The following is a 115343-nucleotide window of genomic DNA, read 5'->3' on the forward strand; positions in this document are numbered from 1 at the left end:
CCTGGGTTTTTGTCAGCATGCTTTTGGTATTGGACAAATCCCCTTCAAGGGCTACATATTTTTTCTTAGATACACAGGAAGCCAAAACGGCCATTCCCAACAAACCAACTAAAGTTACTTTTTTCATCTTCTTAAATTGTTAAAAATTTACAAATAGTTCTCTGTAAGGTTATACGGTAGTAGTAGGGGAAAAAGACGTTGGACGGTAAATAAACTTTATCAAAAAAAAGGGCATCAATTTAATTTGATGCCCTAATTACATGATTTAAAGAATATTAACCCAGATTATTCACATCCTCCGGTAAATCCTTTTGCGTTAAATTTTGTTTGTACAGCTCCCTGTCTGTTCCCTTCCTTTACCTGGATGGCCAGGTTATTTTCGCCACTGCCATCCCGTTTGGGACTACAGTATTCAAAAAGGTAAAAACTATTGGCCTGTTCGGAAACCCTGAAGGAAATATCATTAAATGTGGTTTCCAATTCCTCCTTGTTCCCGGCGAAGACACTAAAAGTCTTACCGATATTACCTAAAACATCGGCATCGATTTCTGCCCCCAACCCAATACTGAAAAAGGCAATGTTCTTGTTGGCGTTATCCACTTTTTTCAAGGCTGCCGCTTCTGTATAACGGGAGGCCTGATCGGTACCATCGGTAAAAATAACTACCGAAGCGGCACCAATACGGTCGTTAGTAGTACTTGCTGCCAATAACTTTTCCGCCTTGTCAGTAGCTTTTATCACTGCACCGTATAGATCGGTGGAAGGATCGTTGCTAATATTGGCGCTGATTCCATCAATGGAAGTTAAAAGTTCCTGTTTTACGTGGGTCAGCTCGTTAAGCACATGTAACTCATCCTCCCCATCAAACCAATAAATGGCCATCTTAAAGGTTTCCGTATCCGAGGCGGGCATCACATTGTTCACAAAACTGGCGGATGCTGTCTTTAGCTCTTCCATACTGCTGCTAAGGACACTATTGCTTAAGTCCAGCACCAAAATAGTATTGTTATTAAAAATTTGTGAATTGGGAGAGATCCTTGCAAAAGACTCCGTTGTAGAAATGGTACTGAAACATTCATCGTTCCTACCTTGCTCATAAATGGTAAACTGACTTGCGTCTAGCCCTGGGACCGGATCTCCATCCGTATCGGACACTTTAAAAAATATGGACACCTTTCCCGGTAGGGTGGTATATTGATCCTGAATGGACAATACCAGTTCGCCATCGCCCAGGTTTAAACAGTCGTCCACAGGCTTTCCAAGACCCAGATCGCCATCCCCATTTACACCGAATTGCACATCGTCATCCGCATTTCCACAGGATACAAATAAGGCAATACTAAAGCAGATAGCCACTAATTTAATATAAAATTTCATTTTCATAATTTTTAACGTTCACCTAGCAGAACGCTCAAAACTATTTAAAATTATAATTTGATTCAAAATTGCTGTTAATATTTGTTAAAGATTTTATCCACATTTTTCAACAGGTCACCCCCCAACCCTCCCGCCCAAAAGCGGGACAGGCACTACCAAGAAGTAGCAGTCGGCAGAAAGAAGGTTCAATGGTTATGGTTCAAAGTTCATTGTGTGACCTTGACCGAACTTTGAACTTTCAACTTTCAACTTTGAACATCCTATCAATAGTCGGATGTCCCATAAAAATATTGGCTGCCAAATGAATTATTTATACCCTATGTACGACCAATACCAAATTTTTGTATTTTACATTACGCTTCGGAATATAATGCGTGCGTAAGTTATGAATATACACTACTGTGCAGATTATGAAAGCATGAGCCAAATGGCTTTCGATTCCCTTTTGATCAATTTAAGAACAAACCTGCAGCCACTGATCTGTACCGCTACCGGTTATTCGCCCACTAGGCTTTATGAAAAATTAGCCGACTCATATCAAAGCGATCCGAAGATTTTTAAGGATATGAAAATTATAAAACTGGATGAATGGGGCGGAACCAATGGGGATTACCCCAATACCTGTGAATACTACCTTCAAAAAAAACTTTTGGAACCTTTACGGATTTCGAAAAACAATTATATTTCATTCGATAGTAGTCCAACGGATGCAAAAAAGGAATGCGATCGAATGGAAAATGAAATTCAGGAACACGGCCCAATAGATATTTGTATCCTCGGTTTGGGAAAAAATGGGCATTTGGGTTTTAACGAACCTTCCAAAACCTTGTTCCCGGATTGCCATATTGCCAATTTAAGCGAGTCTTCATTAAAGCATCCCATGGCCAGTAAAATGAAGACCAGACCCACGTATGGACTAACCTTGGGCATGGCCAACATTTTAAAATCGAAGAAAATAATTCTTTTGGTAACGGGACCGAACAAGAAAAAAGCCATAAAAAAATTGTTGGCCAGGGAAATAACCACTTTCCTGCCGGCGTCCTTTTTGTGGCTGCACCCCAATGTGGAGTGCTTTTTGGATAAAAGCTCCCTTTAGTTTTAGAGGATATTCGGTACATGACCAAAATATAGTTTACGAGGTATCCTGTTAACCTAAGACAAAAAGGCCGGAAAGCCGGGAAGTACCCCTTAACAAACTGTTAAAGTAATACATACTTTTCCTAAATTTGGTAACTTGTAGGGTATTACCTATTTTCTACCTAAAAATTATCGACTATGCCAAAATACAATATCAATATAAACGGAGTTTCCAAGAGTGTGGAAGTTGCCGGGGATACCCCTTTATTGTGGGTATTGCGAGATCATTTGGATCTGGTGGGAACAAAGTATGGTTGTGGCATCGCCCAATGCGGCGCCTGCACGGTACATTTGGACGGGAATGCGGTAAGAAGTTGTTCTATGCCCATCGCCTCGGTAGCCGGACAGCAAATTACCACCATTGAAGGACTTTCCAAAAATGGCGATCACCCTGTACAGCTGGCTTGGAAAGAAGTGGATGTTCCCCAATGCGGTTATTGTCAGGCCGGGCAAATAATGACGGCCTCCGCTTTCTTGGATAAGAATCCGAATCCAACATCGGATGAAATAAAAACGGCCATGCACGGCAATATCTGCCGATGTGCTGCCTATACCAGAATTCATAATGCCGTTGCAATTGCCGCTGATAAAATGGGGTAGGTCATTTCCTATGAAAAATTAAGGCCGACCCATTCGCTTAACCCAAAAACGAAACCCTCTGAATAATAATGAGGAATAAAAAACTAAAAATATGTCAACATCGCCAATAGCATTCAATAGACGGGCCTTTATCAGGACATCCTCCCTGGCCAGTGGAGGTCTCCTGATCGGTTTTAATCTCTTTACGGCCTGTAAACCCAAGGTACAGCCCCCTGTAGATATTTCTCGGTTAAATTTTAATGATTTCAATGCCTTTATAAAAATTGCCGATAACGGTATGGTAACCATTTTCTCGCCCAATCCCGAAATAGGGCAGGGGGTTAAAACAGCAATGCCCATGCTGATCGCCGAGGAATTGGACGTAGCATGGAAGAATGTTTATGTGCAGCAGGGAATTTTGGATACCGAGAATTATACCAGACAGCTCGCCGGAGGAAGTCAGTCCATCCGACTGGGATGGGAACCTTTGCGCCAAACCGGGGCTACGGCACGCCAAATGTTGGTCAATGCCGCTGCTGCCAAATGGGGTGTGGATCCGTCGGAATGCACCACCTCGGAGGGGGTGATCACCAATGCCAAGGGGGAGACTTTGGGCTATGGCGATGTGGTCAAGGAAGCGGCTGCCTTGGAAGTTCCGGAAAACGTAACCCTCATGGATCCCAAGAATTTTAAAGTTATCGGAACCGATGCTCCCAATGTGGATATAGATAAAATAATTTCGGGTAAACCACTTTTTGGGTTGGACTATAAGGTAGAGGGCATGGTATATGCCAGTGTTTTGCGCCCGCCCGCTTTTGGCAAAGTTTTGGACACCTATGACGATTCCAAAGCCAAGGCCATGCCCGGGGTCTTGGAAGTAATAAGAATAGGAGAGAAGGCCAAGGAACTTTCAAAAGAAGGAATAGGCAATTGGACCGTAGCTATGGGCAAAAGCGATAAGGTGGTGGTCATTGCCAAAACTACATGGGAGGCCCTAAAGGCAAAAGAAGCCCTATCCGCTACCTGGGTAGACGACAGCACTTTGGAAAGTACCCAATTTCAGGATGAACAATTGCTGGGGCTGTTGGATGGGAAAGAGTTCCAGACCCTAAGAAAGGATGGGGATATAGAAAACGCCTTTTTCCAGGCCGATAAAATTTTGGAGCGCACCTATGAATCGCCCTTCCTACCGCACAACTGTATGGAACCCATGAATTTTTTTGCCAACATTACCGATGAAAAGATCCATCTGGTAGGGCCGGTACAGACCCCCGAATTTGCTGCCACGGCGGTAGCAGGTATGTTGGGCAGGGACGTAAATGACGTTCATTTGGAAATGACCCGGATGGGCGGAGGTTTTGGAAGGCGACTTTATGGGGATTTTGTTTATGAGGCGGCAGAAATTGCCCATGCAATTAAAAAACCGGTCAAGTTGGTATTTTCCAGAGAGGACGACATGACTGCAGGGACTTATCGCCCAGCTATTAAATATAGGATCAAAGCGGCCATACGAAACGGCCAGGTAACCGCATACTATTTAAAGGAGGCCGCCATTGGAGGAAACATGTACGGTTTGATCCCCAATTTCTTCCCTGCCGGGGCCATAGAAAACTATCAAGTGGATGTGGCCAACTATCAAAGTAACATTACCACGGGCGCGTGGAGGGCTCCTTACACCAATTTCCTAGCCTTTGCGGAACAAAGTTTCTTTGATGAACTGGCAGAGACCATGGAGGTAGACCGTATCCAATTGCGCCTCGACCTATTGGATAAGGTTAAGGGTACCACGGACGAGCGTATCGAATATTCTCCGGAACGCATGCAGCAGGTAATTAAAGTGGCCGTGGACAAATCCGGATGGGGCAAAAAAGGGGAAGGCATATTCCAAGGCTTTGCCGCCTATTATTGCCATAATTCCCATGTTGCGGAAGTGGCAGATGTTGAAATAGAAAACGGAATGCCCATTGTAAAAAAAGTTACCTGTGTGGTGGACTGCGGAATTGTAGTGAATCCTTTGGGCGCCAAAAACCAAATTGAGGGTGGTGTTATAGATGGGGTGGGCCATGCCATGTATGGGGACTTCAGCTTTGCGGACGGAAGGCCCCAATCCCAGAACTATGATAAATACCGACTGATCCGGATGGGGGAAATTCCTGAGGTGGAAGCCCATCTGATAGAAAACGGCCTTGCACCAACCGGATTGGGGGAGCCAACCTTGCCTCCTGCCGGTGCCGCCGTAGCCAATGCCCTAAAAGCAGCTACCGGAAATAGGTTTACCCAACAACCATTTTCAAAATTCCCGGAACTGATGAAAGTCCCAACAAAAGCAATTATAGGATAATATGACCATACTACTTTTTGGCGTAACAAAAGATATCATCGGCAGTGCAACACTGTCTATGCCCAGCTCCAGCGAATTTGGATCAAAAAAATCCAAGACCGTTAAAGAGCTAAAGGATTACTTGGGCAAAATGTACCCTGAACTAAAAAAATTATCCTCTTTGGCTGTCGCTGTGAACAATTCTTATGCGAATGATGACACCATAATCGATAATTTTGATGAAATTGCACTCATCCCACCCGTAAGTGGGGGATAGGCAGGTTCAAATCTCACTTGGTGAGCAAAAAGAGGATAGATGCTGATAGACAACCACAATAGAAAAATAAATTACCTACGTTTGGCGGTTACCGATCGCTGTAATCTGCGCTGCAATTATTGTATGCCCTCGGAAGGGATAAATTTTGCCGAAAAGGACTCCCTTTTTACCATATGGGAACTCTGTAAACTGAGCGAAATTATGGTAGGGCAGGGGATAGACAAGATACGGATTACCGGAGGGGAACCTTTTGTTAGAAAAGACCTAATGGTATTATTGCGTAAACTTTCTTCTTTAGAAGGTTTGAACGATATTTCCATTACTACCAATGCCACCTTGATAGGGCCCTATATCCAAGAATTAAAATCCTTGGGAATCAAAAACATCAATGTTAGCCTGGATGCCATTGACAAGAACACCTTTGAAAAAATTACGAGACGCAATCAATATGATACCGTATATACCAATTTGATTCGACTGATAACGGAAGGTTTCAATGTCCGGATCAATTTTATTGCCCTAGAAAATCAGAATACCCAGGATATAATACCCATCCTGGAGGTTATGAAACATTATCCGGTTTCCGTACGGTTTTTGGAGGAAATGCCATTCAACGGCGGCTCCAAGTCGTTCAATACCATAAATTGGGATTATAAAAAAATACTGGACCATATCCAATCGGAATATCCCGAAATAACAAAACTGGAATCGCCCAAGACCTCTACTTCCATAAATTACAGGATCAAAGGCCATAAAGGCACTTTTGGTCTCATCCCCTCCTTTTCCAGAACCTTTTGCGGTAGTTGCAACCGACTAAGAATATCCGCCACGGGAGATGTAATAACCTGCCTTTACGGCAAACCCAGAACAAATTTAAGGGAAGTGATGCGGGGGAAGGATGTGGAATCACAAATTAAAGAGCATATCCTTAAGGCTATTGGCAGCAGATCCAAAACGGGTTTTGAGGAACAGGAAAAATATGATGGAATATTTGAAAATTCAATGACCTCCATAGGAGGATAGTTCCATATTCCCACTGCCCGGGACAAAATGCGGAAATTTAAAAAATAACTCCAATAATGAACTCCACTAAAATATATGGTCTGGTACTTAGCGGTGGAAAAAGTACCAGAATGGGAACCGACAAGGGATTGATAGCATATCACGGCATGGCACAGCGCGAATATCTCTATCAGCTCCTACAGACAGTCTGCGACAACACCTATATGAGCATCCGGGGGGAACAGGCCCCGGAATTCACGCCCGATCATCAACTAATAATTGATGAAAATCAATATAAAGGCCCTTACAACGGACTTTTGAGCGCCCACAATTTTAAGCCGGACGTGGCCTGGTTGGTATTGGCCTGCGATCTGCCCCTGATGGACAGGAAAGCTTTGCAACAGTTGATCGGTAGGAGAGATCCATACAAAATGGCCACTGCATTTGCCACCAGGGAAAGCGGTTTACCAGAACCCCTTTGTGCCATATGGGAACCTTTGGGCTTAAAAAAATCACTAAATTATCTGAAAAACGGGCCGGGAACCTGCCCGCGGAAATTCTTGATCAATGAAGATATCCAATTGGTTTTTCCCGAGAGCGAAGAAGTATTGTGGAATGCCAACTTTAAGGAGGATTACGAAAAGGTAATGCTCAGGCTATCCCCCATTTAATACTGTTGAAAGGGCTATGTAAGACACAAAATCAACTACCTCGGGGCAAGCCCATTAGGTATTCAAAAGAAAATAGTTTAAACCCATTTCAACATAGAACGTAGGGGAATTAAACTCTCGATGAGGGATTAAAATTGTAATACTCAGATGGACTTCAATAGATATCAAAGACAGACCGTTTTGAAGGATTTCGGTGCGGAGGCCCAACAAAAGCTCAAAGACGCCAGTGTTTTGGTCGTTGGTGCGGGTGGATTGGGAATTCCGGCACTTTTATACCTGAATGCCATGGGGGTCGGTAACATAGGTATAGTAGAACAGGATATGGTAGAAATCACCAACCTTCAACGTCAGGTACTTTATACGGAGGGAGATCTTGGAAGGTCTAAAATAGAAGTAGTAGTAGAACGATTAAAAGCACAAAATTCGAGCACCCACCTTACCATTTTTGATACCTTTCTTACCCGGCACAACGCCTTGGAAATCATTGCCCAATTTGATATTGTAATCGATGGTTCGGATAATTTCCCTACACGATATTTGATTAATGATGCCTGTGTAATCTTAAAGAAACCATTTGTTTCAGGTGCCATTCAAGGCTTTGAAGGGCAACTTAGTGTCTTTAATTACCAAGGTAGCCCTACCTATAGATGTTTATTTCCAAATATGCCCAACCAGGAAGAAATTCCGAATTGTAATGAGAACGGGGTACTGGGGGTAATTCCGGGTATCATCGGAAATCTTCAGGCACTGGAAGCGGTAAAGGCCATTACAGGCTTAGGGGAAATATTAAAAGGTAAACTATTGTTATTTAATGGATTAGAACATTCCTATAAAACTATCCATTTCAGTTTAAATCCGCAAAATACGGCCATAAAAAAACTCTTGGAATCTTATGGGGAGGGTGAAGATGCTTGTGAAATTGGCGGAAGCATTAGTGTAGAGGAATTGGAAAAGACATTGAAAGATCAAGAGCATGTTCAGATCATCGATGTAAGATCCAAAAAGGAGTTTCAACATTTTTCCTTGCCACAAATGAAAGCGATCAATATTCCCTTGAACGAATTGGAGGGAAGGACCAATGAACTGGACACCCAGAGTCCCATTTACCTACTCTGCCAATCGGGAAAGAGAAGTAATATGGCCTTAGGAATTTTAAAGGAATTAAACCCCAAACTTGAGCTATATAATATTGTAGGGGGAGTGGATCGGTTCCTTGCCCTTGCCTCACTCGGAACTGCTAAAAAAAACAGTTCCGACCTCTCCAAAGGAGAGGTAAAATCGTAATTAAAACCCTATATATCCAAACGGGTTCATAGCAAACAAATTGAGTAATTCTATTATCTAAGCTGATTAAAACTACAAATCCATATGACCAAACATTATGACCTAGGGCAATTGGGATACGAAAAGGAGGATATCCTTTTAATGGTGCACGCGGATGACGCCGGACTATCATGTTCAGAAAATGCGGCCACCATGGAAGCCCTGGAAAAAGGCATTGTAAATTCCTACAGTATTATGGTACCCTGTCCGTGGTTCCTGGATATGGCCAATTTCGCCAAACACCGGCCACAGTTCGACTGTGGCATTCATTTAACATTGACCTGCGAATGGAAACATTATAAATTTGGGCCTGTGCTGCCCTATTCCGAAGTACCGAGCCTGGTGGACAATCAGGGTTTTTTCCATGCGAAAAGGGAGATGGTAAAAAATTTCGCCGACCCCCATGAGGTGAAAATGGAACTTAAGGCACAAATTGATAGGGCGTTGGACGCCGGGATCAAACCCACCCACTTGGATTCCCATATGTACACCTTGGGCCTCACTAAGGAGCTACTGTCCGTTTATAGGGAATTGGGCAGGGAATACAAGCTACCCATTTTTTTAAGCGATCAGCTGCTGAGCGAAGTAGGTAACCCTAATGCACTGGAAGAAGGGGATCACATAATAAATGCCTTACATATGGGTAATTTTGAAGCCATGGACAGTATAGGACTTTATGAATGGTATGCCCAAATATTAAAAAATCTGAAAGCAGGATTTAATATAATTTTGATCCATCCGGCCTTTAACAATTTGGAAATGAAACAGCTGTGCGTAGACCACCCCAATTTTGGTTCGTTATGGCGGCAAATGGATTTTGATTTTTTTACCGACCCCAAAACGGCAAGCTATCTTAAGGAAAGGAACATAAAACCTATTACCTGGAGGGAAATACAAAAGATAAGTCTTTAACAAATCTCCTATTAATTGTAACTTGTACTCCATGATTTCCTTTAAAGACGCTTATCAAAAAGTTTTGGCCCTTTATCAGGACTTTGGCCATGAACAGGTCCCCTTGGAAACGGCTATGGGCAGGGTACTGGCCGAAGATATCGTAGCCGATAGAAATTTCCCGCCTTTCAATAGGGCTACCAAGGACGGCATAGCCATACATTTCGACGCTTTTGAAAAAGGTAGGACCACCTTTGCCATAGAAGGCGTATTGGCTGCCGGCATGCCTTCCCGACCCTTGTTAGATACTGACAACTGTGTTGAAATAATGACCGGGGCCGTGGTTCCTGACAATGCCGACACCGTGGTGATGTACGAACATCTGCAAATTGAAAACGGATCGGCCACACTTACCAAAAATCCAATCAGGGGTCAGGATATACATTTGGAGGGAAGCGATCAGAAAAAAGGGGACCTGGTCCTGAAGAAATACAGCCTCCTGTCCGCCTCGGAAATAGGGGTTTTGGCAGCTGTGGGCAAAGCATCCGTAAAGGTACGCAAACTACCAAAATTGGCCATCGTATCCACAGGAAACGAATTGGTAGAGGTAGAAGAGGTTCCCTTGCCCCACCAAATACGAAAATCCAACATCCACACCCTCTACGCAGCATTGTCCGCTGAGGGCATTGTACCTACCAAGCTTCATCTGCCCGATGAAAAAACCGGTATTAAAAAAGCACTGTACCATACTTTAAAGGCGCATAACGCAGTCCTTTTAAGCGGTGGGGTATCCAAAGGCAAGTTCGACTTTCTTCCCGAAGTATTGGAGGAACTGGGCGTAGAAAAGATATTTCACGGGGTATACCAGCGCCCCGGAAAACCATTCTGGTTCGGAATTCACAGAGAAACCAACACATTGGTTTTTTCCTTTCCCGGCAATCCTGTATCCACCTTTGCCAATTACAATGTCTACTTTAAGGATTGGTTAAGACAATCCCTGGGCCTGCCGTTACCAAAAATTAATGTAATTTTAAAGGAAGTGGTCGCCGCTAAGGGCGATTTGACCCTGTTATTAAGGGCAAAAATAGCGTTCCACCAGGGACAATTGCTGGCCACCTTGGTAAAAGAGAATGGATCTGGAGACCTATGTAGTTTGGTGGATACGGACGGATTCATAGTATTGGAACCCAAAATGGATTTTTATGAAGTAGGGGAGTTGGTCCCCTTTGTTCCTACCAGAAATGTATTATAATTATGACACACGAGCTTAAAAAAATTATTAAAGAATATCAGTCGGCCACCTCAAAGGGCCTAAAATGTGTGCTGGCAACGGTAGTGGCACTGGACGGCTCTTCCTACAGAAGGCCCGGAGTAAGAATGTTGATCCTGGAAGACAGCCGTATGATAGGTGCTGTAAGCGGTGGCTGCGTTGAAAAGGAAGTGGTTAGACAGGCACAGACCGTTTTTACGGATGGAATAGCCAAGATAATGACCTATGACGGGCGATATCGCCTAGGCTGCGAGGGTATACTGTATATTTTATTGGAAACCTTTAGACCAGATAAACTATTCTTGGATACTTTTGAACAGACCATATTATCCAGACAGCATTTTAAGGTGCTTTCCTATTTTGAAAAAAAAGAGGGTCCTAATGCCGATTACGGCTCCAAGGTGGTATTTGGCCATGATCGATTACCATTCTCAGCTGGATTTAATGGCCAGGAGACGCTTCAGGTATTTCAACAAATTATGGAACCTTGTATTAGGCTTTTTATTATCGGAGCCGAACACGATACGGTACAGTTATGTATCTTTGCCGCCATGGCAGGATGGGAGGTAACCATAGTTGCAGACCCGTCCGAGGAAAAAAATATTATGGATTTTGAAGGTGCCCATGACTTTCTGGGAATTTTACCAGAGCACTTTCCTTTGCACAAAGTAGATGTACATACCGCCATTATATTAATGAACCACAGCTATTCCAAAGACTTAAAGTATTTATTGACATTAAAAAATATAACACCATTATATTTAGGCCTTTTAGGACCCTATGGGAGAAGGGAAAAATTGTTTAATGAACTCATGGAACTAAGCCCGGAGATTTCGTACGACTTTCTGGATGGGATCCATGGACCTGCCGGACTCAATATAGGTGCGGAGACCCCTCAGGAAATTGCCATTTCCATCGTTGCCGAAATATTATCGGTCATTAGGAAAAAAGAACCTATGCTCCTGAAAAATAAAGAAGCCGGAATTCACGATTGATGTCTAAAAAATTAAATATTGCGATTATGATCATGGCGGCCGGCATGTCCTCCAGAATGAAGGCTATAAAGCAATTGCTACCCTGGGAAGATAGCACTTTGATTGGCAATGCCCTGAAAAATGCACAAAGCTCCAAAGCCACCAAGGTGCTGACCGTTTTAGGAGCCAATGGACAGCTTATAGAAAAGGAATCCGATTTTTCATCAACGGAAACGGTCCTAAACCCCAACTGGAGGATGGGGTTGGGAAATTCCATTGCCTACGGTGCCAAGCATCTTCTGGGGCAGGACCAGGACTATGATGGTATTTTAGTGATGCTGGCCGATCAACCGTTGATAGATAATCTGTATTTAAATATGCTGATAGATAATTTTTCCAGTTCCAAACATAGCATCGTAGCTACCAAATATGCGGATAGGGTAGGAGTGCCCGCCATCTTTGGAAAGATCCATTTTAAAGCCCTTATGGAATTAAATTCCGATTATGGTGCGCGGGAAATTATAAAAACACATCAAAACGATGTTTTGGAGGTATCTGCAGACGGAAAGGCGCTGGATATAGATACTAAGGAGGAATACGAGAAGATGAAAAGAGTGAGCAGTGAGCAGTGAGCAGTGAGCAGTGAGCAGTGAACAGTGAGCAGTGAACAGGCTCAAAGTTCAAGGTTTAAGGTTCAAAGTACTGACGCTTAAATAATCCTTCCCCAATTGAGGCCTGTCCCGCGATTTCTGAGGGAGGAGAAGCTGGCACTAAGTTTAAGGTTTCAATGATTATATCCCAAAACCGTAAACGTCATCGGTATGAGCTGGGGCGAAGAAGCAATCCCATTCTTAAAGAGCGGGCAGTGGCAGTGGGCAGATTGCCACGCTACGCCCACCTTACGGTAGCCTTGCTCGCAATGACGTGAATATATTCTCCTTCCACGAAGTCGCCCAAAAAAAAATTCGAACATTATTGAAACTCAAAAATAATAGCACCAACACTTCTTACATAGCTTTTTTTGGCTTCAAACTTTAGGTTGTCCGCTATATAACATAAATTTAAAACCTAAACCAAAGACGCAATGACTTTAAAAAATTTAGTCCCGCTTAGTATTTTGCTTATAGCCTTTTCCAATCGAGCCTCGTCCCAGAACATGGGTTTTGAGGAATACAATCCGGTTTCTACCCTAAAAGTCCCTGGAGAGGAAATACACAGGGCCAAATTCCCTTTTATAGACGTACATGGCCATCAGTACCAAATGCCTACACAGGATCTCTCCCTGCTAATTGCGGATATGGACAAGCTTAACCTGGCCATCATGGTCAACCTTAGTGGTGGTTCCGGAGAAAGGATAAAACAATCCCTGGAAAATATAAAGGACCATTATCCCAATAGATTTGCGGTTTTTGCCAATGTAGATTTTGACGGTGTAGGTACACCGGGTTGGTCAGAAAAGGCGGTGGCACAATTGGAAGCCGATATAAGGAACGGTGCCAAGGGACTTAAGGTATATAAGAGTCTGGGATTACGGGATACCGATGCCTCCGGAAAGCGATTGGCCATAGATGATGACCGTTTAAACGCCATATGGGAAAAATGTGGGGAAATGGGCGTTCCGGTCCTTATCCATTCCGCAGACCCGAAACCTTTTTGGGATGAGGTAAATGCTGATAACGAAAGGTGGTTGGAGCTAAGGACACACCCTAGGAGAAAACGTTCGGCAACGGATCCGGCCCCTTGGGAACAGATTATTGGGGAGCAGCACAGCATGTTTAAAAAGCATCCAAAAACCAATTTTATTAATGCCCATATGGGATGGTATGCCAATGATCTGGGCACCTTATCGCGTTTAATGGACGAAATCCCCAATATGTACGTAGGTATCGGGGCCATTATTGCAGAATTGGGCCGGCAGCCCAAAAATGCACATAAATTCTTTGTGAAGTACCAGGACCGGGTCCTGTTTGGCAAGGATAGTTGGAAACCGGAGGAATTTCCAACGTACTTCAGGGTGTTGGAATCCGATGACGAATATTTTCCGTACCACAAGAAATACCACGCTTTCTGGGCCATGTACGGCATGGACCTACCGGATGAAGTACTAAAAAAGTTATATTACAAGAATGCATTGAAACTCATTCCCGGATTGGACATGAGCCTATTCCCTAAGGATTAACATGGCTTGAACAATTGGATTATTTATTTTCCTCAGGTTTTTGAATTTTTTCAAATTTTCCATATTCCTGAAAAATACCGCATGAATCCGGTTTTTTAACAAGCGATTGTTCTTTTTTTCTTTTGGCCAAGGCTTCGATCTGTGGTGATAAAAATGACATATCCAACTTTTTTTGTGATATAAAATTACCCATTTTTAAGAACGTTATTGGAATTAAATTGTTGTTTTATTGTTAATTTTTTTGCCTGAAATCTAAGGATACAAAACTTCTATAATCCATTCCAGTAAGGATTTTTTTCATGATGTACAATTAATATTTTTAATTGTAAAAATTTGTAATTCAATACTTTATATAATATTAAGTAAACTAGGTATGCAACATTATAATTAATACTCAATATTTTTATTCCATTAAAACTTTCAACACTATTAAACGTCTACCCTCTTGGTTATTGGCTCTCTTTCAACAATTTTCATATTTCAACGAAGCCGAGGCAGTAGATGAAATTCATTTTACTCCTGGAACACCTTTTTTTGCAAGGGGCAAGGTCACTCTCAGTTTTTAAATATGATTACATCCATAATTTAGCTCCTTCCCTAAAGTTTTAAGGGAAGGAGCTTTTTTGTTTGGGATTAAGACTAATATGTTTGTCATTGAATTCGTTGGTACGAGCCTGCCTTAGTCGGCAGATACAGGAGTGAAAGGAGGACATGAGCCTGCCTTAGTCGGCAGACAGGCGTGACGCTCGTGCCAGCGGGGGTTCTGATTAATGATCATGGTTCAAGGTTCTCTCTCAATTCCCAATACTCACTTCTGCATACTGCGATTTCGACTTCGCTCAATCTCCATCAATACACACCCCTAACCCCTCTCAAGAGGGGAATTTAGTTCTCCAATCTTGAACATTCAACTTTGAACATTCAAACTTTCAACTTTACAACTTTCCCTCCCTTTCAATAACACTCAATGCCAATCTAATGGTTGCATATTCCATTTTTTCCTCAAAATGCTCAAAGTAGGGTTTTAGGCCTTCCGGATCCTGTAGTTCTTTCTTTGCTTTAACTACTTTGGCTACCTCCTCCTTGGTAATCAGTTGGTATATGTCTATATCCTTCCCATCATGGTACAGCTTTTCCAAATGGGCCAAAATGGTGTTGGGCTTTAGGCCCCTGATCTCCGCAATTTCTTCTACGGCAATTCCTTTCGAAAACAGCTCATAGGTTTCCATAGCGGTATCCGATTTCCTGGTCTTCTTTTGCTGCTTCTTGGTCTGTACGGCTACAAAGGCCTTGATTTCATTAATAAACACCTCCCCGTATACCTCCAATTTTCGCTGGCCCACCCCGTTGATCTCTTTGAACGCTTCACTGGTCAACGGTTTTTTGGATTCCATTTCCCTTAGGCTGGCGTCGTTAAAAACCAAATAGGCAGGAATATTCTCCTCCAAGGAAATTTGAAATCGCAGTCGCCGAAGTTTTTCAAATAAGGAATTGGCATTGACCGGCTTGGACTTACTTTCCTTGCGGGCCGCCATTTGTTCTTCCTTTGACAAGGGCCTGCTCAATTGCACCTTGGCGTTGTGGAACAGTACGGCCTTGGCCAAATCGGTAAGCTGGAGTACATTGTTCCTGTGGAAGGCAATCTCGCAGAGGCCTTGGTTGATAAGCTGTATGGTATAATGTTGCCAATGGTTCCATGAAATATCCCTGCCAATGCCATAGGTCTTTATTTCTTGATAATTTTTATCCAAAATATTGGCATTTTGCGCGCCCCTCAATACATCTATTACCGTTCCCGTAGCCTCCGACTCCTTTAATCTGGCTATGGTAGATAATACCTTTTGGGCTATGACCGTACCATCAAAAAATTGTGGTGGATTTTTGCAAACGTCGCAATTGCCACAATCGGCCTGCAAATACTCCCCAAAATAACTGAGTAAAATCTTTCTTCTACAGCTAGAGGCTTCCGAGAACTGTTTCATGCGCTCCAACTTGGCCAGCTGAACCTCCTCATTGGCCGCACCCGAGGCAAATCTTTGCAACTGGATTACATCGGCATAACTATGGAACAATAGGGCGTGTGCCGCCAGTCCGTCCCTTCCGGACCTCCCTATTTCCTGATAATAGCCCTCTATGTTCTTGGGCATATTGTAATGTACCACCCAACGTACGTTGGATTTATCTATTCCCATCCCAAAGGCAATGGTGGCGCATACGATCTGGGTCTTGTCAAAAATAAAATCCTCCTGTACCCTGTTGCGGCTCTCAAAATCCAGTCCGGCATGGTAGGCTGCCGCCTTAATGCCATTACTGCAGATCTTTTCTACCAAGGTTTCGGTAGATTTTCTACTTAAACAATAAATGATACCCGATTCATCGGGCCTTTGTGCTATAAATTCAAGTATTTGGGACACCCTGTCATGGGCGGCCCGCACTTCCAAGGAAATATTTTCCCTATTGAAGGAAGCCAAAAACTGCCTGGCATCGGGAATCTGCAATTGGTCCAAAATATCCTGTCGGGTAGCCTTATCCGCGGTAGCCGTTAAAGCAATAATGGGCGTTTGGGGCAGGGTGGACTTTAAAAATCCCAATTGTTGGTAGGACGGTCTAAAATCGTGTCCCCAGGAAGAGATACAATGGGCCTCGTCCACGGCCACACAGCTAATATACTCCTCCTTTAAAACAGGGGACAGGCCCTGAAGGCTTTCCGGTGCCACATATAGCAACTTTAACTCCCCCTTATAGGTGTTGTCCAATATAGTCCGTTGTTCTCCGGGGGACTGACTACTATTAAAAAAGGCAGCGGGGATACCGTTGGCAATTAGTCCGTCCACCTGGTCCTTCATCAGGGCGATTAAAGGTGAAATTACCAGGGTAGTACCCTTGAACAATAGGGCAGGCAACTGGAAACAAATGGATTTTCCTCCACCGGTGGGCATGATCACCAAACTATCCTCCTTATTTAAAACCGCAGTGATAATGGCCTCTTGCTGCTTTCTAAAGCGGTCAAAGCCAAAATACTTCTTTAAATAGGGAACTAATTCGGTCTGGAAATCGGGCATGGGTATCGGTAAAATTGTTGTATGAAACGAAAATAATCATAATTGAAGTTTCAAAACAAATTTCAGGCTCTTAAATCCCAAAAACTAAACTAAGGACCGGGAGGCAAGTCAGCAGTAAACAGTGAACAGTGTTCATTATTTATTGCCTATGGCTTATAACTTATGGCTTTTGGCTTATGGCTAATGACTTTTTTGTCTTTGCTAAAAAGGTTACATTTATCCATTGCAAACCTTAATAATTTTCCAAAATGAACATTTGTCGTAATTATTGCCTCATTCTTATTGCCATTTGTACCCTCTTTACCGCCATTCAGGCACAGGAATCCTATACTCCCCCAAAATTATCCGATCCGGATTCCTGGTCCATTATATTGGTTCCTGATACCCAGACCTATGTGAAGTTCGAAAGAAACCAGGGCACCCTGGAAACTATGACCGCCTGGATCAGTGAAAATATAGATGCGCTCCATATAAAGATGGTGCTGTGTACGGGTGATCTGGTAGAGCAGAACGAACTATTGGTTCCGGACCACGCCAATGGAAATATGCCCAGTAGGGAACAATGGAGGGCCGTTTCCCATGCTTTTGAGCGCTTGGACGGGAAAGTCCCCTATATTTTGGCGGCGGGTAACCACGATTTTGGCTATAAAAGTGTGGAGAACCGAAAATCCAATTACGGCCAGTATTTTCCAGTACACAGAAACCTATTGAATGCAAAGGCCTTACGGGCTGCCGGAAAAAATATAGATGGCCTGCCCTCCGTGGAGAACGCCACCTATGAATTGGTGTCCCCCCAGCAAAGAAAATTTCTGTTCCTGAACCTGGAATTCGCGCCCCGCGACACTATCCTGCAATGGGCCAACAATGAGATTTCCAAAGAAATATATAAAGACCATACGGTGGTAATGCTTACCCATTCCTACCTAAATGCCCAGAACAAGCATATGGAAAAGGAAAACTACCCCATAGTGGATGCCAATTATGGCAAGGCCATCTGGGAAAAGGTTGTGGCCCCGTCCAAGAACGTACAATTGGTCTTTTCGGGCCATATAGGTTCCCCGGATAATTTTAGGGCCCATACCGCTTTTAAGGAGGATAGGAATGCCGCCGGAAAAAAGGTGAACCAGATTACCTTCAATGCGCAGGCCATGGGGGGCGGTTGGCACGGCAATGGGGGAGACGGTTGGCTACGGATCATGGAATTTTTACCTGATGGAAAGACCGTGGTCACCACTACCTTTTCACCTTATTTTGCCATATCCCCGTCGACACAAAAAATGGCCTATCAACGGGACGATTACAACAATTTTAGTTTTCAATTGGATTAAGGATAGAACTATCAGTGGTTTTTTGGATCAAGATCAATTGTTGTGTTTTATGATCGTTAGTTTTATTTAATGAGAACAATTGATTAAGACCAATAATTAAATTTATATTTTACATTTTCATTTTCTTTGCTTGTCCAAAGAAAACGAAACAAAAGAAAAGACCCTTCTTCACTATGTGGTCCCTAAAATCTCTGGATTTTAAGGACCGATGCCATGGCCTAAATTATTTCCAATGCTTCAATAATTCTTTACGGCCATGACATCTCCACCACGGAAGAAGACGAGTTAAACAACGGCTTCGAAGATATTGTTCAAGGGTATTCAATACTTGATAATAATTTATCAAAGCTGTATGTTTATAAGGTTAAGGTTCCGGAAACAAAGGCAAAAATCGACCTAAAATCAATATATTTGTAAGACATTTCTTAATAATATATACTGTAAGTCGAAAATTATCGTTTTTTTTAACAAAATATTATATAAGCGCTTATTTTAGTCGCGTTAACTATGTTTTAAACCCCACGAACAATGAAAACATTTAAATCTTTAGTTTTAGGCTTCGGGTCTATTTTGATCGCTGCTTGTAGCAATGATGCCATGAACGACCTAAATGATGAAAGCCTGACTCCTGAACAAGTTAAATCCCAAATGCAGGTAAATTCCGTTTCGGACGGACTGGACGAATTGGTTACGGAATTGTTGATCAACGACAAAGCGGGAAAATCCAACAAGACCAACACCGACTGTGCCACGCTGGTGTTTAGCGAAGAAAGTATTTCGGTTGCCTACGATCAGTGTAACATTCAAGGGAATACCCTAAGCGGAACAATGGTATTGACGGGAAACAATGGTAGTACCGATGGCAGCAAGGGCAATTTTGCGGTTACTTTTACCGACTTCACCTACAACGACTATATCCTGAACGGCACCAAGACCCTGTCTTTCGACTTTTCCGATCCCAACAGTCCCACCTTTACTATAGTTACCGATGCCACTTTTGAGGATGCCCATGGGGACATTGTAAGCTGGAAGGGGAATAGGGTACTCAGCTGGCATTTGGATCAGATCAATGCAGAGGGGGCCGATGTTGACTGTACCGGGGATTGGGAAATTACTGTAGACGGCATTACCTACCAATTTACGGTAACAGAGCCCTTATCCGCTAACCTAGGCTGTGCCTATATTACCTCTGGGGTCATACAGTTGGAGGCCGATGGTAAGATGGCTTCCCTGGACTTTGGCAGAGGTAGTTGTGATCAAACGGGTACCGTTACCTATCCCAATGGAGAATCGGAAGAGATTAGTTGGTAGTGATAATAAATTATAAGGATCTTTTGAAACCCCGATGAAATTTCATCGGGGTTTCTTTTTGCCCTCGTTCTTCTTTCATTGTACTCAAGTGGTTTTTATTGTTTATTAGCGGTTCGATTTCTTTGCTTGTCCAATGAAACCGACGCAGGAGGTTCATGAATACCATCTTCTTTCATTTTACTCAAGCGGTTATTATTGTTTTTAATAGGTTTTCGTGAACCTTCGGTTTCTTTGCTGTCCAATGAAACCGACGCAGGAGGTTCATGAATACCATCACCATCTTTTTTCATTTTCTTTGCTTGTCCAAAGAAAACGAAACAAAAGAAAAGACCCTTCTTCACTAGGTGGTCCCTAAAATCTTAGGATTTTAGGGACCGATGCCATGGCCTAAATTATTTCCAAGGCTTCAATAATTCTTTACGGCCATGACATCTCCACTACGGAAGAAGATGGACGCAACAAGGGACTTTCAGGGCTACATCCAATCTTGAGACCACTGGATTAAAGACGAAATTGAAAATAGGCCCATTCCTTGGTCCCGTCAACCTTACATAATACTGATAAATCATTGAAGATTATAGAATTTCCGCGAACATTGTTCTCGAAATCCGTTAATACCGTCATAGGTAATTGGGATTAGTGTTAAATTAAAGATTGGGGGCAGGAGGGGAGGGGATGCTTAAAAACGCTTTTAATAAGAATTGCAGTCCATATTTGAAAGGGTTTCAGAGGAATTGGACCGTTTGTCGAAGAAATAACGTTGTAGGTCGAAGATACAGCAGTGTTAATTTTGCTTTAAACAAATGTTAATGAAGGGATTTGCTTGTGCGGAAGTGGGATTTATGTCGTACCTTTTAGGTACAAATCAATAAAATCAAATTATATAAGAGTGTACCAAAGAAAAATCCGTTAACCCTAAAAACTGCTTACACCATGGAAACAACCCAAAAAATTAGTAGAAATTTAATTAACAGGCCTTCCAACAGTGGGTGTATTCTAAAATTGGAGCGTACCAATAATGATTTGTGCCAATTGGAAAGAAAATTGACCTCTTATGTGTGTGAACCCAACACATATTCCTTGTTCATTAAATCTGAAGCTCTCCGACAAACTTTGAGCAACTTGAAAAATACGAATGCAGAATTGATCAAGGCCTTAAAGAGGGAAAAGGATTTAACGATAGAACTCTTTGAAAAAACAATGGCCCAAATCCGATCCTATTTGGAAATACAAAAGTCGGTCGAAGAATACAGCGACATGTTGCGGTATTAAAAGATTCCCGTAATTTTCCCAAGACTTTGGGGAAACCGGTAGAAAAAGCTCCAGATATTATTATCCGGAGCTTTTTTTGTGGGATATGCTTTTTACCGGGGATTATCCGAAATATGGCTTTATAGCACAGAAGGGGGAGTTTCTTAATGATCCTTACAAACAAATTAAGGTAGTCGATAAAGGGTGCAGAGGGCCATCCATAAATAATCTATTTTACATAATGTAAATTATAGTACAAATATAGCTACTGTGTAAAACGGCGTATGCTTGCATTTGATATAATATCAGATATGATACCTTTAGGTTCATATCGTCAGATATTATGTAAAAACAAATTACGGGTAAATTGCAGCCGCATCAACCCGCCGCCAAAAGCAATCAGCCACCGGCTAATTTCTTTTGTCACGTATGTCAAAGCTGTTTTACAGGAAAGCTACATAAAATGCCAGCCGCATTGTCTCGCCAGCAAATATCAATATCCTCAACTAGGCCAGCGCTCCATCTTGCCGCTACACAAAATCATCCCCTGGATAATTTTATTTGTCACGGGTTATTTAAAATAGCCGCTGCCAGACGCTCGATTGCTTTTCAACACAAATGCGTAGCATTCATGAGCACAATTAAAAAACATTAAAAATTAGCGAATAATTTGCCATCGCTTGCCAACGCCATTAAAAAGCTAGCCTTTTAGATTCATTCAAAATTTGATTATTCAAGGAAATGTGTGGAATATTTTTTTCTACGACATTCTCGTCAGCTTATCGCAACAGCTAACGGCAGTATTTTGGAAGGTCTAGTAGACCTTTTAAAATATGAGCGAGATGGTGCATTGGCAAAGTGAGATAATTTTTTAGCCCTTGCTACTTCTTGTCTTGTTTGAAGCTAACACTATGGCCAGCTAATGCATTGCATAGTTCTCACTAATGTCCACAGTTGCTCCAAAGTCATCGTACAGCCCAATCTCTGGTTCTGCGATTTTTTGATGAAACGACCAATTAGCCCCATCCCTTTTAAAAATGTAAGTTACTCCAGCATCATTATCACCAGTTAGACGGTTTCCCAATCGTTGCGAAATGGTCAAAAACAAAAAGGCCAGCGATAACTGCCGACCTTTTTTAATAGCTACTTTATGAAATTAGCTGCTTACCCCTTATTGTTCGCAACTTCTTCGGCGTTTAAAGGCTGTAGGTAATTTTCTATAAGCCATTGTCCAATTTTATCGCCCATTTTCTGCCCGGCTTCGCAAGCAAAGCGAAAATGGATCCCTGCCTGTACCCTGGAATCGGCATTTTCATCCGCGGCCTGTTTTACGCTGGAAAAGCTTCTGGTACTATTGGTCGGTACCGTCGTAGGCGAAGCCATGGTAAAGGAAGTGTTGTCCCCAACAATATTGGCTATAACAGTAGCAGCTGCATTGCCCAATGCACTATGGGTAGAAGGATAATCCTGCACCGGGGGCGTTGGCATTTCAGCGTCCCATTCCAGATCTCCAATGGTATTTGGATTGCCGTCCTGATCCGCAAAACGTATAGCCGTGTAGGGTCTCCATAAGTTGTAATGGAACTTGGAATCCCATCCCGCAATATAGGCATCTGCCATGGCCATATCTACCAAAGCGAAGAGTCTGGCGGTATCCCATAGATCCATTTTTTTGTCCATGGCAATGGTTTGCGCTACCCGGTTCCATCCTGCTTCTGAAAATTCATACCAGAATTGCGCATAGAAGGTCTGTTCGGCCGTGCGTACGGTACTCCCCTTCTTCCCTAGGCTTTTTACTTCATTGAAGTCTGCTGTATATGCCTCACTTTCCAGCGTCGGCGGCGTCACGGAACGGAACTGATCATTCTTTTGCAGGCCGAATGCCTTCATATCCGCCCAAAACGGTGCGAATACAAAATCGAAAGGGGGTACTACCTGGTAAACACCCGGAGTATTGCTTCCGGCAATAGGAGTGATCGGGTTTCCGGAAGATCCATCGTTGGCGCGGATAGCGAGAATAGACTGCCCCGCCAATTGGCCCAATACCAATCCTTTTTCCTTTGCTTTCCCTTCCGGAATACCGGAAAGCGTAAGGGTTAACGCAGTGTCCAGAAAAACCTTTTGATCGGGGATTTCATGAACCAAAACTTCATAAGCTGCTGCGGCCGCAGCTGCTGTTGGATCTGCACCGGCATCTTTTCCGGTAAAAGCGTAGGTGGCATATTTGGGATAAATAGCGTTTAAAGCATCATGCATGGCAAGATGCACCATCGCATTGATCCGTGAAGCCATCACTGAATTCTGGTACAGTTCCCCTCCGAAGGCCCGATAGGCAACATCGTTCCATTCCAGAATCACCTTGTTGGAAAGGGTTCCTACTTCAGGCACTGTGTCCTGACCATTACTACAACCTGTTGCATGCAGACAGGTTAAAACCACCATTGTAAACATCATTTTTTTCATTATACATTTTATTTTTAAGTACAATGATATAGACGTAAGTATGTGCCTTACAATGTGAGGGAAGCTAATTTAAGAGGTAGCCCAGAGCATCTCCCGGTCGGGCTTATAGGAACAGAAGGTCCCGGTTTTGATAGCATTGGAAAGATGTGCGCCCATAAAGGGATGGTAGAGTTCTATTTTGGCAATGGCGTTGCGGATACGCCAGGTGACCGCAGAGCGTGCTTTTTCCACCACATTGCCGGTTTCCCTGATCCTGCCTTTTAATCCTAAGGACTGGGATAAATGTTCTATCATCATGTCGTATTCTTCATGCAGCGTTTTCAGGTTGCCATAATCGCTCTGCATTTCGGCTTCTTCAATAGCGCTCTGCAGCTCCAGAATCTTTTTTTGATATTCCCTACGGGACTTTTCATCGATCATTTTTTCTCCCTTTTCTTCCAGCAAACTCCCCATCAATTCGGCACAGTGAAAAACCTGTCCGGGCTGCATCAGCAATTTTTGAAGATCATAAAACCCTTTTACTTCCGGGGTCTGTATAAGGGAACCATCAAAGGAAAATTTCCAAACCCCACCCTCTTTCACAAAACAGTTTGCCGTAAGCCCTTTTTCTTTTGCAGGCATTTTTTTAATCGGAGCGTGTTGAAAACTTCCTTTGCTAATATATTTTAGAAAATCCTCCAAATGCGATACTTGGCGATGGGGATTGAGTTTAAAGATCCAATCGATAGCCTCCTGAGGGTCAAAATCCTTTCCTTTGGCGATAAGTGTGCGGTACGTATCCAAATAGGAATTCCAATAAGTCTGCATTAGTTCGTATTGGCCCAGGTGATAATAGATCGCGGCACAATACGCATCCGTATCCGCAATTTTTTCAGTCCCATTTGGCTTATGCTTTATGAATGCTACCGCTTTTTCGTATTCCCCCAACTCAAAATAGATAAACCCTCCAATACGTAGTTGGTAGTTTGCATTAAACGGATTTAACTCCAAACTTCGTTCAAATAACTTGAGGGCCTCTTTGCCCAATCCCAGATAGACAATGTATAGCGCAATGGGTAGCAAAGTATCCGGGTCATTGGAGTTAAGGAGTAAGGATTTCCGAAAGTAGTATTCGGCGGTATCGTAAGAACCATCATATAAAAAAATCCTTCCCAGCACCATGGTAATGATATGATTCTGATCATCTAGCTCAATCGCCCGCTGCGCCCATTCAAAAGCCCCCGATTTATTAACTTCCCAACGGTGCCATAGCTGACAGGTCCATTCGTTAAAATAGGAGAGCGACATCCCGGTGCAGGCCAAAGCATAATCCGGTTGTATTGCCAAAGCCTTTTCAAAATGCTCCCTAGCCAACACGTCGGCCTCCAAAGACCCCTTCTTTAGCTCCTCCATCCCGTAAAGCCAATGTTCATAAGCAGTAAAGTCCACTTTGGGACTTTGCCTTAATTCGGATAAAAGGTCATAGTCGATTTGTTGCTGAAGTACGGCGACAACACTCTTTAGCAGGTCGTCATGAATTTCGTTAAGCTCTTTAAGTTTCCCTTCAAACCGGTATCCCCAGACCAAATGCCGTGTTTCCACATTATACAGTTGGACATTGAGATGAACAATATCGTTGTTGCATCGAAAATCCCCCTGTACAAAATAGCCGTCCTTTAAGATTTTTAGAATTTGCTCGATAGAAATATCATTCGAAAACTTAAAAACCCGAAACTGACGAAAGCGGGAAAGTCCGGTAATAAGGTCCGCACTAAAAGAGCGACAGAAAATACCCAATTCCTTTTGAAAGGATAGGTCCTCGAAAGGCAGGACTGCCAAGTTTATAGTGCTGGATGGCTTCATACGGAGATAAAGAAATCAGACAAAAATAAGGACTATCCCATAAAGTGTGTAAATAGCTGCCCCTTTTTTTAAATAATTTAAAATTCTTGTCTAAAAATCATTCCATATACATTTATATTAGCTTCAACAAAGTAAGGAATCCAAGAACCTTAAATGAAGTTTAGCCCTCGCCTAATCTCCTTCTTCGATTTATTCTTAGCCAGTTATTTTAAAACAAGGAATTCATGCAGCTCACGAAAAAGTTCGGTGCCACTCCCCTCCTATCCTTCGGCAAGCTCAGGGACCATTGTCGGCTCCTACAATAAGCCCGCCCGAAATGGATACGCTCGGGCACATGGTTTAGCCAGTGGCTTAAGCATTAATCAAGAGAGTTGGCACACTGGCGAAATAGCACGATAAGATGTAGTAGTTTTATTTTTTTTCTGTTTCCTTTTTTATAAGGGAAACATCCTTCTGTGAAAAGTGGATATACGTAAAGCATTCGGGAACATGGGAATCCCAAACACCATGGGGACTCCATGCCCATCCCCCACTATCTTTGGACGGAGTAGCCTCTTTGTACTGATTGAACCGTGAGAAATCCATGCGCCAGATATCCTCATCCTTGGGCGGTAAGCTCCTGTTGTCCCCCAAAGCCAATGCCGACATGCCAGACCACGGAATGGCCAATTCTACGGTCCATCCCCGGTCCCTATCTCTATCGTCATTTATAGTTCCATCTACATATACAGCACTTCTCAATCCCGGGAAGTCCCAATTCCAATACCCTATCCGGCCTCCTCGCGGATGAGGTTGATAGCCAACTCCCGAAAAGGGTTTCCTCCCTGGCTGGTCCTTACCAAATTCAGGGATGGCATCATAGACTCCGTTTTTATAGGAATCCGAATCTTCCCAAATAAAGAAAACCTCATAGATGGTTCCAAAAGAATTGATCTCAAATTCGTAATACCCATCCTTTCCTGCAATGAAAAGCTCTACATCATTATCCTTATAAATCAAGGCATCGCGTTCTGTGAGGGTAGCCTGAACATTGGGTTCTTCTATCCAATAGGCAACATATAAATATTCATTGTCCCACAGTACCGCAGCCCTTGTATCATGGATGGTCTTATCCCCAGAAATCAAATCCCTGAACCTGGGTGACGTTGGGGCCGTCTGCCAGACCAAATCATCTAACCGACCATCAATTTGTGGTGGGCTACTCACCATGTAGGCATTGTAGTGGGGTATATCCTCCTCTGTACAGGGTGGGTATTGGACTGCATCCCCAGAAGTCACCTGGGCGGATAACTGAATACTATAAAAAATACATAATGCCGATAGAAGAATGAGTTTGTTCATGATATTTTTTTAACTTATAAAGAACATAGTAATATTACGATTTATATTCAACATTAGGACTTGTTATCGGCAGTAACAGTTGCCAGTTGGCAGGTTAAAAGTTCCCTCTCAATTCCCAATACTAAATACTCAATTCTAATATACAACATCTTACAGTATAATTCCCTTACTCCCCCTGCGGTGCACTAATGGCATCCACATACCGGCCTGCCCAATAGGGCAAGAGATAGATATAGGGGGCATATTCCCGTTTGCCATCGCTACCGCCATTGTTCCTATAGGCCCCATTATGCAAATGCAGTGTCCGCTCATCGCCGGGCAACACTTCGGTATAGGTCTGGCTTCGGAAATTGGGGGCTATTTTGGTCAGGTCCTTTCTGTGGTCATTGTCAATTTTCCAATCGATAAGATCCATAGGAAATTCCCGCAACCACCAGGCAGATTCCTCACTATCTATATTTTTTCCGCCGGAAAGTGCAAAGAGATAGTTCCACAAGGGATTTTTTTCCGAACGTTCCACTTCCCAATGGCTTTTGGCCGCATTAAAATGGGCTTCCCTTTGTTCCTCCGAAAAGGAATAATTAACAAATCCGGGAATGGTTAGGAAATACATTTCATCATCGGAATGGTTCCATTTATTGCTCAGGTCCTCCCCTTCCACAAACCCGATGACCGAGGCCGGGCGGTTGGCATTTTCATCATAGCCATATTTTTTAATCAGCTTTTCGGCCCCCTTCTTATATTTTTTGTCCTTGGTAAAATGATAGGCCGTTTGCAGGAAAGATAGAATAAGGGTGGAATTTAATCTGCGATCCCCCACGTTGATAGGGAAACTATTCACATATTCCGGATTCCATTTTCCCCATGCGGTAGGCTTTCCGTTCCAGTCCATCAGGTACCAATCGTTATCCATAATATGGTCCATCTCTATTTTTATTTGATGAATGGCCCTATCCCTCCATTCCTTGTCGGGTGCCAATTCGGCAAAAAGCGCATACACGAAAAAATGGCCACAGGATTCATCGCTGCTGGTGGTGGACTTCCAGCGCCACAGTTCATCCTCCGACAACTGCCAGATCCGTCCGTTTTCTTTTTCCCATTGCAATCTCCACTCTTCGGAAAATCCGTTGGCGTGCAGCCCCACCTCATAACCATCCCTTTCAAAAGACCTTGCCGGAAAGCCTTTTAAATTGGGAAGTGCCGTTAACCGCTCCATGGCATCAAAGGCTTCGTAGGCGTTTTGCTTGGCATCGTCCGACTTGGTTACGGCATATCTGAACAACTCCCCTGCCAGGTACATGGAAGTCCATAGTCCATCATTATCCGTATCGTGAAAATAGCCCGTGGAAAGATCGCCAGGGGTTCTCATGGCCAGATCGGAGGTAAAACCGTAGCGAATATGCCGCAACCGCTGAATTTCCTGAAAATATTCCGCCTTTTGCGCCAGGGTCATAGGTACGAAGTTGATTTTGCCCATCCCTTTTTGGGTCAGGATCAGCACACTACCGTCCGGTCCCTCGGCCAGGTCCACCACCTGATCGTCTATCAACCATCGTTTTGAGGCGTAATAATCGTATTTGCCATCCTCTCTTAGCTTAAAAGCCCCTTTGGTGGACCCGAACCATAGGCTGGCCCGGATATTCCTTACGCAAGTAATTGCTGTCCAAGGCAGTTTTTGGTCCAATTGTTTTAAGGCAAATGTTTTGCGGTCCAAATACTGTATGCCATTGTTGGTACCCAAAACAATATGGTCTTTATATAAAGCGAATGCCGTTAGATCGTTGCCGTTGAACACTTTTTTTGCCGACTTTGCACCGGCATCCACTTGGTAGAGGCCATCGGCCGTTAGGATTAAAAACTGCCCGGAATTGGGATCGTATTGCACGGATAAAGGATTTAGGCCATTGATGGAGGACCTCCACACTTCCTGGTTGTCCTTAAAAATAACAACATCGTTATCTCCTGCTACCAAGCTCAAAAAGCCGGGGCCGAAGCCCACCGCTTTTGGTGCCTCCAACTTGTGTTCAAAGTACAATTGGCCCGCCCAGGCATTGCTTAATACCGCCTTGTCCGTTAAATAAACAAATTGGTCCTGGTACTCGGTCAATGTTATAATGTCCATATCCAGCATGGGTCGATACTGCACATCCTGCCTAAGGTTTTTTTCATGTGGCAGCATCAGGCCTTGGTTGGTAAGTACTTTAATGGCCTTGTTCCTATCGCTGCCCACTTGAAGCAAAGCTACGTTCCCTGCTTCCTCCTGCAAGGTAAATTTCTCGGCACTATCCTGAAGAAACGGCTTATCGGCGACCGTTTGTGCCATAGTTACGAACCCCATTAGTAAACAAAAACCTAAGGATAATTTTTTCATGCTGTATCGATTATATAATCGATAAAAATAAAAGGATGTGGGCGAAACAATATCACTATTCTTGATGAATACCTATGGAATTTCAACCTATGGCATTTTTATCATATAAACTACCCTGACGCAGAGCGTAGGAGGGATAAGAGACAAGACCGCTGATTTATAGAGTGATAGTTAAAGGTGTCAGTTATAAATTAAAGGTTTCCATGGCGTCATTTCGAATGTATATGAGAAACCGAAGATTCAGCGAAGCTAAACCGAAGGTTCACGAATACCCCTAAAATAATATAGCATGAGCTAAATCGCACATCTAGCTCCCAAACAGTATATGCGACTTCTCGTCGTCCCGAAAAGGGACTCTGTCGAAGTGACAACCATTGCCGAATCCATATCTTTAATATTCTTAATAAAGGACTGGACACAAGAACCGAGATACAAGAACAAAAATCTCCCTCTATTCGGTTGACATCGCACTAAATTCGGATATGGAAGAATTCCCGAAAGCGTCCTTGCTAACGACTTGAACGGTATAAAGCATATTTGGAGAAGTCGCTATGGGGTCCAGCGTTTCAACGCTTAAATCATTAAATTCCGCAAGGGTCTCTCCTTCCTCCTTCACCACTACATCATAGGTTAAAACATCACCATCCTCATCTTTTCCTACCCACGACACATTTAGATCGGTATTCGTATCAAATACCAAGTTTATGTCGGCGGCATAGGGCACAAAATTGCCTATCGGAGTTCCTGGAGTAACAAAAGACATGGTATCACTATTGGTTTGTCCGTCACTGTTTTTCGCGATCACATTCCAAGTAAATGCCTTCCCCCTATTCAATGAAACTTTGGCGTTCAAGGCATTGACAACATTCCTGGATACCTCGTTTCCACCTTCGTACACCACCAATTCATAATTCTGGGCATATTCCGCTTCCTGCCAGCTAAAGGAAATATTAACTTGGGCGTCGTTCCCCGAAACGGCTTCATAGTCGGAACAGGGCTCGCCATTTACAGGTAAAATTCCAATGGCTTTTGCAGGTGGGTTTACTTCATCTATTATTGGCTCTTTAGCACTATCACTGCCACCACTACAGGAAAATAACAGGGAAGATAAAACTATAATCACGCTGGTTATAATTGATTTTGTCATTTTTATTTTTTAATGATTTTTATTGATTCCTCTGTATTATCAGTTCTCATTTTAAGTATATACACCCCTGATTCCCAAGCAGAGATATCTAAAATATTTGCCTTCTGTTGGTAATCAATTACTTTAATCAACTTGCCTTCCAAGCTGAAAATCATCATATTAAACGGTTTATCATCACTTAAAAGATGAATGTTGTCCGAGGAGATCGTGGGAAAGACCTGTATGGCGTCTCCAATATAGAAACTGTCAACAATGTGGCCTTGACAATCGCTCTCACCATAAATGGAAACATCTGTTTTACCGGATAGACCTTCTATAAATATGGATTGTTCGCCGGGATCGTCAAAAATGAAACTCGAAATCTGCCCGTTTACCAATACTTCATATTTTTCACTGCCCGAAACATTATAGGTAACCGTTCTTCCTTTCTGGTCCAGCGCATCCCTTTTTCCACTTATTGGATTAAGCCCATTAATGGCAACCCCGTATGTCTGTTGAAAAAGTATTTCGGGAATAGCAATGGTAACAGTATAAGCGCCAACAGGCAACTGATCCATTATAAAAGTTTCATAGGATGGAACGTTTTTGTATTGATTGGAAATTCCTTCGCCCGATATGGAGATATCCAGCAAATATTCCGTATCGTCCATTGATATTTCAATACTCCCATCATTACCGCCCGTACAACTTGGCGTTAAGGCATACACCTTAATGCCGCCTGTAGGTACCATATCACAACCATTAGTATTGACCGCTATTCCTGGCCGGGTATTTAAACAAAAATCATACTGGTCCAAAACCCCATCCAAGTCATTGTCTTCGTTACAGAGCGGAACCTTACCGCCATCCGTAATGATCCAACCATAATTATCAATAAGACTTTGCCTTGCTAATTCTCCATCGCAAAACTGGCTGTTATTCATAAATAACAAAACATTGCTTTGTAACGCCTGTAAATTGCTCCATCCTATAAGGGTTTTGTCATAGTTTTCCAAGGATAGTCCTCCTCCAGAGAAAAGGTAATCCATTGTTGTAACCATACTCACATCCCATTTTCCTAAGTTCTGGTCAAAAGAGGCTGCCCCATTGAACATTCCACCGATAGAAGTCACATTGCCTATATTCCAATCGGAAATATCTTGATTAAAAGAGGTAGCTTTTCCAAACATACCATTCATATCGGTAACATTTGATACATCCCATTGGTACAAGGGCTTGTTGAACGAAGTGGCCTCGACGAACATTATGGCCATTTGCGTTACGTTGGAAACATTCCAACTATTTAATGGTTGATTAAAACTGGTTGCCCTTTCAAACATTCCAGTCATATCTGTAACAGCACTTACATCCCAACTCGAAATATCTTGATTAAACGCCTCTGCCCCTGCAAACATTACATTCATTGAAGTCACGCTTGAAACATCCCAATTTCCAATACCCTGGTTAAAGGAAGCTGCACCTGAAAACATAGCGCCCATATTTTGCACATTACCGACGTTCCATGAAGATATATCCTGGTTAAAGGAACTAGCCCCACCAAACAGGGTATGCATGGATGTTAGATGATCAACTTTCCATTTCCCTAATGGCTGATTGAAGGATTTGGCTCCGAGAAACATACCGTCTATGAATTGCACCTTACCAATATTCCAATTAGAGATATCACTGTTAAAACTAATTGCATTGGAAAACATGTGGGATAAATTGGTTGCATTGGATACGTCCCAACCGCTTATATCCTGATTGAACAGGCTTGCCCCATCGAACATACTGCCGAAACTCAAAATAGTGCCGACCTTCCAAGCGGAGAAGGAGTCATTACCAACCAAGGCTTCACAAAATCGGAACATTCCATTTGCAGAACCAACCTTTTCCAAATTTGGAATATCGGTAGCCAATACATCCAGATTAGAACAGTGTAGGAAAGCATTGTCCATGGAAGTCCATTCCCCTGAACCCCACTGGTCTATTGAAACAATTTTGTCCGAATCTTGGGTCGTCCCATAAAAATCATTAAAGTAAATTCTGGGAAATTTCCCGTATACGGATACCGTATAGGTTCCGGGTGTGGCATATTGGTGGGTTATATTTCCCGTAATCCCTGTATCAGTATTGCCATCCCCCCAATCTACAGAGTAATCGTAGATTTCTCCTGGAACTGTAGGGATCCGTATTCTATCATCACTGGTAGCACCAGGGTTGTCCGTCTTCCATGTGGTTACAAAATGGCATTCGGTATTGGCCCCAGCATCGGAAATGGTCCAGCCATGGCTGTCAATAATTGATTGTCTGGCCTCTGTTGCTTTACAATATTGGCTGTTTTCCGCATCAAAATTCAGTCCATTATTTAAAGATTGCTTGGACCAGCCAATTAGGGTATCGTCATAATTTTTTGTAGATAGAGCTGTTCCGTTAAACATTCCCGAAAGATTGTTCACCACCTCGATATGCCAATTGCCAAGGTTCTGGTTGAAGCTTCCAGAACCATAAAACATACTGGACATATCTGTCACTAAAGATACATCCCAATTGCCAATATCCTGATTGAATGCCGATGCATTTGCAAACATAGCATTCATCGTATTTACCATACCCACATTCCAAGAGCCGATATCCTGATTGAACAATAATGTCCCATAGAACATATTTATCATCTGCGTCACTTGTGATACATTCCAACCCCCAATATCCTGATTGAATGCCAAAGCATTTTGAAACATACCGCTCATGTCTTTTACATCGGCAACATTCCAACTTCCAATATTACTATTAAATAGCTGAGCATCTGAGAACATGTATGACATACCATTAACGTTGCCCACATTCCAAGAACTAATATCCTGATTGAAGATAAAGCAATCAGCAAACAAGTCATTCATTTGCTCAATGGAAGATACCTCCCATGAGGCAAATGAGGAACTTCCCTTCAAGGAATAACACCCATTGAACATAGAATTCATATTAGTGGAGTGGCTGAGAAGTGGAACATCTAGGGCTGTTACATCCATCTCGGTACAGTTCAAAAAACCAAATTCCATTGAACTCCATTCTATTGATCCCCATTGGTCAATGGTTATTAATTTTTTATTATCCATGGGGGTATCGTCTTGCCAACTAGATCCAAAAAAGTAAATCCTGGGAAAAATTCCTGATATTTTTACCTTATAGGTTCCCGGTTGAGCGTATGTATGGGTAATATTTCCAGTAACATTCATATCCGAAGTTCCATCCCCCCAATCCACTGTATAGTCATAGGTTTCCCCAGAATAGGTAGGAATGGTAATCTGGTTATCTTCTGAAATTCCTGGATTATTGGTTTTCCAGGTAGTGATGAATTCCGATTGTGCCGATACTGCAAAATGGAAAAAGCCCAAAAGAGCTAAAAAGTAGATTTTTTTCATGCAAGGGTTTTACGCTACCAACTTACATTTTGTTATTGGTATTACAAAGACCTTTCGTTAATTTGTCCAATTTTTCCTGTTAAATGTTATTCAGAGAATAATAATTATCAACGTTTTAAGGCATAAAAATTACATTTCAGGAAAGAATCTATAAAAATACACAGTATCCCATCACGCCCTCAAAGCCAAAATTTGGATTAAAGGCAAGCGACTATAAACAAAATTTTGGACAGTCTTTTAGGTATTGGGAAAAAGTTTGAGTGTTTTTTTCACTCCTAAACAAAAAAACAACCTATTGAATAAGAAAGAATAATTTCAATTTAAATTTTGCCGGATCACTCTATTTCGGCAATTAAATAGACTATTACCGGGACGTTCAATGGCGATTGATATATGCCGATGGCAGACCGGGTATGGATCCCCTTGTCCCCAAACACCTGGTTCATTACATCCGAAGCCCCGTCCAAAACATCCGAATGGTCCTTAAACCCCTCGGCGGCCTGTATATGGCAGTCCAAGCGGATAATTTTTTTTACCCTTTCCAGATCGTTTACGGCATCCTTTAGTTGGGCTATGGCATTAATGGCACAGATACGGGCACAGTCATACCCTTCCTTTATGCTCAGATCGCTCCCTACCCTACCGGTAAATGCCAAATCGCCAAACGTTCCGTCTTTCCAGGGCAACTGACCGGAAGTATAAAGGGTATTGTTGGAAATGGCCCATGAAACATAATTCCCTACCCCCCTGGGTGCCACTGCTGGCAACACAATTCCCAAACGCTCCAATGTTTCTTCAATAGTCATAATAAAACTCTTTTGATGGATTAAGTACAAAAATAACCTTTAATTAAAATAACCGCCCTGGTCCGTTAAAACAGAATAACCGTTTTCCCAATGGTTTTCCCCGATTCCTGCATTTCATGTGCGGCCTTTAGGTTTTCTACCGTAAACCCATAAAGCGTAGTAGTCAAGGTGGTCTTTAGAACCCCCTCGTCCAATAATTGGGCCATATGGTTCAAAATTTCGTGCTGTCGCCCTATGTCCTCGGTATGGTACATGGAACGGGTAAACATAAATTCCAATGAAAAAGTAACACTCTTGTTCTTTAACAAATTTAAATGTAACGGGGTACTGCTACCGGTAATGGAAACAATATGGCCTTGGGGTTTTATGATATCGACCGCCAATTCCCAATACCCTTCCAGGTCCACAAAATCCAATATATAATTTACCTGGGGATGGCCAATGTTCTCCAGTTCCTCTTTTAGATTATGGTGGTTCAGCACATAGTCCGCTCCCAGATCCTTGCACCAGCTTATGGAATCTTCCCTAGATGCTGTAGCGATGACCGTAAGGTTGCCAAATTTTTTGGCCAATTGTATGGCTATGGAACCGACCCCTCCGGCACCTGCAATGATCAAAACCGATTTGCCCCTGTCCTTTTCAGGATGGATCCTTATACGGTCGAATAGTGCTTCGTAGGCGGTTAAGCTTGTCAATGGCATGGCCGCTGCTTCGGGTACACTTAAATTTTTAGGTCTGTGCCCCACAATACGTTCATCGACGAGCTGATATTCCGCATTGCTCCCACTTCGGGTAAGGTCCCCCGCATAATACACCTCGTCCCCCACCTTGAACCTTGTGGCCTTTTCCCCTATGGCCTCTACAATTCCAACCGCATCCCATCCAATAATTTTTGGGGTGTCCAACACCTTCCCCTTTGCTGCATTTTGCCTAATTTTAAAGTCCACTGGGTTTACGGATATTGCCCAGACCTTAACCAACAGATCATATTCCGCTGGCGTTGGTTTTTCAGTCTCAAAAGCTATAAAACTATTCTTTTCCGTTATGGGCAACGATTGTTTAAATCCTATTGCTTTCATTGTTTTTTATTTAGTTAAAGGTTTAGTAGATGACAATATTCCATTTCGCAAGATTTTCCTCAATTTCTGACCCCGACCCTAAAGCCCGCCTGAACGAAGTAGTCGGGCAGGGGAGAAATTAAGGAAAATCAGGCTCCCTTTAGGGTTTGGGGTAAAACGGATTTTCCGCTAAACCTTGTTAAGACGATTTTTGTCATGTACTTAGAATTAATATTAAAACCCCGCCTTAACGTAGTCGGGCAGGCCTGCCTTTGCCAACAGGCAGGCTTGTTCCCTATACTTATTGGGATTAATTTTTAAATACTTAGGTGTCCACAGTGGGTAGTGGCCGTTTACAGTTGGCATAAAAATGATTTCATTGTTTACTGCTTATCGCTTACTGCCTACTTTGCAGACCGGTGCCTAATTGAAGCTCTTTTAGCTATTGCTTATAGTGTATTGCCCATTGCCCATTGTTCATTGTTCATTGTTCATTGTTCATTGTTCATTGTTCATTGTTCATTGCAAGTATAAAGATACCTGATTCAAAAATATAATAGGGTTGTCACAAATATTTTTTCCCTTGATCAATTAATATTTACCTGACCATCATCAGGGTTTTTAACTAAAAACTTCTTTATATTTATAGTATCAATCAATACATTTTTCGCAATGAACGATTTAAGAAAAGTATTAGGTGATATTTCTCAGCTCACTTCCGAAATTGAAACCCATTATCCCGAGCTATACCGTTTTTTGGACGAAAATCCTTTGACCCTTCCGGCAAATAATCTTCCCCATGTAAACAAGGAAGATTTAAAGGATTATTTGGAGAGTTTAAAGCAATTGATCAAACATCATTTAGAGACCCATAAAAAAAATGGTTAATACCACCTTAAAGTAAAACTATGGGAGAAATAGCCAGCTCGGAAAGACAGATAACCCTATATTACAGTTCCAAGTCCACAAGGGCCAAGCAAACCTTGGCATATGCCAAAGCTGAAGGATTGCCGATACTTGAAATCGACATCCTAAAAGTTCCTTTGACCGGTACCCAGATTACGGAATTGGCGGGTAAATTGAATATGGAAGTCAAAGATCTCGTAAATCAGGAACATCCTGCCTACAAAGCCCATTTTGACCCTCACGAGTTTTCTACCGACGATTGGATAAAAATGATTAGGCATACGCCCGAAATTATGAAGCAACCTATTGCCGTTCGTGGTGGAAAGACCATTTTAGTGGAAACCCCTACGGATATTATAAAAATTTAATATAAATGAACTAAGGGATCATGACTAATTGTTGTGTATATTAAAAAATCGGAAATAATTTGAATAGCCGTGTTTCTTGATTTTTATTTACCTAGAAGAATCTACGAATACCAATGATCAAATTATTCTTTCATTTTTCTCAATTGGTTTTTATTGTTTTTTATCGGTTTTCGTGAATCTTCGATTTCGTCTTAAATCAAGTGGTTTCCACATTGGCTATGGAAGCCCTGTCTATCCGCCAGGCAGGCGTCCAAAGAGCATCTCACCCAAGTGAAAGCGGTCTGGACGCTGCGGCGGCTGTTCGGCTCTTTTAATTGTAAGTGTTGCTAAGTTGGCCTTGGCTACTGCCGGCTCCTCCAAGCCAAGGTACACTGTACCTTGGTTGTTCGGCCCTGGTCGTTTTTTATTCATCAGTTTGTCTATTGTTTTTATTGGTATTCATGAATGCTCTGCATTTGGGCGATGCAAAAAATGAACAGAGCACGAATTTGGGATATAAGATTCTATCTTACTCCAATTCACACACAACTTTTGAGATTGATCCGAACTAAGCCAACACAGAGCGTACGAGGTATTGAAAGCAAGACCACTGCCATACAAGGCTAAATAATCCATTGCCGTCTATCTAATTACCTATAATGCTGCCCCCGGGGCTTCGGGCAATTCTATTGATCAAATATGTACATTCAGCTAAATGCCTATGGGTGCGATCAAACTTTTATATAAATCTTTCTTTTATCCAGCCAAAGTCCTACAAGCCAACAAATAAACATAAAAACAAAGGCAAAGGCAAACGATCCATAATAGGGTCCCAACCAGCTGAAGCCATTCACATAGATGTAATTGTACAGGCTTTGATTTCCATCTACCCTTACAAACAGTAAGCTAATGGCCAAATATTCAGACAAGAGATATATGAAGAGGGGGTTCTTTCCAAAGATCTCGAAGAAGTTAAAGTTTATGGGCTTTTTAACAAATTCGATGGCATAAATAAGCAAGGACAATACAATGATGTCCAGGCCAATGGTAAGGATTACGAACGAACTTGTCCATAACTTCTTGTTGAAAGGGAAACTAAAATTCCAAAAATACGCAACGGCCAACAGCCCTACCGCTATCATTAACATTTTGGCCAACTTTTCATAAGTAATGCCTCCTTGAATAACAAACTGCCCTACCAGATACCCTGCCAATACATTACAGATGGCCGGCAAGGTACTCAATAAGCCCTCGGGATCGAACGGAAGTCCATCCCCACCATAAAGGTGGCCATCGCCTAGAAGCAACCTATCAAGGGTTCTCACTAGGTTGCCCTCCAAGGTATAATCGCCAAAGGTGCCAAGCAGTCCCCAATAGCCAAGGAGGATGATGGCAGAAGCGATAATTAGCTGACGGTTGCTAAGAAAATAGATCATGGTTGCCCCTATAAAATAACAAATAGCGATTCGCTGTAACACTCCCATTATCCGGGTTTGGCTAAAAGGAATCCCGGCCAGTTCCCCGGAGTCCGTCCATGAAACAAAAGGGAACCAGTACATGATATAGCCCAATAAAAAGATGATCAAAGTCCTTTTGATAATTTTCTGAAAAACCTCCGAAAGCGGTTTATCGGCCCATCTGGTCTTAACAAATGCAAAAGCATTTCCTACCGCAAAAAGAAAAGAGGGAAAAACCAGGTCGGTCGGCGTAAACCCATGCCATTTGGCGTGCAATAGAGGCGCGAAGGTAAGATCCCAATCCCCCGCAGAATTAACAATAATCATTAAGCAAATGGTTAATCCGCGGAATACATCGAGGGCTTTGAATCGTTTCATGACACACTATATTTTATGTGGCCCCTAAGGTAGTCAGTCCTATTATTTTACCAAATTAATTGTTCGTTTCTTACAGGGGAAATAAACTAACCCAATTTAAGACTATTATACGTTGCAAAAAGAGCTATCAGGTCGATAAAAATGGACAACCATCTAATGTAGTTCCTATTTAAAGCGGTATCTGTTGGCTTAAACAATGCAGGGTGCCAAAGCCCCATATAAGATCAATGGCACCAATACCTATTACTTCCCTATCAGGAAAGCAACTGGCCAGGATGTTCAACGCCATTCTATCTAACGGATCATTAAAGGTGGGCACTAAAACACAGTGGTTAAGAATCAGAAAATTGGCATAACTGGCAGGTAGGGTCAAACCCTCAAATACAATATCCTTGGGCATGGGCAGGGTGATGATTTTTGGGGATCTACCATCTTCCAAGCTGGCATTCCCAAGTATCTCCAAATTATCCTGGAGAGCCCTATAATTTTTATGTTCGGGGTCTTTCTCCACTACGGTCACAATGGTTTCTGCATCCACAAACCTGCACAAATCGTCTATATGGCCGTGGGTGTCGTCCCCTATTATGCCATCCCCCACCCAGATGGTATTGGTGATCCCCAGATATTCCTTAAAAATAGCTTCGTAATCCTTCTTGGTAAAGCCGGCATTCCTCACCTGTACCGTTGGGTGCAAGAGACACTCCTCCGATGTAATCATGGTTCCCTTGCCGTTCACTTCAAGTGCCCCGCCTTCCAGAACCACGGGCTTGCCCTGGTATACCACCTGTGTCAAAGGCAATTTCAGGACCTCCGCTACGGCCTTAGGAACCTTTCTGTCCAGTTTATGATTGGAATATTTGGCCCAACCATTAAAATTAAAGTTTAGGGCTTCACTGTCCTTGCCATTTTTAACAATAATGGGTCCTGAATCCCGCATCCAACTACGGTTGGTCTTCTGAATGATAAAAGTGATTTTTTTAAGGTTCACGGTGGCCGTTTCCAACATTTCCGCAACCTTTTCCCTATGTTGGGAACTGTCCACTAGCAAAAAAACCTCTTCATGGGAAGCCACCTTTTTAATGAACTCCACAAAAGCCCATTGTATGGCGCCATACTTACCTGGCCAATCGTTACCGTTATGGGGAAAACAGAGTAGAATGCCCTGTTGTTTTTCCCATTCTGCAGGAAACCTTCCCATTTAGTCCAAGGCCCTTTTGGTGATGTCGGCAAAGGCATCTATACGCCGATCCCTGAAAAACGGCCAATTCTGACGTACATTTTCCTGTAGGTCCAGATCCACTTCGGCTATTAGGATCTCTTCCTTATCGTGGGAAGCCTGGGCCAGGATCTCACCTTGGGGCCCCGCGATAAAGGATCTTCCCCAAAACTCGATACCTGCCGTATTGGGGAGATATTGCTCCAAACCGATTCTATTGGCAGCCGCCACAAATATTCCGTTGGCTACGGCGTGACCTTTCATTACGTTCATCCAGGCATTGTATTGTTTTTCCCCGTATTGCTCCTTCTCCTGTGGATGCCAGCCAATGGCCGTTGGGTAAAATAAAACTTCGGCCCCTTTAAGTGCCGTAAGTCTGGCCGCTTCAGGGTACCATTGGTCCCAACATATAAGGGTCCCTATATTCCCTTTTTTAGTAGGATTGTTCTTAAAGCCCAGATCCCCTGGTGTAAAATAGAACTTTTCATAGAAGTGCGGATCGTCCGGAATGTGCATTTTTCGATATAGGCCGGCTTCGGTACCATCCGTATCAATAATATAGGCACTATTGTGATAAATACCTGCCATCCGCTTTTCAAAAAAAGGTACAATAATTACTACCCCCAGCTCCTTGGCCAAAGCACTAAACGCCTTAAAAGAGGTGCCGTACAATGGCTCTGCCAAGGCAAAATTGTCAGTATCCTCACTTTGACAAAAATAGTGGCTACTATATAGCTCAGGGAGACAAATAACCTCTGCCCCTTCATCAGCGGCCCTTCCAACCCAGAACATGCATTTTTTAAGGTTGTTTTCGGCAACATCGTTGAGGTTCAATTGTACTACTGCAATCTTATATTTCTTCATCTTGTTATTATAAAAGATGTTGCAAAAGTAATATATATTATCATTATTGTCCGGTTAAAGACAAAAGACCTCTTCGTTGCAAGACTTAAGACTAAAGATCCTATTACAACCAGCTGATTTAAAGCCTCCCTTTTTATTAGGATATATCGAATCAAAAAGCAGGATACAAAAGACGTCAATGACTTTAAATTATTTTTATTAATGGACTTATGATGATTTGTAAAAAATTTATCGGACAACAATAATATATAATAGAATATATAGACCCATTAAGCCGGGGCCTAAATAATTTCCACGGAATAGGGCATGCGGTCCTATCTTTCGCTTATAACGATTTAAAAATGATCCCATAAGGTATGTCCAAATTATTGCCACCATTGGGAGGTTGAAACTTCTATACCATTAATGGGGATAGGCTCCCCTATTCTTGGGGTCAATACCTCCAAATTGTGCTCTCTTGCCTTGTTGGTAACACGCTCTATAGGTTCTGTCCAAGGATGCATTGCCAACTTAAAAGCGCCCCAGTGGATGGGTATTATCTGTTTGGCCCTTACGTCCAATCCGGCCTGGGCCGTCTGTTCGGGAAACATATGTATATCGGGCCACATCTCATTGTACTGCCCGCATTCTATCATCGCCATATCGAAAGGTCCGTACTTGTCCCCTATTTCCTTAAAATGTGGTCCGTAACCACTGTCCCCACTAAAGAAAATATTATCGGTTTCCGATTGTATTATCCAAGAACTCCACAAGGTGCCGGCCCTATCCGTCAATCCCCTTCCTGAAAAATGTTGTGCGGGAGTACATCTGAATACCAAGCCTTCATGGACCACTTCCTGCCACCAATCCAGTTCAACAATACGTTCCTTTGCCACGCCCCATTTTTGCAAGTGTACCCCAACGCCCAAGGGGGTAAAGAACATATTCACCTTGCCCTTTAACTTCTGAATGGAGCTGTAATCCAAATGATCATAATGGTCATGTGAAATTAATACGGCATCTATTCTGGGAAGTTTTTCCACGTCTATCGGAAGATTTTTGCTAAAACGATTGGAGCCCAACATGGGATGTGGTGCGGGTACCTTACCGAACATGGGGTCGATCAAAATTGTTTTATTGTTCGTTTGCAATATAAAGGCGGAATGGCCGAACCAGATAAGACGGGTACTTCCCGTGTAATTGGCAATATCCATGGAATCCAATTTCTCCACGGGAATATCCCTAGCGGGTTTGGTATTGGGCGGGGCGCCGAAGTAACCTGCCAGACTTTTTCCAAAATCGCGCAGCCCCATATCCAGTTTTACCTGTTCCCTATTGATGAACTTCCCATCTTTATAGTTGGGCGATTTAATATAGACCATTTTCTGCTCCACAGAGGGAGTACCTCCAAATTCGGGGCTTAGATACACAAATAGAACGATTATTAGGATCACCAATAAAAGTCCGCTTCCAATTACTATGCTCATTTGCTTTATTATTTTTTTCAATGGATAAATAGTTTTTACTGCGATGGCGGCATTTAATGCATTTATTATCGAATAAATATTCTGTTTTAATTCAAAAAAAACTAACTTTTAATGGCATCCCAAACCATTAGGAACATAAAGTCGATATTTTCCTGGTTCAACTCCATTTTTCCTTCCATAATCAATTTTACGGTTTCCCCCATTAAGGCTCCTATGATACCCATAAGTATATTATTGTCCACATTCTTGAGCAAGCCTTCCCTTTTCCCCAATTCTATAAGGTCCATGGCCATTTTGCTTTTGGTCTCCTTTACGGTAAGCGGTACTTTTTCATAATAGGGCGATTTTTTCAACTGCTCTAAAAAACTCATTTCCCTTTTGTTGTTGATACTGAAGTTGATCCAAAAAAGCCATAGTTTCTTTAGTTTGAGCTTATAGGGCAGATCTTCCGTGATTTCCTGTTCGCTTCTCTGGGTTTCCCTTTCTATGAGCCCTATGGCAATGGAAACTATTAAATCTTCCTTATTCCTGTAATATACATAGAGCGTAGAAACGGAAAGACCCACCCGATTGGCGAGGTCCGCCATTTTTATCCCGGCAAAACCCCTTTCGAAAACAATATCCAAAGTGTTTTCTACAATCGCCCATTGTTTTGTTTCATCCTTTACCCTCACGGTGCAAATATAGCATATTAAATCGAATAAATATTCGTTTTAATGAATTATGTTGGATGCTAGATTCTAGACACTAGAATTGAGATGTTAGAGCTTTCAACTTTATAACTTTCAACATTCCAACTTTGAACCTTGAACTTTGCAGCCTCCATCCCTTCCGTCTTCTCCTCCTTGGGTCGGAGAATCCACCTTCCCTTAACCAAGGGAAGGAGCTTTAACTCGCGTCGTTATAATTTACTTATTGAATTTTGGTCCCCACCTTTACCCCCATCCTTGGGAGGTAAATTAAATAATTTATACCTAGGAATTATTCCCCCTCCTTGGAAGTGCCTGTGCCCCTTTTGGGCGGGAGGGTTAGGGGGAGGAGTGACGGGGGTTTAGATGTTAGATGCGAGATATTGGAATTGAAATACTAGATTCTAGACACTAGAATTGAGATGTTAGATTTAGATTTTTTCAACTTTTAAACTTTCAACTTTTAAACTTTGAACATTGAATCTTGCAACTTCCATCCCTTCCGTCTTCTCCTCCTTGGGTCGGAGAATCCACCTTCCCTTGCCAAGGGAAGGAGCTTTTGTTACGTTCAAACCGTTAATTGTGAACCTGCCTACTGAAGATCAATAAATCTCAATACTCTATACTATGTACTCAATACTTTGAACCTTGAACTTTCAAACCTTGAACTTTTAACCCCTAAACTTCCTGAAGCTGTTTTTTGGATTGCCTATAGGTGTATTTGGGATAGATCATGCGCTTCGCAAAACGGTTTACCGTATTGGAATTGACCATCTTTATATACACTTGCTTGGTAACGCCAAAATACTCATAGGTAGATCCGTCCATAAAGGTTATTTCCAAAAGCAGGCCTTTATGATGGTAGTCGGCTATTCCGGAATTGGTAATGGTTTCCGTATAGGCCTCCAAGTTTGCCGCTATGGTTTCAGGGGCAATGCTCACCAAAAAATGATAGCCGTCAATAATCCTTCTGCTGTTTACCTCGGCCTCTTCCCGCTTACTATCGCCTTCCTGAAATTTATCGGGGTGCCATTCCTTTACCAAATCGCGGTAACTTTTCTTAAGTACCTTTAGATCTATTTCCCTTTCAATCCCAAATAATTTCCTGTATTCGTTTATGCGCTTCATAAGAGTATTTTTACAAGCTGCGAAACTACGTCTAATTTCCCATATCACGATGGGTATAGCGCATAAAAAAGCCCATCATTGCTGATGGGCTTTATCATTAAACATGGAAGTATATATTATATAACTTGTACGTTTACTGCGTTTAATCCTTTGTTACCTTCTTTTAGGTCAAAAGATACTTCATCGCCTTCGCGAATTTCATCGATCAAACCTGAAATGTGTACAAAATGATCCTTTTCAACACCTTCTTCAGTGATAAAACCAAAACCTTTTGTTTCGTTGAAAAATTTTACTGTTCCTTTACTACTCATCGTAATGTAATTAAATTTATTATAATATTATCCGGCAAAGATGGCGCTAATAATTTAAATAACAGCCATTTACTTCATTTATATTTAAAAAACTATGTTTTTTAAGCCCTTTTTCTGCAATTTTCATTGCATGGGTACCCTATCCAATACCCCGTAATACTTACTTCCCAAGGACTTTTTTTGAAATTAATTCCCTTTCCTTTTAATGCCTACACAATACTACCTCGCATCCCGGGAAATTTAGTATATGCCTATAAAACGTATGCCTCAAATAGATTTTCCAGTTCGGTCTTGGGATCATGGCATAGGCCCGAATGGGTTTCCGAACTCTGAATCATTGTACTTCTGGAGGCTGTTAACCATCTAAATCTATCCGGTAGATCCAATTTACCGATGGCCCCTCCATAAGGCGCTCCTTTGCACACCAAGGTCCAGGCCTTTAAATATTTGTCTATGGCATTAATATCCACTTCCTTGGAAAAACATCCCAATTTTTTGGGATCCACCAAATATTTTACTTCTAGAAACTTTTTCCGCCTCGAATACAGTATTACCCCGATATTAAAGAATTCCGCACGCTCCACTTTGGGAACAAGTCTAATAATTGCGTATTCGTATTTGTCCCTATCTTGCATTTTCAGATTCTTTAACCAAGGTATCGATCATAGCAAGTTTGGCATCCAAATATTCCTTATAGGCCGCTCTAATTTCAACGGGACTTAGATCATCCGCCTCGTCCAACAGCCATTCTTCAGGGATTAGTCCAATAATTTCCGAAATTTTATCGGTACCTAGCGCCCCTTTAATTACCAAGGCCGCCTCCTTCAGCCTGGTAGCAAATTCTAAAAGTACATGGTCTTTTATTAGGGGAAAGGTTCGCTTAAGGTGGTCTTTCCAAGTTTCCCAGTTATGGTGAAAATAAAAACTGGCCCCATTATCTATTACCCAAAGCTCCTTGTTCCAATTTAACAGATTGGTGTTTTTTGCAGTCCGATCAATATTGCTCATAATACTGTCCAACAATACAATTTTCGAGGCAGTAATGGCATCTACCTTGGAGACCAAGGGATCAAAAGTAATGGCACTGGACAAAAAATGTAAGCCAAGATTAAGACCTACGCTAAATTTTAATAAGTCTTGGACTTCCTCGTCCGGTTCCGTCTTACTAAAGGAATCATCAAGATTCATAAACACCAGCTCAGGAACCTTTAGGCCGATGGCCCTCGCCAACTCTCCTCCCAAAAGTTCGGCTATCAACGCTTTTTTGCCTTGTCCGGCCCCCCTGAATTTTAAAACATACAAAAATCCATCATCCGCCTTTACAATTGCCGGAAGGGAACCGCCTTCCCGTAATGGCTTTATATATTGAACAACATTGACCGTCCTTATCTCAATTGGATCCATAACTGCTAATATATAAAAGTTACGGAAGATTTTTCCAGGAATATAATCTACAATTACCGGACTATCCTAATTTACAAAGCCAGCAGCCCGAACAGCTTGGAACACTTTAGGTTAGGATGCACATTTAGAATTCTTTTTTACCAAACTCACTTTCTATAAACTTTGCCTTATTTTTTATGGCATTAAAAGTGTAGGACAAATTAATGGATATCATATCTACCTCGTACCTATAATTCGTGGTAGTGTAAAATTCATTGTCCTTAAAGGTTGTGATCCGTTGTTCATTGGTGTCCAATAATCCCATATCCATATGCTGCCATTGAAGGGTTGCCGTTAGTTTGTCATCGAAAAAGGACTTTCTAAAACTAAGATTGGGGGAATAGAACCTGGAGTCTTCCCCTTGGGCGGTATTTGTATCGGACAAATAGTTGAAAGTAAATTGCAGGGAAGCATTTTCCCAGAAAGAATAGGTAGAATTTAGGTTGAAAGAATAGATGGTGGCATTGCTATTCACGGCGTAATTCCTGGTAATGCCATCCCTATGCCTGAATACAAAGGCTCCTTGAATATCATAGGAATAAATATTGGCCCCAATATAATTGCTCCAATTTTGGCATGTTTTTAATTGCGCCCCTATTTCCAGACCAATGGCATTGCTCTTGCCCACATTGGAATAGACCCGATTAATAATACTGTCCAATACGGCCCCATTGGCTTCATAGGCCAAGGTATTTACCCGGTTTATTACATTGTCCACATGTCTGTAATACGCAGTGGCGCTGACCGAATTACCACCTTTAAAATTTTTTACGACCCCCAATTCCACCAGATCTATGAATTCCGGTCTCAATTGATTGTCCCCTTGTTCAAAAACCTCGGAGTGTTCCCTTTCCGCAAAACTGTTCATTTTTAAGGTGGTGGTCCGTTCTACCCTTTTGCTATAGGCCGCCTTTAATTTGGTAGCGTCGTTAACCGTATACTGTAAGGAAGCGGATGGAAATAGTTTCACAAAATCATAGGTATAGGTTTGTTCGGGATCGGCGGTCCTTAGGTTCTCCGAATAGGTACGATCCATGGATTCCAGGCGCAGACCGGCCGCATAATCCCATTTATTACTTGTATCCGTTAGTTGCGTATATCCGGAATGGATGGTACGCTGCAGGCTTATATTGCTTGAAAATTCGGGTACCAAAACACCATCCCGCTCATAAACGAACTCTCCGGTATGGTCTATATCCCTATATTGGTAACCGGTTTCCAAGGTACCAAAAGCAAAGGGCTTGAATTGATAATCCAAATTCACCCTATATCCATTTAAGGGGTTGTCGTTGGTATTGTATTCCTGCTGATAAACAATACTGCGATCGGTAAGGCCCAAATTATCATTATAGGTCGGGCCGCCCAAAAAAGTGTATTCGTACAATAGGGAGGTGGACAACTTGGAAGCATTGTTAAATTTATGGGAATAATCAAAACTTCCCAGGGCAAAATCGCCTTTTCTGGTTCTTAAATTATGGTTATAATACTGAAAGGTATATTCCCTGTTGCCACTGCCTATGGGCGAAATGGCATGATTGTCATAATAATCGATATCGGCCAAACGATCTACCGTATGCTTTCCTGCATAGAAACCTATAGAATAGGTGTCGGAGGCATTGGGCGTATAATCTATCCCCAACCTACCATTATAGCTAATATCATCAAAACTACGCTCCCCATCGGAAGGTAAAAATGTTTGTTTGTCCTCCACTTGATTAATTACAAATACCTCTCCTTCCCTCCTACCGGTCCTATCATTACGCTGGTAACTTGTGCCAAAGGACAGGTTCCATTTGTCCGTTCTTTTATTTATAGTGGCATCCACTCCATATCTTTGGGCAGCTTCCTTGGTATCATAAGGTTCTATTGAAGGTAATCCCCCTCTCAGGTTTACTTGGGTATAAACCCCATTGGTCGCGCCCTTTTTTGTTATTATATTTAAAATTCCACCTTTGCCCTCAGGATCATATTTGGCCGAAGGTGCAGTTATCAACTCCACTGTTTCCAATGCATTTGCGGGCAATTGGGCCAAAATGGCACTGACATCGCCTTGGGTTGGCTTCCCGTTGATTAGGACGGCAAATCCGGAACTGCCCCTTACACTGATTCCGCCTTGTGCATCAACGGTGACCGATGGCAAATTTCTTACTACGTCTATGGCGTTGCCGCCCTGACTGCTTTGAAACTTTTTGGTATCATATACCTGACGGTCTATTTTATGGAGTACAGTGGCCCTTTCACCCTGAACGACCACTTCATCCAATTGGTTACCAAGGGATAGGCCAATTATGGCAAGGTCTTTTACGATCTGTCTTTTATCCAATTCAATATCGGAAATTGTTTTGGTATTGTACCCCATAAAGGAAGCCTCCAAGTAGTAGGTTCCGGGTTTCACCCCTTCTATAACAAAGGAGCCGTCCTGGGAAGTAACCACTCCCGTAATCAGGGAGCCATTGGTCTGATCGTACAGGGCAGCCGTAGCATATTCCAATGCCGAATTATCGGTGGCATCTATTATTTTACCTGAAATTTGTGCCGTTGAAGCTTGGAAACCCAACAATAGGGCAACAATCATAAAAAGGTTCCTATTATTCATAAACGTCAATTTCAATTAAAGACTTTGACAAAAATAGAGGAGCCCCTCAACCTAAAATGGTGTATTTGAAAAAGGAATGGTACTAGAATCCTAAACCTATTGCGGATTTAAACCTTGCCTAAAACTTAAACTAGTGTTATGTTAAGGATGTTTTGTCATTTAATTTAGGTCTCGACTCCGCTCGACCAGACAATCGATCGTCACTTCGAGCGGAGTCGAGAAGTCATTTCACGGTTAACTTAACACTAGTTTTTTTCTATACTGAAGTGGGGTAAGTTGTGTGTAGCGCTTAAAATATTTGGTAAAATGCGAGGTGTCCTTAAATTCCAGGTCATAGGCAATTTCGCTTATAGGTTTGTTCGTATATGCCAATTGTCTTTTTACCTCCATAATAATATGTTCGGCAATTACATCCGATGCCGTTTTGTTGAACACTTTATGACATAGGGCATTGAGGTTTTGGGAAGTAGTATTTAAGGCCTCTGCGTAAAAAGCAACATTATTTTTTAAATTTTCGGATAATAAGTTTACAAATTGCATGGTCCTATCCGTATTTTCCCCACCTTGTAAAGTGGCATACTTGACCATTTTTGACAATATGGCCTTTAATCCCCCCTCTACGGCCTCTTGGTTCAAATTAACCTGATCCATCTCCCAGCACAAGGCCTTGAACAGGGCCTTCAAGGATTTATCCCCATCATTTACCTTTATTTTCTGACAATTGTTCAATTTTATCAACTGTGAATTGATGTATTTGTCCAGTGTTCTTTCCAAAAACGATTCCTTGATAATGATGACATAGCCCTTGGGCTTTGTAGTGATCTCCCAATGGTGTACCTCATCCTTTTTAACAAAAAACAACAAAGGAGGTTCTATGCTATGGCTAACCATGTCCATATGGTGAAACCCGCTGCCTTTTACAAAATAGATTATTTCCAGGTACTTATTGTGCTTGTGGGGCTTGGTATACCTTTTGGCAACATCAAAAGGGGCTATTTTTATCCCCACTTCAGAGTGGATTTTGTTGTATGTTCTAATGGAGTTGTTCAAAATAGGCTATAGTTGGTAAATTACAATTATGGTAAATGTAATTATTACGTTTTAAAGACGATTTTGGTAAGCCTAACTTTATGATAAAATTATAAGACTTTATGGGTTACAGTGCTCACAAATTCCCTTTACCAGCATATTCACATCTTCAGGTATAAATTTGTCCGGAAGATTAATTTGTGGTATTCTATATTCCGTTAAACAGATCGTCCTATTGCATTTGGTGCAATGAAAGTGTAAATGCAGGTCCGAATGCTTTACCAAACCTTCATCATGATCGCAGAGCGCGTATTTTGGAATTCCTGTGCCATCATCAATTTGATGGACAATGCACTTCTCTTCAAAAGTCTTTAAGGTCCTATACAGGGTGGTCCTATCCGATTTTTCAAAATTTTCTTCCACAATACTCAGGCTTACGGCCGAATTCTGGGAAACCATAAACCGATGCACCAAAATGCGCATGGCAGTTGGCCTAATACCAAATCTTTTTAATTGTTTTTCAGTTTCTTCCACTATTTCCGGCTATATCCACTACTACTGCTATTGAAAAATTGATTCTTGGGGTGGTCTGGTCGCCATAATTCTACCTAATATTGGGAACCATATGTTTTACTGTTCCAAGCTACATATTTCTTGGAAATTAAACGGCCTTTTCGGGGCAAACATAAAAAATTACAGTTGAAGGGTTTCTTCCATTCTAAAAAAAGTATCTTCCGACCATGTTGGAAACTGCACATCTTCACTTTAAAATATTCAAGCCTTTCGGCATGTTGAGTCAATTGCACTCCAATGATGCCAAGGAGTCGCGCAACAAACGCTTCTTGAGCGAACTGTATGATTTTCCTAAAGGAACCATGCCCATTGGGCGCCTGGATGAAAAATCGGAGGGATTGCTCCTGCTTACTACCGATGGGAAACTCAGTGATCTAGTAAACCGCTCGGGGATTGAAAAGGAATACTATGTGCAGTTGGATGGGGAAATAACCAATGAGGCCATAGAGTTGCTACGAAATGGGGTGGAAATTGGATTCCATGGTAAAAAATATGTAACCAAACCTACTCTGGCCCACAGATTGTACACCCTCCCTACCCTACCCGAAGCGGATAAAAAATTGAGGATAGGAAGGCATAGGCCAACTACATGGATAAGTATCACCATAACCGAAGGCAAGTTTCGCCAAGTACGTAAAATGACGGCCGCCGTTGGTTTTCCTACCTTAAGATTGATCCGATTCCGCATTGGAAATATGAATTTGAACGGACTGGCCCCGGGAAAAGTAATCCCGATAAAAGAACCATCCTTTTGAATACAGGCTTATTGAACCGTACCATGGGCATTTCAATAAACGGACAAAACCTTGTACCTCAGGGGGCCGTTTCACTGAGCTGCGTAATGGGCGTTAACAGTACTTTTCGAAATTCCACTTCCGCACCCTCTGCCTGTAATGCAATATTTCCACTGCCCACTGTAGCATTATAGCCATAATTTACCAAATCCCCATTTACCCACACCTTTATTGAATTTTTAAGGCACTCAATGGTCATATAGTTCCATTCGCCCAAAGGTTTTTCGGAGCCATCGGTCAGGTTCTTTATTCTTCGCAATTTGCCTTCGGTGACCCCCCATTCTTCCTTAGGTCCGCGCCTTTCCAACATATTATCGGTCGTGATATCCTGAACAATGCACCAAAAGTCCCCTGCATTTTCATGCATCATTTGAACCTCGATAGATTTGGGAAACATTTCATATAGGGATCTGGGAGTGGAAGCAAATACCAGCACCCCACAATTTCCAGGTTCCCCTGCAAAACGATATTCCACTTCCAATCTAAAATCCTGATAAACAGCATCCGTAATAAGATGGCCCTGTGGTTCTCCCAAACTTACCAACATTCCCTCCCTAACTATAAAAGGGTTTATGGCCTTGGGGTTATTGTCCATTTCCGGAACATCTATATGCCACCCCTCCAAATCCTTTCCATTAAAAAGACTTGTGGAAGACTGGGAAGTGCAACTTAGCAGGATCAAAAAAACGGTAAAGACCAATACATTGCTCTTCATCCGTTCACTTTTGCAGGTTATAGTATTCCACATAATAGAATTTCAAATCCAAGATTACATAAATGTATCATTTTCTATTGACATATGCTGTAATGGAATCAACCTATTGGATTTTCCTCCAATCCCCAAAAACTAATCAGTTGCAAAAGAACCGGCATTGGGTTACTTGAACCAAATATTGTAATCATTAAATAACAAAAAAACCGCCCAAAAAATTGGACGGTCCTTTTGTTATTTAAAAAGTGGTTTAAACTTATAGAATGGCCACCAACTCCAATTCAAAAGTAAGGTCCTGACCTGCCAATACATGATTGGCATCAATCACAATAGTTTCTTCCTTTACATCCGTAATCCGCAATTGATTCTCCGTTCCGTCCGGATTCTTCGCCATCAACATCATTCCTATTTCCGGTTTTATATCTTCGGGAAGTTCCTTCCTGTTAATTTCATGAAATAGTTCCTCCATTATATCGCCGTAGGCTTCCTCCTTGGGAACGTTTATCGTTTTCTTTTCATTGACCTCCATATTCACCAATTCCTTTTCAAAACCGGGAATAAGTTGCCCTTGTCCCAAAGTAACTTCAATAGGATCCCTTTCCAAAGAACTGTCAAAAATTTGACCATTATTCAATTTTCCCGTGTAATGTACTTTTACAGTGTCATTTTCCTTAACTCTACCCATAAAATTCAGTATCTCTAATTTTTAAACCTTTTATTAGATTACAAACCTAAAGGATATAGATTTTATGAAAGAATAAATTGCCTTAAATCCACTATATTTTAGAATATCTTAACACTTTGCCCAATACATTTACCGTTTCCAGCTATATATTGGGCATATTTTATTCCAAAATAGCCTGATAGACCAAACTTCTCAACTTGGCATGGTCATCAATGCCATTAGTGGGTATGAGCTGCTTAAAATAAACCACAACAAGCTCTTCCACGGGATCTGCCCAATAGGTAGACCCGTATGCGCCGCCCCATTCAAAAGTACCTACGGAACCGGGCTCTCCCCTTTCACCTACATTTTTTGTTATGGAAAATCCGAGGCCAAAGCCCGAGCCGTTCCTACTACCATAGGGTATACCCCTCACATCAACATGATCGGCAATCATTAACTCGACCGTTTTTGGGGACAATATCCTATTCCCGTTAAATTCGCCTCCATTCAGCATCATTTGTAAAAATTTGGCATAGTCCGTTGCGGTAGAAAGAAGTCCGGCACCGCCCGAAAAGCTTTTGCGGGGCCCTTTTACGTAATGGCCCTGGCCCATACCCAAACCGGGATCCGGAGACCTTTCCAAGGGTTTGCCTTCATAGGCCATATAGGAAGTAGCCAACCGCTCCGCTTTATCTTTTGGCAAATAAAAATAAGTATCCACCATACCTATGGGCTCCAGAATTCTTTCCCTAATAAATTCATCCAAAGTTTTCCCCGAGGCCTTTTCTACGATCACACCCAAAATATCCGTATTATAACCATAGACAAACCGTTCTCCGGGTTGGGCATCCATTGGTAATTTGGCCATACGGGCTATGGTTGCTGCAATGGGCTCGTTTCTGTCCGCAAAATACCAATTCTGTATCCCGGCTTCTTCCCATTCCTTCTTTGCCGGACCATGTCCGTAACCTATACCGGCAGTATGGGTAAGCAAATCCCTGATGGTAATGGACCTATTTGCCCTAACCACATCGTAGCCCCCGTCTTCACGGACTTTGGCTACAGTTGTTTCCTTCCATTCCGGCAAATATTTCCCTATAGGGTCCGCAATCAATAATTTTCCTTCTTCCTGCAAGATCATGACCGCAACACTTACAAGGGCCTTTGTTTGTGAAGCGATCCTGAATATGGCATCTGTGGACATCTTTTTCCCTGCCTCCATATCGCTTTCCCCAAAGGCCTGGTGATAGACAATTTTGCCCTTTCTGGCAACAAGCGCAACATTACCGGACATCTTACCGTCTTTTACATACTGCTCCAGCGTAGTGGAAAGTCGCTCCAACCTTTCAGTGGACATTCCCACCTCCTCGGGCGTGGCAGTGGTTAAATTTTGGGCTTGTGAATAGGATAGAAATAATAGACATCCCAACAATAATACTTGACTTTTAATAAATTTTACCATGGTTTTTGATAATTGGATTAGTTGTTCTTTAAAGAAGGCCAAAAGTTATTGCTTTTTTTGTTTAAAAAAAACAGCATCCCGTTTTCGATCAGGATTTTATACGTTGGATGGAATTTCAGCAAGAAACACGAAAATAACGTATGACCCTTAAAATGACAGAAGAATATGGTACAAAAAAAATAGTACATACATTCAATACTATTTTGAATTAATATGTACTATCCTTTATATGTTATAATAGCCCAAGTCCGATTACGGAAATTGGCTTAATAGCATTGACACGACACTAGATTTTTTTTACACGAACCGCATTCATGCCCTTCATGCCCTTCTCCAGTTCAAAGGAAACCTTATCGTTTTCTGCTATCTCATCTATTAGGCCACTAACATGGGTAAAATATTTCTCCTGGTTCTCCATATCGATTATAAATCCAAAGCCTTTGGAGGTATCAAAAAATGATACTTTTCCATTTCTAACCGGGTCGAATTCCTCAATATCGCTATCATCCCTTTTAGGAACCCCTATTTCAATGGTAGAGGCATCTATTTTAATTTTTTTAGAGGGATCTGGCGGCGTATCCGTTAAATTTCCATCGTGATCAACGTAGGCAAATTGGATGCCCGGTCCATTTTCCTTCGACTCCAATTTACGGGCCTCCTTTTTCTTTTGTTTCTCCTCGCGCTTTTTTAGACGCTTCTTTTCCTTTTCACTTTTACTATACGTTTGTTGCGATTTTGCCATTGTTTTTTTAAAGTTTATAAATTGTATATCCCGTTCGAGCAGCGGTTGAAATACTAAACGAGTGTTTGAAAAAGAAAAATGAATCTAATTTAATCTACCCAAGAATTTAGTAGCAGCAATGGTGATTACAGGTCAATGCGCAACTCTTAAAACTTCAACAAATATAAGGCTAGTATTTCAAATAATTCCATTTCCTCCCCCAATTTTATTCCTTTGTAATAAAAATGGAACAAGCCACTTTTAGAGTGGTTTGTCCTTATGGACCGACCTTAAATTGTTTTGCTGTACACGTTCTGCTTATAGATACGATGACCTTTAACCTTCCAGCTCCACCTCCAACACTATATTTGTTTTCAACAATTTGGAAATGGGACAGATCTCTTTTGCCTTTTGGGCTATCTCTTTAAACTGATCCAATTTGATACCCGGTACCGCACCGTTAAGACTAAGGGTTATCTGGGTTATACTCCCGTCCTCAAAGTTTACCTTGGCCGCCGTATCCAAATTGGTCGGAGTAAACCCGGCCTCCCCCAATAAAAAACTGAGCTGCATTGTAAAGCATCCCGCATGGGCCGCTCCAACCAACTCTTCGGGATTGGTCCCCTTTCCTTCTTCGAACCGGGACTTAAAGGAATATTGGGTATCCTTCAAAATGGTACTTTCCGTACTCAGGCTTCCTTTACCGTCCTTTCCGCTACCTTTCCAGTTTGCACTTGCTTTTCTAGTGAATTTCATATCTATTCATTTTAAGTTATTGGAATCCTTTATTTACTCGATAATCGAGATTTAAACCTGCCTGCCGCAGGCAGGTGCTCCGACGCTTGCCTGCCCGTTCCGTTCAGGCGGGCGTCAAAATCAAACTTGAATTTCCTTTCAATGCCTCGTGGGCCTGCCTTTGTCGGCAGACAGGCTTGCCCCGAGGTAGTTTACTTATTTAAATCAATTCTGCCCATCCTTGACCCATAAAGCTCCATCTTGTTGGGGTATTTGGAAAGCCTGTTTGCCATGTATGTTGGGGAATTAAGTACCCCCGACCCCTAAGATATTAAATAGGCTATAATAATCCATAATAATTCGCACAATTCCTTCAACACTACTGACACTGTACCCTATCTGAATTTTTATTTTTAGGGGCAAGAATAATTATATGTATATAAATAATTGATAATCAATTATTTATATTTTATTCTATTATTTTCATAAACGTACTAATGTTAAATATTGCTTAAAACGGTACTATTTTATACATAGTACTGTAACAATAATGAACATCTGTCGTCTTTTAGTAGTAAATCAATTAATCATAATAAAAAAATATCATGGAAACACTCAACAAACATCTGGTAAAACAAACATTGGAATCTTCAAAAAGTAGAATTTGGAACAGTAAAAGGAGATACAGTTAACAACACCCCATCAATCCAAAAAACAGTTTATTCATCAATTAAAAATCAACATCATGGAATCAGTCAACAAACATTTCGTAAAGCAAACCATTGAAAACTCCAAAAGTAACATTTGGAACACCAAGAGGCGTTTCAGGTAATTAAAAACAGTTGTCATGAAATCATTCATTCATAAATCCCAGTCAGAGTCAACCAATTTTCAGTTGACCGGGGAAAGTATTTTCCTTGTAAATTTTAAAAATATCAAGAAAAACCGTTGGGCGGAGCGCAGAATCTTTTTAAATTGATTTAACTTAAGCGAACAAGGTGCTATATGTAAAAGCAGTTGATGTGGTAGTCACCTGCTTTTTTTTCATCATATCTTACGGCCCCTCCCAACCTTCCCCTATTGCTTCGAACATGAAAGGTATTGGCCAAAGGTTACTGATCCTCTTTTGGTGCAAACCGACTTGAAAATCGGTTAAAAAGGACCAATTTTTTTCTGGTATTGATAAAATAAACCCCGGTCAAAAGCACTATAGCCGCAATTGCGGACTGGGTGGTTATCTGTTCATCCAGGAAAAACCAGCCCAATAAAAGTGCTATTATTGGGTTGACATAGGTGGAGGTAGCTACCTTTTCCGGAGAAACCACTTTTAACAAATAATTAAAGGCCGTAAAAGCAACTATACTGCCCAAAACGATTAGGAACAGCATGGCATATTGCACCTGACTGCTCCAGGTGGTGGGAAGGGTCCAGGTCTCACCAATAAGCATACTCCCTACCATAAGTATTATTCCCGCTGTAAACATCTGAAATCCAGTATTCACAAAATAATTCTTGGGCAGATCCTCCTTGGCAACAAATAAACTGCCGTATGCCCAACTGACCATACAGAGAAATATCATGACCATCCCCAAGACCGAGTTCTCCTGGCTAATTACTTGGTTTTGACTAACCAATAAATAGATGCCAAATATGCCTATTACAACCCCTACAACGGACATGGCCTGAATCCTTTTCCCTTCAAGAATCCGCATCAAAAGTAGAATTACCAATGGTTGGGCCGCTATTTCCAAGGCTGCAAAACCACTGTCCACATACTTAAGTGCCCATACCACAAATCCGTTTCCAAACGCGAGGAACAGAAATCCTGCCACCGTGGAATTCCATAGTTGTTTTTTAGTGATGTGCAGGGGTATCCCCATGATTTTGCAAAGCAAAAAAATTAAAATTCCCGCGACGGAAAAGCGAATGGAAGCCAACATAAAGGGAGGTAGTTCCTGTACGGCAACCTTGTTCATTAGGTAGGTGGAGCCCCATATTACATAAATGGCAAAAAAAGCAAGTACTATAAAAAGTGCATTATGGGATTTGGACATAAAAATAGCTTTTCCAATGAGCTACAAAAGTAAGTTAACTTTTATTAAATGCGCCCATCCGGGAAGCTGTGTTTCATTATTTTGGTTCCCGGACATTTATTTATAATTGGAGCAACCTTATAGCCTACCAACTACCTCCCCCGCCGCCGCCAAAACCACCACCGGACGAACCTCCACCAGAACTTCCACTACTGGAGGGGGAACTCACCATATTGGATTTAGTGCTGGACATGGATTTGGAGAACGATTTGAAAAACTGGTTCATGGATAGGCTACTACTTGAGGGGGAAGTATACCAATTCGGGGGAGGTATATTTAGATCCCGGAACTTTTTGGCCCATTGATCGAACAGACCAAAGGCCAATGCATACCCTAGGGTATTTTCAAAATAATGGGGATCATCCTTCAAAAGCATTTTTATTCTGTTTTCCTCCGCTACCTTAATAAATCTTTTAAATCCCATTAATTCCGAAAGCAGTTCATTGCCCTTGGCATTCTTTTTGACCATATATCGATTGACAAAAATAAGTACCACACAAAAGCCTACTATTGCCAATGCTGCCAAAAGTCCCCAGAAAAATAAACCCACCATAGTCAATCCTATAGCCAAAAGAATCAGGACAACATACATAATTCCCTGCATTTTTTTTGATTCCGCTTCGTAATAGGGCTTTGCACTTTCCTTTAGCTGGCTACGGGCCCTTATCATCTTGGTATAAAAGGTATCCTTTAAACTGCTTACCAGTACTTCGGTCCCAACAATGTTGTTATTGTCGCCAAACAGGCCCTTAAAAATTTCCAGTTCGTAGGAAGGGGAATCCAATGGCAAAGACCGGAGCCTTATAATCTTAGTGTCCTTTGATCCAAAAAGACCTTTTTTGGGAATTTCCTCCAGTCTTATCAGCCCCTTTGAGCCCCAATATGGTATTAAAGCTATTAGATCCGAGTTGTCCTCCCTATCGTTGATCAAAAAACCTACCATGGCCGGATCCAATCCAACCGGCGGAAAATAGCTGGTAGCAGCAATTACACGTTGGTCCTTGCCAAATTTCCACCATACCCTAAAAAAAGCAAATAGCATTATTGCGATGAGGAACACCCATCCGTAATTGTTCCAAAAAGGCCAAAAAGGCTTTTCTTCCGTGACCGATCCCAATGGGAGATTGATCAATACGGTTACACTTTGCCCGGGGCGGGATACAAAGTCCGCCCTGCTTGTTCCCGAAAATTCATTGCCCGAATAATATAACTGCATGTCCGAAGTGGTCGTGGAAGTACCTCTATCCCCGGTATAGACAAAGCTATTTTCTTTACCGGGGTATACATTCTCTGGAAGTGTGATGGTAAAACTGACCTGATGAAAATCGGCTTGCCAGTCCTCCGGTTTTATGTTCCAATAAAAACGGATCTGCGAACCCTCAAAAAGCAAGGCATTATGTACCCTATATCTTATTTCATAATGTTGCGGGCCCACCAAGGTGATATCCTTATCCCCTATTTTGATCTCCACCTTGTCCTGTAACTTCTGTACAAAATCGAACGGAGCTTCAAATTTATAATCGGGAACCTTAATCTTACTGATCCTGATCTTTCTGGTGGATGCGTTTCCCACGGAATCGACAAGGTCGTATTCTGTTTGGATGGTCCTATAAATACCATGTTTGGGGATTTCAAAGTTAAGGTCGTAGTTCTCCACCACATCAAAATAACCTTCTTGATGCACCCTAATGTCCACAGTGTAATTTTTAACCGTAAAATCCTGGGCCAAGCCCGTATTTATGGTTAGAAGCAATAAAACGAAGTAATAACCGCCCTTCATTAATTGAAATCTACCTTTACATTCGACCTACTGGCATCCTCGGCTTCAAAATAATCAAAATGTTGATATTTAAACATGCTGGCCACAAGAACCCCCGGTACACTTTCCCCATAAGTATTGTTTTCCCGTACAGTGCCATTATAATACCTTCTGGCACGCTCCAGATTTTCTTCAATTTCATTTAACTTTTGTTGAAGGTCCAAATAATTGGTATTGGCCTTAAGTTCCGGATAGGCTTCCCCTAGGGCAAAAATACTTCTCAAACTTTGTTGAAGTTGGTTTTCTGCCTTTATCTGGGCATTGATATCGCCGGATGGAACGGCCATGGCCGCATTACGGGCATTTATTACGGCCTCCAAGGTAGATTTTTCATGTTTTGCATATCCCTTTACGGTCTCTACCAAATTGGGGATAAGATCGTACCTTCTTTTTAGGGCCACATCTATATTGCTCCAAGCATCCTTGACCAAGTTTCTAAGGGAGGCAAAGCGATTGAAAACATTTATGAGGAACAGGGCGATCAAGGCCAGGATTCCCAAAAAAATAAATAACGTAATCATGGTTCGGTTTTTAAGTTGTTATCAAAATGGCTTCACTAAGTTACTTTATTTTTTGTTTGCACAGTAGGCAGGGACAGAATTAAAAACTTGATTGGCAATGGCAACATTAGGGGTACGAATAACTTATCATAGATCAATGCGCAGATTCCAAATGAATCTTAAATTTGGACAAATAAAACCTGTCTGCCGAACAGGCAGGCAATACATATAAACAGATGAAAACCATACTACATACAGCGGAGAGCAGGGGACATGCCGATCACGGTTGGCTAAATTCCTACCACAGTTTTAGTTTTGCCAATTATCACAATCCGGAAAGAATGAACTTTGGAGTTCTACGGGTGTTGAACGACGATACCGTCTCGGGCGGACAGGGCTTTGGACAACATCCCCACAAAAACATGGAAATCGTTTCCATTCCCTTGAAAGGGGATTTGGAACATAAGGACAGTATGGGCAATACCACGGTCATCAAAGAGGGTGATGTTCAGGTAATGAGTGCAGGAACCGGAGTTTTTCACAGCGAGTATAACAAGAACAAAAATGAAGAGGTGAAATTTTTACAGATCTGGGTGTTCCCAAAAACCCAAAATGTGAGTCCGAGATATGATCAAATTTCCACCCGTGACCTGGCCGTTAAAAATTCTTTTTACCAAATCCTTTCTCCCGATAAAACAGGGCAAGGCGTTTGGATCCATCAGGAGGCGTGGTTTTCCTTGGGGGATTTTGAAACAGGAAATACTTCAACCTATACTTTAAATAATAGCAATAATGGATTGTACGTATTTGTTCTGGAAGGCGAAATTACTATTGAAGACCAGGTTCTAAATAGACGTGATGCCATGGGGATATGGGACACGGACCTAATTACCCTTACCACCAAAGCGCCCAGCAAGGTACTATTGATGGAAGTTCCTATGGCCTAACACCCAAACCCCACTTACCGCCCCGCTGCATTCTGCCATTTGGCGATGTGGTACGTGGTTTATCGATTTTAGTACGCGCACAGGGATTTATATGCTATATTATCCCTAATTTAATGGTACTTATTTCCAAACACCTTTGTTTTGAAAAATATTAGACTCCTGTCCGCAGCAATCATTCTATTTTTCCTAGTCCTATCCTGTTCCAAGGAAAGCAAGGAGGATCTTATAGACATTCTGGTCAATGAAGTACCTACCGACCAACCGGAAGAAGAGCCCGAAGGAGAAGAACCTTTAATAGAAAGCAGGCCACTTCTTGACAACCCCCAACGACCTGGGGACGCCTTGGCCGGGTACGAATATTTAATTTCAGGCAATTATATGAGCTCCGGTGTTCCCTATGATGCATTTTTACTGGGGACCAATGTAAATCCTGATAACCGCCTGAACAGAACCGGGGACAATGCAAACCTACCATACGACTACACTGCTGTAACCGCTGCCAATGGAGCAAAAGTGGTTGCCCCTAATTGTATGGCATGCCATGCCTCTACCATAAACAATGAATTTATTATTGGCCTAGGGAGCCATGACGCCGATTTTACGGTTAACCGGGCAAGTAATATAGCCTTTTTAAATTCGGGCATCAGAGCTTTGTATGGCGGGGAGGAAAGCGCGGAATGGCTGGCGTACGATCAATTTAGAAAGAGCATAGTCGCCATTGGCCCCAGGACAATGACAGAAACCAGAGGTTCGAATCCCGCAGATAAAATTACCCAGGTGTTAATAGCGCATCGGGATAAAAGCACCTTGGTATGGCAGGACACTCCATTGGTAGATATACCAGAAGAGGTAATCCCCTCAGATGTGCCCGCATGGTGGCTGTTAAAGAAAAAGAATGCCATGTTTTACCACGCCATTGGTCGACTAGATTTTTGCAAATCTTTTATAGGTTCCAGTCTACTGACCTTAGGTGACGCAACAAAGGCAGCTGAAATAGACGCCAAAATGGTAGATGTACTGGCCTATATACATAGTTTGGAAGCCCCTGAATATCCGTTTCCGGTAGATTATGATTTAGCGCAACAGGGCAAACAATTATTTGAAAATACCTGTGCAACCTGTCACGGTACCTATGGGGACAGCCCAACCTACCCTAATTTACTAGTGACCCTAAGATCCGTTGGCACAGACCCGGAACTATCCGATCATTACACAGAATCTTCCCCCATGAACGATTATTTTATGGATTGGTTCAATACAGGTTGGTTCGGTACATATGGCAATAATTTGCAGATAAAAGCGGAAGGCGGCTATATAGCTCCCCCCTTGGATGGTGTATGGGCCACTGCCCCTTACTTCCACAATGGATCCGTGCCTACCTTGGAGGATGTCCTGAACAGCAAGAACAGACCTAGACTATGGAGCAGGTCTTTTGACAATACCGATTACGATCAATCAAAAGTGGGCTGGATCTATACCACCGAACAGACCAAAGTGGATAAAAATACTTATGACACTACCTTGAAAGGATATGGAAATTTTGGCCACACCTTTGGCGACCAATTGACAGATTCTGAAAGATCCGCCTTATTGGAATACTTAAAAACACTGTAATTCAATATCTTACAGTTGTTTGTTTAACTCAAAAAAAATAACTTAAACAATCAGTGCCTAGAAAATTTACAGAACTCTTGTGTTGGTGTCTTCCATAATAACATAGACTACGGAAAACTGTTATTCCTCCGGTGGCCTACCGTGGATATCTTCGTAAATAGTATCAAAATTTTGACGTAAATGCGTACTTAACTTTTTGTGATAGTCATCCGTTAACCACTTCAGAAAGTTAAAGGTACTTTTACTAATACACTTGGCATAGCGCTGAATCCTATCGTCAATATCCGGACCCAACATTTTGGAGAGTGCCAGGGCATCATAAACATCCTCACTGTTTTCAACACATATTTTGGCATGTTGCGCTATGGATCGTTCCAATACGACCTTTGACGATTCCCCGTTTTTTACGGAATCCACATAGGTTTCCTTAATATCGAAATACACCTCCTCGGATTTGGCAAACTCGGCCCGCAATTCTTCGGGCATTTCCCATTTGAAATTGCTTTCCAGCTCCTCATCGCTTAAAAGTCGGTCCGCATAGAAATTGGGCGATTTAAAAATGGTCTGCCAGTCCAAATCCGCCCCCCAGGGACCAAAGCGATGGAAATTATTTCCAAGATCAATTACCGAAAAGGTAGATTTATTGTTCAAAATTCTGGAACCACGGCCAATCATTTGGTAATACAGGGTCAAGGATTTAGTGGCCCGGTTCAATATAATGGTATCTATGGTGGGTTCATCAAATCCGGTAGTCAATATACTTACGGACGTTAAAATGGCATTAGGTGTCATATTAAACCACTTTAAGATGGTTTTTCGTTGCTTTTTGGTGGCCGTATTGTCCAAATGTGCAATGGGATAGCCCGCCGCCCTGAAAGTCTCATAGACATGCAGGGAAGTGTTGATGCCATTGTTGAAAATCAACGTCTTTTTCCCTTTGGAGTGTTTTTCATAGGCCTCCAAAAGCTTGGTGAGCATCTGGCTGTTATTGTAAAGATCCTCTGAAGATTTTACCGTATAATCCCCATTGGAACCTACCTCCAAAGAAGTTAGCCCCATATTGTACGAATAGAATTCCGCACGGGCCAAAAACTCGTTTTCAATAAGGGATCCTATGGTTTCCCCTACGATCAATTCATCGTAATTGTCCTTCATGGGCAGGTCTTTATTGGAGCTCAACGGGGTTGCGGTAACGCCCAAAACAAATGAATTCTCAAAAAACTTGAACAATTTTGTGAACGAATTATAATGTGCCTCATCAATGATTACCAAGCCAACATTGGAGATATCCAATTTATCGTCCTGAAGCCTGTTGTTCAATGTCTCCACCATGGCCACGAAGCAACTGTACCCTTCCTGATCGTCCAGATTGGCCTTACTGTCCACTACTTTATTGGTTACCCCAAAACTGGTCAACATGGTAGAGGTTTGTTTGCAAAGCTCTATACGGTGGGTCATGATCAGCACCTTTTTATTATGGTGCTTGAGGTATTGCTTTGCTATTTCCGAAAAAATAACGGTTTTACCACCACCAGTGGGCAATTGGTACAAGAGATGGTAATCATCCGGGGCCGTTTCAAATTTATCAAAAATCTGGTCTATGGCTCCTTTTTGATAGCTGTACAGCTCCTTATCCGTTTTCCTTTCTACAATGGCATTGGCAATCAAAGTCTCCGACATAATCTCTTTTTTGGATTGCAAAACTAAGCTCTTTGTTGGGTGTTTAACGAATATTTTTAGAAAATTTAAGGATTATTTTTTTTGAATATCATCACTAATGGCCTATTGGGGCCATTATACGGTATAGAATATAGCACAATATTCACAAAAAGGCCATAAAACAGCTTGAAGAGGGTCTGGCGCTAGACTAGACACTAGGTCTTGGCAAGGTTTCTTAACGCCACCCATTGCTTCAACATTTCCCTGGAATCCGTGGCCGGATAACCCAATACCGTTTTTCCAGGAGCTACGTCGCACATTACTCCGGACCCTGCCCCTACCACTGCACCTGAATTAATGGTAGTATGATCTTTGATGGAAGCACTACCTCCTATTATTACACCATCGCCCAAGGTTACGGAACCGGCCAAACCACTGTGTCCGGCCATAATACAGGATCTTCCCAATATACAATTATGCGCTATTTGGACCAAATTGTCGATTTTACAGCCATCCCCTACAATTGTAGAGCTGAATTTTCCACGGTCAACACAGGAATTGGCCCCGATCTCAACATAATTACCGATCACCACATTTCCTATTTGAGGAATTTTCACCAAACCCCTGCCGCCCTCACTGGGCCGATAACCAAATCCATCCGCACCAATACTGACATTGGTATGAAAAATGCAGTTGCTGCCTATTATGCTCCGCTCTCTGATAACGGTACCCGACCATACCACGGTATGGTCGCCAATAGTAGTATTATCAAAAACGGTAACGTTGGGATAAAGAATGACCCCGTTTCCCAAAACTACATTTTTCCCCACATAACTGCCCGCTCCAATTTTACAGCCTTTACCTATCACAGCAGTTTCATCCACCGTTGCACGGGGATGTATTTCCTCCAATTGCCGGGGCGGTTCCGGCTGAAGGGCCTCGAGCAATTTCGCCATGGCCAAGTCGGCATTATCTACCTTTATGAAGGCCCTGTCCGTGCCGGGCAATATTTTTATGGTCTTGGGCACAATGGCGGCACTGGCACCGCAAGACTCCCATTGCCGTTCATATTTATTACCGGAGATAAAAGTGATTTGTCCGTCCCTGGCCCGGTCTATTTGTTCGGCACCAATGATAGGCTTATTATACGACCCTATAAGCTCCCCATCCAAAAGCTCACTTATTTCTGCAACGGTAAATGATTTCATTTAATGATATTGTTTTTGATTTATGGCTGCTAATATTGATTAATTAATTGATATATAATTAAATATACTGTTAAATATTAAACTATATATTTAATATTTAATACAGAATTCATAAAAACTAAAAATATCTGGTGGGTAACTTTGCTATTTTCTCCGCGAAGTATTTGGTTTTCCTTACTGGACAGTTATTTCCGTTGCGACTTTAGGTACAGTTGTTCCACCTTCTCCCTGGCCCATGGGGTTCTTCTTAAAAACTTTAAACTGGATTTAATGGAGGGATCGTGATTAAAGCAGCGTATGTTGATTTTAGCCCCCAGTTCCTCCCAACCATACTGCGCCACCAGGGAATCCAGAATATTGGCCAAAGTTATTCCATGTAAAGGATTCTTATTGTTATTCATTTAAAGTAAAACATTAAATAAAAATAATTATATATTTAAAATACAGATAAATATTATTTTCTTTTTTTATTTTTTTGGGCAAACTTCTTATCCCCCCTGGTAATCGGTTTTTTATACTTCTTGGCTATTGTCCTTTTATATGATCCTCCTTGGTTTACCTTTTTATTTTTTTCTGCTTTCTCATGAAAGGCCGCCCCTCGGGCCTCCAGTTCGGCGGCACTTACAGGGTTGTTGTGTTCCAAATTTATAGGGCGCTCCTCCGGTGCCAATTCCTCCGATATTTTCACCTCCTTTGGAAACTCCATCAAGGGAATTTCAAAATCCATTAATTGCTCTATGGCATTTTTGAACTCTTCCTCTTTCTCGGTATAAAGTAATAAGGAGTTCCCTTTCTTCTCCGCTCTTCCTGTTCTTCCTATACGATGCATATAGTTCTCAGGATATATGGGGGTGTCAAAATTTATGACATGGGTAATTTGTTCAAGATCCAAGCCCCTGGACATTATATCCGTAGAAACCAGTATCCTATTTTTTCCTTCATCGAATTGCTTGATGGACCTAATTCTGTAATTCTGTGTTTTATTGGAGTGAATTATAGCGGCCTCATCACCAAAATCCCCTTTCAAGGCCTCAAATAACCTGTCGGCACTTCTCTTATTGGAAACAAATATCAAAACCTTTCCAAAAACGGCCCTATCTTTCAGCAAAAAGGCCAAAAGATTTACCTTGGTGTAATAGTTTGGAACGGCATAGGCCACTTGTTCTATATTTTCCAACGGGGTTCCACTAACGGCAATCGATATTTTTTCAGGTGCAATAAAAAAGTCACCTATTAATTTGGAAACCTCCTCCGTCATGGTAGCCGAAAACATAATGTTCTGTCTTCTCTGGGGCATTAACTCAAAGATATTGGTAATCTGAAAACGGAAGCCCAGGTCCAACATCACATCTACCTCGTCGATTACCAATTTTTTGATATCCCGGAGCTTAACCGTCCTATCCAGAGTAAGATCGTACAATCTACCAGGAGTGGCCACCAAGATATCACATCCTAGGGCAACGGCTTGCCGCTGGGTATTTATATTTGCGCCTCCATATATACCGCAGACCCGGACACTCATATATTTGGAATAAGATTCGATATTGGCAACCACCTGTAAAACAAGTTCCCTAGTTGGCACCAATATCAAAATTCTCGGATTGGATTGTTTGGAAAATTTCAACTCTTGTAAAAGCGGCAACATATAGGCAAAGGTTTTTCCCGTACCTGTCTGTGCTATCCCAACTATATCCTTGCCCGACATGATTACGGAAAAGGCCTCTTCCTGGATCGGTGTCGGGGAAGCAAAGCCCAAATCCTCAATGGAATATTGTAATTGCTGTGATATTTTAAAATCTGAAAAACTGCCCATTACCAATATTTTTTTTGGCAAAGGTAGCCTTTATAATCCTGATTGCTACCCTTTTTCCAATTGTTGGTACGGATCAATATCACATAAAGTATCCTAATTAAAACTTAATTACCACGTTTAAATATTCGATTATTGTTATTTTGAAACCTACAAACAATTAAAATCCAAAAAAATGAAAAGCTTATGCCCCTATATGCCAAGTGAAGGTCCGAATGTGGCCTCCCGGTAAAAAGAATATTTTCGATCCGTTCCAAAACCGGGGAAGCATCCTTTTGGCCTACACCGAGTTACCCTAATGGAAGCTACGGTTGTAAGAATTTACCAAGAACTTCCCTTGGGTTTATTAAAAATAAAGACTAACTTAAATACCAGAATTTAAACCAGATGCAATCTTGGATCTGTTAACTTAAAAACCCTTTTATATGAATATCAATTTTGAATATGATGATGTAAAAGCCAGTGCCCGTCTAGAGGAATTGGTTACCAAGAAGTTGGAAAAACTAGAGGACAAGTATGATTTTATAGTGCGCGCGGATGTTTTCTTTAAAAAAGAGAACACTTCCACGCCCAATACCGGGTTAATCTGCAACATACGGCTCAGTGCCCCGGGCCCTAGGTTATTTGCCGAGTCCAATAATGCCAAATTTGAAATGGCCATTGCGGCTTCGGTAGAAGAACTGGAACGACAATTGGAAAAAAGAAAAGGCAAAATGAAAACCCATTGACCTAATTTCCATTAGTTAAATAATAATAATAATAATGCCCCTTGAAAAAATGGTATCTTCATGGGGCATTTTTATTTGCCAAAATTTAAACAGTTTCTTAATTTACAGATTCTCAATCCCCTTCACCCTCAAATTTAGCATCTGCCAAAGTTTTTAGCAATCTCTCCGAAAACGGGTTCTTATATAAATCCTTTAGCAGTTTTTTTCTTTTGCGGTCCGGGATGTCCAACGTATCCAAAATGCCCTGTCTTCTTTTGGCCTCGACCATCCGCTTTTTCTTGAGGTCCATCCGGTCCTTGGCCGATAATATCATGTCGGGCTCATACTCCTCCAGTACCGTCCGTTTTTCTACTTTCAGCTTTTTCCCCAAAGTGTCCTTTTTTTCTGATTGGGCACTACCGCCCACCCAAAAAAGAACCATTATAAGCACTATAACGGCCCTGTACATATCTTTAATCATATTTCATAAAAGTGTCTCCCTAAAGTTATAGCATTTTATGTGACCTGCCATACCAATATTCCGGTAGGGACCTACCGTATATCGTGTTTTATGGCCATTGTATCGATTTTTACCTCAATGAACTACCTTGACGCAGAGCGTACAAGGTATTAGAACCAAGACCGCTGCGTTACATGAACCTAGGTATAAGACAAAATAATCCAATCCCGTACATCATGACTACCTATAAAACTTCCCCCGAGGCTCTGCCTCGGGGGAATTCTATTGATTAATATTTATCCCCCCGGTTAAGCAAGTAATGCAAGCCACTATTGTCCAAAAAAAAGAATGTTTCTTTACCCCGCCCGTGATTTAAAAATGATACTTACATTTGTGCCTTTAAATACTATAGTGTATGTTGGTCTGGGGATTGTTTATTGGTCTTATCATTATTTTTTTAGCATTGGATCTCGGTGTTTTCCATAAACACGAACATGTAATAAAAACCAAGGAAGCAGGGATATGGACTGCCATATGGGTTACCGTTGCCCTTAGTTTTAGTGGGGTCATTTATTGGTTGTTCTCCAATGATATTATTGACAACCCTACTGCATTGACCCCTAATGATGCGGTTTTAAAATATATTACCGGTTATCTCATCGAGCTTTCCCTAAGTGTGGACAATGTCTTTGTAATTGCCGTAATATTCAGTGCATTCAAGATTCCCGCCATATACCAGCACAGGGTATTGTTCTGGGGGATATTGGGGGCCATTTTTTTCAGGGCCGTAATGATCCTATTTGGGGTTGCCCTGATTACCAAATTTGATTGGATCATTTATGTGTTTGGAGTATTCCTACTGTACACTGCCTTTAAGATGTTAAGGTCAGGCAATAACGAATTCGACCCAAAAAATTCTTTTGTTTTTAAGAGGTTAAAAAAGTTTTATCCCATAACCTCAACTATTCAAGGCCATGATTTTTTTGTGAAGCGTATGGGGGTCAAGGCGGCTACACCACTTTTTGTTGCCCTGATAGTCATTGAACTCACGGATATTCTTTTTGCGTTGGACAGTATCCCTGCAATCTTGGCCATTACGGCCGACCCATTTATCGTTTTCAGTTCCAATATTCTGGCCATATTGGGATTAAGATCCATGTATTTCCTGATATCCAGAATGCTGGAGAAATTTAGGTACATTAACTATAGCCTAGTGGTAATCCTAGCTTTTGTAGGATTAAAAATGTTGTTCTCCCATCATATTGAAATTGCGGAATGGGTTTCCCTAACGGTAATTTCCGTATCCTTGGTTGGCGGAGTAGTTTCATCACTATTCATCCCTGAAGAAAAAAAAGAATAAACTAACTCGGGTAAAGGATCCGGTTATTTTTTATCCCTTAATTTTTGGGTTATGATATTTAGGGCATCCCTTACGGTCTGCATCCTGTCCATATCCTCATTTTCCAAACGTATCCCAAAGGCATCCTCTACATCCAGAACAATATCTACTAAATTGGCCGAATTGATATTGAGTTCCTTGATAAAATTACTATCCATTCCAATAGCCCCGACCGGGACATCTTCCGGAAGGTACATCTTAACAATATCCTTCAATTGTGTAAAACGGTGATCATCCTCCATAGTTACATTTACTTATATTCCTTAAAGATAACACAGGCATTTACATCTCCAAATCCAAAACTTGCTTTTGCCGTTATTCTAGGTCTATGGGAAATTGTTTTCAAAGGAATTTTGGAAGGATCTACCAAATCCAATATTTCAGGATGAAGATCATGACAATTTGGGTTCCCAAAAACCAAAGCCTCCCTGAATTGCAACAGGGCAGCCACACATTCCACGCTGCCAGAAGCGGCAAGGCAATGCCCTACCAGCCCCTTTGTTGCGTTTATGTACGGAAAATCCTTGCCGGTCCGCCCCAAGGCCTCGCTCCAATTTTTAATTTCTTCCGCATCTTTCGATGTGGCCGTTAAATGACCATTAATAACATCCACTTCAGATTTTTCAATCCCTGCATCATTAAGAGCTTCCAGAATACATTTTTGTACCGCTTGGCTATTAGGAGCCGTCATACTGCCCACTCCACGCTGTCCTCCGCTATTTACCGCACCACCCAAAACCTCGGCATATATTTTGGCCCCTCTTCCTAATGCGCTTTCCAACGACTCCAAAACCATTGCTCCTGCCCCGCTACCCGGAACAAACCCGGAAGCACTTGCACTCATAGGCCTGCTGGCCTCTTGCGGATTATGGTTGTAATAGGATGGCAGTATACGCATAGCATCAAAACCGCCCCAGATATACGGGCCACTATCGTTACAACTCCCTACCAACATTCTTTCCGCTTTTCCTGACCTAATGCGCTCCATCCCCATAATTACCCCTTCCGTACCCGTTGCACAGGCCGAAGAATTGGTCGTTACTTGATTGCCACATCCCAAAATTCCACCTAAATAAGCACTGATGCCACTGGCCATGGTCTGCATTACCGAACTACTGCCCAAACGACGGGCGTTATTATCATCTATTAAATAAATGGATTCCCGTAGCTTGTCTATTCCCAATATCCCGGTTCCAAAAATTATTCCACTGTCCCAATCCGGGCAATCCTTACCTGTCAAGGACAGACCCGCATCCTTCCATGCATCCGTTCCGGCCATGACGCCATAAACGAGGCCGCTGGAGTTTAATCCCCTTAATTGTAATTTGGTAAAATAGGCTTCCTTTAAACTATCCGGTATTTCCGGTTTTCCAGCTATTTGACATCCAAACCCCAAATCGGCCAACTCCTGATGAAACCTAATTCCACTTATACCCTTTAGCATGGAATCATAAAAATTGGAAACGCCTACCCCGTTCGGGGCGCATATTCCTAGTCCGGTTATCATTACCCGCCTGTTCATGTATTGGTATACCTTATCATCCCGGACAAAACACCTCTGCAGACCAACTGGGCTTGCCGATTGTACATTTTAACCTCACATTTCAACTTATTGAAGCGAAAGAAAAGCATATTGGATTTTACGGTCACCGTCTCCAAAGGCAGGACCGGTAACATAAACTGCATCTCGGAACCGCTTAAAGCCACCTGAAAACCTGCTGTTTCCCCTTCTTCCGTACTTAGTAGGTATATTCCCAAACACACCAATCCTATCTGGGCACAACATTCCGTAAGAATCACTCCGGGAGTAACAGGATGTCCCTTAAAATGCCCTTTATAAAAAAATTCCTCCTTTTTAAAAGTGTAGCAACCTTCAATGGCATTGTCACTCACCATATTGATCCTATCCACGAACAAGAAAGGATCTTCATAAGGTAATTTTTTAATTATATCATTAGTAACAAGCATATAAAAATCTTCTAACTAAATTATCACTTTATATATTAATTGAAATTAAAAGTAAATATATTTCGGTTAAGCCATTTGGCAATATGCAATTTGCCGCAATCAAAACTTCTTTTTTCCACACCTCTTGCTTATGGCTTATGGTTTATGGTTTATGGTTTATGGTTTATGGTTTATGGCAAAATTATTTTTTAGAAGCTAAAGCGGGATACGCTATAAACTTTTCCGTCGCCATTACCATTCCAGCAAAATACGCTGGGCAGAGAATCCCGGCCCAAAACTCAACATTAATCCCTGTTCCCCTTCCAGAATATCCCTTTCCATAAATCGCTCCAAAACATATAGTACCGTGGCGCTGCTCATGTTGCCGTATAAACGCAACGTTTCTCTGGTATCATGCAAATTCTTGCCCAATTCACCAAAAAGATTTTCCACGGTCTCCACAATTTTCTTTCCCCCTGGGTGAAAAACCAAATGATCCACTTTTTCAATATTACTTCCGTACCGCTTCAAAAATGGATGGATGATTTTTGGAAAATGGTCGGAAATGGCCTTTGGCACCATGGGGTCCAGAATCATTTTTAGACCGGTATTGGTCAAATCGAAGCCCATCATATGTGTTGCACCGGGAAAATGGTACATTTCTTCCCCTATAATTCTAGGCCCCTTGGCGTCTTTTTCCGAAGACATCAGCACACAGGCAGCACCATCACCAAAAATAGCGGCACTTATCATATTGGCCATAGAGTAGTCATTGTGCTGAAAAGTTGCGGTAGGGCTTTCAACAGCCACAATGGCCGCCCTCTTCCCCGGATTGGCCCTCAAAAAATTACTGGCATATATTATACCGGATACACCTGCCGCACAGCCCATCTCCGTAACGGGCAAACGAACAATATCTTTCCTGAGGTCCAGATCATTTATAAGATAGGCATCCAAGGACGGAATCATTATCCCCGTACAACTCACAGTTATAATATAATCCAGGCTATCGGCCTCCCAGCCCCTTTTAACAAGGGCACTCTTCAGGACAGTTTTCCCCAACTTCTTGACTTCACGGACATATACCTTGTTTTTATCTTCGAAAGAAGTGGCTTCAAACACCTCTTCCGGACTCATTATACTATACCGTTTGTCTACAGCGGCCCCTTCAAATATTTTGAGCACCTTACGCTGTAAACGCTCATCCCTGCCGTACAGCCATTTTTCTACAAAAGGTAAAATATCCTTAGTATCTCTACTGTATTGTGGCAATGATTTGGTTACTGCAACTATCCTAGTCCCTTCCATATGGCAGCTGTTTTCCCTTAGTTCTTATTATCCATAAATACCTAAATGCCCACCTCCAACAAATATCGTGTTCCACATGGGGCAGACCAACAGAAAAAGTTATTAGATCCAATTTGGTAAATGCACTTTTTATTGAAACCAGACCATCATGTTTTGCGATCTTGGTTTTTATAAAAATAAGGCTAAAGAGCTTAAAAAGATGATAGGATAGTTTACTTCTTTGTAAATCGTTTATTACAATGCCCAATCTGCTCAGCTTTACAAATTGATCCAAAAAAATAGATATCTCATCGGTATCAAAATGATGCATGGTTAGGGTACAGAGAAGAATATCGCATTGTAGCTCCTTTGCTTCCGGTGCCAGAATATCCAGTTCCTGGAATCTTATATTGGGGTGCTCCCTAGCTTTTTCTTTGGCCAGTGCAATGGATTTGGAATTTAAATCCACACCAATTAAATTCAGGCTTACCGGTTTGTCCCTGTAAAACGAAGCAACTTTTACTAACATGCTCCCGTCTCCGCAGCCCATATCAATAATAGTATAGGAATCCTGGGGATTTTCTTCCATTATTTTTTCAATGGCCCTTAGGGAAAGGGAAAAACCTTGCAAAATAGTATTGACCTTGTTTATGTCCGCATAGACCCTTTGCAACATTAGCGTATCCAAATACGGGTCGTCCATGAGCTCTCTTGTGCAACTACGTTTCTTATAATTCATTGGCACCGGATAATTTGTCCATGGGTGTTTTTGATCAGCTTGTTCACAATATAAGGAGAATTGACTAGTATTCCCATAGCAACATGGGATAGTCTTGGGTTCAACAATACCGCTTGCAACTGCCTGCCCATCCAAAGCCTCTTGGCGAACATATGCTGCCATTGGGTTTCATAATCCCTTTCCAACTGGGACCTATCCCCAAATCCGGTTTTAAAATAGGTATGGATAGATTCCGAAGCCATTTTAGCGCTATGAAGGGCCATGGCCATACCATTGCCACACAAAGGATGTATAAGACCGGCAGTATCCCCGCACATAATGATATGTTGCTCTACTGGTTTTTTTTTATGAAAAGAAACCTGTCCTATGGTCATAGGCTGGTCAAATAACATCTCCGCATCATTTAGAAATTTGTCGAGATAGGGATTCCTGGCAATAATATTTTGATTAAATCTTGCCATATTCTTTTCTTTCTTAAAGCTGTCGTAAGCAACCAGATAACAAAAATTTACGGCCCCGCTCTCCGTTTTGGACAGTCCACCGTAACCACCCCTAAAATTATGGATAGCCACTAAATTTTCTGGGAAGGAGTCCAATTTATAATGGGCCTTTACAGCCAACCATGGGGATTTTTTCTGAATAAACCGTCGCTTTAAATCTTTATCCAACATCCCTCTTTTCCCATAAGACCCGATCACAAACTTGCCCGTGCATTCCCTTCCAGATTCCAGACCGACCCTAAAATGGTTATTTACATACCTAATGGAGTTTACACTTTCAATAAAGACCTTTGCCCCCAATTCCTTGGCCCTTTTATACAAAAGATGGTCAAATGCATGCCTGCTAAGACCAAATCCTCCCATGGGCAATTTAGCCTTTAAAACGTTCCCGTTCTCCAAACTCAAAAGCATTTCATTAATTGGAATGGTAGGAGGCAAAGAAATACCCAAAAATTCCAAATAAGGTCCCACTTCGTTGGAAACATACTCTCCACAAACCTTATGATGGGGGTATTGTTTACTTTCAAAAACCGCCACATTGTAGTTTTTGCTTCGCAAGTGAATTGCGGCGGTTAAACCGGCAAGGCCTCCCCCCACAATAATGACATCAAAATCGCACATAAACATAATGTACTGAATTTATACAAAAAAACCCGATGAATATCATCGGGTTTTATATAAAAAAGCCTTATTTATTGCTTTGCATTTTGAAGGGCCTCCTGCTTTAAAGCTTCATTGGCTACGATAACCAGTTCTACCCTACGGTTTTTGGCCTTACCGGCTGAAGTACTGTTATCGGCCTTGGGTTGTGTCTCACCATACCAGGTGGTGGTCAACCTACCCCCTGAAATACCATTGGTCACAAGATAATTGGTTACGGACTGCGCCCTCTGTTTGGATAAATTAAGATTATAATCATCTGGGCCTGCACTGTCGGTATGGCCTTCCACCAATATATTGGTATCGGGATACTCCTTTAAAATTCCTACCATTCTATCCAATGTTGTTGCTGAAGTACCCTTTACATCGGATTTATTGGTATCAAAATAAACCCCTGCATCCTCATTAAAGGTTACATTAATTCCTTCACCTACCCTAGTGACCTCGGCACCTGGAATCTCTTCTTCGATCTGTTCTGCCTGTCGGTCCATTCTATCACCGATATAACCACCGGCAACGCCTCCAACTACGGCTCCAATGATTGCTCCTAAGGCCGTATTATTACCTTTTCCAACATTGTTGCCCAGCACACCCCCAATTACCGCTCCGCCGGCAGCACCTGTTGCGGCACCCCTTTGTTTATGATTGGTGTTCTTCACTGCCTGGCAGCTACTAAAGGTTGCAAGAATAATCATTACCGATAAACTACTTACTATTATTTTTTTCATATGTAGATATTTATTGTTTTTTAGTGGTCATACCTGCCCTACTACATCGTTCAGGCGGGTGTAATTCGCATATCCTCATTTGGGTTTGCCCGCCAGAATGAATCTTTCGGGCTGGCGACCCAATTTTGGTCATGCTCATTTCATACGTTTAAATTGTTTAATGTTAATCCCAAAAACTCTTAGGACGATTACCTCTTTTTTATAAACAGCAATCATGCCAAGTCCGGTTTATCCGTTTATGGGCACGAATATATCTTCTGGGTCAGAATTGATTAAGGTAGGTCGTTTTTTGTAAATTCATAGACTACGGTCAACGGTTGCCCCTCCACAGCCACTTTTGAGGTCATTCTCAACTGTTGATCGGTTAGTTGCTCTATGTCCAACCTATATCCAAGACCCCCGGAAATATCCTTGTATTTATCATCGATAAACTTAAATTGCAACTGACTGGTCATCCCAGGTCTATCCACAACGGACCAACGTATAAAGCGTTCAGCACCATCACAATTGGTACCATTGCCCAACATATAGCTACCGGTACTATTATTGTTTCTAAAAAACCAGGTACTACCTTCAAAACAAGAGGCATCGGAATCATTAAAAAGCACCGATTCGAATTTTCCCTGCCCCCCTTGATAGGAAACACTGTTCAAGATCCAGTTACCGCTCAATACACTTCTGTCCTGTCTTGCCGCCTTGGAAACAGAACAGGAGGTAACAAAACCTGTTACCAACAATAGTGTAAATACAAGTTTTCTTAAATGCATAATTTTCATATTTATAATTTGAAGATATATACGTTGAAAGTGCAAAAAAAGGATGTGTCACTGCTCTTTATCACAAATATTAAACTTAAAGGCTTAAGGCACAGAATGCTCCAATACACCTATTTCTTCAAAAATATAACATATGGCCACAATTGCGTTGCTCATATAAAAAAATGATTGACTATTATCCCAAAAGGCGTTCAGTGTCAAAAACACTGGGTGGCGGTCCAATTATTTTGAAATAGTTCCTAAAAAAGCAAGGGAAAGCGTTGCTTTCCCTTGCGCATTAACAGCCAAAACTCTAATATTAAAACCAACAAACAGACTGCTAACAAAACAACCTTATAATTTCACCAAAATTCGTGTAAATAATTCTTCCTTCAATTTGTGGGACACCTTTAAAAGGCCCGTATACAGATTGCGATATTCTTCATGTTTGTTTACATAGTATATATCGCACTCCATATCATCACATTCATGTAAATTGTTCAAAGAACTCTTATACCTGTAGAAAACGCCAAGATGTAATTTATTTTCCAAAGTCAATTCTTTCAGATCCCTGACCATATCTTCGTCATTCGTCAATTTCCTGGCAATATTGATCAAAATTTCGATCTCTTGTCCATTGGCTACAAGATGGTCTATCCAATTGCCCAACTCCAGGGTATCTTTTTTGGCTATTAACCTATCGTCCGAATCATGCTCAAAAAACACTTCCATCATTACAATAATATATTGGAATTAATAGTGCTATGTTCTTGCTTTACATCCGTAACCTTCAGGGTTTGCTCCCCGTTCCTAAACTCCCAAACAATATCGTCCCCTTTGGCATATCCAATAACCGCTGCTCCCATGGGAGTCAAAATTGAAATTTTGCTATTCTTGAAATCGCCTTGGGAAGGAATTACCAATTGGAATTGTTTGGACCATCCATTAGTTGCCTGTATGGTAACTATAGAGTTGAACCTTATAACATCTCCGGGCATTTCCTCCTCATTATGAACCACTGCCGAAGCTAACTCGTCCGTCAATTTTTCAATGGAATTCTTATACGTATTATCCGTATAAAATCCGGATACATTTACAAGACGCTTTAAAAACACGAACTCCTTCTTCTCCAGTACTAAATTTCCGTACTTCATTATGCTGTATTTTTTATATTAATTTATGGAAATATCCCTCTTTGGACATAAGCCCTTTCAATTCTCTCAATAGCAATGATATAGGCGGCGGTCCTCATATCCCCATCCCTGTTTTCTGCCTCTTCATATACCTTTTTAAAAACTTCTTTCATCTTCTTTTCCAGTTTGGCCAATACCTCCTCCAGTGACCACAATTCACCATTTCTATTTTGCAACCATTCAAAATAACTGCCTATAACCCCTCCGGAATTGCAAAGGATATCCGGTATAATGCCTACCCCATTTTTCAATAATATCTCCTCAGCTTCCACATCGGTTGGTCCGTTTGCCCCTTCCGCTATTAAAAATGCCTTGATCTTTGCTGCGTTCCCAGCGGTAATTTGATTTCCCAAGGCGGCAGGAATGCATATATCGCAATCCAATTCAAAAAATTGGTCCTTGTCCACAGCCTCTGCCAAGGGATAACCCACAATACTCCCCTTATTGCCCTGCAAATATTGGTACAACTTGGATACCTCGATTCCATAGCCGTTGGCAATACTACCATAGGCATCCTGTACCCCCACCAATTTAGCGCCCTCATTTTCCAAAAAATAGGAGGTCCAATAACCCACATTACCAAAACCCTGGACAATAAACCTCTTGTTCCCCAGGTCTACCTTTTTCTTTTCGGCCCACAATTTTATATTCAGAAAAACACCGTAGCCCGTAGCCCTGTCCCTGCCTTCAGAACCTCCGGAACCCAAGGGTTTTCCGGTTACCACGTGCTGGTTTTTAGACCTTTCGGCCGGTGGTTTTGTAGACATATACGTATCTACGATCCAAGCCATGGTCTGCGAATTTGTATTAACATCCGGAGCGGGAATATCGTGTTCCGGACCAATATTGTCGCCCAATGCATATGTAAATCTTCTTGTAATCCTTTCCAATTCCGCATTGGAATATTTGAAAGGATCAATTTGAATCCCTCCCTTGGCACCACCATACGGCAGACCTGCCAAAGAGGTTTTCCAGGTCATCCACATTGCAAGTGCTTTTGCCGCATCTATATCTACTGTAGGGTGATAACGCAATCCTCCCTTGTATGGCCCTAGAGCATTATTGTGCTGTACCCGATATCCTGTAAAGACCTCAACATCCCCATTATCCATTTTAACAGGGAAATGTATTAGTAATTCATTATTGGTTATGCTAAGTATTTTTCTAATATTACTATTTAGGTTGATTATATCGGCAGCATGATTGAACTGACGCATCACGTTTTCCAGCATGCCCTGTTTCAAATTTGTTTTAGATTTTGTAATCATAAATTTCTGTTTAGAACAATCTCACTTCATTCTTAAAAATCATATGGTTTTCTCGAGATAATGCCCTTGAATCCGCTGATTCAAATTCATTGCAATTCCATATACGCTTTTTATTTTTTGTAAGTACACATGTTCTGAAATACTCACAACTTGGACATAAACTAGTGCTGTTTCCCATAACCGTGTATTTTAATAACTCAGTAATGGCAACTAGGGTGCCATAAAACGAAAGCGTTATAATTATTCAACACAAATAATTGTTAGTCAATTATTTACGATTAAAAAAAGGCTGTTCACTTGAAGAAATATATGGGATTTACTCCCCGGATGAGTAAAAAACTCCCACAGGAAACCAAGGAATTATTGTATTTTTTGGCGCAGTGTTTTGCGATCTATCTGTAGAATTTCCGCTGCTTTGGATTTATTATGGCCGGTGGCCTCCAGTACCTTTTGGATGTATTTTTTCTCAACCTCCCTTAAGGGCAATAGCTGGTCTTCAGGAAAATCTATCTTATATTTCAAGTTATTGGGCAAATTGTCGATTTCAATTCTTTTGTCGCACATTATAACCGCTCTCTGAATTACGTTTTCCAGTTCCCTAATATTTCCCGGCCAAGGGTACCTTTCCAAAAGCTCCAAGGCCTCGGGTGCAATGGTAATTAACCTATCCTTATATTCCACTCCATATTTTAGAAGAAATTTGTTCATCAACAAGGGAATATCCTCTTTTCGATCCCGGAGGGGAGGAACATTGATTTCTACCACGGTTAACCTATAATAAAGATCTTCCCTGAACATTTTTTTCTGCACTTGGGAATACAAATTGCTATTGGTGGCCGCAATTACCCGTATGTCTATTTTTTCCGACTTTTGGGATCCTACCTTCACCACTTCCTTTTCCTGCAATGCCCTTAACAATTTGGACTGGACGGACAGGGAAGCGTTGCCTATTTCATCCAAGAACAGGGTTCCTTTGTCCGCAGCCTGAAAAAAACCGTTGCGATTTTCATTGGCACCCGTAAATGCTCCTTTGGCATAACCAAAAAGCTCGGCCTCCAATAGACTTTCGGGTATAGCGCCGCAATTCACTGCGACAAATGGTGCTCTGGAAAATTTCCCCATATAATGTACGGAACGGGCCACCAATTCCTTACCGGTGCCGCTTTCCCCATTGATCAATACCGTTGCCTTGTTATCTTTAACCCTATCTATGATATCGGTCACTTTTTTTAAGGCCTCGGAGCTACCAATGAGCTCCCCATAAGCATCCACTTTATTTATTTTTTGGTCTGAACGGACGTTGGAAACGGCCCTGTCCGTGGAATTGCCCAAAAATGATTTTAGCACCGCCTGTTTTAATTCCTCCTTGGTAAAAGGTTTCACCAAATAATCCAAGGCACCGGACTTTAGAACGCTCATGGCGTCATCTACCGAAGGATAGCCGGTAACCACTAATTTTGGCAACTTGGGATAATGTTCGGAAACATATTTTACCAACTGTAGTCCATCCACATCCGGCATTTTAAGATCCGTAATCAAAAGGTCTATTTTGGAATCCTTTAGGATCACTAGGGCCTCCTTAACGGAAACCGCTTTATAGGTGTGGTAATTAAAGGATTGAAGGTGCCTATGGATCAATTCCAAAATATTTAGATCATCATCTACGATCAATACATTTTCTTTATTAAGACCCATAATTTTAATTTTTTGGAAATTCAACGGTAAATATAGCCCCTTTAGGTATGTTGGATCTATACTTTATTGTTCCTTTATGACTTTTAACTATCCCGTGTACCACACTTAACCCCAATCCGGAACCCTCACCAACGGGTTTGGTACTGTAAAATGGTTCAAAGATCCTATCCCTAATCTTGGGGTCTATACCCGGTCCTTCATCCGTTATGACAATTTCGATATTCTTATGGATCTCTTTTACCACTATTTTGATCTTGCCCTTGACCGGAGAAAAATATATGGCATTGAGCACCAAATTAAAAATAACCTGTGTCAATTGAATGGTATCCACCTTTAAGAAAATGGGTTGCCCGCTCAAATTGAGTTCGGTAACAATTTTCTTTTTCTTAATACTGGGTTCCATTAAGTTTAAGGCATTGACAATAATGGGGCCTATATTGACCATGGACATTTGTTGGGGCATTTCGCAGGCAAAGAACATGAGCTTTTTTACCACTTCCCTGGAAAATATGGCACTATTAATTATTTTATCAACATCTTTTGAGGCCTGGGTGTCCTGTGTTATCCTAATCTTCAATAATTCTGCAAATCCAAGGATATTCGCCAAAGGGGTATTTAGTTCATGGGCGATCCCCGCAGTAATCTCACCTAAAATGCCTAAGCGATCCGCCCTTTCCATTTTACGTTTTATAATAATCTCGTTGTCCTTGATCTGTTTTCTTTCCAAAAGATTTCCGACCTCCAAGCATACATTTTGAAGTAATTTTTCTTCTTCCAGCAAAAAATCATCTTCGCTATATTTTGCTCTGGGATAGGCCACTTGTATTTCACCTACCTGTTTATTAAAAACCTTTACACTGCACTTGAGGGATACTGGATCATCAGGAAAATCCTTGGTCACTATTTGGTATTCGTCCGTAATGAGTTTCACTTGGGCGGCCTCACTAAAAAGCCAGGCCTTCTGCAAGCAATGCATAATGCCCTTTAGCGCATCCTCGACCTGATCATAGTCGCAATTCACAATTATGGAGGTTACTTCATACAAACATGTAAGCTCCTTTATACGTTCCTTAAGTTTTTCTTCCGCTGTAATCATGGGCATATAGATCCAATTCATTATCTAGTTAATGGCCAATACCTTGCCTTTGTCGGCAGGCAGGTATATAATTTCATTAGATAGTTCAGTTTTTGGAGAGGTATTCAATAATTTAATAAATTTAAAAGCGCATGTACGAATCTTTCTTTGGGCAAATAATTATTTTCTAAATTTTTCGCAAAAGGAATAGGCGTTTCCAAACTGGCTACCCGTTTTACAGGGGCATCCAAATACTCAAAACAGTTTTCCATTACCATGGCGGAAATATCACTGGCCACTCCCCCGAACAAACTATCCTCCTGCAAGATAATAAGTTTACCGGTCTTTTTTACCGAGGTAAAGATCGTACCCATATCCATAGGTTGCAGGGTCCTTAGATCTATCAGATCGGCCTTTACCTCCGGATGATCATTTAGTGCATCCAAAGCCCAATGTACGCCCAAGCCATAAGAAACCACTGTAATATCCGTACCTTCCCTTAACAGGGACGCCTTACCAAATGGCAACGTATAATACCCCTCGGGCACCTCTTGGTAAATATTCCTATATAATCCTTTATGTTCAAAAAACAAAATTGGGTTGGGATCATTAATGGAAGTCGCCAAAAGGCCCTTGGCATCATAAGGAAAGGCAGGATAGACCACTTTTAACCCGGGAGTCTTCGTAAACCAGGCTTCATTGGTCTGGGAATGAAAAGGTCCTGCCCCCATCCCTGCCCCACAGGGCATCCTTATTACAACATCCGCATGCTCCCCCCAACGGTAGTGTACCTTGGCCAAATAATTTACAACTGCGTTAAATCCGGTACTTATGAAGTCCGAAAACTGCATTTCCACTACGGATTTTATACCGTTTATAGAAAGGCCCATTGCTGCCGAAACCACTGCCGATTCGCATATTGGGGTATTTCTTACCCGGTCTTTCCCGAAGGCCTCCACAAAGCCCTCGGTAATCTTGAACACTCCGCCATAATCCGCAATATCCTGCCCCATCAAGACCAATTCATTATGCCTTTCCATAGACTGTTTCAATCCCTGGGAAACAGCATCGACCAACCTGATGTTTTTAGTTATGGAATTATGATCAACTTGCTGATAATCAAATTCTTTATATACATCCTTTAATTCCTTTGTTTCATCTACTTCAATTTCCTTCTCCGTAAAGGCCTTTTTGAGATGGTAATCAATTTCCTTATATATTTCATTTTTAAGGGTTTCTATTAAAAGATCTGAAAGGATCTTTTCCTCCAAAAGAAAGTTTTCGAAATTTACAATGGGATCCTTTTCCTCCCAGGCATCCAATAATTGCTGCGGGACATATTTGGTACCACTGGCCTCCTCATGGCCGCGCATCCTAAAGGTCTTGAATTCCAATAAAACAGGTCTGGGGGTTTTCCGCATGCTCCGGCAAATAGAATCTACCTGGGAGTATACTTCCATAATATTGTTCCCATCCAAAATATGGGATTCCATTCCATAACCCACACCCTTATCCGCCAAATTTTCACATCTGTATTGTTCGCTTGTTGGAGTGGACAAGCCGTAACCGTTGTTTTCGATACAGAACAAAACGGGCAGGTTCCATACCGCAGCAAGATTTAAGGCCTCGTGAAAATCCCCTTCACTTGTACCTCCTTCACCCGTAAAGACCGCGGTTACCCTATTATTCCGTTTCAGAAGGTCTGCAAGGGCTATTCCGTCGGCTACCCCTAACTGGGGGCCTAAATGGGAGATCATCCCTACAATTTTATATTCTTGGGTTCCAAAATGAAAACTTCTATCCCTGCCATTGGTAAAGCCGCTTGCCTTGCCCTGCCATTGGGTGAAAAGTCGGTACAATGGTATATTTCTGGTGGTAAAAACGCCAAGATTACGGTGCATGGGCAAGATGTATTCATCAGGCCTTAAGGCGCTGGTAACCCCAACCGATATGGCCTCCTGTCCTATACCGCTAAACCATTTGGTAATTTTTCCCTGACGTAGAAGAACCAACATCTTCTCCTCTATCAAACGCGGTTTTAGCATTCGTTGATAAAGTTTCAATTGCATGGACTTATCAACGCTATCTCCTTTGTACTCCATGTTATTTTTTTATTCCTTTTCACTTAATTAATTTATAAATGTAACAAAAACAAAAAAAACAAAGTGGAATAATATTTCAAGAAGATTGGCCATATTTATTAACTTTGAGGTTATTAAAAATCCATGATGATGAGTGCAATTCCAAGTGTAGATCTTGAAGATTTTATATCCCACGACAATAAAAGAAAAGAAAAATTCATTGAAGAAATAGGCAGTGCTTTCGAGAATATTGGCTTCGTTGCCTTAAGAGGCCATTTTTTGTCCGAAAAATTGGTGAACGATCTCTATGCCGAAATCAAGGATTTTTTTAACCTACCCCAAGAAATAAAGGATAAATATGAAATTCCCGGAATTGGGGGGCAAAGGGGATATACTTCCTTTGGAAAAGAACATGCCAAGGGAAAAAAGGAAGGGGATTTAAAGGAATTTTGGCATTTTGGACAGTATGTGGAAAATAATCCAAAGTTGGAAAAGGAATATCCGGCCAATGTGATGGTCCAGGAATTGGCCAATTTCAACACCACCGGCAAGGAAGCCTATAAAATGTTGGAAAAAACGGCCCAATTTGTCCTACGTGCACTTGCCCTTCATTTAGAGCTGCAGGAAACCTACTTTGATGGGTATATTAAAAATGGGAATTCCATTTTAAGGCCAATACATTACCCGCCTATTCAACAAGAGCCTAAAAATGCCGTTAGGGCAGCTGCCCATGGGGATATAAATTTAATTACCTTATTGATGGGCGCCCATGGCAAGGGACTTCAGGTAAAAAACCATGAAGGGCATTGGATAGATGCCATTGCCCGGCCGGATGAATTAATGATCAATGTAGGGGATATGCTTTCCCGATTAACAAACAATAAATTAAAATCTACCATACACCAAGTGGTTAATCCTCCCAAGGAACTTTGGGGTACTTCCAGGTATTCCGTACCGTTTTTTATGCATCCCATTAGCGAAATGCCCTTAAATTGTTTGGAGAATTGTGTGGACAAGGACCATCCAAAACAATTTGGGGATATTACCGCTGGCGAGTATCTGTACGAAAGACTTATCGATCTAGGCTTAATTACCAAGTAGGCCATAATTGGTATAAGCATAATTATTGTCTATGGCGTTGAACAATATTCAATATCAAACATTTAATCTATGACACTATGAAAAAAGTAATTTTACCAATCGTATTATTGGCGGTTTTGGCATTTGGAGTATTTAAATCTACACTAACGGATGCCGAAAGGGAATTTGCAGTAAAGGAAATGACAGATTCCCATGATCATTTATTAAACACTTTGGAAGGCTTAAGTGAGGTACAGCTTAATTTCAAGGCAACGGACGATTCTTGGTCCATAGCCGAATGCGCCGAACACATTACCATTTCGGAAAACATGATCTTTGGCATGCTTCAGGGTACTTTGGCCAATGAGGCAGACCCTTCCAAGCGTTCAGAAGTTAAAGTTACGGACGAGGAACTAATTGCCATGATAGAGGACCGTAGCCATAGGGTAAAAACTGGCGAGGCTTTTGAACCATCCGGGAAATATGGTAGTTTTGAAGAAACTGTGGAGGAATTTAAATCCAAGAGAAAGGAACATATAGAATATGTTAAAATTACCCAGGATGATCTTCGAAACCGTTATCAACAGCTCCCCTTTGGAACTGTGGATGCCTATCAAATACTTTTGTTCATGTCCGGACATACGGAAAGACATATTGCACAAATGGAAGAAATAATGGATGACAAGGACTTCCCAATGGAATAATTAACACCTAATTAAAGAGACCCATTCCAACCAAAAATTCAATTTATGGGGAATGGGTTTTAATTTTTTGCACTGAAATATTATTTTAGCATAACTTTTTAGAATTTACAATGGACTTAAAGGATCAATTGAAGAATCTATTTCCGGATCACGAGCCAAGGGAGGAGGAGGATAAAAAAGATATGGAAAGTGGAATTTGGCTACAGGATGAACCTATTGTCTGCAAGTATGAAAAAAGAAAGGGAAAACCAATTACCATTTTGGAGGGGTATACCGGGGCGGATGAAGATTTTAAAAAATTGGCGAAGGAGCTTAAGACCAAACTTAACGTAGGCGGAAGTTTTAAGAACAATTCCATAATCATTCAAGGAGATTATAGAGATAAAATAATGGCCATTTTAAAAGAAAAAGGATTCAAAGTAAAACGTGTTGGAGGTTAGATTTTTGTTAATTATTTTTTGATATTAAGATAAAACACTACATTTATTAGCCACAACCTAAACCACCATTATAATGAGTTCCCAATTACACATAACAGACGGTGATATACTCACCAACAAATTAAGTACCCTGAAATTGGAAGGGGATATTATTACTTGGCGTGAAATGTTATGTGAGGGCAAGACGGAAACCAGTGTTGGCAGTGAATCATTTTGGAAAACCAGGTTCGAGTTCCTAAATAAAAACTATAAAGTTTCCAAATCTTGGTTTATCGATAAGACCTTAAAAGAATACCGCACCCTTTGTAATCATAAACAGGAAGACCGTATTGTACTTTGGTTCGATTTCGATCTTTTTGATCAGATAAATATGTTGGCGGTAATTAGTTGGTTAAAGACACATAGACCTTATGCCGAAATCTCTTTGGTATCCAGTGAAGCAGAGAAAAATTCCGTTGACATAACAGGTCTAGGAGAACTTGATGCTGAACAACTGCGCAAATTATACACCAACCGCACTCTTTTAACCCAGGACGATATTGAATATGCGGATTATGTATGGCAGTTATATTGCAGCGATAATCCCATTAGATTAGAGAACTTAAAAGATTTTGATAGTTTTCAATTCTCCCATTTATCCGGTGCCATTGAAGCCCATTTAATGCGTTTCCCGACCATTAGAAATGGCCTCAATGAAGTGGAGAACAATATTTTGAGATTGGCCCGTAGTGCCAAACCAAAGACCAAGCTGGAATTACTGAACACCGTTCTAAGAAATCAGGGACGTTATGGTTTTGGTGATACACAGTACGATCGGGTAATGACCAAGTTAAAGCCTCTTTTTACCAATTTCAACCCTGTTAAACTTTCAAAAAAAGGGATGGAGATACTGGAAGGAAAAACCAGTTATTATTCCTGTATCCAAGAGAATGATGCCTATTTGGGAGGAGCCTTAAAATATAATTTCCTTTATAACTCTGAAACGAACCGCATACTAAAATTGTAAAATGAAAATTGGTTCTTCTGAGCTAATATTAAACGCAGACCGTAGCGTATACCACCTTAATTTATTTCCCAAAGACTTAGCAGACATCGTAATAACCGTTGGTGATCCGGATAGGGTACGTCTGGTGTCACAGTATTTTGATGAAATTGAACTAAAAAAAGGAAAGCGGGAATTTCTTACCCATACCGGATGGCTTAACAATAAACGTATTTCTGTAATTTCCACGGGTATAGGTACGGACAATATAGATATTGTTTTAAATGAGCTGGATGCCTTGGTCAATATAGATTTTGAAACCAGGACCATAAAAAAGGACAAAAAGCGACTGGATATTATTCGTATAGGCACTTCAGGTACCATTCAGCCCAATATTCCCGTAGATTCTTTCTTGTTGAGCGAATATGCAATTGGTCTGGACAGCCTTTTGCATTTTTACGACAGTGCCCATATTCAGCACCCCAGGATTCAACAAGCTTTTCTGGAACAGACCGATTGGCCGAAAGATAGGTCCGCTCCCTATGTGGTAGAATATGACAAAGATCTGGGGAGCCTTTTCATCTCGGACAAAATACAGCTTGGATTCACCGCCACCAATGTTGGATTCTATGGTCCCCAAGGCAGAAGTTTACGGTTAAAATTGCAGGATGAAAACATGAATGCCAAACTGGCCGGTTTTAATTACAATAATAAACGAATTACAAATTTGGAAATGGAAACCTCTGGAATATATGGCTTGGCAAAATTATTGGGACACCGGGCCGTTTCCCTAAACTGTATTCTGGCAAACAGGTCCAGTGGAGAGTTTTCATCACGGCCGGATTGGGCCATGGATGAACTAATTAAATACACGATGGGCAAAATAGCCAAAAGCAGTTTATAGGTTAAATGTTTAAAGTTCAAGGTTTAAGGTTTGAAGTGAAAAAAAATTATGGCATTGGGTCGAAATCGCTGCATGTAAAAGTGAGTATTGAATAGTGTGAATCGAGAGTCTGGATTCTGGAGCCTAGATACCGATGGAGGCTTTTGTTGAAAGTTTAAAGCTCACACTCCACAAACCTGAAACTTAACCTTGAACTTTCAACTTTGAAACATTGAATATTGGACCAGAATCCTCTGCCCACCATGGACCACCAAAGTTTATAAAAACAAAAAATATCGGATATGAAAAATGTTAATATTATAGGCGTTCCCGAACACTTCAATTTCCCATGGCAATTGGCTATAGAGGAAGGCGCTTTTGAAGCCCGTGGAATAAACATAAAATGGAAGGATATCCCGGAAGGAACCGGTAAAATGGTGCAATTGTTAAAGGATAACAAAACTGATTTGGCCATTATACTCACCGAGGGGATTATAAAAAGTATAACCGAGGGGAACCCCTCAAAAATAGTACAGGAATATATAGCAACCCCCCTCCTATGGGGAATCCATGTAGCGGCTAAAAGTAATTATCGGACCTTGGGCGATCTAAAGAACAAAACAGCCGCCATAAGCAGATATGGGAGTGGCAGCCACCTAATGGCCTACGTGAACGCCCAAGGCCAATCTTGGGATACCAAAGAATTAAAATTTGAGGTAGTCGACAATTTGGATGGAGCGGTGGCCAGTTTAACGGAAGGCAGGGCCGATTATTTTATGTGGGAACGTTTTACCACAAAACCCCTGGTAGATCAGGGAGTATTTAGAAGAATTGCAGATTGCCCAACGCCATGGCCTTGTTTCGTAATTGCCGCTACGGATAAATTTATAACTGAAAATCCGGGAACCTTGGCACATATATTGGAAACCATCAATATATATACCTCAGATTTTAAACAAATCCCCAGCATAGACCGGACCTTGGCCAATAGGTATAAACAGCAACTGGAGGATATTAAACATTGGTTGTCCCTAACGCAATGGGGACATAGGAATATCAGCAAACAGAATTTGGAATTGGCACAAAATACCCTGAAGGACCTAAGGCTTATTGAAAAGGTGGTTTCAAATACGGAAATAGTATATATGGCCACTTAGACAGTCTCTTAAACAAACACATTTCCCCTTTGATGGCTGACTGAGCTACTCGCAAAAATAAGTTTGGATAATGCTTCTGAAATTGATATCCGACAAAGGTTTATTAAGGCATTCCTTGACCCGGGGATTGGATAGTGCCCTGTACGTTACTTCTTCACTACCATTGGCCGTTAAAACGGCTATTACAATTTTTTCCTTTTCCTCTTTTCTAAAAAGAATATCAAAAGCCTCCAAGAATTGCCATCCGTTCATTATTGGCATTTCAATGTCCAAAATTAAAAGAAAACTTCCCTGGTCTATATCATTAATATTGGCCTCAATAAAATCCAAAGCTCTATGACCATCCGTAACAGTATCAATTTCAAGGTCAGGAATCAGTTTTTTTAAAAATAGTTTATTTAGCATATTGGTCGTTCCGTCGTCATCAACCAATAAGACCCATTTTAATCTAGTAGAATTCATTAACCTATTAATATTTAATATCACAATTGTCGGCCCAAGCGCTTAAATACCGAATAAAAAAAACACAAATATAGATTTAGTTAGCACTTCATATTCCCTTTTGGAAAAAAAATTAATATAAATGTTCTTTCTTAGGCTGGTATTGATTAAAATAATGGAATCGTACGGATAGGTCATGGCCATATAACTGTTTGGCGAAAAAATTTCAGGTCACCAATTAATTGGTTGTTTTCCATTTTCCAATAATATTTTATTCGTTTTACTGAAGTGCTTGTTCCCAAACCAGTACCCTCTGTTGGCACTCAAGGGAGAAGGATGTCCGGAAGTCAAAATATAATGTTTCTTAGTGTCTATCAATTTCGACTTCTTCTTTGCGAAACCTCCCCACAACAAAAATACCAATCCCTCCTTTTCATTGGATAATTTTTGGATAACGGTATCCGTAAAACGCTCCCACCCTTTTTTTTGGTGACTACCGGCTTCATGCGCCCTTACCGTTAAGATGGCATTCAACAAAAATACACCTTGATTGGCCCAATGTTCCAAATTTCCATCTTCGGGGTAGGCTTTCCCCAAATCCGATTCAATTTCCCGAAAAATGTTGACCAGAGAGGGTGGATGTGCTACACCCCTACTTACGGAAAAACAAAGTCCGTTGGCCTGATTTGGGCCGTGATAGGGGTCCTGACCAATAATAACCACCTTGGTTTTCTCCAAATGGCAATGGTTAAAAGCAGCAAAAATGTGGCTCTCCCTAGGATAGCATGTATGCTTGGTATATTCCTGTTGGACAAACATCATTAACGATTTATAATAAGGCTTGTTATCTTCGCCATGTAAAAGCCCGTGCCAACTATCGTGCAAACCAGAGATCACTTATAATTTCATTTTATAATCGTTAAAGATACTATGGATACCTTTTTGCAAGGAATACCATCAAAAATAGTTAAAAAACAGAAATGATTATCTTTAAAATGCTGTAAACTAAAAAATAAGGCGGTAGTTAAACTTGTTTACCTTTGCAAAGAGAGGTCAAGAATAATAAAGCTATAAATAAACCTTTTTCAATTTTTATAGTCCTATAATGGAACTTAAGTCCGAAATATTGATTGGCGAAGAAACTTTAATAATTCAATTAAAGCAAAAGGACCATCAGGCCAAGGCCTTTGAGCTGCTGATAGGCACATACAAGGAGCGTCTGTATTGGCATATTAGACGAATTGTATTGAATCATGATGACACCGATGATGTGTTGCAAAATACTTTTATAAAGGTTTTTAGAAATATCGATGGCTTTAAAGGTGATAGTAAGTTGTATTCCTGGATCTATAGGATAGCCACCAATGAAGCTCTGTCTTTTTTAAAATCCAAATCACAAAAACTACAGATCAATAATCAGGAGTTAATGGGCAAGGCGGTAGAGGGGCTAAGGGCAGATGTATATTTTGAAGGGGATGAAATTCAGCTCAAACTACAAATGGCCATTGCAACGCTGCCCGAAAAGCAAAAATTAATTTTTAATATGAAATATTTTCAGGAAATGAAGTATGAAGAGATTTCAGAAATTTTAGAGAGCTCCATAGGTGGATTAAAAGCTTCCTACCATTTGGCATCAAAAAAGATCGAAACTTTTTTGAAAGAAAATTAAACCTTTTAAATCGCTCAATGTCAAACTATTGAAATGGATAAACTAAATAAAAATAATAGCTTTAAGATCCCTGATGGGTATTTTGATACCTTGCCCTATGATATAATGAACCGGATTGCCAAGGAAGGTTATCCCGTTCCTTCAAATGAAGGGTTCAAAATTCCGGAAGGTTATTTTGAGACTTTCAACAGCAGGCTATTGACCCAACTGAAAAACAACCCAACAGAGACTAGGATTATCCCATTGAAACCAAATAAAAAATACTATTATACCGCTGCCTCGGTAGCTGCGGTTATATTACTTTTTATTGCAATCCAATGGTATGGAAATATGGCGCCATCCTATTCGGATTTGGCCAATTCGGACATTGAACATTATTTTGAATTTAACGACTTGGAACTTTCATCCCAAGATTTGGCGGAAATACTTCCAATTCATGATTTGAACTTGAACGATATTCTAGAAAATAGATTGGATAATGAAAATATCATAGATTATATAGATTCCCATATTGAAGATTTTGAAGAATTAAATATGCACAATGATGAATAGAAAAATAAAAATATTGGCCCCTCTACTGTTCCTTTTTGCTACACTGTCCTTAAGTGCACAGGAAAAACAGGACTGGGAAAAAATAAAGTCACTTAAAGTAGCATTCATTACCGAAAAATTGAACCTCACATCAAAAGAGGCCCAGAGCTTTTGGCCCATATACAACCAACATCAAGCCGAAAAAGAAGGATTCTATAGGGAAGATCGCTTTGAAATAGGTAGCGAGATTAAAAAACTGGACGCGCTTTCGGACGCACAGGCCGAAGAGCTTCTTGTTCGTATGCAAAGATTGGAAGGAGAAAAATATAAAGCGGAAAAATCCTATATCGAAAAGGTATCCAAAACAATTTCAGCCAAAAAGACCATTTTGTTGATGCGTTCGGAAGAGGATTTTAAACGTCAACTCCTTAAACAATATAAGCAGGGAAAGGGTAATAGGTAATTTATATCCTAACTCCAAATAAAAGGGCATCCAATAAACTGCCTCTTCACCGAGCCTACGGGGTCTCATAAGCATTACCTCTGCATTAAAAGAACCAAGATATAGGCCACGCCTACCTATAGCCCCCCCCACGGTAGTGCCCTGTCTGTGTCCGACAAAGGCAGGACCGTCCTAAAGGCACTTTTAGATTTGTATTTTAAATATAATCTATTATGATGATGGTGAAAAGAGGGGGTCCGGGGAAATTGGATTTTTCAGCGAAAAATAAGTTTGGCAATCCTGTCCTTTCCTGCTGCATATGCAATGGAGTCGTTCATAAACCTAAGGGTATAAAAGGACTCATTGGAAAGTTGTTTCCAGGTTTCGCCACTATCAAAAGAATAGGCAACACCCTCAAAGCCAATGGCAATCAATGACTTTCCCATGGAATTTGGCACAAATTGCACACAGCTTCTATAATTAGGGAGTTTACCATTGGCGATCAGTTTCCAAGTCCTGCCACCATCCATTGTTACCGCCTTGTTGCCCTTATTATTTTTCGGATCGGTATAGTCTCCTCCAAAAACAATGCCTGTATTTTCATCATAAAAATCGATGGAAAAGATACCTTGTGTAGGTTTTTCGCTTGTGATAGGGGTTTTTATAACCTCCCAAGTAAATCCTTTATCATAGGTAATATAAACATTTCCATGTGTCGTTGCTATCCACGCCTTAGTACCCAAGGTCTTGATATTGGTATTACTGGCTACAAAGGCTCCCTCTCCTGTTTCCGATTTTGGCAAAGAGGAACATGGTATCTTTTTCCAAGTATTGCCGCCATCCCTGGTAATGATAATAGATAGGCACCCATCCAAACTGTCCCCAACGGCGATGCCTTCCTGCTCGTTCCAAAAGGTCATGGCATCATAGAATACCCCCTCACCCCCTTCCCTGTACACCAATTCCATATTGCCCTTTCCACCGGTCTTGTACAGCAAGGCCGGATTACCTATCGAAAGCATAAAAAAATCGGTAGAGTTCTGTGCTACTGCCCTAAATTCCGGAAGAATGCTATCATATTTTTGGGTATTTACCCTTACTTTGCTGAACCCGAGGTCCAGCAAACCAAAAGCGCCCTTATTGGCCGCGAATGCAATATTGCCGCCATCCATAATTTGGATTGCCCTAAAGCTTAATGAATCGGTATAAATATTCTCTATTTTTACGGTGTTGAACGTTCTCCCTTCCTCCATTTCAGAACATGCTCCCAAAATAGATAGCATTAGAATTGCCAAATAATTGCGCATACTTATAATTTTTCCCAAAAATAAGGGGAATAGGTTCTAATACAATACCTTTGCAATCTTAATTTTTAAAAATGCGATTACATAGAAATCTAGTGTTTGCGGTTGTTGATGCGTTAAATTATATATTTAATGAAGGTGAATATGCAGATAAGGTGGTAGAAAAAGTATTAAAATACGACAAGCGATGGGGTGCCCGCGACAGAGGATTTATTGCAGAAACTACTTATGAATTGGTACGTTGGAGGCGATTGTACGCAGAAATAGCCGAAGTTAAGGCCCCATATAGTAGACAAAACCTATTTAGAATGTTCGCCGTTTGGGCGGTTCTTAAGGGCATTAAACTGCCGGACTGGAAGCAAATTGAACCAACACCGGAAAGAAGGATCAAAGGAAAATTTGATGAGCTCTCCAAAATAAGGAAATTTAGGGAATCCGTACCGGATTGGATGGACGAGCTATGTGCTAAAGCCTTGGGGGAAGCACTTTGGACCAAAGAGATCCATGCCCTAAATGAGCAGGCGGAAGTAATCTTAAGGGTAAACACCCTAAAAACAACCAAGGATAATTTAAGTAGTGTTCTCCACGAAGTCGGGATTGAAACAGAATCGATAAAAGGGTATCCCGATGCATTGAGGCTAAAGGAGCGTTCAAATGTGTTTCTTACGGATGCCTTTAAAAATGGCTGGTTTGAAGTACAGGATGCCTCCTCCCAATTGGTAGCCCCATTTTTGGACGTTAAACCTGGCCAACGTGTGGTCGATACCTGCGCCGGGGCCGGTGGAAAAACACTTCATTTGGCCGCATTAATGGAAAATAAGGGGCAGCTAATAGCACTGGATATTTATGGCAATAAACTTAAGGAATTAAAAAGAAGGGCCAAACGGGATGGTGCACATAATGTGGAGGCCAGGGCCATAGATTCTACCAAGGTCATCAAGAAACTATACGATACCGCAGATAGGGTACTCATTGATGCCCCCTGTACAGGATTGGGGGTCCTAAAAAGAAATCCGGATGCCAAGTGGAAATTGCAACCCGATTTCCTGGATAAAATAACGGTTACACAACAACAAATCCTTCAGGATTATAGTCGCATCGTAAAGCCCGGGGGGAAATTGGTCTATGCCACTTGCTCTATATTGCCGCAGGAAAACATTCAGCAAGTAAAAAAATTCCTCGGTTCCGATGCCGGTAAGGACTTTAGTCTTATCAAGGATAGTAATATTTATGCCTGCAAAACCGGATTTGACGGATTCTACATGGCCCTTTTGGAAAAAAAGCTCTTAGAAAAGAAGGAATAAAAAAAGAGGCCGTACATGTTTATGGACAGCCTCTTTTTAATTAAATTTTGTTTCCTAAAGCCCTATTCCAACACTAGGTACACTTATCCCTAATCCAGTCCGGACAGTTGTTCCTCTAGAATAATTTCTATACCGATAGGGTTGGTTATGATAATAGTAGAAACTGGTATGTGCATGGTAATGGTTGCTGTGCTGACAACGATCGTCACAATATCTGCGGTGTTCAGCGTAGGCATCCCTCTTACCTTTCATATACGCTTTATAGGCCTTTTTATCCCTTTTTTTCAATTGTCCCTCATACTCCTTCTGTGATTCCCAGAATTCTTCCTCCCCATCTTCCGCCAATTGCTGTGATTGCTCAAATTGTGCATCTTCTTTGGCCCTTTGTTCATAATAAGTTAGTTTTTCCTGCTCTGTGTATGTTACTTCCTGGGCCATTGATCCAACAAAAGAAAAAAGTAGGATCGCTAAACTAAAAAATGTGAATCTCTTCATAACTTAAATGTTTTATTTAAACTGTGATTTTTTTTAATGGCACTGTTTGTGTATAAAACAACCAATAGGAAAATTACCCTACCTAGTTTAGAAAAAAATGATTTTCAAAAAATCTCCTTCTTGGTATTTATGGTGAGTTCGTCCGGATGCATCATCGATTCTGCCAGACTGCCTGTTTTTGGCAACTCGTACTTGAAATAGTATTTCATAGTATGGATTTTACTGTTGTAAAATGCTTCCGAATAAGTCTGGTCCCCGGCCTTTATATTTCGCTCTGCATTTACTGCAATATCCAACCATAACCACCCCACTACAACACAACTTAAAAATTCCATGAATAAATTAGCATCGGATAAATAGCGCTCATAATTTTCTTTTTTGGCAAAGGGCGTTAAAAAATCCAAGACCTCTCTAATTAACTTAATCTTTTCACCCAGTATTTTAGCCGAAGAACGCAATTCATCTAATTCCATTGCCGTAGTTATGGTATGCAGTATTTCTGTCAACAACAATTCCAAAGCCTTGCCATTCTCCAAGGGTACCTTACGTCCCAATAAATCTTGGGATTGAATCCCAGTAGTACCTTCGTATATACTGAATATCCTAATATCGCGATAGTATTGCTGAAGGATAAAATCTGAACAAAATCCATATCCTCCCAATATCTGCATCCCATTGCTAACGGATAAAGTACCCGCCTCCGTAGGATAGGTTTTTACAATGGGAATGACCATTTCCAATAATAGACCGTACTTTTCCTTGATTTCAGGATCTTTAGTGGAATTAATAATATCATAATACTTCGCGGCCAAAAGCACCAAACTTAAGGAGCCCTCGGCAATTGATTTTTGCAATAAGAGCATGCGCCGTACATCTGGATGCTCAATTATTAAACAAGGGGTTGAAACAGGATCTTTTTTTCCGTCACTGGAAAGTTTTCGTCCCTGGGGTCGTTCGTTGGCATACTCCAATGAAGCCCTGTAAGCTGCCATACTTATGGCGGCACCGCCACGCCCTACACTTATCCTGGCACTGTTCATCATTAAGAACATATACTTAAGCCCCTGATGCTCCTCCCCTACCAGCCAGCCATGACAATCGTCCTTTTCACCAAATCCCAGATGTGTCGTAGCATAACCCCTTTGACCCATTTTCTGAAAATCGGCTACGGTAAGCACATCGTTATTGGTTAAACCTCCATCCGCATCCACTCTGTGTTTGGGCACAATAAATAAGGATATACCCTTGGTTCCTGGTGGAGCACCTTTTATTCTGGCCAACAATAAGTGGACTACATTGTCCACATACTGATGATCGCCACCTGAAATGAATATCTTTTGTCCTGATATCTTATAATGCCCCTCTTGGGTGGGGGTTGCCATGGTAGTTATATCCGACAGTGAACTACCTGCCTGGGGTTCTGTAATACACATGGTACCGCCCCAAGCACCGGATAGCATTTTAGGAACATAGGTTTTCTTGAGACCCTCATTGGCAAAATGAACGATCAGTTCAGCAGCCCCTTGGGTCAACCCAATATATCCCGGCAGGTGATTGTTTGCCGCTTCCATAATATAGGCCGAAGCGGTATGGATTATAAAAGGTAACTGCAATCCGCCATCCCCATAATCGAACGGACCGGATATAATTCCCATTTTCCCGCCTTTCCTCATCATTACTTCTACCTGTTTATGCACCTCTATAGTGCCATTTTTATAACTGGCCGGTGTTTCATCCATTTCTTTGAAATAAGGAAATAATTCGCGATCCGAAAATTCCTTGATCGCATTCAAATACAGATTTAGGGAATCCTTGTCGTAATCTTGAAACCGCTCTGTTGACAGCAAATTTTCCACTCCATGTACATGGTATAACAAGTATTTTAATGTTGGGATATCTACATATTCCTTAGCCATAGTATTTAAATATTTTGTGTTTGTCGCTATTATCTTCCCAAGATACAATTTACTCCTCTAACAGAACCATGATAAAAAATGAAATTACTAGGAATGTAGACACGTTAAAAAAACTATAATGACCTATTCTACTTTCTTATCCAAAAAAACAATTATAAGTTTCTTACCTTTAATTTTTTATCGGGTTTAAGAAAAGAATGAACAACGAACAGTCGGCCATAAGAACCACTTACTTCAGCATTGCAGGAAATATTGCCTTGGCCGCAATTAAAGGTTTTGCAGGTTTTTTTGGCAATTCATATGCTTTGATCGCCGATGCCATTGAATCCACTACCGATATATTCTCCTCCCTTTTAGTGTTGTTCGGGCTTAAATATGCCAAAAGACCGGCCGATGACAATCATCCCTACGGCCATGGGAAAATTGAACCCCTGATTACTTTTTTGGTAGTAGGTTTTCTAATTACTTCGGCCACTATTATAGCCTATGAAAGTATAATGAATATATTGACGCCCCATAAAACACCAAAATCCTGGACACTTCTGGTCCTCGGCACCATTATTCTATGGAAGGAAATTTCATACAGGGTGGTATTGAAAAAAAGTATCCAGACCAATAGCTCATCCCTAAAGGCGGATGCATGGCACCATAGAAGCGATGCAATCACCTCCATTATGGCCTTTATTGGGATTTCCATTGCCTTGATCTTTGGCAAAGGATATGAAACGGCCGATGACTGGGCTGCCTTGGCGGCATCCCTTTTTATTTTCTATAATGGATATCTGATCTTTAGACCTGCCCTTGGTGAAATAATGGATGAACATCTTTATGATGACCTCATAGATGAAATTCGCCAAGTTTCCTCTAATGTCGATGGTATATTAGGTACCGAAAAATGTTTTATTAGAAAGGCGGGCACCAAATATCATATCGACCTGCATGCCCAAGTAAACGGTAAAATTAGCGTTAAGGAAGGACATGACCTTTCCCATAAACTCAAGGACAGGCTCCGCAGGGATATTCCCAACATTGGGCATGTATTGATTCACATAGAACCAAACTAAACTTATATGAAATGAAATTACATACCTGCCGGCGAGGCAGGGGTTTTGGAACGGAATGGAATTCCTTGTCAAGGACTGGGAGTCAAATTGGCAGTATGTAGTGGGCAGTGAAATCCATTCTTTTGCCAACTGTAAACTGCCACTGCCAACTTTTGATACCCAAAACTTATAAAAACCAATCCCGATAACCATCGGGAACAGGCCTGTCCGACTACTTTCAGGCGCTGTTTTAACCTTTAATTGGATTATAAAAAATTAAGCAGGCTACATTTAATATTGGACCACATTCAGAAATTAACAATCGTTGTCCAAAACTGTTAACTATTCTAATAAATAATTACGCATTAAAACCGTAAATTTGCAGCTTTCTCAACCTTACAATTAATATATTAGATGATTCATTTCTTTGGAGACCCTAGCACTAAGATATTTGCGGTACAGACCAAAAACGACCTTACCCAGGAAGATAGCGTAAAACTTACGTGGTTGTTCGGCAACCAACCTAAGTTAAACACGGCGTCATTGGACGCCTTTTTTGTTGGTCCCAGAGCTGCCATGATTACTCCATGGAGTACCAATGCAACGGAGATAACCCAGAATATGGGTATTTCCGGTATAATTAGAATTGAGGAGTATACGGCAGTTGACCAAGATGAAAAGGGATTCGATCCCATGCTTTCCCAAAAATATAAGGACCTTTCCCAGGATATTTTCAAGGTTGATATATTGCCAGAACCCATTTTGGAAATAGTGGATATTGCCCAGTATAATGAAAGGGAAGGATTGGCTCTAAGTGATGAAGAAGTTGCTTATTTAAAACAAGTCTCCGAGAAAATTGGACGTAAGCTCACAGATTCCGAAGTGTTTGGATTTAGTCAGGTGAATTCCGAACATTGTAGGCATAAAATTTTTAATGGGACCTTTGTTATCGATGGCATAGAAAAACCATCATCACTATTTAGGCTAATTAAAAAAACATCACAGGAGCACCCTGGGAATATTGTATCTGCCTACAAGGATAATGTGGCCTTTCTAAAAGGACCCAAAGTGGTCCAGTTTGCCCCTAAAAGTGCCGACAGACCCGATTTCTACCAAGAAAAATTTTTTGAATCGGTTATTTCGCTAAAGGCCGAAACCCATAACTTCCCAACTACCGTAGAGCCTTTTAATGGGGCGGCCACAGGAGCTGGAGGAGAAATCAGGGATCGTTTGGCAGGAGGAAAAGGCTCCCTGCCCTTGGCCGGAACTGCGGTTTATATGACCGCCTATTCCCGTTTGGAGGAAAATAGGCCTTGGGAAAAAGGAATGCAGGAAAGGAACTGGCTGTACCAAACCCCAATGGATATATTAATAAAGGCCTCCAACGGAGCCTCCGATTTTGGAAATAAATTTGGCCAACCTTTAATTGCCGGATCCGTACTTACTTTTGAACATGACGAGGCCAATGAAAACCCTGTAACGGGCAAGAATAGAAAATTAGGATACGACAAAGTGATCATGCAGGCTGGTGGCATTGGCTATGGAAAGGCCGAACAGGCAATAAAGGATGTGCCCAAGACCGGTGATAAAATAGTAATCCTTGGGGGGGACAATTATCGCATTGGCATGGGAGGTGCAGCGGTATCCAGTGCCGATACGGGAGAATTTGGAGCAACTATAGAATTGAACGCCATTCAGCGTTCCAACCCTGAAATGCAAAAAAGGGCTGCCAATGCCATACGGGCTATGGTAGAGAGTGACCACAATCCCATAGTTTCCATACACGATCATGGTGCGGGCGGACATTTAAATTGTCTGTCCGAATTGGTCGAGGAAACGGGAGGAAAAATAGATATGGACAAATTGCCAATTGGAGACCCTACCCTATCGGCAAAAGAAACTATTGGAAACGAATCCCAAGAACGTATGGGCCTGGTCATCGGAAAAAACGACGTGGATAGGTTGCACCGAATTGCGGATAGGGAAAGATCCCCCATGTATGAAGTTGGCGATGTTACGGGAGACAAACGGTTTACCTTCAAATCTTCCACAACGGGAGAAAGTCCAATGGACCTGGATCTTTCAGATATGTTCGGGAGTTCACCAAAGACGGTAATGAACGATACTACAGTAACAAGAAAATATAAGGCCCCATCCTATTCCCTGGAACACTTCCATGATTATTTGGACCAAGTTCTGCAATTGGAGGCTGTTGCGGCAAAGGATTGGCTTACGAACAAGGTAGACCGTTGTGTAGGTGGCAGGGTGGCCAAACAGCAATGTGCCGGTCCGCTGCAGTTGCCCTTGAACAATTGTGGGGTCATGGCTTTGGATTACAAAGGGAAGGAAGGAATAGCCACCTCCATAGGCCATTCCCCTATTTCAGGATTGATAGACCCTTCTGCCGGAAGTAAAAACAGTATTGCCGAAGCCCTGACGAATATTGTTTGGGCGCCTTTAAAAGATGGTTTGGACGCTGTTTCACTTTCTGCCAACTGGATGTGGCCCTGCAAAAATCCCGGTGAGGACGCAAGACTATATGAAGCCGTGCAGGCCATTTCGGATTTTACCATTGAACTGGGAATAAATGTGCCAACAGGAAAAGACTCCCTATCCATGAAACAACGCTACAAGGACGCAGAAGTCATAGCCCCTGGTACCGTTATCATTTCCGCTGCAGGTAACTGCACCGATATCACCAAGGTGGTAGAACCCGTCCTGCAAAAAAATGGTGGGGACATTTACTACATTAATTTATCCCAGGACTCCTTTAAATTGGGAGGGTCCTCCTTTGCCCAAATTTTGAATACCATTGGCGATGTGGCCCCCACAATAAATAATGCCGAAAATTTTAAGTCCGTATTCAATACGCTCCAGAAACTAATTTTGGAAGGTAAGATTCTGGCCGGTCACGACGTGGCTTCGGGTGGATTGATAACCACACTTTTGGAACTTTGTTTTTCCCATTTGGATCTGGGTGCCACCTTGGACTTGACCGCCATTGGTGAAGCCGATACCATTAAATTATTGTTTTCAGAAAATGCGGGAGTCGTTTTTCAGGCCAAGGACAGCAGCGTGGAAAAGGTGTTGGCCAATGCCGGAATAGAGCATTTCAAAATTGGATCGGTAAATGCATCAGCTAGTCTTACCATTAAAAATCAGGGTATGGAAATGGGACTGAACATTAATTCCCTGCGCGACACCTGGTTTAGGACCTCCTATCTATTGGACAGAAAGCAGACCGCCAATAACTTGGCCAAGGAGCGCTATAACAATTATAAAAACCAGCCATTAAACTATATATTCCCAACCCATTTTAACGGCAAAATACCCAACAGGCCAAATGCACGACCAAAAGCGGCCATCCTGCGCGAAAAAGGCAGTAACTCGGAACGCGAAATGGCCAATGCCATGTTCCTGGCCGGTTTTGATGTTAAGGATGTTCATATGACCGATCTAATATCGGGAAGGGAAACCTTGGAAGATATCCAATTTATCGGTGCTGTGGGCGGATTCTCCAACTCTGATGTATTGGGAAGCGCCAAAGGTTGGGCCGGAGCCTTTAAATACAACGAAAAGGCCAATACGGCTTTAAGGAATTTCTTTGCCAGGCCAGACACCCTTTCCATTGGTATTTGTAATGGTTGTCAACTATTCATGGAATTGGAATTGATAAACCCTGAGCACGCGGAACATGGAAAAATGACCTTTAACGATTCCCATAAACATGAAAGCGGATTTACATCCGTGGTTGTCCAAAAGAACAATTCCATTATGCTTTCAAGTTTGGAAGGATCCAATTTGGGCGTTTGGATATCCCATGGCGAAGGAAAGTTTAAATTACCAATGGCCAAGGAAAATTACAATATAGTGGCAAATTACGGTTACGAAGGTTATCCTGCAAATCCCAACGGCAGTGACTTCAACACGGCTATGCTATGTGATGCTTCCGGCAGGCATTTGGTGACCATGCCCCATATTGAGCGTTCCATATTCCAATGGAATTGGGCCTATTACCCGGCAAACAGAAAGGATGAGGTTTCCCCCTGGTTGGAAGCCTTTGTAAATGCCAGAAAATGGCTGGAGACCTATAAAGGGCAAGAATGATATTTAGACGGGCTAACAAGGAAGACCTTCCGGCTATAATAAAAATGATAGCCAATGATACTTTGGGCAAATTACGGGAGCAATATAGGGATCCCCTTCCCAAAGCATATTATAGCGCTTTTGAAATAATTGATGGGGACAAAAACCAGCAGCTGATGGTTATAGAGAATTCCGAGGGAGAAGTGGTAGCCTCCTTTCAGTTGAGTTTTCTGCAATACCTTACCTATGTAGGCGGCATCCGCTGTCTTGTAGAGAATGTACATGTAAGGGAAGATCAAACGGGCAAGGGCATAGGAAAGCAAATGTTTCAATGGATCATTGAAACAGCCAAGAAAAAAGGGGTTCATCTGATACAGCTGACCTCCAACAAACTGCGGCCCCGTGCTATTCGATTTTATGAAGGCATCGGATTCAAGGCCACCCACGAAGGGTTTAAACTACATTTATAAAACCAAATTAAAATCCCTTGAAATGAAGTTGGGACTAAATGCATATAGGGCATTAAAGTTCATCTTCATTTCAAGGGATTTGTGAATAAAACAATTCCCGATTCCATTAGGAAAGCATCTCGTTTATTATCTAGTTAAAGGTTAAAACCCCGCCTGAACGTAGTCGGGGCGGGCCTTTAATTTCAATATAGTTGCTTTAGTTTCTATAAACTTTGGTAGTCCACAATTGGCAATGGGCAATGAAATCCGTCATCTTGCCAACTGCTTGCTTACTGCCAACATATCATCAAGTCCTAGCCATAGAATCCCATTCCGTCCCGAAACCTATGTAATTTCATTGCATATTCGTTTTGTCCTTTGAGTAATCGGCATGGATTGCCTTGTCAAAAGCCGCCCAATGTTCTGGTTTCATTCTTTCGGGAGTAAAAAGGCATATTCCGGTAGCTCCATTCTCCATGGAAGTCCTGATGGCCGTTTCTATTTCCGAAGGCAGCAAGCCGTGATTTTCTGGGTCGTTTTCCTTGGTTTTGTTCTCCGGGTTTGGACATATGAAGAGTCCACTGTAAATAGGCTTTTCCCCCTTAACGGATGCCACTTCCTCTTTGGTTATCTCCCCGACCCATTCAGGACCCTTTAAATAAAAATCATTATAGTTCATAGGATAAAAGGCATCCAAATCCCATTTGTTCCATTCCTGTCTCACCATCTTCATTGCATTGCTGGGTCCTGGAAAAACTGCTGCATTGATCTTTTTGCCCTTTTCATGGACCACCTTTGCCAAACGATTTACAATATTGGTGATCAAATCATATCTATACTGCTTCCATTCCTGAACCTTGGATGGATCTTCAACCTCTTTTATATCTATTCCCGATTTCTCCTTAAAATCCGATACACATTTATCACAATAGCAATAATCGGCTACTGGGTATTCCTCGTTCATTACCAGTCCATATTTGTCCCAAAGGCCTTCGGCCAATATTACATCCGGGAAACGGATATAATCCAAATGTATCCCGTCTACCTCTTCAACAGCTGCAACATCCCCGTACAACTCGGACAAAAAGGTAAAGGAGCCTTCCTTATTGGGGCAAAGAAATTTATAATATGGAACATAGGCCGGTTTATCATAGGCCGATTCCCCATTTCTGTTTACCGCATAAAGATCCCTTGGTAATTTAGGATTTTCACCTTGGACCATTGTAGGTATCCAAGTATGGAATTCCATACCGGATTCCTTTACCAATTTACCTACCCGCATATAGGTTTCAGGATCATGTCCGCCGTTGTACATTAGTCCATCTATCCCTTTCTCCTTATACTTCTTAAAAGTTGCCAGTAGTTCCTGGTCTGTGGCCTCCCCAGGACCACCGGTCCATGCATACACAGGGATTTTGGATTTTTCGGCACAGGAAATCAAGGTAAAAATAACTGCTGCCGTTACAAAAAATTTCTTCATTGGTTTAGTTTAATTGTTAATAAATATTACATATAAAAACACGCATAAACGCCTCCGATATCAAAAAAATAAAGGTTAAAACGTTTATTGTTGAATACGGTGTTGAAACATTGAACTTAATCATTTTGTAGTTTCCATGTTATAAATCTTAGCTAAGTGACCTTGGAATTAGTACAAACAGCATTATTATGTCCGGAATCGACTGTATAAAAAAACATTAACGAGGGCCCACTTTTAACCGGATTCCTGATATCTTAATTCAAAAATCGGTAAAATTCATGAATAAATCAATGGTTCCCACTAGAAGGCTTTATGCTGTAAGCTTTACGCTATATGCAGTGGGCACTTTAAATTTAAAGAAACTAATCCCGATAATTATTGGGATCAGGCCGGCAAAGACAGGCCTTCCTAAACGTAGTCGGGCAGGGTTTTAAACTTTAACCGACCAATTATTTATCCCTATTACAACTCCCTAAACTAATTAGGCAAAGTCAATATGAAACAAATTTATGATGGTAAAATGAAGACTCCTTAAAAATTTTGGATTTTTTATACGAATGTGATTTTATAATACCGTTCCCTTTTCTTAATTTGCGAATACGAACAGCAAATTAAATATGCAAGAAATCACCCGCCTTTTTGATTTTCCTTATTATCAATTAGAGAAATTCAATTTAAAAAAATCCCTGGTCACCAAATACAATGGAGAATGGGTTGCCACATCTACCCAAGAATATATAGACAAGGCAAATACCATAAGCAGGGCCTTGTTGCGACTAGGGGTTAAGCCCAATGATAAAATTGCCCTTATTTCCATGGCCAACCGAACGGAATGGAATATAATGGACATTGGAATACTTCAAATAGGTGCCCAAAACGTGCCTATATATCCAACAATATCCAAGGAAGATTATGAATATGTCCTAAACCATTCAGAGGCCAAATATGTGTTTGTGTCCTGTTCCGAAGTATTTGAAAAGGTGGATGCGGTAAAAGGAAATACGCCAAATTTAAAGGAAATATATTCCTTTGACGTGTTGGAAAACTGTAAAAATTGGAGCGAAATTTTGGAATTGGGTTCGGATACCTCAAACCAAAGTGAAGTTGAACAACTTAAAAAGAAGGTGAAGCCAGATGATCTGGCCACCTTGATTTATACCTCCGGGACCACTGGCCGACCAAAAGGGGTGATGCTGACCCACAAAAATGTGGTGAGCAATGCCTTGGAAAGTTCCAAACGGTTGCCCATAGATTACGGCAATACCAGGTGTTTAAGCTTTTTGCCCGTCTGCCATATCTACGAGAGAATGATGATCTATCTCTATCAATACGCAGGGGTTAGCATTTATTTTGCCGAATCTATGGACAAAATAAGCGAAAACCTAAAAGAGTGTGCACCCCATGTAATGACCGCGGTTCCAAGATTATTGGAAAAGGTATACGATAAAATCATTGCCAAGGGAACCGAGCTTACAGGTATAAAAAAGAAATTGTTTTTCTGGGCCGTTGAAGTCGGATTGAAATATGAACCGTATGGCCAAAACGGTTGGTGGTACGAGCAAAAATTGGCTCTTGCCAGAAAATTGATCTTTAGCAAGTGGAAGGAAGGCCTAGGGGGCAACCTTTCCCTAATAGCTTCAGGAAGTGCGGCCTTACAACCTAGATTGGCCCGTATTTTCAATGCGGCCGGCTTTGGGGTCATGGAAGGATATGGACTTACGGAAACGTCACCTGTGGTTTCGGTGAACGATATGAGGGACGGGGGATTTAAAATAGGAACCGTCGGAAAATTATTGGACAATACGGAGGTAAAAATTGCAGAGGACGGAGAAATATGTGTAAAAGGACCGCAGATAATGCTTGGCTATTACAAAGATGCCGAAAAAACGGCTGAGGTTATTAAGGACGGCTATTTTCATACCGGGGATATCGGTGAATTAGATTCCGATGGATTTCTAAAGATTACAGACAGGAAGAAAGAGATGTTCAAAACATCTGGTGGTAAATATGTTGCGCCCCAACTATTGGAGAACCGGTTTAAACAATCCAGGTTTATAGAACAAATTATGGTGATAGGGGAAGGTGAGAAAATGCCGGCAGCCCTGATCCAACCCGATTTTGAATTTTTACGCAATTGGGCCAAATTGCACCGTATAGAGATTGGCAACAATGTAAAAATGATCCAAAATAAAGATGTAATTGCCAGGTTTCAAGAGGAGGTGGATGCTGCAAACGAAAGCTTTGCCAAATGGGAAAAAGTAAAGCAATTTAGACTTACGCCAGATATATGGAGTATAGAACAAGGGCACCTTACCCCTACCATGAAACTAAAACGCAAAATCGTCAAGGAAAAATATATAGATCTCTATAACGACATTTATGAACACTAGTGTCCTGTCAAGCCTAAACCTACGGGTAATTTAAACGTTTACACGACACTAGTAGCATATGCCGCACTAAATTAAATACAGCTTCCCATAAAGAGGCTGTTTTTTTATACGCCCATAATTTTTTATAATATATTATGCATGCATAATATATTTTTATATCTTTGAAAGAACCAACGCAACCAGCATGCAAGACATAACAATAGATTACGCGCTCCGAGCAACTTGGCAAGCGGTAACAAAGATGTATAACGAGGAGGCCAGGAAATTCAATAGTACCATGGCCGTTGGTTTTACACTATTGAGTATTGACCCCAAAACAGGAACTCCTTCCACTGCCCTTGGCCCAAAAATGGGAATGGAGGCCACAAGTCTCTCCCGAATATTGAAAAGTATGGAGGAAAAGGGACTAATAGAACGAAGGCCCAACCCCAATGATGGTAGGGGCGTACTAATACACCTTACCTCTTTTGGCCTGGAAAAGAGGAACGATTCAAAAGATGCCGTACTTCGGTTTAACGATGTGGTAAAGGCGCATGTATCCACAGAAAAATTGGATACCTTTTTTGAGGTAACCGAGGTCATAAACAAATTGATCCTGGAAAAGAAAATTTATTAAGAAAGTTAAAAAAATAGTTAACACCTTTTTATTGATGAACAAACACATTAAAAAAGTAGCAGTCATTGGTTCAGGTATTATGGGAAGCGGCATAGCCTGCCATTTTGCCAATATAGGAGTGGAAGTATTGCTTTTGGATATTGTACCAAGAGAACTTAATGATAGGGAAAAAGCCAATGGCCTTTCCTTAGAGGACAAAGTGGTGAGGAATAGATTGGTAAACGATTCCTTGGCCGCGGCATTAAAATCCAAACCCTCCCCTATTTATCATCAAAATTTTGCCAGGAGAATCATTACCGGAAATCTTGAGGACGACATTTCGAAAGTTGGACAGGTAGATTGGATTATTGAGGTAGTGGTAGAACGTTTGGATATCAAAAAAATGGTTTTTGAAAAACTGGATCAGCACAGAAATCCAGGTACCTTAATTACCTCCAATACTTCTGGCATTCCTATAAAATTTATGAGTGAGGGAAGAAGCGAGGATTTCCAAAAACATTTTTGCGGAACCCATTTTTTTAACCCGGCCCGATACTTAAAACTCTTTGAAATAATTCCTGGTCCAAAAACTTCCCCCAAAGTGCTAGATTTCCTCAATGGCTATGGGGAACAGTTTTTAGGAAAGACCTCGGTGATAGCAAAGGACACTCCGGCATTTATAGGGAACAGAATCGGAACCTTTAGTATTATGAGCCTGTTCCATGCCGTAAAGGAAATGGATCTTACCGTTGAGGAAATAGATAAACTTTCTGGACCTGTAATAGGCAGGCCTAAATCGGCCACCTTCCGCACGGTAGACGTTGTTGGTCTGGACACCTTGGTGCATGTGGCCAATGGCATTGCGAAAAATTGTAAGGATGATGAAAGACGGGAGCAATTTACACTTCCCGGTTTTATCGGAAAAATGATGGAAAATAAATGGTTTGGAAGTAAAACAGGCCAAGGCTTCTATAAGAAGGAAGGCAAGGAAATATTGGCCCTGGACCTAAATACCATGGAGTACAGGCCCAGTAAAAAAGCTAATTTTGCCACTCTTGAACTCACCAAAACCATAGAAAATGTCGTTGACAGATTTAAGGTGTTGGTGACCGGAAAGGACAAAGCCGGAACCTTTTACCGAAAAACTTTTTCTTCATTATTTGAGTATGCTTCCAATAGGATCCCGGAAATAACGGATGAGCTATATAAAATAGATGATGCCTTGAAAGCAGGTTTTGCCTGGGGACATGGCCCCTTTCAAATTTGGGATGCCATAGGGGTTGAAAGGGGTATTGAAATGATGAAGGCCGAGGGTTTTCAACCGGCGGCCTGGGTTACCGAAATGATATCCAAAGGAAATAGATCGTTCTACAGTATTAAAGACGGTGCAACCTATTATTACGATATTCCCAAAAAGGCGATGGAGAAAATTCCAGGACAGGATTCCTTTATCATTTTGGACAATATTAGAGAGTCCAAGCAGGTCTGGAAGAACTCCGGTGTTGTTATTGAGGATTTGGGAGATGGCATACTGAATGTGGAATTCCAATCCAAAATGAACACCATTGGGGGCGATGTTTTGGCCGGACTCAACAAGGCCGTTGATTTGGCCGAAAAAGACTATCAAGGCCTAGTAATAGGCAACCAGGCACCCAACTTTTCTGTTGGCGCCAATATTGGAATGATATTTATGATGGCCGTAGAACAGGAATATGAGGAGCTTAACATGGCAATCAAGATGTTTCAGGATACCATGATGCGCATGCGCTACTCGTCCATACCTACCGTTTCCGCCCCACATGGAATGACCTTGGGCGGGGGTTGCGAATTATCCTTACATGCCGATAAGGTGGTTGCTGCAACTGAAACCTACATAGGATTGGTAGAATTTGGAGTTGGTGTCATTCCAGGAGGAGGCGGATCCAAAGAAATGGCCTTAAGGGCATCGGATACCTTTAGGAAAAATGATGTGGAACTGAACGTGCTTCAGGAATATTTCCTTACCATCGGGATGGCCAAAGTTTCCACATCCGCATACGAGGCCTTTGATATGGGCATACTTGAAAAAGGGAAGGATATAGTAGTCGTAAACAAGGACCGACAAATTGCTACCGCAAAAGCCTACGCCAAACTTATGGCAGAACAGGGCTACACCCAAGCTCCCAAGCGTAAAGACGTTAAGGTTCTTGGAAAACAGGCCCTCGGAATGTTCCTGGTAGGGACCGATGCCATGGAAGATAGCAATTATATAAGCGAACACGATCATAAGATTGCCAACAAATTAGCTTATGTAATGGCCGGGGGAGACTTGTCCGAGCCTACCTTGGTAACCGAACAATACCTACTGGATCTGGAAAGGGAAGCGTTCCTCTCCCTATGCTCGGAAAGAAAAACCTTGGAACGTATACAGCATATGTTGAAGACGGGGAAACCGTTACGGAATTAAGATATAGGACGATTAGACCCTAGAGACTAGACCAAATGGGACGAACATAATTTTAAGAAAATGAAAATTTGGCAAAAGGGGATGGAAATTGTAAATGAAACCTATAAACTTACACGAACTTATCCAGATTTTGAAAGGTTTAATTTAATTAGCCAAATGAACAGATGTGCAGTTTCCATTCCATCAAATATTTCTGAAGGGTCTAGCAAAAGTACAAATAGACATTTTATTAAATATTTGGAGAATAGCCTTGGTTCTGCTTTTGAATGGGAAACTCAATTAATTGTTTCATATAATGAAAAATATTTGGATGAAAAGAAGTTCGAAGAACTTGAAACTAAAATTTTACAAATTCAAAAAATGATTGCCTCATTTATCGACAATTTAGGTAAATAAGGTCTAGAATCTAGTATCGGCCAGTCTAAAATCTCAAATTCAAAACAAAAATAGAACTATGAACAAACAAGCATTTATAGTAAAAGCATATAGAACCGCAATAGGAAAGGCTCCAAAAGGTGTTTTCCGTTTTAAAAGAACGGATGAGCTGGCCGCAGAGACCATAGCGTATATGATGAACGAACTGCCCCAATTGGATAAAAAACGAATTGATGACGTTATTGTCGGAAATGCCATGCCAGAAGGTTCCCAAGGCCTTAATATGGCCCGTTTAATCTCCTTGATGGGTCTTAATATTGTAGATGTGCCCGGAGTTACCGTAAATAGATTTTGTTCCTCCGGAATTGAAACTATTGGTATTGCCACCGCAAAAATCCAAGCCGGTATGGCCGACTGTATCATTGCTGGTGGTGCAGAGAGCATGAGTGCCGTTCCAATGACCGGATATAAAACGGAGCTCAACTATGATTTGGCAAAGGCGGGCCATGAAGATTATTACTGGGGCATGGGAAATACTGCGGAAGCGGTGGCCAAACAATTTAATGTATCCCGTGAGGACCAGGACGAGTTTGCCTATAATTCGCACATGAAAGCACTTAAGGCCCAGGCTGAGGACCGGTTTCAAAGCCAGATCGTTCCCATAGATGTGGAACAGACCTATGTTGATGACAATGGAAAGAAGGCTACCAAAAAATACACCGTTACCAAAGATGAGGGACCACGAAAAGGGACCAGCAAGGAAGCTTTGGCAGGATTGCGACCTGTTTTCGCCGCTGGCGGAAGTGTTACAGCCGGCAATTCTTCTCAGATGAGCGACGGAGCAGCGTTTGTACTGGTTATGAGCGAGGAGATGGTAAAAGAATTAAAGTTGGAACCTATTGCAAGATTGGTCAACTATGCCGCTGCCGGTGTTGAGCCCCGAATCATGGGTATTGGCCCCGTAAAGGCCGTTCCAAAGGCTTTAAAACAGGCCGGACTTAAACAGGATGACATTGAATTGATAGAATTGAACGAAGCATTTGCCTCACAGTCATTGGCCGTAATTCGCGAACTCGGTTTAAATAATGACATAGTAAATGTAAATGGCGGTGCCATTGCTCTTGGCCACCCTTTGGGCTGCACCGGAGCCAAATTGTCCGTCCAACTTTTTGATGAAATGAGAAAGAGGAATATGAAAGGCAAGTACGGCCTGGTAACCATGTGTGTAGGTACCGGTCAGGGAGCAGCAGGAATTTTTGAATTTTTAAGTTAAAGACACAAGACCTATAAATTGAGGAGGTTACCTTTTAAAACGACCCTTCAATTCATATTATAACACTTAATAGCACGAACAATGAGTACAGATACGACAACCAAGGATATATTAAGGGGTGGACAATTTTTAGTAAAGGAAACCAATTGTGAGGATGTATTTACACCGGAGGATTTTTCCGAAGAGCAAAAAATGATGCGCGACTCCGTTATTGAGTTCAACGATCGGGAGATTATTGCCAACAGGGATCGTTTCGAAGCCAAGGATTACGCCCTTACCCAGGAAGTAATGACCAAGGCCGGAGAAATGGGCTTTTTGGGAGTGGCCGTTCCCGAAGCGTATGGGGGATTGGAAATGGGCTTTGTTTCTACCATGATCGTATGTGAATATATTTCCAGTGGAAGCGGTTCCTTTAGTACAGCCTTTGGTGCACATACCGGTATTGGTACCATGCCCATTACCTTATATGGTACCGAGGCCCAAAAGCAAAAATATGTTCCCAAATTGGCCACCGGTGAATGGTTCGGCGCATACTGCTTAACGGAACCTGGTGCCGGTAGCGATGCCAATTCGGGAAAAACTACGGCAACCCTCTCCGCGGATGGCAAGAGCTACAAGATAAATGGGCAGAAAATGTGGATTTCCAATGCCGGGTTCTGTAAATTGTTCATTGTTTTTGCACGAATAGAAAATGACAAAAACATCACCGGATTTATAGTTGAAAATGATCCTAATAACGGCATTACTCTAGGAGAGGAAGAACATAAATTGGGAATCCGTGCCTCCTCTACCAGACAGGTATTCTTTAACGATACCGTAGTTCCCGTAGAAAATATGCTTTCGGAAAGGGAAAATGGTTTTAAAATTGCAATGAATGCCTTAAATATTGGACGTATCAAGTTGGCGGCCGCCTGTTTGGATTCCCAAAGACGAATTACTACCAATGCCATAAAATATGCCACGGAACGCAAACAGTTTAATACAGCTATTGTAGACTTCGGAGCAATAAAATTTAAGTTGGCGGAAATGGCAAGCAGTTTGTATGCCGGGGAAGCCGCCTCGTACAGAGCTGCCAAAAACATTGAGGACCGTATTGCAATACGTATGGCGGCCGGTAATAGCCATCAAGAGGCCGAGCTTAAAGGGGTGGAGGAATATGCCATTGAATGTTCCATCCTAAAAGTTGCCGTATCCGAAGACGTGCAGAACTGCTCGGACGAAGGTATCCAAATTTTTGGTGGCATGGGCTTCTCTGAGGAAACCCCAATGGAAGCCGCTTGGAGGGATGCACGTATCGCCAGGATATATGAAGGCACCAATGAAATCAACAGAATGTTATCTGTTGGCCTATTGGTTAAAAAGGCTATGAAAGGTCATGTAGATCTATTGGGTCCGGCCACGGCCGTAGGGAATGAACTTATGGACATCCCTTCTTTTGACACGCCAGACTTTTCCGAATTGTTGTCCGAAGAAAAAGAAATGGTTGCAAAACTGAAGAAAGTATTCTTAATGATCGCCGGTTCTGCAGTCCAAAAATATGGTCCCTCCCTAGATGAACATCAAATGCTGTTATTGGCCGCATCCAATATTCTAATAGAGATCTATTTGGTCGAATCCGCTATCCTAAGGACGGAAAAAAATGCAAAACGATTTGGGGAAGCAGCTCAAAAAGAACAGATTGCCATGTCCAAGTTGTACTTGTACAATGCAGTGGACACTGTTATAAAAAATAGCAAGGAGGCCATAGTATCAATGGCAGAAGGTGATGAACAACGTATGATGCTTATGGGCCTAAAGCGGTTCACGAAATACACAAACCAACCCAACGTTGTTGCACTAAGAAACACAATTGCAGAAAAACTCAAGGCTGAAAACAAATATTGTTTTTAGTGAAGATTTACTAACTCAAGCTCACACTTCTTTGAAACTGTTTAATTTTTGTTTTTGGAATATTTTATTGAGTATTCCTACCTGCCGGCAGGCAGGTTTTCATCATTTAAAGGTATTTTAAGGCGCATAGCCATAGCTACTGAAAAATAGCTGAAACCTGCCTTTGTCGGCAGTCAGGCATGTAGGAAAAAGAGACCTAAAAGAACCAAAGGATAAAATTTAATCAGTTTCTTCATGTAGCAAAAATGAAGGACCGCTTTAATATGGGCGGTTCTTTTGTTTATGTTAATTGCTAAACAATAATCGGAAATGGCCTTCTATTGATCGTAGGTATTCCCATTATGGAAGCTTTGCCAATAGGGGCAAAATATTATGCAAATAGGTCTCCACATAAGATCAAAACTGAATATCTTATTGGCCAATAACTTGTGTTCAACATAAAATACTTACATCGAATCCAGGTCCGTAGACAAATCAATGTTTTCATAAAGGAAGAGGCCTCGTTAAAATCATATTATAGTTTATGACCAAGAAGAGAAATATCGATAAATTTAAGTTGCGGCATCTGCCCACTTTGATAGTTGATACCTTTAAGGCATGGAATGCAGACGACCCTTTTAGATTAAGTGCAGTGGTAGCTTATTATGCCATACTTTCCCTGCCCGGGCTTTTGGTAATCATCATCAATCTGGTAGGATCTATTTGGGGTACTGAAATTGTACAGGGCAAGCTTACCTTTGAAATTTCAGAGGCATTAGGCAGGGATGCCGCAGAATCCATTCAAACGATGATACTCGAGACACAGACTGGGAACAGCAGCGAAATAGCAAGCATTTTAGGTGTCGGCATATTGATTTTTGGAGCTACTGGTGTTTTTTATCACTTACAGCTTTCCTTAAACCAGATTTGGCGAATTAAACCGGACCCTAATTTGAACATAATAAAGATCCTAATTGACAGGGCCAGGAGTTTTGCCTTTATTTTGGTCATCGGCTTTTTGTTATTGGTAAGTTTTTTGATTACTACAGCGATTTCGGCACTAAACGAGTACATCAGGAGTGTATTACCTGATGTTGTACTTTACTTCGCCTATATTTTGGATTTTTTACTTTCTACAGGAATTGTAACAATACTTTTTGCATTAATATTTAGATACTTGCCAGATACCAAAATAAGATGGAAGACGGTTTGGATAGGGGCCCTTATTACAGCCATTCTTTTTGTTCTAGGGAAATTTTTATTAGGGCTTTATTTTGGGGAAGCAGATCCAGGATCAACCTATGGCGCAGCTGGAACTATTGTATTAATTTTATTATGGGTTTCGTATTCTTGTTTAATATTGTTTTTTGGTGCGGAATTCACAAGGGTATTTTCCAATCGATATGGAATGGGGATCAAAGGCAGTTTCCCAAATAAATTTAAATAGGTTTGTAGATCATGACTTGAATATAGGGAAAAATGGGTAAGCAGCTTTCAGGAAAATCCTTCAGTTATGCTCCATTTTGTGCCATTTTTAATGGTTACCGGCAAACTAAGCGCTTTCTAGGTACCTTTAAAGAAAATGAAGTAGTACTTATCGTCGTGAACAGGAAAATATATATAACCTTTTGGAGTCATTTATTTTACACCAACATACTAAAATTACATTTTTACACGCTATTTCAAAATAAAAAGTAACTTGCCTATAAGTATACTTTTTGTGGCCAATGCTTTCTAGCAAAAAAATAAAAAAGGCTTTTACCTCTAACATTAATATGTTGGTATTAACAAAATTTATCAGAAAAAGTGTCCCTTATATCATATAATTATAATTTTTCCAGATGTTCAATTCCAAAGACAAAAAGTTAACTCCCTCCACCTATCTCAATACCCTTAAATTTATACATTCCGCAATGCTTATGGGGATTTTATTATTTACCATATACATCTACATAACAGGAAAGGGTTTTATGGTGGATTTTTCAGAAGACCATAACGTTTTTGTGTACCTTGTCCCCACCTTGGCCATATTGAGTTATTTTATTAGCAATTATGTTTTCGGAAAACAATTAAAGGACTTGACAAAACTTAATTCTTTAAAAAGTAAATTGATACTTTATCTTCAGGCCTGTGTGGTGAGGTTTTCATTTATAGAGGGCGCAGCAATATTGGCTACAATTGTTTTTAGATTGAATAACCATATATTTTATCTGGTTATTTCCTTACTTTTAATTCTTTATCTTGTTAAGCTGAGGCCCACCAAGAAAAAGATCATGATCGATTTGGAATTATCATTGGAGGAACAACAATTTTTTATAAAAGAAAACAAGGGAAAATAAAATGTTTTATGAATAAGATTATTCCCTAGGCAAAATCTTCAGGTAATTATCGAAATTAAAATGATCATTAACAGTAGCCAGGCATGTGCCATACTTAAACAATGGAGGTGAAAAATAAACTATACACTGCAATAGATACTGTTATTATCGGTTCCGGTGCCGGTGGATTGTCCGCCGCCCTTTGTTTGTCAAAAGCGGGCCAGCGTGTATTGGTATTGGAACAACACGATGTGCCCGGGGGCTGGTGCCATAGCTTTTATTCCAACGGTCACCGTTTTTCCCCGGGAGTGCACTATATTGGCCTTCTAGGGGAAGGAGAATCTACAAGAACCCTTTATGAAGGATTGGGGATAGCCAATGACCTTGTTTTTTTTAGAATGAATCCCAAAGGATATGAGCACTGTTTTATAGGTGAGGAAAGAATTGACCTTCCAGGTAATTTTAATGATTTGAACACCTCCCTCGGGCAAAGGTTCCCTAAGGAGAAAAAACGTATCGAGCATTATTTGAAGTTGGTCAGGAATGTTTCCCGACAAATACAACTCATTCCCAAGATGAACGGTTTTTGGGACAATATCACTATTCCTTTTAGAACCAAGCATATGGGCAAGTATGCGTTGTTCAGCTTAAA

General features: G+C 41.4%; 103 protein-coding genes (2 of these 103 only partly in view). 45 read left to right on the forward strand and 58 right to left on the reverse strand.

Annotated features, from left to right (window positions below):
• Together D0S24_RS06125 and D0S24_RS06130 are read right to left on the reverse strand one after the other, a co-directional pair.
• On the reverse strand, window positions 1–127 hold the 5' portion of the coding sequence (locus D0S24_RS06125; RefSeq protein WP_117018971.1) for an OmpA family protein. The gene continues 701 nt to the left of window position 1, outside the view; the window shows 127 of its 828 coding nt (coding positions 1–127); its start codon is at window positions 125–127; the stop codon falls past the left edge of the window.
• Window positions 128–285: 158 nt separating this feature from the next.
• Entirely contained in the window at window positions 286–1377 is a 1092-nt protein-coding gene (locus tag D0S24_RS06130; protein WP_181938038.1) for a VWA domain-containing protein, read from the reverse strand.
• Between the two features lie 385 nt (window positions 1378–1762).
• Here D0S24_RS06130 and D0S24_RS06135 point away from each other — a divergent pair, with 385 nt between their 5' ends.
• The 13 genes from D0S24_RS06135 to D0S24_RS06190 all read left to right on the forward strand — a co-directional run bounded on the left by D0S24_RS06135 (window position 1763) and on the right by D0S24_RS06190 (window position 14000).
• On the forward strand, window positions 1763–2473 hold the full coding sequence (locus D0S24_RS06135; protein ID WP_117018973.1) for a galactosamine-6-phosphate isomerase: 711 nt from the start codon (window positions 1763–1765) through the stop codon (window positions 2471–2473).
• A 179-nt stretch (window positions 2474–2652) separates the two neighbouring features.
• Window positions 2653–3114 carry a (2Fe-2S)-binding protein gene (locus D0S24_RS06140; protein ID WP_117018974.1) on the forward strand — a complete coding sequence of 154 codons (462 nt, stop codon included), beginning with the start codon at window positions 2653–2655 and terminating at the stop codon, window positions 3112–3114.
• Between the two features lie 91 nt (window positions 3115–3205).
• Window positions 3206–5434, forward strand: coding sequence for a xanthine dehydrogenase family protein molybdopterin-binding subunit (locus D0S24_RS06145; protein WP_117018975.1), 2229 nt, complete (start codon window positions 3206–3208; stop codon window positions 5432–5434).
• Window position 5435: 1 nt separating this feature from the next.
• Window positions 5436–5690: a MoaD/ThiS family protein gene (locus tag D0S24_RS06150; RefSeq protein WP_031444209.1), complete on the forward strand. Its 255-nt coding sequence runs from the start codon at window positions 5436–5438 to the stop codon at window positions 5688–5690.
• Between the two features lie 39 nt (window positions 5691–5729).
• The gene (gene moaA, locus D0S24_RS06155; RefSeq protein WP_117018976.1) at window positions 5730–6713 is read left to right on the forward strand and encodes a GTP 3',8-cyclase MoaA; all 984 of its coding nucleotides are present in this window, start codon (window positions 5730–5732) and stop codon (window positions 6711–6713) included.
• Between the two features lie 56 nt (window positions 6714–6769).
• Entirely contained in the window at window positions 6770–7363 is a 594-nt protein-coding gene (locus D0S24_RS06160) for an NTP transferase domain-containing protein (RefSeq protein ID WP_117018977.1), read from the forward strand.
• A 147-nt stretch (window positions 7364–7510) separates the two neighbouring features.
• Complete coding sequence (locus D0S24_RS06165) at window positions 7511–8647, forward strand: HesA/MoeB/ThiF family protein (RefSeq protein WP_117018978.1); 1137 nt, start codon at window positions 7511–7513, stop codon at window positions 8645–8647.
• An 84-nt stretch (window positions 8648–8731) separates the two neighbouring features.
• Window positions 8732–9598 carry a polysaccharide deacetylase family protein gene (locus D0S24_RS06170; protein WP_117018979.1) on the forward strand — a complete coding sequence of 289 codons (867 nt, stop codon included), beginning with the start codon at window positions 8732–8734 and terminating at the stop codon, window positions 9596–9598.
• A gap of 31 nt (window positions 9599–9629) precedes the next feature.
• Window positions 9630–10829, forward strand: a complete 1200-nt coding sequence (locus tag D0S24_RS06175) for a molybdopterin molybdotransferase MoeA (RefSeq protein WP_117018980.1) — start codon at window positions 9630–9632, stop codon at window positions 10827–10829.
• Between the two features lie 2 nt (window positions 10830–10831).
• The gene (locus D0S24_RS06180) at window positions 10832–11842 is read left to right on the forward strand and encodes an XdhC family protein (RefSeq protein ID WP_117018981.1); all 1011 of its coding nucleotides are present in this window, start codon (window positions 10832–10834) and stop codon (window positions 11840–11842) included.
• Window positions 11842–12453, forward strand: a complete 612-nt coding sequence (locus tag D0S24_RS06185) for a nucleotidyltransferase family protein (protein WP_117018982.1) — start codon at window positions 11842–11844, stop codon at window positions 12451–12453. Before D0S24_RS06180 ends, D0S24_RS06185 begins: the two co-directional genes overlap by 1 nt.
• 155 nt (window positions 12454–12608) lie before the next feature.
• Window positions 12609–12749 (forward strand): hypothetical protein, encoded by a 141-nt coding sequence (locus tag D0S24_RS21035; protein ID WP_181938039.1) that lies wholly within the window; start codon window positions 12609–12611, stop codon window positions 12747–12749.
• A gap of 156 nt (window positions 12750–12905) precedes the next feature.
• Window positions 12906–14000 carry an amidohydrolase family protein gene (locus D0S24_RS06190; RefSeq protein WP_117018983.1) on the forward strand — a complete coding sequence of 365 codons (1095 nt, stop codon included), beginning with the start codon at window positions 12906–12908 and terminating at the stop codon, window positions 13998–14000.
• Window positions 14001–14019: 19 nt separating this feature from the next.
• Here D0S24_RS06190 and D0S24_RS21040 read toward each other — a convergent pair whose 3' ends face one another.
• Both D0S24_RS21040 and recQ read right to left on the reverse strand, forming a co-directional pair.
• Window positions 14020–14160 carry a hypothetical protein gene (locus tag D0S24_RS21040; protein WP_181938040.1) on the reverse strand — a complete coding sequence of 47 codons (141 nt, stop codon included), beginning with the start codon at window positions 14158–14160 and terminating at the stop codon, window positions 14020–14022.
• 775 nt (window positions 14161–14935) lie between these two features.
• Window positions 14936–17062 carry a DNA helicase RecQ gene (gene recQ, locus D0S24_RS06195; protein ID WP_117018984.1) on the reverse strand — a complete coding sequence of 709 codons (2127 nt, stop codon included), beginning with the start codon at window positions 17060–17062 and terminating at the stop codon, window positions 14936–14938.
• Between the two features lie 248 nt (window positions 17063–17310).
• Between recQ and D0S24_RS06200 the strand changes: the two genes are divergently transcribed.
• The gene (locus D0S24_RS06200) at window positions 17311–18390 is read left to right on the forward strand and encodes a metallophosphoesterase (protein WP_117018985.1); all 1080 of its coding nucleotides are present in this window, start codon (window positions 17311–17313) and stop codon (window positions 18388–18390) included.
• 528 nt (window positions 18391–18918) lie between these two features.
• Window positions 18919–19701, forward strand: a complete 783-nt coding sequence (locus D0S24_RS06205) for a hypothetical protein (RefSeq protein ID WP_117018986.1) — start codon at window positions 18919–18921, stop codon at window positions 19699–19701.
• 95 nt (window positions 19702–19796) lie between these two features.
• Here D0S24_RS06205 and D0S24_RS06210 read toward each other — a convergent pair whose 3' ends face one another.
• Window positions 19797–19991, reverse strand: a complete 195-nt coding sequence (locus D0S24_RS06210) for a hypothetical protein (protein WP_147321432.1) — start codon at window positions 19989–19991, stop codon at window positions 19797–19799.
• Between the two features lie 643 nt (window positions 19992–20634).
• On the opposite strand from D0S24_RS06210, the gene D0S24_RS06215 reads away from it, so the two are divergent.
• Window positions 20635–20973 (forward strand): hypothetical protein, encoded by a 339-nt coding sequence (locus tag D0S24_RS06215; protein WP_117018988.1) that lies wholly within the window; start codon window positions 20635–20637, stop codon window positions 20971–20973.
• Between the two features lie 1143 nt (window positions 20974–22116).
• Here the strand turns inward: D0S24_RS06215 and D0S24_RS06220 are convergent.
• From D0S24_RS06220 to D0S24_RS06255, 8 genes are all read right to left on the reverse strand, one after another.
• Window positions 22117–23415: a vanadium-dependent haloperoxidase gene (locus D0S24_RS06220; RefSeq protein ID WP_117018989.1), complete on the reverse strand. Its 1299-nt coding sequence runs from the start codon at window positions 23413–23415 to the stop codon at window positions 22117–22119.
• A 69-nt stretch (window positions 23416–23484) separates the two neighbouring features.
• Entirely contained in the window at window positions 23485–25257 is a 1773-nt protein-coding gene (locus tag D0S24_RS06225; RefSeq protein ID WP_117018990.1) for a hypothetical protein, read from the reverse strand.
• A 411-nt stretch (window positions 25258–25668) separates the two neighbouring features.
• Window positions 25669–26598, reverse strand: a complete 930-nt coding sequence (locus D0S24_RS06230) for a carbohydrate-binding family 9-like protein (RefSeq protein WP_117018991.1) — start codon at window positions 26596–26598, stop codon at window positions 25669–25671.
• Window positions 26599–26764: 166 nt separating this feature from the next.
• Window positions 26765–28969, reverse strand: coding sequence for a hypothetical protein (locus D0S24_RS06235; RefSeq protein WP_117018992.1), 2205 nt, complete (start codon window positions 28967–28969; stop codon window positions 26765–26767).
• A 451-nt stretch (window positions 28970–29420) separates the two neighbouring features.
• Complete coding sequence (locus D0S24_RS06240; protein WP_117018993.1) at window positions 29421–30116, reverse strand: fibronectin type III domain-containing protein; 696 nt, start codon at window positions 30114–30116, stop codon at window positions 29421–29423.
• Window positions 30117–30118: 2 nt separating this feature from the next.
• Window positions 30119–33517 carry a BspA family leucine-rich repeat surface protein gene (locus D0S24_RS06245; protein ID WP_117018994.1) on the reverse strand — a complete coding sequence of 1133 codons (3399 nt, stop codon included), beginning with the start codon at window positions 33515–33517 and terminating at the stop codon, window positions 30119–30121.
• A 335-nt stretch (window positions 33518–33852) separates the two neighbouring features.
• Complete coding sequence (locus D0S24_RS06250; RefSeq protein WP_117018995.1) at window positions 33853–34323, reverse strand: RidA family protein; 471 nt, start codon at window positions 34321–34323, stop codon at window positions 33853–33855.
• 65 nt (window positions 34324–34388) lie between these two features.
• A complete protein-coding gene (locus D0S24_RS06255) occupies window positions 34389–35402 on the reverse strand; it encodes a zinc-binding alcohol dehydrogenase family protein (RefSeq protein WP_117018996.1) in 1014 nt (337 codons plus the stop codon).
• A 651-nt stretch (window positions 35403–36053) separates the two neighbouring features.
• Here D0S24_RS06255 and D0S24_RS06265 point away from each other — a divergent pair.
• Both D0S24_RS06265 and D0S24_RS06270 read left to right on the forward strand, forming a co-directional pair.
• Window positions 36054–36269, forward strand: a complete 216-nt coding sequence (locus D0S24_RS06265) for a hypothetical protein (RefSeq protein WP_117018998.1) — start codon at window positions 36054–36056, stop codon at window positions 36267–36269.
• A 20-nt stretch (window positions 36270–36289) separates the two neighbouring features.
• Window positions 36290–36655, forward strand: coding sequence for an arsenate reductase family protein (locus tag D0S24_RS06270; protein WP_117018999.1), 366 nt, complete (start codon window positions 36290–36292; stop codon window positions 36653–36655).
• Window positions 36656–37365: 710 nt separating this feature from the next.
• Here the strand turns inward: D0S24_RS06270 and D0S24_RS06275 are convergent.
• The 12 genes from D0S24_RS06275 to D0S24_RS06330 form a co-directional block, all read right to left on the reverse strand.
• Window positions 37366–38469, reverse strand: a complete 1104-nt coding sequence (locus D0S24_RS06275; RefSeq protein ID WP_117019000.1) for an acyltransferase family protein — start codon at window positions 38467–38469, stop codon at window positions 37366–37368.
• Window positions 38470–38638: 169 nt separating this feature from the next.
• Window positions 38639–39667, reverse strand: coding sequence for an agmatine/peptidylarginine deiminase (locus tag D0S24_RS06280; protein WP_117019001.1), 1029 nt, complete (start codon window positions 39665–39667; stop codon window positions 38639–38641).
• Window positions 39668–40549 (reverse strand): carbon-nitrogen hydrolase, encoded by an 882-nt coding sequence (locus D0S24_RS06285; protein ID WP_117019002.1) that lies wholly within the window; start codon window positions 40547–40549, stop codon window positions 39668–39670.
• A gap of 365 nt (window positions 40550–40914) precedes the next feature.
• A complete protein-coding gene (locus D0S24_RS06290) occupies window positions 40915–42015 on the reverse strand; it encodes an MBL fold metallo-hydrolase (protein ID WP_117019003.1) in 1101 nt (366 codons plus the stop codon).
• Window positions 42016–42116: 101 nt separating this feature from the next.
• Window positions 42117–42689, reverse strand: a complete 573-nt coding sequence (locus tag D0S24_RS06295; RefSeq protein ID WP_117019004.1) for a TetR/AcrR family transcriptional regulator — start codon at window positions 42687–42689, stop codon at window positions 42117–42119.
• 693 nt (window positions 42690–43382) lie between these two features.
• Complete coding sequence (locus D0S24_RS06300) at window positions 43383–43832, reverse strand: KTSC domain-containing protein (RefSeq protein ID WP_117019005.1); 450 nt, start codon at window positions 43830–43832, stop codon at window positions 43383–43385.
• 116 nt (window positions 43833–43948) lie between these two features.
• Window positions 43949–44143 carry a cold-shock protein gene (locus D0S24_RS06305; RefSeq protein WP_117019006.1) on the reverse strand — a complete coding sequence of 65 codons (195 nt, stop codon included), beginning with the start codon at window positions 44141–44143 and terminating at the stop codon, window positions 43949–43951.
• A 251-nt stretch (window positions 44144–44394) separates the two neighbouring features.
• Entirely contained in the window at window positions 44395–44778 is a 384-nt protein-coding gene (locus D0S24_RS06310) for a DUF3037 domain-containing protein (protein ID WP_117019007.1), read from the reverse strand.
• Window positions 44768–45547: a HipA family kinase gene (locus tag D0S24_RS06315; RefSeq protein WP_117019008.1), complete on the reverse strand. Its 780-nt coding sequence runs from the start codon at window positions 45545–45547 to the stop codon at window positions 44768–44770. The genes D0S24_RS06310 and D0S24_RS06315 overlap by 11 nt, the downstream gene beginning before the upstream one ends.
• Before the next feature lie 124 nt (window positions 45548–45671).
• Window positions 45672–48182 carry an outer membrane beta-barrel protein gene (locus D0S24_RS06320; protein WP_117019009.1) on the reverse strand — a complete coding sequence of 837 codons (2511 nt, stop codon included), beginning with the start codon at window positions 48180–48182 and terminating at the stop codon, window positions 45672–45674.
• 234 nt (window positions 48183–48416) lie between these two features.
• Window positions 48417–49232, reverse strand: coding sequence for a helix-turn-helix domain-containing protein (locus D0S24_RS06325; RefSeq protein WP_117019010.1), 816 nt, complete (start codon window positions 49230–49232; stop codon window positions 48417–48419).
• A gap of 99 nt (window positions 49233–49331) precedes the next feature.
• Complete coding sequence (locus D0S24_RS06330) at window positions 49332–49745, reverse strand: Fur family transcriptional regulator (RefSeq protein ID WP_117019011.1); 414 nt, start codon at window positions 49743–49745, stop codon at window positions 49332–49334.
• A 206-nt stretch (window positions 49746–49951) separates the two neighbouring features.
• On the opposite strand from D0S24_RS06330, the gene D0S24_RS06335 reads away from it, so the two are divergent.
• Entirely contained in the window at window positions 49952–50539 is a 588-nt protein-coding gene (locus D0S24_RS06335) for a pseudouridine synthase (protein WP_117019012.1), read from the forward strand.
• Window positions 50540–50597: 58 nt separating this feature from the next.
• On the opposite strand, the gene D0S24_RS06340 is transcribed toward D0S24_RS06335, so the two are convergent.
• From D0S24_RS06340 to D0S24_RS06375, 8 genes are all read right to left on the reverse strand, one after another.
• Window positions 50598–51326, reverse strand: coding sequence for a DUF1080 domain-containing protein (locus D0S24_RS06340; protein WP_251795729.1), 729 nt, complete (start codon window positions 51324–51326; stop codon window positions 50598–50600).
• 220 nt (window positions 51327–51546) lie between these two features.
• Window positions 51547–51975, reverse strand: coding sequence for a peptidylprolyl isomerase (locus D0S24_RS06345; protein ID WP_117019013.1), 429 nt, complete (start codon window positions 51973–51975; stop codon window positions 51547–51549).
• Window positions 51976–52135: 160 nt separating this feature from the next.
• Complete coding sequence (locus D0S24_RS06350; RefSeq protein WP_117019334.1) at window positions 52136–53419, reverse strand: serine hydrolase; 1284 nt, start codon at window positions 53417–53419, stop codon at window positions 52136–52138.
• Between the two features lie 286 nt (window positions 53420–53705).
• A complete protein-coding gene (locus D0S24_RS06355; protein WP_117019014.1) occupies window positions 53706–54161 on the reverse strand; it encodes a cold-shock protein in 456 nt (151 codons plus the stop codon).
• Window positions 54162–54476: 315 nt separating this feature from the next.
• Window positions 54477–54896 carry an OsmC family protein gene (locus D0S24_RS06360; RefSeq protein ID WP_117019015.1) on the reverse strand — a complete coding sequence of 140 codons (420 nt, stop codon included), beginning with the start codon at window positions 54894–54896 and terminating at the stop codon, window positions 54477–54479.
• A gap of 1091 nt (window positions 54897–55987) precedes the next feature.
• A complete protein-coding gene (locus D0S24_RS06365) occupies window positions 55988–56929 on the reverse strand; it encodes an EamA family transporter (RefSeq protein ID WP_117019016.1) in 942 nt (313 codons plus the stop codon).
• 124 nt (window positions 56930–57053) lie between these two features.
• Entirely contained in the window at window positions 57054–58748 is a 1695-nt protein-coding gene (locus tag D0S24_RS06370) for a DUF2207 domain-containing protein (protein WP_117019017.1), read from the reverse strand.
• Complete coding sequence (locus D0S24_RS06375) at window positions 58748–59308, reverse strand: LemA family protein (protein ID WP_117019018.1); 561 nt, start codon at window positions 59306–59308, stop codon at window positions 58748–58750. Before D0S24_RS06375 ends, D0S24_RS06370 begins: the two co-directional genes overlap by 1 nt.
• Before the next feature lie 215 nt (window positions 59309–59523).
• Here D0S24_RS06375 and D0S24_RS06380 point away from each other — a divergent pair, with 215 nt between their 5' ends.
• The gene (locus D0S24_RS06380) at window positions 59524–60234 is read left to right on the forward strand and encodes a pirin family protein (RefSeq protein WP_117019019.1); all 711 of its coding nucleotides are present in this window, start codon (window positions 59524–59526) and stop codon (window positions 60232–60234) included.
• Between the two features lie 141 nt (window positions 60235–60375).
• The gene (locus D0S24_RS06385) at window positions 60376–61848 is read left to right on the forward strand and encodes a c-type cytochrome (RefSeq protein ID WP_117019020.1); all 1473 of its coding nucleotides are present in this window, start codon (window positions 60376–60378) and stop codon (window positions 61846–61848) included.
• Window positions 61849–61968: 120 nt separating this feature from the next.
• On the opposite strand, the gene D0S24_RS06390 is transcribed toward D0S24_RS06385, so the two are convergent.
• The 4 genes from D0S24_RS06390 to D0S24_RS06405 all read right to left on the reverse strand — a co-directional run bounded on the left by D0S24_RS06390 (window position 61969) and on the right by D0S24_RS06405 (window position 66528).
• Complete coding sequence (locus D0S24_RS06390) at window positions 61969–63528, reverse strand: DEAD/DEAH box helicase (RefSeq protein ID WP_117019021.1); 1560 nt, start codon at window positions 63526–63528, stop codon at window positions 61969–61971.
• 194 nt (window positions 63529–63722) lie between these two features.
• The gene (lpxD, locus tag D0S24_RS06395) at window positions 63723–64715 is read right to left on the reverse strand and encodes a UDP-3-O-(3-hydroxymyristoyl)glucosamine N-acyltransferase (RefSeq protein WP_117019022.1); all 993 of its coding nucleotides are present in this window, start codon (window positions 64713–64715) and stop codon (window positions 63723–63725) included.
• 185 nt (window positions 64716–64900) lie between these two features.
• Window positions 64901–65116: a VF530 family DNA-binding protein gene (locus D0S24_RS06400; protein WP_117019023.1), complete on the reverse strand. Its 216-nt coding sequence runs from the start codon at window positions 65114–65116 to the stop codon at window positions 64901–64903.
• Between the two features lie 53 nt (window positions 65117–65169).
• Window positions 65170–66528 (reverse strand): DEAD/DEAH box helicase, encoded by a 1359-nt coding sequence (locus tag D0S24_RS06405; protein WP_117019335.1) that lies wholly within the window; start codon window positions 66526–66528, stop codon window positions 65170–65172.
• Window positions 66529–66950: 422 nt separating this feature from the next.
• Here D0S24_RS06405 and hpf point away from each other — a divergent pair, with 422 nt between their 5' ends.
• On the forward strand, window positions 66951–67253 hold the full coding sequence (hpf, locus tag D0S24_RS06410) for a ribosome hibernation-promoting factor, HPF/YfiA family (RefSeq protein ID WP_117019024.1): 303 nt from the start codon (window positions 66951–66953) through the stop codon (window positions 67251–67253).
• Window positions 67254–67365: 112 nt separating this feature from the next.
• On the opposite strand, the gene D0S24_RS06415 is transcribed toward hpf, so the two are convergent.
• Window positions 67366–67713, reverse strand: a complete 348-nt coding sequence (locus D0S24_RS06415) for a hypothetical protein (RefSeq protein ID WP_117019025.1) — start codon at window positions 67711–67713, stop codon at window positions 67366–67368.
• Between the two features lie 394 nt (window positions 67714–68107).
• On the opposite strand from D0S24_RS06415, the gene D0S24_RS06420 reads away from it, so the two are divergent.
• A complete protein-coding gene (locus D0S24_RS06420; RefSeq protein WP_117019026.1) occupies window positions 68108–69052 on the forward strand; it encodes a TerC family protein in 945 nt (314 codons plus the stop codon).
• A gap of 23 nt (window positions 69053–69075) precedes the next feature.
• On the opposite strand, the gene D0S24_RS06425 is transcribed toward D0S24_RS06420, so the two are convergent.
• From D0S24_RS06425 to D0S24_RS06490, 14 genes are all read right to left on the reverse strand, one after another.
• On the reverse strand, window positions 69076–69333 hold the full coding sequence (locus D0S24_RS06425) for an acyl carrier protein (RefSeq protein WP_117019027.1): 258 nt from the start codon (window positions 69331–69333) through the stop codon (window positions 69076–69078).
• A gap of 8 nt (window positions 69334–69341) precedes the next feature.
• Entirely contained in the window at window positions 69342–70613 is a 1272-nt protein-coding gene (locus D0S24_RS06430) for a beta-ketoacyl synthase (RefSeq protein WP_117019028.1), read from the reverse strand.
• A complete protein-coding gene (locus D0S24_RS06435; protein ID WP_117019029.1) occupies window positions 70610–71059 on the reverse strand; it encodes a 3-hydroxyacyl-ACP dehydratase FabZ family protein in 450 nt (149 codons plus the stop codon). Before D0S24_RS06435 ends, D0S24_RS06430 begins: the two co-directional genes overlap by 4 nt.
• A 231-nt stretch (window positions 71060–71290) precedes the next feature.
• On the reverse strand, window positions 71291–72346 hold the full coding sequence (locus D0S24_RS06440) for a type III polyketide synthase (RefSeq protein ID WP_117019030.1): 1056 nt from the start codon (window positions 72344–72346) through the stop codon (window positions 71291–71293).
• Entirely contained in the window at window positions 72333–73064 is a 732-nt protein-coding gene (locus D0S24_RS06445) for a methyltransferase domain-containing protein (RefSeq protein WP_117019031.1), read from the reverse strand. Before D0S24_RS06445 ends, D0S24_RS06440 begins: the two co-directional genes overlap by 14 nt.
• A complete protein-coding gene (locus D0S24_RS06450) occupies window positions 73061–74191 on the reverse strand; it encodes an NAD(P)/FAD-dependent oxidoreductase (RefSeq protein WP_309545092.1) in 1131 nt (376 codons plus the stop codon). The genes D0S24_RS06445 and D0S24_RS06450 overlap by 4 nt, the downstream gene beginning before the upstream one ends.
• A 65-nt stretch (window positions 74192–74256) precedes the next feature.
• Complete coding sequence (locus D0S24_RS06455; protein ID WP_117019033.1) at window positions 74257–74952, reverse strand: OmpA family protein; 696 nt, start codon at window positions 74950–74952, stop codon at window positions 74257–74259.
• A gap of 272 nt (window positions 74953–75224) precedes the next feature.
• Entirely contained in the window at window positions 75225–75719 is a 495-nt protein-coding gene (locus D0S24_RS06460) for a lipocalin family protein (RefSeq protein ID WP_117019336.1), read from the reverse strand.
• Between the two features lie 342 nt (window positions 75720–76061).
• The gene (locus D0S24_RS06465) at window positions 76062–76442 is read right to left on the reverse strand and encodes a hypothetical protein (RefSeq protein ID WP_117019034.1); all 381 of its coding nucleotides are present in this window, start codon (window positions 76440–76442) and stop codon (window positions 76062–76064) included.
• Complete coding sequence (locus D0S24_RS06470; protein ID WP_117019035.1) at window positions 76442–76861, reverse strand: GreA/GreB family elongation factor; 420 nt, start codon at window positions 76859–76861, stop codon at window positions 76442–76444. The genes D0S24_RS06465 and D0S24_RS06470 overlap by 1 nt, the downstream gene beginning before the upstream one ends.
• Before the next feature lie 23 nt (window positions 76862–76884).
• A complete protein-coding gene (locus D0S24_RS06475) occupies window positions 76885–78168 on the reverse strand; it encodes a Glu/Leu/Phe/Val dehydrogenase (protein WP_117019036.1) in 1284 nt (427 codons plus the stop codon).
• 360 nt (window positions 78169–78528) lie between these two features.
• Complete coding sequence (locus D0S24_RS06480) at window positions 78529–79863, reverse strand: sigma-54 dependent transcriptional regulator (protein ID WP_117019337.1); 1335 nt, start codon at window positions 79861–79863, stop codon at window positions 78529–78531.
• Window positions 79864–79867: 4 nt separating this feature from the next.
• On the reverse strand, window positions 79868–80980 hold the full coding sequence (locus D0S24_RS06485) for a sensor histidine kinase (protein WP_251795730.1): 1113 nt from the start codon (window positions 80978–80980) through the stop codon (window positions 79868–79870).
• Window positions 80981–81063: 83 nt separating this feature from the next.
• Window positions 81064–83040, reverse strand: a complete 1977-nt coding sequence (locus D0S24_RS06490; protein ID WP_251795731.1) for a thiamine pyrophosphate-dependent enzyme — start codon at window positions 83038–83040, stop codon at window positions 81064–81066.
• A 129-nt stretch (window positions 83041–83169) separates the two neighbouring features.
• Here D0S24_RS06490 and D0S24_RS06495 point away from each other — a divergent pair, with 129 nt between their 5' ends.
• From D0S24_RS06495 to D0S24_RS06520, 6 genes are all read left to right on the forward strand, one after another.
• A complete protein-coding gene (locus D0S24_RS06495; RefSeq protein ID WP_117019340.1) occupies window positions 83170–84120 on the forward strand; it encodes an isopenicillin N synthase family oxygenase in 951 nt (316 codons plus the stop codon).
• A 77-nt stretch (window positions 84121–84197) separates the two neighbouring features.
• A complete protein-coding gene (locus D0S24_RS06500) occupies window positions 84198–84803 on the forward strand; it encodes a DinB family protein (RefSeq protein ID WP_117019037.1) in 606 nt (201 codons plus the stop codon).
• Window positions 84804–84913: 110 nt separating this feature from the next.
• Complete coding sequence (locus D0S24_RS06505) at window positions 84914–85243, forward strand: translation initiation factor (RefSeq protein WP_117019038.1); 330 nt, start codon at window positions 84914–84916, stop codon at window positions 85241–85243.
• Window positions 85244–85316: 73 nt separating this feature from the next.
• Window positions 85317–86249: a DUF1835 domain-containing protein gene (locus D0S24_RS06510; RefSeq protein ID WP_117019039.1), complete on the forward strand. Its 933-nt coding sequence runs from the start codon at window positions 85317–85319 to the stop codon at window positions 86247–86249.
• 1 nt (window position 86250) lies between these two features.
• Window positions 86251–87129, forward strand: coding sequence for a nucleoside phosphorylase (locus D0S24_RS06515; RefSeq protein WP_117019040.1), 879 nt, complete (start codon window positions 86251–86253; stop codon window positions 87127–87129).
• A gap of 281 nt (window positions 87130–87410) precedes the next feature.
• Window positions 87411–88265, forward strand: a complete 855-nt coding sequence (locus tag D0S24_RS06520) for a substrate-binding domain-containing protein (RefSeq protein WP_117019041.1) — start codon at window positions 87411–87413, stop codon at window positions 88263–88265.
• Between the two features lie 45 nt (window positions 88266–88310).
• Here D0S24_RS06520 and D0S24_RS06525 read toward each other — a convergent pair whose 3' ends face one another.
• On the reverse strand, window positions 88311–88727 hold the full coding sequence (locus tag D0S24_RS06525) for a response regulator (protein ID WP_117019042.1): 417 nt from the start codon (window positions 88725–88727) through the stop codon (window positions 88311–88313).
• 210 nt (window positions 88728–88937) lie between these two features.
• Complete coding sequence (locus tag D0S24_RS06530; protein ID WP_117019043.1) at window positions 88938–89603, reverse strand: uracil-DNA glycosylase; 666 nt, start codon at window positions 89601–89603, stop codon at window positions 88938–88940.
• 208 nt (window positions 89604–89811) lie between these two features.
• Between D0S24_RS06530 and D0S24_RS06535 the strand changes: the two genes are divergently transcribed.
• The 3 genes from D0S24_RS06535 to D0S24_RS06545 are packed head-to-tail and all read left to right on the forward strand — an operon-like array spanning window position 89812 to window position 91369.
• Window positions 89812–90375, forward strand: coding sequence for an RNA polymerase sigma factor (locus tag D0S24_RS06535; protein ID WP_408912542.1), 564 nt, complete (start codon window positions 89812–89814; stop codon window positions 90373–90375).
• Between the two features lie 33 nt (window positions 90376–90408).
• Entirely contained in the window at window positions 90409–90927 is a 519-nt protein-coding gene (locus D0S24_RS06540) for a hypothetical protein (RefSeq protein ID WP_117019044.1), read from the forward strand.
• Entirely contained in the window at window positions 90917–91369 is a 453-nt protein-coding gene (locus tag D0S24_RS06545) for a hypothetical protein (RefSeq protein WP_147321433.1), read from the forward strand. The genes D0S24_RS06540 and D0S24_RS06545 overlap by 11 nt, the downstream gene beginning before the upstream one ends.
• A 254-nt stretch (window positions 91370–91623) precedes the next feature.
• Here the strand turns inward: D0S24_RS06545 and D0S24_RS06550 are convergent, their stop codons facing one another.
• Window positions 91624–92655 carry a VPS10 domain-containing protein gene (locus tag D0S24_RS06550; RefSeq protein WP_117019342.1) on the reverse strand — a complete coding sequence of 344 codons (1032 nt, stop codon included), beginning with the start codon at window positions 92653–92655 and terminating at the stop codon, window positions 91624–91626.
• Window positions 92656–92726: 71 nt separating this feature from the next.
• Here D0S24_RS06550 and D0S24_RS06555 point away from each other — a divergent pair, with 71 nt between their 5' ends.
• Window positions 92727–93956, forward strand: a complete 1230-nt coding sequence (locus D0S24_RS06555) for an RsmB/NOP family class I SAM-dependent RNA methyltransferase (RefSeq protein WP_117019046.1) — start codon at window positions 92727–92729, stop codon at window positions 93954–93956.
• Between the two features lie 54 nt (window positions 93957–94010).
• Here D0S24_RS06555 and D0S24_RS06560 read toward each other — a convergent pair whose 3' ends face one another.
• Together D0S24_RS06560 and D0S24_RS06565 are read right to left on the reverse strand one after the other, a co-directional pair.
• Complete coding sequence (locus D0S24_RS06560) at window positions 94011–94451, reverse strand: hypothetical protein (protein WP_117019047.1); 441 nt, start codon at window positions 94449–94451, stop codon at window positions 94011–94013.
• Window positions 94452–94555: 104 nt separating this feature from the next.
• Window positions 94556–96367, reverse strand: coding sequence for an acyl-CoA dehydrogenase (locus D0S24_RS06565; RefSeq protein ID WP_117019048.1), 1812 nt, complete (start codon window positions 96365–96367; stop codon window positions 94556–94558).
• A gap of 197 nt (window positions 96368–96564) precedes the next feature.
• On the opposite strand from D0S24_RS06565, the gene D0S24_RS06570 reads away from it, so the two are divergent.
• The 3 genes from D0S24_RS06570 (at window position 96565) to D0S24_RS06580 (ending at window position 101966) form a co-directional block, all read left to right on the forward strand.
• Window positions 96565–97431, forward strand: a complete 867-nt coding sequence (locus D0S24_RS06570) for a cation diffusion facilitator family transporter (RefSeq protein ID WP_117019049.1) — start codon at window positions 96565–96567, stop codon at window positions 97429–97431.
• A 393-nt stretch (window positions 97432–97824) separates the two neighbouring features.
• On the forward strand, window positions 97825–101517 hold the full coding sequence (purL, locus tag D0S24_RS06575) for a phosphoribosylformylglycinamidine synthase (RefSeq protein WP_117019050.1): 3693 nt from the start codon (window positions 97825–97827) through the stop codon (window positions 101515–101517).
• Window positions 101514–101966, forward strand: a complete 453-nt coding sequence (locus D0S24_RS06580; protein WP_117019051.1) for a GNAT family N-acetyltransferase — start codon at window positions 101514–101516, stop codon at window positions 101964–101966. The genes purL and D0S24_RS06580 overlap by 4 nt, the downstream gene beginning before the upstream one ends.
• A 334-nt stretch (window positions 101967–102300) precedes the next feature.
• Here D0S24_RS06580 and D0S24_RS06585 read toward each other — a convergent pair whose 3' ends face one another.
• On the reverse strand, window positions 102301–103425 hold the full coding sequence (locus tag D0S24_RS06585) for a hypothetical protein (protein ID WP_117019052.1): 1125 nt from the start codon (window positions 103423–103425) through the stop codon (window positions 102301–102303).
• Window positions 103426–104042: 617 nt separating this feature from the next.
• Between D0S24_RS06585 and D0S24_RS06590 the strand changes: the two genes are divergently transcribed.
• The 9 genes from D0S24_RS06590 to D0S24_RS06635 form a co-directional block, all read left to right on the forward strand.
• Window positions 104043–105815 carry a long-chain fatty acid--CoA ligase gene (locus tag D0S24_RS06590; protein ID WP_117019053.1) on the forward strand — a complete coding sequence of 591 codons (1773 nt, stop codon included), beginning with the start codon at window positions 104043–104045 and terminating at the stop codon, window positions 105813–105815.
• A gap of 184 nt (window positions 105816–105999) precedes the next feature.
• Window positions 106000–106431 carry a MarR family winged helix-turn-helix transcriptional regulator gene (locus D0S24_RS06595; RefSeq protein WP_117019054.1) on the forward strand — a complete coding sequence of 144 codons (432 nt, stop codon included), beginning with the start codon at window positions 106000–106002 and terminating at the stop codon, window positions 106429–106431.
• Window positions 106432–106465: 34 nt separating this feature from the next.
• On the forward strand, window positions 106466–108856 hold the full coding sequence (locus tag D0S24_RS06600; RefSeq protein ID WP_117019055.1) for a 3-hydroxyacyl-CoA dehydrogenase/enoyl-CoA hydratase family protein: 2391 nt from the start codon (window positions 106466–106468) through the stop codon (window positions 108854–108856).
• Between the two features lie 60 nt (window positions 108857–108916).
• The gene (locus D0S24_RS06605) at window positions 108917–109252 is read left to right on the forward strand and encodes a four helix bundle protein (RefSeq protein ID WP_117019056.1); all 336 of its coding nucleotides are present in this window, start codon (window positions 108917–108919) and stop codon (window positions 109250–109252) included.
• A gap of 58 nt (window positions 109253–109310) precedes the next feature.
• Window positions 109311–110504, forward strand: a complete 1194-nt coding sequence (locus D0S24_RS06610; RefSeq protein WP_117019057.1) for an acetyl-CoA C-acyltransferase — start codon at window positions 109311–109313, stop codon at window positions 110502–110504.
• An 81-nt stretch (window positions 110505–110585) separates the two neighbouring features.
• Window positions 110586–112394 carry an acyl-CoA dehydrogenase family protein gene (locus D0S24_RS06615; protein ID WP_117019058.1) on the forward strand — a complete coding sequence of 603 codons (1809 nt, stop codon included), beginning with the start codon at window positions 110586–110588 and terminating at the stop codon, window positions 112392–112394.
• Window positions 112395–112917: 523 nt separating this feature from the next.
• Entirely contained in the window at window positions 112918–113820 is a 903-nt protein-coding gene (locus tag D0S24_RS06620; RefSeq protein WP_117019059.1) for a YihY/virulence factor BrkB family protein, read from the forward strand.
• 394 nt (window positions 113821–114214) lie between these two features.
• On the forward strand, window positions 114215–114712 hold the full coding sequence (locus D0S24_RS06630) for a hypothetical protein (RefSeq protein WP_117019061.1): 498 nt from the start codon (window positions 114215–114217) through the stop codon (window positions 114710–114712).
• A 101-nt stretch (window positions 114713–114813) separates the two neighbouring features.
• Window positions 114814–115343, forward strand: partial view of an NAD(P)/FAD-dependent oxidoreductase gene (locus D0S24_RS06635; protein ID WP_117019062.1) — the 5' portion only. Its footprint extends 1171 nt past the window's final position; the window shows 530 of its 1701 coding nt (coding positions 1–530); the start codon lies at window positions 114814–114816; its stop codon lies beyond the right edge, outside the window.

The organism is Arenibacter sp. P308M17, from assembly GCF_003426735.1.
GTDB lineage: Bacteria > Bacteroidota > Bacteroidia > Flavobacteriales > Flavobacteriaceae > Arenibacter.

Coding starts and splice junctions, on each gene's coding strand:
- D0S24_RS06525 (WP_117019042.1), bottom strand. CDS start 88,727: ATGAATTCTACTAGATTAAAATGGGTCTTATTGGTTGATGACGACGGA.
- D0S24_RS06245 (WP_117018994.1), bottom strand. CDS start 33,517: ATGAAAAAAATCTACTTTTTAGCTCTTTTGGGCTTTTTCCATTTTGCA.
- D0S24_RS06345 (WP_117019013.1), bottom strand. CDS start 51,975: ATGGGTAGAGTTAAGGAAAATGACACTGTAAAAGTACATTACACGGGA.
- D0S24_RS06545 (WP_147321433.1), top strand. CDS start 90,917: ATGATGAATAGAAAAATAAAAATATTGGCCCCTCTACTGTTCCTTTTT.
- D0S24_RS06185 (WP_117018982.1), top strand. CDS start 11,842: ATGTCTAAAAAATTAAATATTGCGATTATGATCATGGCGGCCGGCATG.
- D0S24_RS06405 (WP_117019335.1), bottom strand. CDS start 66,528: ATGGGCAGTTTTTCAGATTTTAAAATATCACAGCAATTACAATATTCC.
- D0S24_RS06515 (WP_117019040.1), top strand. CDS start 86,251: ATGAAAATTGGTTCTTCTGAGCTAATATTAAACGCAGACCGTAGCGTA.
- D0S24_RS06455 (WP_117019033.1), bottom strand. CDS start 74,952: ATGAAAAAAATAATAGTAAGTAGTTTATCGGTAATGATTATTCTTGCA.
- D0S24_RS06495 (WP_117019340.1), top strand. CDS start 83,170: ATGAGTGCAATTCCAAGTGTAGATCTTGAAGATTTTATATCCCACGAC.
- D0S24_RS06465 (WP_117019034.1), bottom strand. CDS start 76,442: ATGATGGAAGTGTTTTTTGAGCATGATTCGGACGATAGGTTAATAGCC.
- D0S24_RS06590 (WP_117019053.1), top strand. CDS start 104,043: ATGCAAGAAATCACCCGCCTTTTTGATTTTCCTTATTATCAATTAGAG.
- D0S24_RS06250 (WP_117018995.1), bottom strand. CDS start 34,323: ATGACTATTGAAGAAACATTGGAGCGTTTGGGAATTGTGTTGCCAGCA.
- D0S24_RS06490 (WP_251795731.1), bottom strand. CDS start 83,040: ATGGAGTACAAAGGAGATAGCGTTGATAAGTCCATGCAATTGAAACTT.
- D0S24_RS06535 (WP_408912542.1), top strand. CDS start 89,812: ATGGAACTTAAGTCCGAAATATTGATTGGCGAAGAAACTTTAATAATT.
- D0S24_RS06620 (WP_117019059.1), top strand. CDS start 112,918: ATGACCAAGAAGAGAAATATCGATAAATTTAAGTTGCGGCATCTGCCC.
- D0S24_RS06485 (WP_251795730.1), bottom strand. CDS start 80,980: ATGAATTGGATCTATATGCCCATGATTACAGCGGAAGAAAAACTTAAG.
- D0S24_RS06500 (WP_117019037.1), top strand. CDS start 84,198: ATGAAAAAAGTAATTTTACCAATCGTATTATTGGCGGTTTTGGCATTT.
- D0S24_RS06270 (WP_117018999.1), top strand. CDS start 36,290: ATGGGAGAAATAGCCAGCTCGGAAAGACAGATAACCCTATATTACAGT.
- D0S24_RS06555 (WP_117019046.1), top strand. CDS start 92,727: ATGCGATTACATAGAAATCTAGTGTTTGCGGTTGTTGATGCGTTAAAT.
- D0S24_RS06540 (WP_117019044.1), top strand. CDS start 90,409: ATGGATAAACTAAATAAAAATAATAGCTTTAAGATCCCTGATGGGTAT.
- D0S24_RS06475 (WP_117019036.1), bottom strand. CDS start 78,168: ATGATTACAAAATCTAAAACAAATTTGAAACAGGGCATGCTGGAAAAC.
- D0S24_RS06580 (WP_117019051.1), top strand. CDS start 101,514: ATGATATTTAGACGGGCTAACAAGGAAGACCTTCCGGCTATAATAAAA.
- D0S24_RS06400 (WP_117019023.1), bottom strand. CDS start 65,116: ATGAATAACAATAAGAATCCTTTACATGGAATAACTTTGGCCAATATT.
- D0S24_RS06230 (WP_117018991.1), bottom strand. CDS start 26,598: ATGAACAAACTCATTCTTCTATCGGCATTATGTATTTTTTATAGTATT.
- D0S24_RS06210 (WP_147321432.1), bottom strand. CDS start 19,991: ATGAAAAAAGATGGTGATGGTATTCATGAACCTCCTGCGTCGGTTTCA.
- D0S24_RS06150 (WP_031444209.1), top strand. CDS start 5,436: ATGACCATACTACTTTTTGGCGTAACAAAAGATATCATCGGCAGTGCA.
- D0S24_RS06470 (WP_117019035.1), bottom strand. CDS start 76,861: ATGAAGTACGGAAATTTAGTACTGGAGAAGAAGGAGTTCGTGTTTTTA.
- D0S24_RS06505 (WP_117019038.1), top strand. CDS start 84,914: ATGGACTTAAAGGATCAATTGAAGAATCTATTTCCGGATCACGAGCCA.
- D0S24_RS06375 (WP_117019018.1), bottom strand. CDS start 59,308: ATGATTACGTTATTTATTTTTTTGGGAATCCTGGCCTTGATCGCCCTG.
- D0S24_RS06355 (WP_117019014.1), bottom strand. CDS start 54,161: ATGGCAAAATCGCAACAAACGTATAGTAAAAGTGAAAAGGAAAAGAAG.
- D0S24_RS06585 (WP_117019052.1), bottom strand. CDS start 103,425: ATGAAGAAATTTTTTGTAACGGCAGCAGTTATTTTTACCTTGATTTCC.
- D0S24_RS06380 (WP_117019019.1), top strand. CDS start 59,524: ATGAAAACCATACTACATACAGCGGAGAGCAGGGGACATGCCGATCAC.
- D0S24_RS06570 (WP_117019049.1), top strand. CDS start 96,565: ATGAACAACGAACAGTCGGCCATAAGAACCACTTACTTCAGCATTGCA.
- D0S24_RS06370 (WP_117019017.1), bottom strand. CDS start 58,748: ATGAAGGGCGGTTATTACTTCGTTTTATTGCTTCTAACCATAAATACG.
- D0S24_RS06190 (WP_117018983.1), top strand. CDS start 12,906: ATGACTTTAAAAAATTTAGTCCCGCTTAGTATTTTGCTTATAGCCTTT.
- D0S24_RS06520 (WP_117019041.1), top strand. CDS start 87,411: ATGAAAAATGTTAATATTATAGGCGTTCCCGAACACTTCAATTTCCCA.
- D0S24_RS06595 (WP_117019054.1), top strand. CDS start 106,000: ATGCAAGACATAACAATAGATTACGCGCTCCGAGCAACTTGGCAAGCG.
- D0S24_RS06360 (WP_117019015.1), bottom strand. CDS start 54,896: ATGAAATTCACTAGAAAAGCAAGTGCAAACTGGAAAGGTAGCGGAAAG.
- D0S24_RS06205 (WP_117018986.1), top strand. CDS start 18,919: ATGAAAACATTTAAATCTTTAGTTTTAGGCTTCGGGTCTATTTTGATC.
- D0S24_RS06630 (WP_117019061.1), top strand. CDS start 114,215: ATGTTCAATTCCAAAGACAAAAAGTTAACTCCCTCCACCTATCTCAAT.
- D0S24_RS06280 (WP_117019001.1), bottom strand. CDS start 39,667: ATGGGAAGGTTTCCTGCAGAATGGGAAAAACAACAGGGCATTCTACTC.
- D0S24_RS06450 (WP_309545092.1), bottom strand. CDS start 74,191: ATGTTTATGTGCGATTTTGATGTCATTATTGTGGGGGGAGGCCTTGCC.
- D0S24_RS06425 (WP_117019027.1), bottom strand. CDS start 69,333: ATGGAGGATGATCACCGTTTTACACAATTGAAGGATATTGTTAAGATG.
- D0S24_RS06255 (WP_117018996.1), bottom strand. CDS start 35,402: ATGAAAGCAATAGGATTTAAACAATCGTTGCCCATAACGGAAAAGAAT.
- D0S24_RS06510 (WP_117019039.1), top strand. CDS start 85,317: ATGAGTTCCCAATTACACATAACAGACGGTGATATACTCACCAACAAA.
- D0S24_RS06315 (WP_117019008.1), bottom strand. CDS start 45,547: ATGGATCCAATTGAGATAAGGACGGTCAATGTTGTTCAATATATAAAG.
- D0S24_RS06445 (WP_117019031.1), bottom strand. CDS start 73,064: ATGAATTATAAGAAACGTAGTTGCACAAGAGAGCTCATGGACGACCCG.
- D0S24_RS06310 (WP_117019007.1), bottom strand. CDS start 44,778: ATGCAAGATAGGGACAAATACGAATACGCAATTATTAGACTTGTTCCC.
- D0S24_RS06610 (WP_117019057.1), top strand. CDS start 109,311: ATGAACAAACAAGCATTTATAGTAAAAGCATATAGAACCGCAATAGGA.
- D0S24_RS06200 (WP_117018985.1), top strand. CDS start 17,311: ATGAACATTTGTCGTAATTATTGCCTCATTCTTATTGCCATTTGTACC.
- D0S24_RS06240 (WP_117018993.1), bottom strand. CDS start 30,116: ATGACAAAATCAATTATAACCAGCGTGATTATAGTTTTATCTTCCCTG.
- D0S24_RS06420 (WP_117019026.1), top strand. CDS start 68,108: ATGTTGGTCTGGGGATTGTTTATTGGTCTTATCATTATTTTTTTAGCA.
- D0S24_RS06220 (WP_117018989.1), bottom strand. CDS start 23,415: ATGAAAAAAATGATGTTTACAATGGTGGTTTTAACCTGTCTGCATGCA.
- D0S24_RS06275 (WP_117019000.1), bottom strand. CDS start 38,469: ATGAAACGATTCAAAGCCCTCGATGTATTCCGCGGATTAACCATTTGC.
- D0S24_RS06600 (WP_117019055.1), top strand. CDS start 106,466: ATGAACAAACACATTAAAAAAGTAGCAGTCATTGGTTCAGGTATTATG.
- D0S24_RS06225 (WP_117018990.1), bottom strand. CDS start 25,257: ATGAAGCCATCCAGCACTATAAACTTGGCAGTCCTGCCTTTCGAGGAC.
- D0S24_RS06300 (WP_117019005.1), bottom strand. CDS start 43,832: ATGAAGCGCATAAACGAATACAGGAAATTATTTGGGATTGAAAGGGAA.
- D0S24_RS06135 (WP_117018973.1), top strand. CDS start 1,763: ATGAATATACACTACTGTGCAGATTATGAAAGCATGAGCCAAATGGCT.
- D0S24_RS06290 (WP_117019003.1), bottom strand. CDS start 42,015: ATGAGCATAGTAATTGGAAGCGGACTTTTATTGGTGATCCTAATAATC.
- D0S24_RS06145 (WP_117018975.1), top strand. CDS start 3,206: ATGTCAACATCGCCAATAGCATTCAATAGACGGGCCTTTATCAGGACA.
- D0S24_RS06560 (WP_117019047.1), bottom strand. CDS start 94,451: ATGAAGAGATTCACATTTTTTAGTTTAGCGATCCTACTTTTTTCTTTT.
- D0S24_RS06390 (WP_117019021.1), bottom strand. CDS start 63,528: ATGTCGGAGACTTTGATTGCCAATGCCATTGTAGAAAGGAAAACGGAT.
- D0S24_RS06430 (WP_117019028.1), bottom strand. CDS start 70,613: ATGAACAGGCGGGTAATGATAACCGGACTAGGAATATGCGCCCCGAAC.
- D0S24_RS06215 (WP_117018988.1), top strand. CDS start 20,635: ATGGAAACAACCCAAAAAATTAGTAGAAATTTAATTAACAGGCCTTCC.
- D0S24_RS06140 (WP_117018974.1), top strand. CDS start 2,653: ATGCCAAAATACAATATCAATATAAACGGAGTTTCCAAGAGTGTGGAA.
- D0S24_RS06435 (WP_117019029.1), bottom strand. CDS start 71,059: ATGCTTGTTACTAATGATATAATTAAAAAATTACCTTATGAAGATCCT.
- D0S24_RS06615 (WP_117019058.1), top strand. CDS start 110,586: ATGAGTACAGATACGACAACCAAGGATATATTAAGGGGTGGACAATTT.
- D0S24_RS06175 (WP_117018980.1), top strand. CDS start 9,630: ATGATTTCCTTTAAAGACGCTTATCAAAAAGTTTTGGCCCTTTATCAG.
- D0S24_RS06265 (WP_117018998.1), top strand. CDS start 36,054: ATGAACGATTTAAGAAAAGTATTAGGTGATATTTCTCAGCTCACTTCC.
- purL (WP_117019050.1), top strand. CDS start 97,825: ATGATTCATTTCTTTGGAGACCCTAGCACTAAGATATTTGCGGTACAG.
- D0S24_RS06550 (WP_117019342.1), bottom strand. CDS start 92,655: ATGCGCAATTATTTGGCAATTCTAATGCTATCTATTTTGGGAGCATGT.
- D0S24_RS06130 (WP_181938038.1), bottom strand. CDS start 1,377: ATGAAATTTTATATTAAATTAGTGGCTATCTGCTTTAGTATTGCCTTA.
- D0S24_RS06235 (WP_117018992.1), bottom strand. CDS start 28,969: ATGAAAAAATTATCCTTAGGTTTTTGTTTACTAATGGGGTTCGTAACT.
- D0S24_RS06305 (WP_117019006.1), bottom strand. CDS start 44,143: ATGAGTAGTAAAGGAACAGTAAAATTTTTCAACGAAACAAAAGGTTTT.
- D0S24_RS06165 (WP_117018978.1), top strand. CDS start 7,511: ATGGACTTCAATAGATATCAAAGACAGACCGTTTTGAAGGATTTCGGT.
- lpxD (WP_117019022.1), bottom strand. CDS start 64,715: ATGAAATCATTTACCGTTGCAGAAATAAGTGAGCTTTTGGATGGGGAG.
- D0S24_RS06340 (WP_251795729.1), bottom strand. CDS start 51,326: ATGTGGAATACTATAACCTGCAAAAGTGAACGGATGAAGAGCAATGTA.
- D0S24_RS06460 (WP_117019336.1), bottom strand. CDS start 75,719: ATGCATTTAAGAAAACTTGTATTTACACTATTGTTGGTAACAGGTTTT.
- D0S24_RS06160 (WP_117018977.1), top strand. CDS start 6,770: ATGAACTCCACTAAAATATATGGTCTGGTACTTAGCGGTGGAAAAAGT.
- D0S24_RS06350 (WP_117019334.1), bottom strand. CDS start 53,419: ATGGTAAAATTTATTAAAAGTCAAGTATTATTGTTGGGATGTCTATTA.
- D0S24_RS06565 (WP_117019048.1), bottom strand. CDS start 96,367: ATGGCTAAGGAATATGTAGATATCCCAACATTAAAATACTTGTTATAC.
- hpf (WP_117019024.1), top strand. CDS start 66,951: ATGAATATCAATTTTGAATATGATGATGTAAAAGCCAGTGCCCGTCTA.
- moaA (WP_117018976.1), top strand. CDS start 5,730: ATGCTGATAGACAACCACAATAGAAAAATAAATTACCTACGTTTGGCG.
- D0S24_RS06605 (WP_117019056.1), top strand. CDS start 108,917: ATGAAAATTTGGCAAAAGGGGATGGAAATTGTAAATGAAACCTATAAA.
- recQ (WP_117018984.1), bottom strand. CDS start 17,062: ATGCCCGATTTCCAGACCGAATTAGTTCCCTATTTAAAGAAGTATTTT.
- D0S24_RS06365 (WP_117019016.1), bottom strand. CDS start 56,929: ATGTCCAAATCCCATAATGCACTTTTTATAGTACTTGCTTTTTTTGCC.
- D0S24_RS06285 (WP_117019002.1), bottom strand. CDS start 40,549: ATGAAGAAATATAAGATTGCAGTAGTACAATTGAACCTCAACGATGTT.
- D0S24_RS21035 (WP_181938039.1), top strand. CDS start 12,609: ATGATTATATCCCAAAACCGTAAACGTCATCGGTATGAGCTGGGGCGA.
- D0S24_RS06480 (WP_117019337.1), bottom strand. CDS start 79,863: ATGGGTCTTAATAAAGAAAATGTATTGATCGTAGATGATGATCTAAAT.
- D0S24_RS06440 (WP_117019030.1), bottom strand. CDS start 72,346: ATGGAAGGGACTAGGATAGTTGCAGTAACCAAATCATTGCCACAATAC.
- D0S24_RS06180 (WP_117018981.1), top strand. CDS start 10,832: ATGACACACGAGCTTAAAAAAATTATTAAAGAATATCAGTCGGCCACC.
- D0S24_RS06320 (WP_117019009.1), bottom strand. CDS start 48,182: ATGAATAATAGGAACCTTTTTATGATTGTTGCCCTATTGTTGGGTTTC.
- D0S24_RS06335 (WP_117019012.1), top strand. CDS start 49,952: ATGTTGGAAACTGCACATCTTCACTTTAAAATATTCAAGCCTTTCGGC.
- D0S24_RS06415 (WP_117019025.1), bottom strand. CDS start 67,713: ATGATTAAAGATATGTACAGGGCCGTTATAGTGCTTATAATGGTTCTT.
- D0S24_RS21040 (WP_181938040.1), bottom strand. CDS start 14,160: ATGTCATTTTTATCACCACAGATCGAAGCCTTGGCCAAAAGAAAAAAA.
- D0S24_RS06170 (WP_117018979.1), top strand. CDS start 8,732: ATGACCAAACATTATGACCTAGGGCAATTGGGATACGAAAAGGAGGAT.